At 67.3% G+C, this 112591-nt stretch carries 96 protein-coding genes, 5 tRNA genes, 3 rRNA genes and 1 other RNA gene (2 of these 105 only partly in view); 39 read left to right on the top strand and 66 right to left on the bottom strand.

The window, feature by feature from the left end:
* Positions 1–193 carry the 3' portion of a cysteine dioxygenase gene (locus J2P76_RS12140; RefSeq protein WP_431603393.1) on the top strand. 344 nt of this gene lie to the left of the window's left edge, so the window shows 193 of its 537 coding nt (coding positions 345–537); the start codon falls outside the window, past its left edge; its stop codon occupies positions 191–193.
* Between the two features lie 19 nt (positions 194–212).
* On the opposite strand, the gene J2P76_RS12145 is transcribed toward J2P76_RS12140, so the two are convergent.
* The 3 genes from J2P76_RS12145 to J2P76_RS12155 form a co-directional block, all read right to left on the bottom strand.
* Entirely contained in the window at positions 213–926 is a 714-nt protein-coding gene (locus J2P76_RS12145; protein WP_431603394.1) for a VOC family protein, read from the bottom strand.
* Positions 927–1045: 119 nt separating this feature from the next.
* A complete protein-coding gene (gene secA, locus J2P76_RS12150) occupies positions 1046–3790 on the bottom strand; it encodes a preprotein translocase subunit SecA (protein WP_207407745.1) in 2745 nt (914 codons plus the stop codon).
* A gap of 163 nt (positions 3791–3953) precedes the next feature.
* On the bottom strand, positions 3954–4943 hold the full coding sequence (locus tag J2P76_RS12155) for a M23 family metallopeptidase (RefSeq protein ID WP_207409194.1): 990 nt from the start codon (positions 4941–4943) through the stop codon (positions 3954–3956).
* A 43-nt stretch (positions 4944–4986) separates the two neighbouring features.
* Between J2P76_RS12155 and J2P76_RS12160 the strand changes: the two genes are divergently transcribed.
* Positions 4987–5478: a DciA family protein gene (locus J2P76_RS12160; protein WP_207407747.1), complete on the top strand. Its 492-nt coding sequence runs from the start codon at positions 4987–4989 to the stop codon at positions 5476–5478.
* Positions 5479–5549: 71 nt separating this feature from the next.
* Here J2P76_RS12160 and lpxC read toward each other — a convergent pair whose 3' ends face one another.
* From lpxC to rnpB, 16 genes are all read right to left on the bottom strand, one after another.
* Positions 5550–6473, bottom strand: a complete 924-nt coding sequence (lpxC, locus tag J2P76_RS12165; RefSeq protein ID WP_207407749.1) for a UDP-3-O-acyl-N-acetylglucosamine deacetylase — start codon at positions 6471–6473, stop codon at positions 5550–5552.
* A 229-nt stretch (positions 6474–6702) separates the two neighbouring features.
* Entirely contained in the window at positions 6703–7884 is a 1182-nt protein-coding gene (ftsZ, locus tag J2P76_RS12170) for a cell division protein FtsZ (protein ID WP_207407751.1), read from the bottom strand.
* Between the two features lie 185 nt (positions 7885–8069).
* Positions 8070–9296 carry a cell division protein FtsA gene (ftsA, locus tag J2P76_RS12175; RefSeq protein ID WP_207407753.1) on the bottom strand — a complete coding sequence of 409 codons (1227 nt, stop codon included), beginning with the start codon at positions 9294–9296 and terminating at the stop codon, positions 8070–8072.
* Between the two features lie 4 nt (positions 9297–9300).
* A complete protein-coding gene (locus tag J2P76_RS12180; protein WP_207407755.1) occupies positions 9301–10125 on the bottom strand; it encodes a cell division protein FtsQ/DivIB in 825 nt (274 codons plus the stop codon).
* A 12-nt stretch (positions 10126–10137) separates the two neighbouring features.
* Positions 10138–11118: a D-alanine--D-alanine ligase gene (locus J2P76_RS12185; protein WP_207407757.1), complete on the bottom strand. Its 981-nt coding sequence runs from the start codon at positions 11116–11118 to the stop codon at positions 10138–10140.
* Positions 11115–12521, bottom strand: a complete 1407-nt coding sequence (murC, locus tag J2P76_RS12190) for a UDP-N-acetylmuramate--L-alanine ligase (protein WP_207407759.1) — start codon at positions 12519–12521, stop codon at positions 11115–11117. The genes J2P76_RS12185 and murC overlap by 4 nt, the downstream gene beginning before the upstream one ends.
* Entirely contained in the window at positions 12518–13591 is a 1074-nt protein-coding gene (murG, locus tag J2P76_RS12195) for an undecaprenyldiphospho-muramoylpentapeptide beta-N-acetylglucosaminyltransferase (protein WP_207407761.1), read from the bottom strand. The genes murC and murG overlap by 4 nt, the downstream gene beginning before the upstream one ends.
* A complete protein-coding gene (gene ftsW / locus J2P76_RS12200) occupies positions 13588–14781 on the bottom strand; it encodes a putative lipid II flippase FtsW (RefSeq protein WP_207407763.1) in 1194 nt (397 codons plus the stop codon). Before ftsW ends, murG begins: the two co-directional genes overlap by 4 nt.
* Complete coding sequence (gene murD, locus J2P76_RS12205) at positions 14781–16310, bottom strand: UDP-N-acetylmuramoyl-L-alanine--D-glutamate ligase (protein WP_207407765.1); 1530 nt, start codon at positions 16308–16310, stop codon at positions 14781–14783. The genes ftsW and murD overlap by 1 nt, the downstream gene beginning before the upstream one ends.
* On the bottom strand, positions 16307–17476 hold the full coding sequence (gene mraY / locus J2P76_RS12210) for a phospho-N-acetylmuramoyl-pentapeptide-transferase (protein ID WP_012247710.1): 1170 nt from the start codon (positions 17474–17476) through the stop codon (positions 16307–16309). The genes murD and mraY overlap by 4 nt, the downstream gene beginning before the upstream one ends.
* Positions 17466–20297 carry a bifunctional UDP-N-acetylmuramoyl-L-alanyl-D-glutamate--2,6-diaminopimelate ligase MurE/UDP-N-acetylmuramoyl-tripeptide--D-alanyl-D-alanine ligase MurF gene (gene murF / locus J2P76_RS12215; RefSeq protein WP_207407767.1) on the bottom strand — a complete coding sequence of 944 codons (2832 nt, stop codon included), beginning with the start codon at positions 20295–20297 and terminating at the stop codon, positions 17466–17468. The genes mraY and murF overlap by 11 nt, the downstream gene beginning before the upstream one ends.
* Entirely contained in the window at positions 20294–22024 is a 1731-nt protein-coding gene (locus J2P76_RS12220) for a peptidoglycan D,D-transpeptidase FtsI family protein (protein WP_207407769.1), read from the bottom strand. Before J2P76_RS12220 ends, murF begins: the two co-directional genes overlap by 4 nt.
* Positions 22021–22308, bottom strand: a complete 288-nt coding sequence (ftsL, locus tag J2P76_RS12225; RefSeq protein WP_207407771.1) for a cell division protein FtsL — start codon at positions 22306–22308, stop codon at positions 22021–22023. Before ftsL ends, J2P76_RS12220 begins: the two co-directional genes overlap by 4 nt.
* On the bottom strand, positions 22308–23399 hold the full coding sequence (gene rsmH, locus J2P76_RS12230) for a 16S rRNA (cytosine(1402)-N(4))-methyltransferase RsmH (RefSeq protein WP_207407773.1): 1092 nt from the start codon (positions 23397–23399) through the stop codon (positions 22308–22310). The genes ftsL and rsmH overlap by 1 nt, the downstream gene beginning before the upstream one ends.
* 8 nt (positions 23400–23407) lie before the next feature.
* On the bottom strand, positions 23408–23836 hold the full coding sequence (gene mraZ / locus J2P76_RS12235; RefSeq protein ID WP_041863469.1) for a division/cell wall cluster transcriptional repressor MraZ: 429 nt from the start codon (positions 23834–23836) through the stop codon (positions 23408–23410).
* A 271-nt stretch (positions 23837–24107) separates the two neighbouring features.
* Positions 24108–24522, bottom strand: an RNA gene (rnpB, locus tag J2P76_RS12240) — RNase P RNA component class A.
* A gap of 80 nt (positions 24523–24602) precedes the next feature.
* Between rnpB and J2P76_RS12245 the strand changes: the two genes are divergently transcribed.
* Positions 24603–26429 carry an ATP-binding cassette domain-containing protein gene (locus J2P76_RS12245; protein WP_207407781.1) on the top strand — a complete coding sequence of 609 codons (1827 nt, stop codon included), beginning with the start codon at positions 24603–24605 and terminating at the stop codon, positions 26427–26429.
* 120 nt (positions 26430–26549) lie between these two features.
* Here J2P76_RS12245 and pyrC read toward each other — a convergent pair whose 3' ends face one another.
* Positions 26550–27611 carry a dihydroorotase gene (gene pyrC / locus J2P76_RS12250; RefSeq protein ID WP_207407783.1) on the bottom strand — a complete coding sequence of 354 codons (1062 nt, stop codon included), beginning with the start codon at positions 27609–27611 and terminating at the stop codon, positions 26550–26552.
* Positions 27612–27630: 19 nt separating this feature from the next.
* A complete protein-coding gene (locus tag J2P76_RS12255) occupies positions 27631–28824 on the bottom strand; it encodes a M20 aminoacylase family protein (protein WP_207407785.1) in 1194 nt (397 codons plus the stop codon).
* 146 nt (positions 28825–28970) lie between these two features.
* Here J2P76_RS12255 and J2P76_RS12260 point away from each other — a divergent pair, with 146 nt between their 5' ends.
* Positions 28971–29249, top strand: coding sequence for an SWIB/MDM2 domain-containing protein (locus J2P76_RS12260; protein ID WP_006217453.1), 279 nt, complete (start codon positions 28971–28973; stop codon positions 29247–29249).
* 166 nt (positions 29250–29415) lie between these two features.
* Here J2P76_RS12260 and J2P76_RS12265 read toward each other — a convergent pair whose 3' ends face one another.
* The 6 genes from J2P76_RS12265 to J2P76_RS12290 form a co-directional block, all read right to left on the bottom strand.
* Positions 29416–29781 carry a hypothetical protein gene (locus J2P76_RS12265; RefSeq protein ID WP_207407787.1) on the bottom strand — a complete coding sequence of 122 codons (366 nt, stop codon included), beginning with the start codon at positions 29779–29781 and terminating at the stop codon, positions 29416–29418.
* A gap of 246 nt (positions 29782–30027) precedes the next feature.
* Positions 30028–30141 (bottom strand): 5S ribosomal RNA (rrf, locus tag J2P76_RS12270).
* A 166-nt stretch (positions 30142–30307) separates the two neighbouring features.
* Positions 30308–33192 (bottom strand): 23S ribosomal RNA (locus J2P76_RS12275).
* Between the two features lie 281 nt (positions 33193–33473).
* Positions 33474–33549: transfer RNA gene (locus tag J2P76_RS12280), tRNA-Ala, on the bottom strand.
* A gap of 34 nt (positions 33550–33583) precedes the next feature.
* Positions 33584–33660: transfer RNA gene (locus tag J2P76_RS12285), tRNA-Ile, on the bottom strand.
* A 139-nt stretch (positions 33661–33799) separates the two neighbouring features.
* Positions 33800–35330, bottom strand: a 16S ribosomal RNA gene (locus J2P76_RS12290).
* Together the 16S, 23S and 5S rRNA genes with 2 tRNA genes alongside form the textbook arrangement of a ribosomal RNA operon.
* Before the next feature lie 537 nt (positions 35331–35867).
* Here J2P76_RS12290 and rng point away from each other — a divergent pair.
* Entirely contained in the window at positions 35868–37331 is a 1464-nt protein-coding gene (gene rng, locus J2P76_RS12295; protein WP_207409195.1) for a ribonuclease G, read from the top strand.
* 37 nt (positions 37332–37368) lie between these two features.
* Here the strand turns inward: rng and J2P76_RS12300 are convergent, their stop codons facing one another.
* Both J2P76_RS12300 and msbA read right to left on the bottom strand, forming a co-directional pair.
* The gene (locus tag J2P76_RS12300; protein WP_207407789.1) at positions 37369–38088 is read right to left on the bottom strand and encodes a TerC family protein; all 720 of its coding nucleotides are present in this window, start codon (positions 38086–38088) and stop codon (positions 37369–37371) included.
* Between the two features lie 184 nt (positions 38089–38272).
* On the bottom strand, positions 38273–40048 hold the full coding sequence (gene msbA / locus J2P76_RS12305) for a lipid A export permease/ATP-binding protein MsbA (protein WP_207407791.1): 1776 nt from the start codon (positions 40046–40048) through the stop codon (positions 38273–38275).
* Positions 40049–40120: 72 nt separating this feature from the next.
* Here msbA and J2P76_RS12310 point away from each other — a divergent pair, with 72 nt between their 5' ends.
* The 3 genes from J2P76_RS12310 to J2P76_RS12320 are packed head-to-tail and all read left to right on the top strand — an operon-like array spanning position 40121 to position 42151.
* Entirely contained in the window at positions 40121–41092 is a 972-nt protein-coding gene (locus J2P76_RS12310; RefSeq protein ID WP_207407793.1) for a glycosyltransferase family 9 protein, read from the top strand.
* A 19-nt stretch (positions 41093–41111) separates the two neighbouring features.
* A complete protein-coding gene (locus J2P76_RS12315; protein ID WP_207407795.1) occupies positions 41112–41870 on the top strand; it encodes a YdcF family protein in 759 nt (252 codons plus the stop codon).
* The gene (locus J2P76_RS12320; RefSeq protein WP_207407796.1) at positions 41867–42151 is read left to right on the top strand and encodes a YkgJ family cysteine cluster protein; all 285 of its coding nucleotides are present in this window, start codon (positions 41867–41869) and stop codon (positions 42149–42151) included. Before J2P76_RS12315 ends, J2P76_RS12320 begins: the two co-directional genes overlap by 4 nt.
* 52 nt (positions 42152–42203) lie before the next feature.
* Here J2P76_RS12320 and J2P76_RS12325 read toward each other — a convergent pair whose 3' ends face one another.
* From J2P76_RS12325 to dnaE, 5 genes are read right to left on the bottom strand one after another with little or no spacing between them, the layout of a single operon-like run.
* Positions 42204–43316: a glycosyltransferase gene (locus J2P76_RS12325; RefSeq protein WP_207407798.1), complete on the bottom strand. Its 1113-nt coding sequence runs from the start codon at positions 43314–43316 to the stop codon at positions 42204–42206.
* A complete protein-coding gene (locus J2P76_RS12330) occupies positions 43313–44062 on the bottom strand; it encodes a glycosyltransferase family 2 protein (RefSeq protein WP_207407800.1) in 750 nt (249 codons plus the stop codon). The genes J2P76_RS12325 and J2P76_RS12330 overlap by 4 nt, the downstream gene beginning before the upstream one ends.
* Positions 44059–44910, bottom strand: coding sequence for a polysaccharide deacetylase family protein (locus tag J2P76_RS12335; RefSeq protein WP_207407803.1), 852 nt, complete (start codon positions 44908–44910; stop codon positions 44059–44061). The genes J2P76_RS12330 and J2P76_RS12335 overlap by 4 nt, the downstream gene beginning before the upstream one ends.
* Positions 44907–46007, bottom strand: a complete 1101-nt coding sequence (locus J2P76_RS12340) for a glycosyltransferase family 4 protein (RefSeq protein ID WP_207407804.1) — start codon at positions 46005–46007, stop codon at positions 44907–44909. The genes J2P76_RS12335 and J2P76_RS12340 overlap by 4 nt, the downstream gene beginning before the upstream one ends.
* Entirely contained in the window at positions 46007–49498 is a 3492-nt protein-coding gene (gene dnaE / locus J2P76_RS12345; protein ID WP_207407806.1) for a DNA polymerase III subunit alpha, read from the bottom strand. Before dnaE ends, J2P76_RS12340 begins: the two co-directional genes overlap by 1 nt.
* 125 nt (positions 49499–49623) lie before the next feature.
* Here dnaE and lpxO point away from each other — a divergent pair, with 125 nt between their 5' ends.
* A complete protein-coding gene (lpxO, locus tag J2P76_RS12350; protein WP_207407808.1) occupies positions 49624–50523 on the top strand; it encodes a lipid A hydroxylase LpxO in 900 nt (299 codons plus the stop codon).
* 67 nt (positions 50524–50590) lie between these two features.
* Here lpxO and J2P76_RS12355 read toward each other — a convergent pair whose 3' ends face one another.
* The gene (locus J2P76_RS12355) at positions 50591–51982 is read right to left on the bottom strand and encodes an L-serine ammonia-lyase (protein ID WP_207407815.1); all 1392 of its coding nucleotides are present in this window, start codon (positions 51980–51982) and stop codon (positions 50591–50593) included.
* A gap of 167 nt (positions 51983–52149) precedes the next feature.
* Between J2P76_RS12355 and J2P76_RS12360 the strand changes: the two genes are divergently transcribed.
* The 3 genes from J2P76_RS12360 to J2P76_RS12370 all read left to right on the top strand — a co-directional run bounded on the left by J2P76_RS12360 (position 52150) and on the right by J2P76_RS12370 (position 55991).
* Entirely contained in the window at positions 52150–53811 is a 1662-nt protein-coding gene (locus J2P76_RS12360; RefSeq protein WP_207407816.1) for a Na/Pi cotransporter family protein, read from the top strand.
* A gap of 155 nt (positions 53812–53966) precedes the next feature.
* Positions 53967–54932, top strand: coding sequence for a Bug family tripartite tricarboxylate transporter substrate binding protein (locus tag J2P76_RS12365; RefSeq protein ID WP_207407818.1), 966 nt, complete (start codon positions 53967–53969; stop codon positions 54930–54932).
* 75 nt (positions 54933–55007) lie between these two features.
* Positions 55008–55991, top strand: coding sequence for a tripartite tricarboxylate transporter substrate binding protein (locus J2P76_RS12370; RefSeq protein WP_207407820.1), 984 nt, complete (start codon positions 55008–55010; stop codon positions 55989–55991).
* A gap of 18 nt (positions 55992–56009) precedes the next feature.
* Here the strand turns inward: J2P76_RS12370 and J2P76_RS12375 are convergent, their stop codons facing one another.
* Positions 56010–56540: a TetR/AcrR family transcriptional regulator gene (locus J2P76_RS12375; protein ID WP_207407821.1), complete on the bottom strand. Its 531-nt coding sequence runs from the start codon at positions 56538–56540 to the stop codon at positions 56010–56012.
* 125 nt (positions 56541–56665) lie between these two features.
* Here J2P76_RS12375 and J2P76_RS12380 point away from each other — a divergent pair, with 125 nt between their 5' ends.
* Complete coding sequence (locus J2P76_RS12380) at positions 56666–58153, top strand: MFS transporter (protein ID WP_207407823.1); 1488 nt, start codon at positions 56666–56668, stop codon at positions 58151–58153.
* A gap of 3 nt (positions 58154–58156) precedes the next feature.
* On the opposite strand, the gene J2P76_RS12385 is transcribed toward J2P76_RS12380, so the two are convergent.
* The 3 genes from J2P76_RS12385 to polA all read right to left on the bottom strand — a co-directional run bounded on the left by J2P76_RS12385 (position 58157) and on the right by polA (position 62627).
* The gene (locus tag J2P76_RS12385; RefSeq protein WP_207407825.1) at positions 58157–58948 is read right to left on the bottom strand and encodes a dienelactone hydrolase family protein; all 792 of its coding nucleotides are present in this window, start codon (positions 58946–58948) and stop codon (positions 58157–58159) included.
* A 36-nt stretch (positions 58949–58984) separates the two neighbouring features.
* Entirely contained in the window at positions 58985–59842 is an 858-nt protein-coding gene (locus tag J2P76_RS12390) for a ZIP family metal transporter (protein WP_207407827.1), read from the bottom strand.
* Between the two features lie 67 nt (positions 59843–59909).
* Positions 59910–62627 (bottom strand): DNA polymerase I, encoded by a 2718-nt coding sequence (polA, locus tag J2P76_RS12395; RefSeq protein ID WP_207407829.1) that lies wholly within the window; start codon positions 62625–62627, stop codon positions 59910–59912.
* A 52-nt stretch (positions 62628–62679) separates the two neighbouring features.
* Between polA and J2P76_RS12400 the strand changes: the two genes are divergently transcribed.
* Positions 62680–63306, top strand: a complete 627-nt coding sequence (locus J2P76_RS12400) for a TIGR00730 family Rossman fold protein (RefSeq protein WP_207407831.1) — start codon at positions 62680–62682, stop codon at positions 63304–63306.
* Between the two features lie 70 nt (positions 63307–63376).
* Here the strand turns inward: J2P76_RS12400 and J2P76_RS12405 are convergent, their stop codons facing one another.
* Positions 63377–64801: a M20 family metallopeptidase gene (locus tag J2P76_RS12405; RefSeq protein WP_207407833.1), complete on the bottom strand. Its 1425-nt coding sequence runs from the start codon at positions 64799–64801 to the stop codon at positions 63377–63379.
* A 9-nt stretch (positions 64802–64810) separates the two neighbouring features.
* Complete coding sequence (locus J2P76_RS12410) at positions 64811–65740, bottom strand: LysR family transcriptional regulator (protein ID WP_207407835.1); 930 nt, start codon at positions 65738–65740, stop codon at positions 64811–64813.
* Between the two features lie 108 nt (positions 65741–65848).
* Between J2P76_RS12410 and J2P76_RS12415 the strand changes: the two genes are divergently transcribed.
* Positions 65849–66241 carry a tautomerase family protein gene (locus J2P76_RS12415; protein WP_207407844.1) on the top strand — a complete coding sequence of 131 codons (393 nt, stop codon included), beginning with the start codon at positions 65849–65851 and terminating at the stop codon, positions 66239–66241.
* A gap of 64 nt (positions 66242–66305) precedes the next feature.
* Here J2P76_RS12415 and typA read toward each other — a convergent pair whose 3' ends face one another.
* The 8 genes from typA to scpB all read right to left on the bottom strand — a co-directional run bounded on the left by typA (position 66306) and on the right by scpB (position 77596).
* Entirely contained in the window at positions 66306–68129 is a 1824-nt protein-coding gene (gene typA, locus J2P76_RS12420; protein ID WP_207407852.1) for a translational GTPase TypA, read from the bottom strand.
* Positions 68126–68878 carry a tRNA pseudouridine(55) synthase TruB gene (gene truB / locus J2P76_RS12425; protein ID WP_207407854.1) on the bottom strand — a complete coding sequence of 251 codons (753 nt, stop codon included), beginning with the start codon at positions 68876–68878 and terminating at the stop codon, positions 68126–68128. The genes typA and truB overlap by 4 nt, the downstream gene beginning before the upstream one ends.
* A 41-nt stretch (positions 68879–68919) precedes the next feature.
* Entirely contained in the window at positions 68920–69321 is a 402-nt protein-coding gene (gene rbfA / locus J2P76_RS12430; RefSeq protein WP_207407856.1) for a 30S ribosome-binding factor RbfA, read from the bottom strand.
* Between the two features lie 25 nt (positions 69322–69346).
* Positions 69347–72304, bottom strand: a complete 2958-nt coding sequence (gene infB / locus J2P76_RS12435; protein ID WP_207407858.1) for a translation initiation factor IF-2 — start codon at positions 72302–72304, stop codon at positions 69347–69349.
* Positions 72305–72393: 89 nt separating this feature from the next.
* Positions 72394–73872 (bottom strand): transcription termination factor NusA, encoded by a 1479-nt coding sequence (gene nusA, locus J2P76_RS12440; protein WP_207407860.1) that lies wholly within the window; start codon positions 73870–73872, stop codon positions 72394–72396.
* Positions 73869–74366: a ribosome maturation factor RimP gene (gene rimP, locus J2P76_RS12445; protein ID WP_207407862.1), complete on the bottom strand. Its 498-nt coding sequence runs from the start codon at positions 74364–74366 to the stop codon at positions 73869–73871. Before rimP ends, nusA begins: the two co-directional genes overlap by 4 nt.
* Positions 74367–74801: 435 nt before the next feature.
* Entirely contained in the window at positions 74802–76574 is a 1773-nt protein-coding gene (gene rluB, locus J2P76_RS12450) for a 23S rRNA pseudouridine(2605) synthase RluB (protein WP_242697361.1), read from the bottom strand.
* A gap of 35 nt (positions 76575–76609) precedes the next feature.
* Complete coding sequence (scpB, locus tag J2P76_RS12455; RefSeq protein WP_207407872.1) at positions 76610–77596, bottom strand: SMC-Scp complex subunit ScpB; 987 nt, start codon at positions 77594–77596, stop codon at positions 76610–76612.
* Between the two features lie 71 nt (positions 77597–77667).
* On the opposite strand from scpB, the gene J2P76_RS12460 reads away from it, so the two are divergent.
* Positions 77668–77744 (top strand) — tRNA-Met (locus tag J2P76_RS12460).
* A 719-nt stretch (positions 77745–78463) separates the two neighbouring features.
* Here J2P76_RS12460 and J2P76_RS12465 read toward each other — a convergent pair.
* Together J2P76_RS12465 and J2P76_RS12470 are read right to left on the bottom strand one after the other, a co-directional pair.
* Positions 78464–79366 carry a LysR family transcriptional regulator gene (locus tag J2P76_RS12465; protein WP_207407874.1) on the bottom strand — a complete coding sequence of 301 codons (903 nt, stop codon included), beginning with the start codon at positions 79364–79366 and terminating at the stop codon, positions 78464–78466.
* 75 nt (positions 79367–79441) lie between these two features.
* Positions 79442–80467, bottom strand: a complete 1026-nt coding sequence (locus tag J2P76_RS12470; RefSeq protein WP_207407876.1) for a CobW family GTP-binding protein — start codon at positions 80465–80467, stop codon at positions 79442–79444.
* Positions 80468–80558: 91 nt separating this feature from the next.
* On the opposite strand from J2P76_RS12470, the gene J2P76_RS12475 reads away from it, so the two are divergent.
* Positions 80559–80894, top strand: a complete 336-nt coding sequence (locus J2P76_RS12475) for a cupin domain-containing protein (RefSeq protein WP_207407878.1) — start codon at positions 80559–80561, stop codon at positions 80892–80894.
* Here J2P76_RS12475 and J2P76_RS12480 read toward each other — a convergent pair whose 3' ends face one another.
* Both J2P76_RS12480 and J2P76_RS12485 read right to left on the bottom strand, forming a co-directional pair.
* Positions 80895–81131 (bottom strand): hypothetical protein, encoded by a 237-nt coding sequence (locus tag J2P76_RS12480; protein WP_207407880.1) that lies wholly within the window; start codon positions 81129–81131, stop codon positions 80895–80897. It lies immediately after the preceding gene.
* Complete coding sequence (locus J2P76_RS12485) at positions 81128–81523, bottom strand: hypothetical protein (protein WP_207407882.1); 396 nt, start codon at positions 81521–81523, stop codon at positions 81128–81130. Before J2P76_RS12485 ends, J2P76_RS12480 begins: the two co-directional genes overlap by 4 nt.
* Before the next feature lie 67 nt (positions 81524–81590).
* Between J2P76_RS12485 and J2P76_RS12490 the strand changes: the two genes are divergently transcribed.
* A tRNA-Asn gene (locus J2P76_RS12490) sits at positions 81591–81666 on the top strand.
* A 183-nt stretch (positions 81667–81849) separates the two neighbouring features.
* Positions 81850–81925 (top strand) — tRNA-Thr (locus tag J2P76_RS12495).
* 64 nt (positions 81926–81989) lie between these two features.
* Here the strand turns inward: J2P76_RS12495 and maiA are convergent.
* The 3 genes from maiA to J2P76_RS12510 are packed head-to-tail and all read right to left on the bottom strand — an operon-like array spanning position 81990 to position 84117.
* A complete protein-coding gene (maiA, locus tag J2P76_RS12500) occupies positions 81990–82634 on the bottom strand; it encodes a maleylacetoacetate isomerase (RefSeq protein ID WP_207407884.1) in 645 nt (214 codons plus the stop codon).
* A gap of 26 nt (positions 82635–82660) precedes the next feature.
* A complete protein-coding gene (gene ispH, locus J2P76_RS12505) occupies positions 82661–83641 on the bottom strand; it encodes a 4-hydroxy-3-methylbut-2-enyl diphosphate reductase (protein WP_207407886.1) in 981 nt (326 codons plus the stop codon).
* Complete coding sequence (locus J2P76_RS12510; RefSeq protein WP_242697362.1) at positions 83641–84117, bottom strand: FKBP-type peptidyl-prolyl cis-trans isomerase; 477 nt, start codon at positions 84115–84117, stop codon at positions 83641–83643. Before J2P76_RS12510 ends, ispH begins: the two co-directional genes overlap by 1 nt.
* A gap of 184 nt (positions 84118–84301) precedes the next feature.
* On the opposite strand from J2P76_RS12510, the gene radC reads away from it, so the two are divergent.
* The 6 genes from radC to J2P76_RS12540 all read left to right on the top strand — a co-directional run bounded on the left by radC (position 84302) and on the right by J2P76_RS12540 (position 90306).
* A complete protein-coding gene (gene radC / locus J2P76_RS12515) occupies positions 84302–84979 on the top strand; it encodes a RadC family protein (RefSeq protein ID WP_207407888.1) in 678 nt (225 codons plus the stop codon).
* An 84-nt stretch (positions 84980–85063) separates the two neighbouring features.
* The gene (gene kynB / locus J2P76_RS12520) at positions 85064–85693 is read left to right on the top strand and encodes an arylformamidase (RefSeq protein ID WP_207409197.1); all 630 of its coding nucleotides are present in this window, start codon (positions 85064–85066) and stop codon (positions 85691–85693) included.
* Positions 85694–85751: 58 nt separating this feature from the next.
* Positions 85752–86600 carry a tryptophan 2,3-dioxygenase gene (gene kynA, locus J2P76_RS12525; protein ID WP_207407898.1) on the top strand — a complete coding sequence of 283 codons (849 nt, stop codon included), beginning with the start codon at positions 85752–85754 and terminating at the stop codon, positions 86598–86600.
* A gap of 182 nt (positions 86601–86782) precedes the next feature.
* Positions 86783–87049 (top strand): type B 50S ribosomal protein L31, encoded by a 267-nt coding sequence (locus J2P76_RS12530; protein ID WP_207407908.1) that lies wholly within the window; start codon positions 86783–86785, stop codon positions 87047–87049.
* A 120-nt stretch (positions 87050–87169) separates the two neighbouring features.
* Positions 87170–88900: a glycosyltransferase gene (locus tag J2P76_RS12535; RefSeq protein ID WP_207407910.1), complete on the top strand. Its 1731-nt coding sequence runs from the start codon at positions 87170–87172 to the stop codon at positions 88898–88900.
* On the top strand, positions 88897–90306 hold the full coding sequence (locus J2P76_RS12540) for an MATE family efflux transporter (RefSeq protein ID WP_207407912.1): 1410 nt from the start codon (positions 88897–88899) through the stop codon (positions 90304–90306). Before J2P76_RS12535 ends, J2P76_RS12540 begins: the two co-directional genes overlap by 4 nt.
* Here the strand turns inward: J2P76_RS12540 and J2P76_RS12545 are convergent.
* The 3 genes from J2P76_RS12545 to radA form a co-directional block, all read right to left on the bottom strand.
* Complete coding sequence (locus J2P76_RS12545) at positions 90285–90518, bottom strand: hypothetical protein (protein ID WP_207409261.1); 234 nt, start codon at positions 90516–90518, stop codon at positions 90285–90287. The genes J2P76_RS12540 and J2P76_RS12545 overlap by 22 nt on opposite strands.
* Positions 90519–90705: 187 nt before the next feature.
* Positions 90706–91488 carry a sulfite exporter TauE/SafE family protein gene (locus J2P76_RS12550; RefSeq protein ID WP_207407913.1) on the bottom strand — a complete coding sequence of 261 codons (783 nt, stop codon included), beginning with the start codon at positions 91486–91488 and terminating at the stop codon, positions 90706–90708.
* A 63-nt stretch (positions 91489–91551) separates the two neighbouring features.
* Positions 91552–92913, bottom strand: coding sequence for a DNA repair protein RadA (gene radA, locus J2P76_RS12555; RefSeq protein WP_207407915.1), 1362 nt, complete (start codon positions 92911–92913; stop codon positions 91552–91554).
* Positions 92914–93066: 153 nt separating this feature from the next.
* Here radA and J2P76_RS12560 point away from each other — a divergent pair, with 153 nt between their 5' ends.
* From J2P76_RS12560 to J2P76_RS12570, 3 genes are read left to right on the top strand one after another with little or no spacing between them, the layout of a single operon-like run.
* A complete protein-coding gene (locus tag J2P76_RS12560) occupies positions 93067–94797 on the top strand; it encodes a vWA domain-containing protein (RefSeq protein WP_207407917.1) in 1731 nt (576 codons plus the stop codon).
* Positions 94794–95432 carry an RNA polymerase sigma factor gene (locus J2P76_RS12565; protein WP_242697363.1) on the top strand — a complete coding sequence of 213 codons (639 nt, stop codon included), beginning with the start codon at positions 94794–94796 and terminating at the stop codon, positions 95430–95432. Before J2P76_RS12560 ends, J2P76_RS12565 begins: the two co-directional genes overlap by 4 nt.
* Complete coding sequence (locus tag J2P76_RS12570; protein ID WP_207407919.1) at positions 95429–96082, top strand: hypothetical protein; 654 nt, start codon at positions 95429–95431, stop codon at positions 96080–96082. The genes J2P76_RS12565 and J2P76_RS12570 overlap by 4 nt, the downstream gene beginning before the upstream one ends.
* A 16-nt stretch (positions 96083–96098) precedes the next feature.
* Here J2P76_RS12570 and J2P76_RS12575 read toward each other — a convergent pair whose 3' ends face one another.
* Positions 96099–96815: an SDR family oxidoreductase gene (locus J2P76_RS12575; protein ID WP_207407922.1), complete on the bottom strand. Its 717-nt coding sequence runs from the start codon at positions 96813–96815 to the stop codon at positions 96099–96101.
* A gap of 21 nt (positions 96816–96836) precedes the next feature.
* A complete protein-coding gene (gene alr, locus J2P76_RS12580; protein ID WP_207407924.1) occupies positions 96837–97967 on the bottom strand; it encodes an alanine racemase in 1131 nt (376 codons plus the stop codon).
* A gap of 126 nt (positions 97968–98093) precedes the next feature.
* On the opposite strand from alr, the gene hpnC reads away from it, so the two are divergent.
* From hpnC to hpnE, 3 genes are read left to right on the top strand one after another with little or no spacing between them, the layout of a single operon-like run.
* The gene (gene hpnC / locus J2P76_RS12585) at positions 98094–98918 is read left to right on the top strand and encodes a squalene synthase HpnC (RefSeq protein ID WP_207407926.1); all 825 of its coding nucleotides are present in this window, start codon (positions 98094–98096) and stop codon (positions 98916–98918) included.
* A gap of 43 nt (positions 98919–98961) precedes the next feature.
* Positions 98962–99825 carry a presqualene diphosphate synthase HpnD gene (gene hpnD / locus J2P76_RS12590; protein WP_207407933.1) on the top strand — a complete coding sequence of 288 codons (864 nt, stop codon included), beginning with the start codon at positions 98962–98964 and terminating at the stop codon, positions 99823–99825.
* Positions 99822–101147 (top strand): hydroxysqualene dehydroxylase HpnE, encoded by a 1326-nt coding sequence (hpnE, locus tag J2P76_RS12595; protein WP_207407944.1) that lies wholly within the window; start codon positions 99822–99824, stop codon positions 101145–101147. The genes hpnD and hpnE overlap by 4 nt, the downstream gene beginning before the upstream one ends.
* Positions 101148–101168: 21 nt before the next feature.
* Here hpnE and crcB read toward each other — a convergent pair whose 3' ends face one another.
* Positions 101169–101552 (bottom strand): fluoride efflux transporter CrcB, encoded by a 384-nt coding sequence (crcB, locus tag J2P76_RS12600; RefSeq protein ID WP_207407946.1) that lies wholly within the window; start codon positions 101550–101552, stop codon positions 101169–101171.
* A gap of 62 nt (positions 101553–101614) precedes the next feature.
* Between crcB and J2P76_RS12605 the strand changes: the two genes are divergently transcribed.
* The 5 genes from J2P76_RS12605 to J2P76_RS12625 are packed head-to-tail and all read left to right on the top strand — an operon-like array spanning position 101615 to position 105968.
* Positions 101615–102244 (top strand): PepSY-associated TM helix domain-containing protein, encoded by a 630-nt coding sequence (locus tag J2P76_RS12605; protein WP_207407948.1) that lies wholly within the window; start codon positions 101615–101617, stop codon positions 102242–102244.
* 22 nt (positions 102245–102266) lie between these two features.
* Positions 102267–102782: a DUF2271 domain-containing protein gene (locus J2P76_RS12610; protein WP_207407950.1), complete on the top strand. Its 516-nt coding sequence runs from the start codon at positions 102267–102269 to the stop codon at positions 102780–102782.
* Between the two features lie 25 nt (positions 102783–102807).
* Positions 102808–103608: a DUF4198 domain-containing protein gene (locus J2P76_RS12615; RefSeq protein ID WP_207407952.1), complete on the top strand. Its 801-nt coding sequence runs from the start codon at positions 102808–102810 to the stop codon at positions 103606–103608.
* 16 nt (positions 103609–103624) lie between these two features.
* Positions 103625–104581, top strand: coding sequence for an FAD:protein FMN transferase (locus tag J2P76_RS12620; protein WP_207407954.1), 957 nt, complete (start codon positions 103625–103627; stop codon positions 104579–104581).
* A gap of 7 nt (positions 104582–104588) precedes the next feature.
* Positions 104589–105968 (top strand): sulfite reductase subunit alpha, encoded by a 1380-nt coding sequence (locus tag J2P76_RS12625; RefSeq protein WP_207407956.1) that lies wholly within the window; start codon positions 104589–104591, stop codon positions 105966–105968.
* Between the two features lie 179 nt (positions 105969–106147).
* Here J2P76_RS12625 and clpB read toward each other — a convergent pair whose 3' ends face one another.
* Complete coding sequence (gene clpB / locus J2P76_RS12630; protein WP_207407957.1) at positions 106148–108742, bottom strand: ATP-dependent chaperone ClpB; 2595 nt, start codon at positions 108740–108742, stop codon at positions 106148–106150.
* Positions 108743–109068: 326 nt separating this feature from the next.
* Between clpB and J2P76_RS12635 the strand changes: the two genes are divergently transcribed.
* On the top strand, positions 109069–109797 hold the full coding sequence (locus J2P76_RS12635) for a helix-turn-helix domain-containing protein (RefSeq protein ID WP_207407959.1): 729 nt from the start codon (positions 109069–109071) through the stop codon (positions 109795–109797).
* 14 nt (positions 109798–109811) lie between these two features.
* Positions 109812–110963, top strand: a complete 1152-nt coding sequence (locus J2P76_RS12640) for a hypothetical protein (protein WP_207407960.1) — start codon at positions 109812–109814, stop codon at positions 110961–110963.
* A gap of 16 nt (positions 110964–110979) precedes the next feature.
* Here J2P76_RS12640 and J2P76_RS12645 read toward each other — a convergent pair whose 3' ends face one another.
* Genes J2P76_RS12645 through J2P76_RS12655 form a run of 3 tightly spaced genes read right to left on the bottom strand, consistent with a single transcriptional unit; the run spans position 110980 to position 112147 of the window.
* A complete protein-coding gene (locus J2P76_RS12645; protein ID WP_207407961.1) occupies positions 110980–111198 on the bottom strand; it encodes a DUF3820 family protein in 219 nt (72 codons plus the stop codon).
* Positions 111179–111778, bottom strand: a complete 600-nt coding sequence (locus J2P76_RS12650) for an NUDIX domain-containing protein (protein WP_207407962.1) — start codon at positions 111776–111778, stop codon at positions 111179–111181. Before J2P76_RS12650 ends, J2P76_RS12645 begins: the two co-directional genes overlap by 20 nt.
* Positions 111779–111835: 57 nt before the next feature.
* Entirely contained in the window at positions 111836–112147 is a 312-nt protein-coding gene (locus J2P76_RS12655; RefSeq protein ID WP_207407963.1) for a hypothetical protein, read from the bottom strand.
* Positions 112148–112292: 145 nt separating this feature from the next.
* On the opposite strand from J2P76_RS12655, the gene J2P76_RS12660 reads away from it, so the two are divergent.
* Positions 112293–112591, top strand: the beginning of a protein-coding gene (locus tag J2P76_RS12660; protein WP_207407964.1) for a peptidase M14. The gene runs 1471 nt beyond the window's last position; only the first 299 of its 1770 coding nucleotides appear in the window; the start codon lies at positions 112293–112295; its stop codon lies beyond the right edge, outside the window.

The raw sequence follows: 112591 nt of genomic DNA on the forward strand, positions 1-112591 counted from the left end.
GCAGGCCGGGCTGGCCCGCCCGGTGGGCGGCATGGTGCGCCGTCCGGGCGCGGCGGTCACGGCGACGCCGGGCCTGGAACAGATCCATCGCCTGTGCAATGCCGGTGACGGCATCGCGATCTCGCTGCATATTTATGGGGTTGCGCAGGCCGATGCGCAAACGGGCGTAAACCAGCTGGTGCAGGCCGCCTAGCGAGGCCGCGGCGATACGGCTACAGGCCGGTATCCAGCGCGTAACTCGCGCCGTCGCGGTTCTCGAGCACCAGGGCCGACAGCACCGGCTGCGCGGCGCCCGGGTCGGGCGCCACATGCAGGCGCAGATTGCCCAGTGGTAGGTCCCAGCCGTCGCCCGCGGGCTCGGCCTCGACATCCGCCACCAGCGCCAGCCGCCGCGCCACCGCCTGGGCATCGGCAGCGCGCGCCTCGATGCGCTGGATGCGCAGCGCGCCATTGGGATGCGCCATCAGCGACGGCGCCCAGACGCACTCGGGCGTCAGGTGGCGGCAGAAATACATGCGAATGCCCGGCACGGGCTGCTGGGCGAAGCGCACGGTATGAAAGCGCGCCTGCATCTCGCGGCCGTCGACATGCGCGACGCGGGTCAGTTCTTGTACGGGATTGACGGCAAACCCGGCGTCGCGCAGGCGCCGGTAGGTGCCTTCGGCGTCGCGGGTGCGGAACACCAGGGCTTCCAGGCCGAACGGCGAATCGGCGATTTCCTTGCGGGCCGGCGGCGCGCCCGGCGGCCAGCCCAGCAGCTCGATGTAGGTGCTGTCCAGCACGATCAGGCGGTTGCACGAGCCCAGGTTGTGCACCGCCTTGTCGCTCAGGCGAAAGCCCTGCCGCTCGAAATGCGGCGCCAGCTCGTCGAGCCGGTCACGCACCATGACCACGGCATGATCAAATTCGGTGCGACCACTGCCCACCCCGTCTGAGATGGAAGCTAATGCGTCCGAATCGGGGACGCCGCGGAGCCGGCTTTGCCGGTCCGCCAGCGTCGCCCCCCCGGGGGGGAAGCGCGCAGCGCTTCGGGGGGGGGATTTCATCACGCCAGTTTGCCGTGGCAGTGCTTGTACTTCTTGCCGCTGCCGCAGGGGCACGGGTCGTTGCGGCCGACCTTGGGCATGAAGTTGCGCACCGGCTGCTGGGCCGGCGGCGCCTCGGCGTCGGTGCCGGCCAGGGCCTCGTCGTAGTCGGAATGGTGGTACTGCACGTTCTGCACGTGCGGCTGGCTGGCCTCGGCTTCCGCGGCCTGCTCGACCTGTTCGGCCGACTGCACGCGTACGGTCATCAGCACCCGCACGACATCGTCGCGGATGCGGTCGAGCATGCCCGAGAACAGTTCGAAGGCCTCGCGCTTGTATTCCTGCTTGGGGTTTTTCTGCGCATAGCCGCGCAGGTGAATGCCCTGGCGCAGGTAATCGAGCGCCGACAGGTGCTCGCGCCAGTGGGTATCGATGGCCTGCAGCATGATCGAACGCTCGAACTGCGCCCAGGGCTCTTCGCCCACCTGGGCGATCTTGCCCGTATACACGTCGCGCACGGCTTGCAGCACGCGCTCGAGGATGTCGTCGTCGGTCAGGCTGGCTTCTTTGTCCAGCATGTCGGACAGCGCCAGGTGGATCTGCCAATCGGCCGCCAGGGCTTGTTCCAGGGCCGGAACGTCCCATTGTTCTTCGACCGAATCGACCGGGATGTACTGGCGCACCAGGTCGGTGGCGGCGCCTTCGCACAAGGCCTCGATCGACGGGCGGATGGACGCCGCCTCGAGCACTTCGTTGCGCTGCGAGTACAGCACTTTGCGCTGGTCGTTGGCGACGTCGTCGTATTCGAGCAGTTGCTTGCGGATGTCGAAGTTGCGGCCCTCGACCTTGCGCTGCGCGGTCTCGATGGAACGCGTGACCATGCCGGCCTCGATGGGCTCGCCCTCGGGCAGCTTCAGGCGTTCCATGATGCCGCGCACGCGGTCGCCCGCGAAGATGCGCATCAGCGGGTCTTCGAGCGACAGGTAGAAGCGCGACGAGCCCGGGTCGCCCTGGCGGCCGGCCCGGCCGCGCAGTTGGTTGTCGATGCGGCGCGATTCGTGGCGTTCGGTGCCGATGATGCGCAGGCCGCCCGCCGTCTTGACCTGTTCGTTGGCGGGTTTCCAGTCGGCGCGCACTTTCTCGATGCGGGCTTCCTTGTCGGCGTCGGACAGCGATTCGTCGGCGCGGATCAGGTCGACCTGCTTGTCGACGCTGCCGCCCAGCACGATGTCGGTGCCGCGGCCGGCCATGTTGGTGGCGATGGTGATATGGCCCGGCTTGCCGGCCTCGGCAACGATCTCGGCCTCGCGCGCATGCTGCTTGGCGTTCAGCACTTCGTGCGGCAGCCTGGCCTGCTTCAGCAGCCCGGCCAGCAGCTCGGAGTTTTCGATGCTGGTGGTGCCCACCAGCACCGGCTGGCCGCGCTCGTGGCAGTCGCGGATGTCGTTCAGGATGGCGTTGTACTTTTCCTGGGCCGTCTTGAAGACCTGGTCGTTCTGATCCTTGCGGACCATCGGCTTGTTGGTGGGGATGATGACGGTTTCCAGGCTGTAGATTTCCTGGAATTCGTACGCCTCGGTATCGGCCGTGCCGGTCATGCCCGACAGCTTGTCGTACATGCGGAAGTAGTTCTGGAAGGTGATCGACGCCAGCGTCTGGTTCTCGTGCTGGATCTTCACGCCTTCCTTGGCCTCGACCGCTTGGTGCAGGCCGTCGGACCAGCGGCGGCCCACCATCAGGCGGCCGGTGAATTCATCGACGATGACCACTTCGCCGTCTTGCACCACATATTGCTGGTCGCGGAAGAACAGCGTGTTGGCGCGCAGAGCCACCATCAGGTGGTGCATCAGGGCGATGTGGCGCGGGTCGTACAGCGATTCGCCCTCGGGCAGGATGCCCTGCTGGCTGAGCAGGCGCTCGGCGTTTTCGTGGCCCCGCTCGGACAGGAACACCTGCTGGGATTTCTCGTCGACCCAGTAGTCGCCCTCGGGCTCGGGCTCGTGCGGCTTGGGCTCGGACGCCATGCGCGTGAGCAGCGGCGGCACGGCGTTCATGCGCACGTACAGCTCGGTGTGGTCTTCGGCCTGGCCCGAGATGATCAGCGGGGTGCGGGCCTCGTCGATCAGGATGGAGTCGACTTCGTCGACGATGGCGTAGGCCAGCGCGCGCTGGCGCCGGTCTTCGACGCGGTACTCCATGTTGTCGCGCAGGTAGTCGAAGCCGAACTCATTATTGGTGCCGTAGGTGATGTCGGCGGCATAGGCGGCGATTTTCTCGTCATTGGGCTGCTGCGGCACCACCACGCCGGTGCTCATGCCCAGGAACCGGTACAGCCGGCCCATCCATTCGGCGTCGCGGCGGGCCAGGTAGTCGTTCACCGTAACCACGTGCACGCCCCGGCCGGCGATGGCGTTCAGGTACACCGGCAGCGTGGCCATCAGGGTCTTGCCTTCGCCAGTGCGCATTTCGGCGATCTTGCCGTTGTGCAGCGCAATGCCGCCCAGCATCTGCACATCGAAGTGGCGCATGCCAAACACGCGCTTGCCGGCTTCGCGGACCACCGCAAAGGCTTCCGGCAGCAGGTCGTCGAGCGAACTGCCTTCGGCATGGCGGGTGCGGAATTCCTGGGTCTTGGCCGCCAGTTCCTGGTCGGAAAGCGCCGCGGTCTTGGATTCCAGCGCGTTGATCTGGGTAACCAGCTTGCGATACTGCTTAAGCAACCGGTCGTTGCGGCTGCCTATGAGTTTTTTGAGCAAAGAAACCATGCGTGTCGGTGGCGGCCACCGGCGGCGCCCCGCCCCCTGGGGCCGGGCTCCGCCCGGGGCGGATTGTTGTTTGGTTGAGCGGGCAATTCCGCTGGGAAACAATCGAGTTTAACGCACCTGCGCGCCGGCGGTCCGACAAGCCGCAAAAGCGCGGCGGACGGCTTCAGCGGGTGACAGCCTGGCCGGCGACGGCCTCATGCGCTTGCGCTTGCGCCACCACGGGCGGGCGGGCGTCGGGCGACTGCAGGAACAGGCGGGGATCGAGCGGTTGCCCGGCCAGGCGCACCTCGAAGTGCAGGTGCGGGCCCGTGGACCGCCCCGTGGACCCGACCCGGGCGATCTCCTGCCCGCGCCCGACCAGGTCGCCGGGCTTGACCAGCAGCTTGGATGCGTGGGCATAGCGGGTGATAAGGCCGTCGCCATGGTCGATCTCGACCGTGTTGCCGTAGCCCGACAAGTAGCTGGCCTCGAGCACCACGCCGCCCGAGGCCGCCAGGATGGGCGTGCCCGAGGGCGCGGCAAAATCCAGGCCTTCGTGCATGGCATAGCGGTGCGTGACGGGATTGCGCCGCCAGCCGTACGACGAGCTGAGAAAGGGGTATTCGGTGATCGGCGGGGTCGATGGCAGCCGGGCCTGGTCGGCCGAGCGGCGCGTCAGGGCCACGTCCAGCATGCGCAGGTTGTCGGTTTGCTGCGCCAGGCGGGCCTGCAGTTCGTCGAGCTGGCGGCCCAATTGTTCGGCCGATTCGTGTGACAGGGGCTGGCGGTCGGTGAACAGGTCGTCCATGACCTGGCCGGCCTGGGCCGGCGCGTTGATTTCGGCGGCCAGTTCGGGGTCGGTGTAGGCCACGCCGGCCACCTGGGCCACGCGCCGGCCCAGGCCGTCGATGCCCACCAGCTTGGCCTGCAGCTCGCCGACCTTGGCGGCCAGCAGGCCGACATTCTCGCGCAGGAACGCCGCTTCGCGCGCCGGCTGGGTGTCCTGGGCATAAGTGGCCCAGTCGACGGAATACGCGGCGGGCGCAACGGGTGTAAGGTAGCGTTGTACGGTGGCGCCCACCAGGGCTGCGGTGGCCACCACGGCCGCCAGTACCAGGGCCAGCCGCGCGCCGCCCAGCGCCACCTGTCCGGGCTGCCCGTCGCGGGCGTGCATAATCACGATTTTCAAGGTACTTGATCCTGTTATTCGAGCCGGCATGAACAAACCCGCGCCACACCGCTCACGTTCTTCTGCCAGCCGGCGGGGAGGCAACACCGCGCTGAGTTGGCTGGGTCATGATGCGCGCGCCGCCGGGGTACTGGCCACTGCGCGCACGCATCTGCAAATACAACATGCCGTGGCCAGAGTGCTGCCGCCGGCATTGGCGGCCGTATGCGTCGTGGCCAAGCTGGAAAGCCAGCGCCTGCAACTGGCGGTGCCCAGCGCCGCGCATGCGGCCAAGCTGCGCCAGCTGGCGCCGCGGATCGCACAGACACTCTGCGCCCAAGGCTGGAACCTTAACGAAATTGCCGTCAGGGTTCAAGCCGGAATGCCCAAACCCGGGGCAAAAAGCCCCCGCCCGCCCAAAGAGGCCGAACCGCTGGGCGACACCGCCCTGGGAGCGTTCGAGCAGCTGCGCGAGGAATTGCGGCCGGGGCCGCTGGCGGACGCGGTGGCCAGGCTGCTGGCCCACCACAAGGGCAGCTAGGGCCTGTTCACGCCCAAAGAAAGCCCGATACTAAAGAAGCCGGCAAAACCGGCACTGGCCGTGGCCGGCCGTCAGGCCAGCTTCCATTCGTGGCGGAATGCCTGGGGGGCCGCCGCCTGCGATTCGTAGGTGACCAGTTCCCAGGCGTCGCGCTGGGCCAGCAGGGCTCGCGCCAGCTGGTTATTCAGCCCGTGGCCGGACTTGCACGCCACATAGCGCGCCACCAGCGGCTTGCCCAGCAGGTACAGGTCGCCGATGGCGTCCAGGATCTTGTGCTTGACGAACTCGTCGTCGTAGCGCAGGCCGTCGCTGTTCAGCACCCGGTATTCGTCCATGACGATGGCGTTGTCCAGGCTGCCGCCGCGGGCCAGGCCCATGGAGCGCAGGGCCTCGACTTCGTTGACGAAGCCGAAGGTGCGCGCACGGGCGATTTCGCGCACGTACGAATGGGTGGCGAAGTCAATTTCGGCGAAATTCGCGGTGGAATCGATGGCCGGGTGGCGGAAATCGATGGAAAACGCCAGCGCAAAGCCTTCGTGCGGTTCCAGGCGCGCCCACTTCAGGTTGCGGCCTTCGCCTTCGCGGATTTCAACGGGCTTGAGCACCTTGATGAACTGCTTGGGGGCGTTCTGTTCAACGATGCCGGCCGAGCGCAGCAGGTAAACGAAGGTGGCCGCGCTGCCGTCCATGATGGGCACTTCTTCGGCAGTAAGGTCGACGTGCAGGTTGTCGATACCCAGGCCCGCCAGCGCGGACATCAGGTGTTCGACAGTGGAAACGCGCACATCGCCCTGCTGCAGCACCGACGCCATGCGGGTATCGCCCACCCCGGCGGCCTGCGCGGGCAGGTCGACGACCTGCGGCAGGTCGACACGATGGAAAACGATGCCGGTATTGGCTTCGGCAGGACGCAGGGTGAGCTCGACCCGGCGCCCCGAATGGACACCAACGCCGGTAGTGCGGACGAGATTCTGGATGCTGCGCTGTCGAAACATGGGATCTGTGCTGTAGGCCTGCGCCGGTAAAAATCAATGAAATCACCAGCATAAGTACGCATTGTAACCTCGCCGGCACGCTTGGCGCGATACGCGCGTAACATTTGCCGACAAGCCTGTCCCCTTTATGGGCGGCGCACGCAGGCGCCGCCCCGCGACCGGCCCGCCTGGGGAAAGGCGGGCCGGCGCCGAGGGAGTCGGGCCGGTTCCCCGGCCCGGTACTGCTACATCAATCCGCCTGCTTGCGCAGGAACGCCGGGATGTCGAAGTGATCCATGCCCGAGCTTTCCAGCGCGCGCACCTGGGCCGACGCCTGGGTGCGCGGATTGCGCATCACCGACGGCATGTCCAGATTGCGGTAGTCGCCCTGCCCCGCCATCCCGCCCATCATCGGCAGGTTGTCGGTGCCGGTGCGCAGCCCTTCGGCGGCGTTCTGCACCAGCTGGGGGCGCGCGGCGTTGCGGCCGAGGCCGGTCGCCACCACCGTCACGCGCAGGCTGTCGCCGATCGATTCATCGTAGGCGGTGCCGAAGATCACGGTCGCGTCGTCCGAAGCGTAGCTGCGGATCGTTTCCATGATTTCGCGCGTTTCGCGCATCTTCAGCGTGCGGCTGGCGGTAATGTTGACCAGCACGCCGCGGGCGCCGTTCAGGTCCACGCCTTCCAGCAGCGGGCAGGCAATGGCCTGCTCGGCGGCCACGCGGGCACGGTCGGCGCCGCTGGCGGTCGCCGTTCCCATCATGGCCTGGCCCTGCTCGCCCATGATCGTCTTCACGTCTTCGAAGTCGACGTTGACGTTGCCTTCGACATTGATGATCTCGGCAATGCCGGCGCAGGCGTTGTGCAGGATGTCGTCGGCGGACTTGAAGCAGTCTTCCTGCGTCGCGTCCTCATCCATCAGCTCGTACAGGTTCTCGTTGAGCACCACGATCAGCGAATGCACGTGCTTGGCCAGCTCGGCGATGCCGTCCTCGGCCATCTTCAGGCGTTTGTTGCCTTCGAAGGTAAACGGCTTGGTGACCACGCCGACGGTGAGGATGCCCAGTTCCTTGGCAACCTCGGCCACGACCGGGCCCGCGCCCGTGCCGGTGCCGCCGCCCATGCCGGCGGTAATGAACACCATGTGCGCGCCGGTCAGGGCCGACCGGATTTCTTCGCGCGCGGTTTCCGCCGATGCGCGGCCCTGTTCGGGCTTGGCGCCGGCGCCCAGGCCGGTGCGGCCCAGGCGGATCTGCACCGGTGCGTTAGTGGCCGCCAGCGCCTGCGCGTCGGTATTGGCGCAGATGAAATCCACGCCGTTGACGCCGCTGCGGATCATGTGCGCGACGGCGTTGCCGCCGGCGCCGCCAACACCCACGACCTTGATAACGGTCCCTTTGGTGTTGTTCTCAAGCATCTCAAAGTTCATCATGATGACTCCCTCACAAGTCTGAATATGCAAATCACAAAAATTCCCCAACAACCTATCTTTTGTGAATCGCCTCAAAGCCGAAGCCGGCCGGATGGTCCGCAACGGGTTTGAGACGTCTCCCCTTTTGCCCGCCCCGCCCTGTCGGGCGGCGCAAGCCAGGAGCAGGCCCCAGTCCGCCCCTGCAATCAATTCATGAACCACTCCTTCATGCGCGCCAGCAGCGACTTGAAGCTGCCGGTCTGGGCGGCCACCTTGCGGCCCCGCACGCGCTGCATGCGCGCTTCCTGCAGCAGACCCATCACGGTCGAGAAGCGCGGGTTGCGCATCACGTCGGACAGGCTGCCTTCGTACTCGGGCACCGCCACGCGCACCGGCTTCAGGAATACGTCTTCGGCCAGTTCGATCATGCCGGGCAGCTGCGCCGTGCCGCCGGTCAGCACCACGCCCGAGGCGAGCAGGTCTTCGTAGCCCGAATCGCGCACCACCTGCTGCACCAGCGAGAACAGCTCTTCGACGCGCGGCTCGATCACCGCGCCCAACGCCTGGCGCTTGACCTGGCGCGGACCGCGGTCGCCCAGGCCGGGCACCTCGACGGTTTCGTCGGGGCGCGCCAGCACCTGCTTGGCCACGCCGTAGCGCAGCTTGATTTCCTCGGCATCGGGCGTGGGCGTGCGCAGCATGGCCGCGATGTCATTGGTGATCTGGTCGCCGGCGATCGGCAGCACCGCCGTATGGCGGATCGCGCCGCCGGTGAAAATGGCCACGTCGGTCGTGCCGCCGCCGATGTCCACCAGCACCACGCCCAGCTCTTTTTCATCGGCCGTCAGGCAGGCCAGGCTGGACGCCAGCGGCTGCAGGATCAGGTCCTGCACTTCCAGGCCGCAGCGGCGCACGCACTTGACGATGTTCTGCGCCGCGCTGACCGCGCCGGTCACGATGTGCACCCGCACTTCCAGGCGCAGGCCGCTCATGCCGATGGGCTCGCGGATGTCTTCCTGGCCGTCGACGATGAATTCCTGCGTCAGCACGTGCAGCACCTGCTGGTCGGTGGGAATGTTGACGGCCTTGGCGGTCTCTATCACCCGCGCCACGTCGGTGGCGGTGACCTCTTTGTCTTTCACGGCCACCATCCCGCTGGAATTGAAGCTGCGGATATGGCTGCCGGCGATGCCGGTGTACACGTCGCGGATCTTGCAGTCCGCCATCAGCTCCGCTTCTTCAAGCGCGCGCTGGATGGAGTTGACCGTGGTCTCGATATTGACGACCACGCCCTTGCGCATGCCGCGCGATTCGTGCTGGCCCAGCCCCAGCACTTCGAAGCGCCCTTCCGGCAGGATTTCGGCGACCACGGCCACCACTTTGCTGGTGCCGATATCCAGGGCGACGATGAGGTCCTTGATGTCACGGGTCATGGCGTTAACGCTTCTTCGAAGAAGTGGATGGAGATTTCGGTTTGGAGTGCCCGTCCGGCAGCGGCGCCAGCGACAGCGCGAATCCGTTCGGGTAGCGCAGGTCGGCCTGCGTGACGCTGCGCCCTTCCAGGCGGCTGGTTACGGCCGGCCAGGCCTGCACGAAGCGCTGGATGCGCGCGGCGAACGGCAGCGCGCCCGGCAGCCCGTGCGGGTCGGGCGCGTCGGCCCCCGGGTCGCGGCCCAGGTCCAGCACCATGCCGTTCGACAGCGTGGCCTTCCAGGCGTAGCGGGCGCTCAAATCCAGTTCGCGCACGTGCAGGTCCAGCGGAGCGAACCAGCGCGCCAGCTCGGCATAGCGCTGCACCACCAGCCCCTCCGACCCTTCCGGGCCCGAGAACTGCGGCAGCGCGCTGTCGTCGTCCAGCTCGCCGGTGTTGGCCGTGAACGCTTCGCCCCAGGTATTGATCATCTGGTTCTCGTTCCACAGCGCCAGCGGCTGCTGCTCTTCGATGCGCACGCGCAGCGTGTCCGGCCAGATGCGCCGGATCGAGGCGCGCCGCACCCACGGCACCGACTCGAACACCTCGCGCGCCTGGTCCAGGTCGACCGTAAAGAAATTGCCCTCGAAGCGCCCCGCGATCACCGCGCGCACCGCTTCGGGCGACACGTAGCGCAAGTCGGTATCGGGCGCCGCCTCGAGCTCGATGGCCGACAGCGTGAAGTACGGACGATGCGCCACCCACGCCACGCCGGCGGCGAGCATGGCCACCACCGCCAGCACGGCCAGCGTGTTGGCGATCAGGTTGGTGGTGCGCGCGTCGTTCCACACAGATTGTCCCGGTCAAGAGTTGCGCGCGGGGCTGTGCACTTTGCAGGCAGCCTCCGACACAATGGATACACACAATTCGGCATAGCTCATGCCCACCGCCTTGGCCGCCATCGGCACCAGCGAATGGCCGGTCATGCCGGGCGACGTATTGGCTTCCAGCAGCCAGGGCTGGTTGCCTGCGTCCAGCATGAAGTCGATACGGCCCCAGCCCGCGCAGTCCAGCGCGCGGTACGCCCGCACCGCCAGGTCGGCCACCTGGCCGGCCACCGCGTCGGGCAGGTCGGCCGGGCAGAAGTACTGGGTCTCGTCCGAAAAATATTTGTGCTCGTAGTCGTAGTTGCCGCCAGGCGCCACGATCTCGATCACCGGCAGCGCGCGCGCCGAACGGCCCGTGCCCAGCACGGCCACGGTCAACTCGCGCCCGGCGATGAACTGCTCGGCCAGCACGGCGTCGTCGAATTTGGCGGCCTGGGCATAGCCTTCTTTCATGTCCGAATAGCCCACCACCTTGGTGATGCCCACGGTGGAGCCTTCATGCGGCGGCTTCAGGATCAGCGGCAGGCCCAGCCGGTCGGGCACGGTGCGCAGTTCGGACTGCGCATCGAGCACTTCGAAGGCCGGGGTGGGCAACCCGTGCTGCAGCCACACACGCTTGGTCATGGTCTTGTCCATGGCCAGGCTGGACGCCATCGGGCCGCTGCCCGTATAGGGCAGGCCCAGCAATTCCAGGGCGCCCTGCAAGGTGCCGTCTTCGCCATAGCGGCCGTGCAGCGCGATGAACACGCGGTCGAATCCGGCCGCCGCCAGGTCGGCCAGCGTACGCTCGCCGGTGTCGAAAAGATGAGCGTCCACGCCCGCCGACAGCAGAGCCTGGTGCACGCCCTTGCCCGACATCAGCGACACGTCGCGTTCTGCCGAACGGCCGCCGTACAAGACACCCACTTTGCCCAGCGCGCGCGCGTCGGGAACGGACCGGGTCACGGGTTGATTCATGCCAGTTCTCCTACCAGGCCGGGCACCTTGCTGATCGAGCCCGCGCCCATTACGACCACCACGTCGCCGTCGCGCACGAAATCCAGCACGGCCCGCGGCAGGTCGGCCACGTCTTCGACGAACACCGGCTCGATCCTGCCGGCCACCCGCAGGGCGCGCGCCAGCGCGCGGCCGTCGGCCGCCACCAGAGGCGGCTCGCCGGCGGCATAGACTTCGGTAAGCAGCACAGCGTCGGCGCCGCCCAGCACGCGGACGAAATCTTCGAAACAATCGCGCGTGCGGGTATAGCGGTGCGGCTGGAAGGCCAGCACGATGCGCCGCTCGGGCCATGCGCCGCGCGCGGCCGCCAGGGTGGCCGCCATTTCTACGGGGTGATGGCCGTAATCGTCGATCAAGGTGAACGTGCCGCCGCCATGGGCCGCCGGCACGGGGAATTCGCCGGTCTGGGTGAAGCGGCGGCCCACCCCCTTGAACGAGGCCAGCGCCTGGCTGATGGCGTCGTCGGGCACGCCCAGTTCGGTGGCCACGGCAACCGCCGCCAGCGCATTGCGCACGTTATGCAGGCCGGGCAGGTTCAGTTCGACCTCCAGCGGCGGCAGCGCCGTGGCGCGGTCCTGGCGCTGCACCGTGAAGCGCATGCGGGTGCCGTCGGCCTGTACATTCTCGCCACGCACGTGCGCATCGGGGCTCAGCCCGTAAGTGGTGATCGGCCGCGACACGAACGGCATGATCTCGCGCACGTTGGCGTCGTCGGCGCACAGCACCGCGCTGCCATAGAACGGCAGGCGCTGCGTGAATTCGATGAACGCGCTCTTGAGCCGCGCCACGTCATGGCCGTAAGTGTCCATGTGGTCGGCGTCGATGTTGGTCACGATGGCCATCACCGGCAGCAGATTCAGGAACGAGGCATCCGATTCGTCGGCCTCGACCACGATGTACTCGCCCTGCCCCAGCCGCGCATTGGCGCCGGCCGAAGTCAGGCGGCCGCCGATCACGAAGGTGGGATCCAGGTCGCCGGCGGCCAGCACGCTGGCCACCAGGCTGGTGGTGGTGGTCTTGCCGTGCGTGCCCGCCACGGCGATGCCGCGCTTCAGGCGCATCAGTTCGGCCAGCATGATGGCGCGCGGCACCACCGGAATGCCGGCCGCCCGCGCGGCGATCACTTCGGGGTTGTCGCCGGCCACCGCGGTGGACGTCACGATGGCGCCGGCGCCGGCCACGTTGGCGGCCGTATGGCCGATGGCCACTTGCGCGCCCAGGCCGGCCAGGCGGCGGGTGACGGCCGATTCCTGCAGGTCGGACCCGCTGATGGTGTAGCCCAGGTTGAGCAGCACCTCGGCGATGCCGCTCATGCCCGAGCCGCCGATGCCGACGAAGTGGATATGCTGGATTCTGTGTTTCATGATGGGCGCCTCGCTGCCTGTTCGCAGACATCGGCGATATGGGCCGCTGCCTCGGGGCGTGCGTGCTGGCGCGCCCGTTCGGCCACGGCCAGGAGTTCGGAACGGGTGCGCTGGCGCAGCCAGTCGGCCAGCCATTCGGGGGTCAGCTCGGACTGGGGGCACAGCCAGGCGGCCTGCGCATCGCTCAGGAAACGCGCATTGGCGGTCTGGTGATCGTCGACGGCGTGCGGGAACGGCACGAACAGCGCGGCCACGCCCGCCGCGGCCACTTCGGCTACCGTCATGGCGCCGGCGCGGCACACCAGCAGGTCGGCCTGGCCCATGGCCGCCGCCATGTCTTCGATGAAGTCCCGGCAATCGGCCTGCACGCCCGCCTGGGCATAAGCTTCGCGCAGCGGCTGCAGGTGCTGCTCGCCGGCCTGGTGCGTGATCTGCGGACGCGCCTGCGGATCGATCAGGGCCAGTGCGCGCGGCAGCGTGGTATTCAGCGCCTGCGCGCCCAGGCTGCCGCCCACCACCAGCATGCGCAGCGGGCCGGTGCGGCCGGCATAGCGGGCCGCCGGCCCGGGCAGCGCGCACATGTCGCGGCGCACCGGGTTGCCCAGCACTTCGCCGCGCGGCAGCACGTTCGGGAAACCGCTGAGCACGCGGCGCGCCAGCCGCGCCAGCCAGCGATTGGCGGTACCGGCCACGGCATTCTGTTCGTGCACGACCAGCGGCAGGCCCCGCAGAGCGGCCATCACACCGCCCGGAAAGGCCACATAGCCGCCCATGCCCAGCACCACGTCGGGACGCGCCTGCTTCAGGTGCCCCCAGGCTTGCGCGCAGGCGCGCAGCAGCAGGAACGGCAGCTTCAGTATGGCGGCCGCGCCACGGCCGCGCACGCCCTGGAAATGCAGAGGCACCAGGTCGATGCCGCGCGGCGGCACCAGCCGGCCTTCCATCTTGTCGGGGTTGCCCAGCCACAGCACGCGCCAGCCGCGTTCGCGCAGCACGTCGGCCACCGCCAGTCCGGGCATGATGTGGCCGCCGGTGCCGCCAGCCATGATGAGGACGGTGCGCGCGTTCATGTGCGCCCTCCCCGCATCATGATGCGGTTCTCGATGTCCACGCGCAGCAGCAGGGCCAGCCCGCACAGGTTCATCACCACGCCCGAGCCGCCGTAGCTCATCAGCGGCAGCGTCAGCCCCTTGGTGGGCAGCAGGCCCAGGCAGACGCCCATATTGATGAACGCCTGCACGCCGAACCAGATCGCCACGCCATGCGCCACCAGCCCGGCGAACGTGCGCTCCATGGCAATGGCCTGCCGGCCGATGTCGAAACCGCGCTGGATCAGCACGGCAAACAGCACGATCACCAGCAATACGCCGGCGAAGCCCAGTTCTTCGCCCACCACGGCCATCAGGAAGTCGGTATGCGCCTCGGGCAGGTAGTGCAGCTTCTCGACGCTGGCGCCCAGGCCCACGCCCAGCCACTCGCCGCGGCCCAGCGCGATCAGGGAATGCGACAGCTGGTAGGCGCTGCCGTAGGCATTGGCGTCGTTCCAGGGATCCAGGTAGGCGAACAGGCGGGCGCGGCGCCACGGCGACAGCCAGATCAGCGCCAGGAAGGTGCTGACCAGCACGGCCAGCAGGCTGCTGAAATACTTGCCGTTGATGCCGCCCAGGAACAGGATGCTCACGGCGATGGCCACGATCACGATGAAGGCGCCCAGGTCGGGCTCGAGCAGCAGCAGCATGCCCACCCCGCCCAGCGCGCAGGCCATCGGCAGGAAGCCGCGCGAAAACGCCTGCATGTGCTCTTGCTTGCGCACCGTGTAGTCGGCCGCATACAGCAGGGCGGCCAGCTTCATCAGTTCGGACGGCTGGAAATTCAGCGGGCCCAGCGGAATCCAGCGGTGCGCGCCGTTCACTTCGTGGCCTACGCCGGGAATCAGCACCACCACCAGCAGCGCCAGCGAGGCCATGAAACCGGGCATCGCCAGGCGCTGCCAGACCCGGATGGGCACGACCAGCACCACCGCGCCGGCCATCAGTCCGGCGCACAGGAACAAGCCGTGCCGCAGCACGAAGTAGTAACGGCCGTACGAGGCATAACGCGGGCCGTCGGCCAGCGCGATGGAAGCCGAATACACCATCAGCAGGCCGAGCAGCAGCAGCGTGGTGGCGGCCAGCACCAGGGGCGCATCGTAGTTGCGCATGCGGGTGCGCCCCGGGCGCACGGCGTTGACACTGGCGGTCAGGTCGGCGATCAGGCTCATTACACCTCCCCCCGGTCGCGGGCCAGGTCTTCGACCTCTTCCGCGAACACCGCGCCGCGATGCGGGTAATTGCGGAACATGTCCATGCTGGCGCAGGCCGGCGACAGCAGCACCGCGTCGCCCGGCTGCGCCAGTTCGGCGCCGCGCCGCACGGCGTCGCGCATGTCTTGCGCGGCCACGCAGGGCACGCCGGTGTCGGCCAGCACGCGGCCGATCTCGGGCCCGTCGGCGCCGATCAGCACAACGGCGCGCGCATGGCGGGCCACCACGGGCGCCAGCGGCGAGAAATCCTGGCCCTTGCCCAGGCCGCCGGCGATCAGCACCACCGGCTGGCCCAGCCCTTCCAGGGCGGCCACGGTGGCGCCGACATTGGTGCCCTTGCTGTCATTGATGTAATCGACGCCGCCGATCGTGCGCACGAACGCGGCGCGGTGCGGCTCGCCGGTGTACTCGCGCAAGGCCCGCAGCATCGGACCCCAGCCTATATTCAGCACGCGCGCCAGCTGCAGCGCCGCCAGGGCGTTCAGGCCATTGTGCTGGCCGCGGATGCGCAGCGCGTCGAGCGGCATCAGGCGGCTGATGCGCCCCGTGCCGCGACGCGGCGGCGGCGCATCTTTCTTGCGCCGCACGGGCGGCGCGGGCTCGTCGAAATCGTTGGGCTCGCACGCCACCAGCCAGGCCATGCCCTGCCCCGGCTCCAGGCCCATATCACCCACCAGTTCCGGCAGGTCGCGGCCGAAGCTGCGCACGTCCATGCCTTCCAGCGCATCGACCATGCCGGCCACGCGCGGATCGTCGCGATTGACGATGGCGATGCGCGCCAGCTTCAGCAGGCGCGCCTTGGCCTGCGCATAGGCGTCCATGCCGCCGTGCCAGTCCAGGTGGTCTTGCGTCACGTTGAGCACCGTGGAGGCGTCGGCCATCAGGCTGCGGGTGGTTTCAAGCTGGAAGCTGGACAGTTCCAGCACCCACACCTGCGGCAGGTCGTCGGCGTCCAGCGCGTCGATCAGCGCGGCCAGCGCGGCCGGGCCGATATTGCCGGCGGCGCGCACGGTCATGCCGCCAGCCGCCACCAGCTGGCGGGTCAGCGCGGTTACCGTGGTCTTGCCGTTGGTGCCGGTCACAGCCAGCAGGCGCGGCCGGTAGTCGCGGGATTCGGCCAGCCCGGCCAGCGCGCGGGCGAACAGTTCGATCTCGCCCACCACCTCGATGCCGCGCGCGGCGGCCTGCTCCAGCAGGTCGCGGGCCGGCGCCTGCCCGGGCGCCAGTCCGGGGCTCAATACCAGCTGCGATACCCCGTCGAGCAGCGCGGCATCGAAGGCCTCGCCGCAACCCAGGCGGTAATCGACCTGTGCATCGGCCAGCGCGGCGCGCACGGCCGCCAGCCCGCCCGGCTCGGCGCGTGTATCGGCCACGCGCAGCGCCGCCCCCTGCCGGGCGCACCAGCGCGCGGCAGCCACGCCCGTCTCGCCCAATCCCAGGATCAGGACCAGCGGCGCGTCGGCACGGGGGGATTCGGAACTGTTCATCGCAACTTCAAGGTGGAAAGGCCGATCAGCACCAGCATCATGCTGATGATCCAGAAACGCACGACGACCTGGGTTTCTTTCCAGCCGCCGACTTCAAAATGGTGGTGCAGCGGCGCCATGCGGAAAATGCGCCGTCCCTGGCCGTACTTGCGCTTGGTGTACTTGAACCAGGTCACCTGCATCATCACCGACAGCGTCTCGACCACGAACACACCGCCCATGATGAACAGCACGATCTCCTGCCGCACGATCACCGCGATGGTGCCCAGCGCGCCGCCCAATGCCAGCGCGCCCACGTCGCCCATGAATACCTGGGCCGGATAGGCGTTGAACCACAGGAACGCCAGGCCCGCGCCCGCGATGGCCGCGCACAGCACCATCAGCTCGGCGGCGCCGGGTATGTACGGAAACAGCAGGTACTTGGAATAGTCGACCCGGCCCACCACGTAGGCAAAAATGCCCAGCGCGCTGCCCACCATCACGGTGGGCATGATGGCCAGGCCATCCAGGCCATCGGTCAGGTTCACGGCGTTGCTGGTGCCCACGATCACCGCCCAGGTCAGCGCCACGAACCCCAGCACGCCCAGCGGATAGCTGACCGATTTGAAAAACGGCACGATCAGGTCGGCGCGGGTCGGCAGCGGCATGGCAAAGCCGCTGCTCACCCAGGCCTTGAACAGGGGCCACAGTTCGGTATTGGCCGGCGCGGACACGGCAAAGGCCAGGTACACCGCCGCCACCAGGCCGATGGTGGCCTGCCAGAAGAATTTCTGCCGCGCCGGCATGCCCTCGGGATCGCGATAGACCACCTTGCGGTAATCGTCCATCCAGCCGATCCAGCCGAAGCCGAAGGTCACCAGCAGCACGACCCACACGAAGCGGTTGGTCCAGTCCGCCCACAGCAGGGTGCTGATGGCCACGGCGATCAGGATCAGCGCGCCGCCCATGGTGGGCGTGCCGGTCTTGACCAGGTGCGACTCGGGGCCGTAGGCGCGCACCGCCTGGCCGATTTTCATTTCGGTCAACTTGCGGATCACGCGCGGGCCGGCCACCAGGCCGATCAACAGCGCGGTGGCGCAGGCCAGCACGGCCCGCATGGTGATGTATTCCAGCACGCCGATCGCGCGCACATCGTCAGACAGCCAGCGGGCGATTTCAAGCAGCATGCGGATCTCCCTGGCGCTCGGCCGTGGTCTTGTTATTGTTGGTCGCCAGCACCTTCACTACCCGCTCCATGCGCATAAAGCGCGAACCTTTCACCAATAGGCTGGCCGGCCGCGCACTGCGCAGCGCCGCCACGATCTCGTCGACCGACCCGCAAGCCAGCGCGCCCGGGCCGAACGCGGCCGCGCTATCGCGGCTGGCATCGCCCAGCGTATACAGTGCGTCGATGCCGTGCTGGCGGGCGTACTCGCCCACTTCGCGATGCATGGCCGGCCCGTTGTCGCCCACCTCGCCCATATCGCCCAGCACCAGGACGCGCGGGGCCGGCAACTGGGCCAGCACGTCCACCGCAGCGCGCACCGAATCCGGATTGGCGTTATAGGTGTCGTCGATCAATATCGTGCCGTCGTCCAGCGCCTTGCGCTGCATGCGCCCGGCCACCGCGCTGAAAGCCGCCAGCGCGCGCACCGCGCCGGCCAGCGGCGCCCCGGCGGCCAATGCCGCGGCAATGGCCGCCAGCGCATTGCGCAGGTTGTGCAGGCCCGGCACCGGCAATACCAGTTCGGCGCTGCCGGCCGGCGTCACCACCCGGCAGCGTGTGTCTTGCGGCGCGGCTTCGATGTTCTCGGCATAGACATCCAGCCCCGGCTGCAGCCCGAAGCGCAACACGCGGCGCGCGCCGGCCTGGGCTTCCCAGATACCGCAGTGCGGGTCGTCGCCGGGGAACACCGCCACGCCGTCGTCGGGCAGGGCCTCGATGCTGGCGCCGTTCTCCCGCGCCACGGCTTCGACCGAATGCATGAATTCCTGGTGTTCGCGCTGCGCATTGGTAACCAGAGCCACCGACGGCGCCGCCAGGGCGGCCAGTACCGCGATTTCGCCCGGGTGGTTCATGCCCAGCTCGAATACGGCGGCGCGATGCTGCGCGCGCAGGCGCAGCAGCGTCAGCGGCACGCCGATGTCGTTGTTGAAATTGCCCGCCGTGGCCAGCCGGCCCGCCTCGCCCTGCCAGTCTGCCAGGATGGCGGCAATCATTTCTTTGGTGGTGGTCTTGCCGTTGCTGCCCGCCACGCCGATCACCGGCAGCGAGAACCGCGCGCGCCATGCCGCGCCGATGCGCTGCAGGGCCTGGCGCGTATCGCCCAGCACCAGTTGCGGCGGCGACGCGCCGTCCACCGGGTGCGCCACGATCGCCGCGCACGCGCCGGCGGCCTCGGCCTGCGCCAGGTAAGCATGGCCGTCGAACTGCTCGCCGGCCAGCGCCAGGAAGACTTCGTTGGCGCCGATGCTGCGGGTATCGGTGGACAGCGCTCCCGCCTGCGGCAGCAGCAATGCCAGCCGCGCCCATTCGCGGTCGTCGAACGGCAGTTTGACACCGCCGACCTCTTGATACGTTTCATGGCCCTTGCCGGCCAGCAGCACCACGTCGTCCGGGTCGGCCGCCCAGACGGTCTGCATGATGGCGCGCGCGCGGTCGGCCTCGACCAACAGGCGCGCGCCGCGCGGAATGCCCGCCAGGATCTGCGCGATGATGGCGCCGGGGTCTTCGCCGCGCGGGTTGTCGCTGGACACTGTGACCTTGTCGGCCAGGTCGGCGGCGATGCGGCCCATTTCGGGGCGCTTGCCCGCATCGCGCTCGCCGCCGCAGCCGAACAGGCACACCAGCCGGCCGCCGCGCGCATCGGCCACCGGCCGCAGCGCCGCCAAGGCCCGCGACAGCGAGTCCGGCGTATGGGAATAATCCACCACGACCAGCGGGCCCCGGCCCGCGCCGGCAAGGCTGCGCAGGGGCAGCGGCGTCACGACCTGCAGGCGGCCGTCAACCGGCCGGGTGGCGGCCAGCGCACGCGCGAGTTGGGCCAGCGGCCATCCCAGCTTGTACAGCACGCCCGCGACCAGCAGCAGGTTCGATACGTTGTGGCGGCCCAGCAGCGACGTCACGACCTGCGCCTCGCCGTCCGGCGTGGCCAGGGTGAATACCTGGCCGTGCGCCGTGGCCTGCAGGTCGCGCGCCTGAAAGGCTGCCGGGGCATCCTGCTGGGTGTAGCCCAGCGCCAGGTCGCGCGGCAATGTCCGCAACAGGCGCTCGCCGGCGGCATCGTCGGCATTGACGATGGCGGCGGCCAGGCCGGGCCATTGGAACAGCCGGGCCTTGGCCTGCTCGTAGCGCTCCATCGAGCCGTGGTAGTCGAGGTGGTCGCGCGTCAGGTTGGTGAAGCCGGCCACGGCAATGCGCACACCGTCCAGCCGGCCCTGCTCCAGGCCGATGGACGAGGCCTCCAGCGCAACCGCCTGGGCCCCGGCGGCGCGCATGGCGGCCAGGATGCGATGCACGCTCAGCACGTCGGGCGTGGTCAGGTTGCCGCCCAGCGTGCTGCCGTCGGGCAGCAGTGCGCCCAGGGTGCCGATGCTGCCGCAGGGCTTGCCGGCGTCGGTCAGGGCCTGGGCCACCCACTGGACGCAAGAAGTCTTGCCATTGGTGCCGGTGATCGCGACGACGCTCAGGCCGGCCGAAGGATGCCCGTACCAGTCGTCTGCCAGTTCGCCCAGCAGCGCGCGCAGGTCGGGCACGGCGCGCACGCGCGCATCGTCGCCCACCTCGGCCGGCGCCGGCGCCTGGCACAACACCGCCGCCGCGCCGCGCGCGAATGCCTGGCCGATGAACGCACGGCCATCGGCCGAGCCGCCGGGGCAGGCCACGAAGACATCGCCGGCCGCCACTTCACGCGAATCGAGCCGCAACTGCGCATCGGCCGCCACGCGCGCGCGCAGCCAGGCCAGCGCATCGGCGGCCGCGGCGGCGAGAGGACGGGACGCGCTCATCGCGAAGGCTCCTGCACGCCGGCCACGATCGTGGATTCGAAGGGCGCGTCGGGCTGCACGCCCATCATGCGCAGGCTGCCGCCCACGATGGTCGAGAACACCGGCGCGGCAATGGCGCCGCCATAGTAGCCGCCGACCTTGGGTTCATCGATGGACACGGCCACCACGATGCGCGGATTGGATACAGGCGCGAAACCGACGAACGAGCTGCGGTAGCGCTGCGTGCTGTACTTGCCGTCGACAATCTTGCGCGCCGTGCCGCTCTTGCCCGCGACCCGGTAGCCCTGTACTTGCGCCGCCTTGGCGCCGTCGGGGCCGGCCGCGGCTTCGAGCATCGCGCGGATCAGCTGCGCCACTTTGGGGCTGTAGACCTTGACGCTGGTCGGGTCGCTGTCGCGCTTGACCAGCGTGGGCGACACCATGTCGCCGTCGCGGGCGAACACGGTATAGGCGCGCGCCACCTGCAGCAGCGACACCGACAGGCCGTAGCCATAGGCCATGGTGGCCTTTTCGATCAGGCGCCAGCGGTCCCAGGGGCGCAAACGCCCCGGGGCCGCGCCCGGAAAGCCCAGCTGCGGCGCGCGGCCGAAACCCAGTTCGGTGAAGCGTTCCCACATTTCGCGCGACTCGAGCTTTTCCGAGATCAGCGTCATGCCGATATTGCTGGACCGGCGCAGCACGCCGGCCACCGTCAACGTGCCGTTGCGGCTGACGTCATGGATGGTGCTGCCCTGGTAGCGGAACGCGCCATTGCCCGTTTCGAACTGCGTGCTGGTGTTGATGCGGCCCAGGTCCAGCGCCAGCGCGGCGGTGAACGGCTTCATGATCGAGCCCGGCTCGAAGGTATCGGTAATGGCGCGGTTGCGCAGGTTGGGCGCGTGGAAGGTCTCGCGGCGGTTCGGATCGAAAGTAGGCAGGCTGGCAAGCGCCAGAATCTCGCCGGTGCGCACATCCATGACAATGGCACTGGCCGCGCCGGCCTGGTGCTTCTGCACGGCTTCGTTCAGTTCGCGAAACACCAGATACTGCAGCCGGGTGTCGATCGACAGGTTCAGGTCGCGGCCATTGACCGGCAGGGTCACCGCCTGCACGTCTTCAATGACGCGGCCCAGCCGGTCTTTGATCACCCGGCGGCTGCCGGGCGTGCCGGACAGCAGGTCGTTGAACGCCAGCTCGACGCCTTCCTGGCCCTTGTCTTCGATGCTGGTAAAGCCCACCAGGTGCGCCGTGACTTCGCCGTCCGGATAGTAGCGCCGCGTCTCGGGCTGCTGGTGGATGCCGGGCACGTCCAGCTTCTTGATCTGGTCGGCCACTTCCATGGGCACCTGGCGCTTCAGGTAGACGAAATTGCGGTCTTCGTCGGCCAGCCGGCCGCGCAGGTCGGCCACCGAGGTGTCCAGCAGCTTGGCCAGCTCGGCCAGCTGCGCGCCGGTGGCGGGCTTGACGTCTTCGGGGATGGCCCAGATGGCGCGCGCCGGCACGCTGGATGCCAGCACCACGCCATTGCGGTCCAGGATCTTGCCGCGGGTGGCCGACAGGGTAAGGGTGCGCTCGTAGCGGCGCTCGCCCTGCTGCTGCAGGAACTCGGTGGACAGCCCCTGCAGGTACAGGGCGCGCCCCGCCAGCACGGCAAAGCCGCCGAACAGCATCAACAGCACCAGGCGGGCGCGCCAGGTGGGCAGCTGCCCGCGCAGCACGGGGTTGTCGAAGAATGGCACGCGCTTCATTGCGCGCCTCCAGCCGGTATCGGCTGCTGGTTCACGTACAGCGTGCGGTCAGGCACGATGGGAATCATTTTCAGGTCTTCGCGCGCGGCGCGGTCGACGCGGGCGTTGCGCGCCAGCTCGGCGCGCTCGAGCTGCAAGCGGCGCCAGTCGGTATCCAGCGTGCGGGCCTGGGCATTGCTGCGGTCCAGCTCAATGAACAACTGGCGCGACTGGTACCGGCTGGTCACCAGAGAAATCGCCGACAGCATCAGCAGGGCGGCCAGAAGCAAAGCGGTGCGTCCCATCAGTGCGGCCTCCGCCTGGCGCCGCGCCGCGCCGGCGCGGCTTCGCCCGGCACGCGCTGGGCCGGCACGAATGCGTCGGCGCCGTCGGCGCCCAGCGGCGTCGCGGTGCGCTCCGCCACCCGCAGCACGGCCGAACGGGCCCGCGCATTGCCGGCGATTTCGTCGTCATCGGCCTGCACCCGGCCCAGCGAACGGAACAGCGGCTGCGGCAGTTCGCTTTCGCGCAGGGGCAGGCGCGCATGCGCGACGGCCGGCCGGGCCGCCGCCGCGATGCACTGCTTGACCATGCGGTCTTCAAGCGAATGAAAACTGATCACCGCCAACCTCCCCCCCGGGGCAAGCAGCTCTAAAGCTGACGCGAGGGCGCGCGCGAGCTCTTCGAGTTCCCGATTGATGTAAATCCGTAGAGCCTGAAAGGTGCGTGTGGCCGGATGCTGCCCCTTTTCGCGCGTGCGGACGGCGCTGGCGACGCACTCGGCAAGCTCGAGCGTGGTGCGCAGCGGCCGTGTTGCGCGGCGAGCAGCAATCGCCTTTGCAACCTGAAAAGCAAACCGTTCTTCGCCATAATCCGCTATGACCTCCCGCATCTCATCCACACTGGCTTGCGCCAGCCAATCCGCCACCGTCGGGCCGCGGGTCGTATCCATTCGCATATCGAGCGGGCCTTCGCGCATAAACGAAAAGCCCCGCCCGGCATCATCCAGCTGAGGGGAAGACACCCCCAGGTCCAGCATCACGCCATCGATCGCCTCGATGCCGCGCGCCGCCAATTCTTCGCGCATGCCGGCAAAGCCGCCATGCACCACCATCACCCGGGCATCGCCGGCGGCCAGTTCGTTGGCCACGGCAATCGCCTGGGGATCCTTGTCGAACACCACCAGCCGCGCTTCGGGGCCCAGCCGCCCCAGCAGCTCGCGGCTGTGGCCGCCGCGCCCGAAAGTGCCGTCGACGAACACCCCGCGCTGCGCCCGCGCATCGGCCTGCTCGCCATCCTGCCGCCCCGACCGTGCCGCGCCCTTGCCGCCGAAATCGGCCAGCAGCAACGCATCCACCGTCGGCGCCAGCAGCACGGGCCGATGTTCGAATTCCATACTCGGTTTCAGAACGAAAACTGGTTCAACACGTCCGGCATTCCCTGAGCCAGGTCTTCCGCCTCGCGGCGGGCCAGGGAAGCGGCATCCCAGAGCTCGAAGTGCGCGCCCATACCGAGCAGCATCACATCGCGCGTCATACCGGAAGCGTTGCGCAGTTCAGGCGCGATGAGCACACGGCCAGATCCGTCGAGTTCGACGTCCTGGGCGTTGCCCAGCAGCAGCCGCTGGAGCGCGCGGGCAGACATGGGGAAAGCGGCGATCTGTTCGCGCTTCTTTTCCCACTCTTGCCGCGGGTACACCAGCAGGCAGCCGTCAGGGTGGCGGGTCAGGGTCAGCCGGCCTTCGGCCTGCGCAATCAGCGCGTCACGATGCCGGGTCGGAATCGAGATCCGTCCCTTGGCATCGAGCGTCAGCGCGCTGCTTCCCTGAAACACCACATTCACCCCACTTAATTGCACAAATTCCTACTTTTTCCCACTCTACGGTAATGGGCAAACGGGGTCAAGCGCGTGGTTGCAATTTTTTCAATCACAACAAGGACTTAGAGCACTTCTTGGATTTTCCAAAATAAAAACCCCCTGATAAATCAGGGGGTTGCGGTAACAATTAAAAGTCCTTCTTCAGAAGTGGCCCCGAGAAGACGCCCTTTCATTGTTTTACGTTCGGTCTTGCCGTAACAAGACCGGCCATGCGGCCCGGATTCAGTGGCAAGACAGGCCTGTAGGCCGGATTCTGTACGCCGGGCGAACCCGGCGGGCAATCATTCCTCTGCGCGGACCATTGCTGGACCGCTGTAGCCACCTACCCGCATGCTCGGGCGAGCCGCCCTTCGGGCCCGAAGGCCCACACATGCCTATTTGGTGTTGCTCCGGGTAGAGGTTGCCGCGTTTCACCCTGCGATGCCGCCGCCCGTTACCGGACCGCGCGGCACGGAGATGGCCGTGCCGGTGCGCGACTGGCGCGCCCGCCCCGCAGACTCGTCTCTGTGGCCCTGTTCCTCGGCCCCGCCGGCGGGCAAGCCCGCCGGCGGGGCCGGACGGCCGTTAGCCGCTACCCTGCCCTGTGGAGTCCGGACCTTCCTCGATGGATTTGCATCCACCGCGATTGCCCGGCCTGTCTTGCCCCGCCATTTTAGTACACCCGGCCGCCGGCGCGCTTCCTGCGACAATACGGGTTGCACCGCATCAGGCACTCTTATTCATGGCTTCGGCAACTCTTATTACCCTTACCGGCGTGCAACTGGCCTACGGCCACCACGCACTGCTGGCTCACGCAGATTTCACCATCCAGGCCGGCGAGCGCATCGGCCTGATCGGCCGCAACGGCGCGGGCAAGTCGTCGCTGCTGCGCCTGCTCGACGGCCGCGCCCAGCCCGACGACGGCGATCTGGCGCGCCTGTCGGGCCTGCGCGTGGCCACGGTCGAGCAAGAACCGCTGCTCGACGACTCCCTTACCGTATTTGACGTCGTGCACGCCATTGGCGACGACCACGAAGACTGGCAGCGGCCGGCGCGCGTACGCGCGGCCCTCGAACGGCTGGGGCTGCCGGCCGACGTGGCCGTCGCCAGCCTGTCCGGCGGCATGCGCAAGCGGGTGGCGCTGGCGCGCGCGCTGGTCGACGAGCCCGATCTGCTGCTGCTGGACGAACCCACCAACCACCTGGATTTCGACGGCATCGCCTGGCTGGAAGAACTGCTGCGCGGCTGGAAGGGCGCGGCCGTGATCATCACCCACGATCGCCGCTTCCTCGACGCGGTGGCCACGCGCATCGTCGAACTCGACCGCGGCCGCCTGCTCAGCTTCCCGGGCAACTTCTCGCAATGGCAGGAACGCAAGGCCCAGTGGCTGGAATCCGAACGCCTCGAACAAGAACGCTTCGACAAACTGCTGGCCCAGGAAGAAGTCTGGATCCGCAAGGGCATCGAAGCGCGCCGCACGCGCAATGAAGGCCGGGTGCGGCGGCTGGAGCGGCTGCGCGTCGAGCGCGCCGAGCGCCGCGACCGCATGGGCAACGTCAGCCTGGCCCTGGCCGAAGGCCAGCGCTCGGGCAAGCTGGTGGCCGAACTGGAAAACGTCGACAAGGCATTCGGCGACAAGATCGTGGTGCGCGACTACAGCACGACCATCCTGCGCGGCGACCGCATCGGCATCGTGGGCCCCAACGGCGCGGGCAAGACCACGCTGCTCAAGCTCATCCTGGGAGAACTCGCGCCCGACAGCGGCTCGACGCGCCTGGGCACCAATGTAGCGGTGGCCTATTTCGACCAGATGCGCGCCCAGCTCGACGAAGACGCCACGCTGGCCGATGTGATAAGCCCAGGCAGCGAATGGGTCGAGATCGGCGGCGCCCGCAAGCATGTCATGAGCTACCTGGGCGATTTCCTGTTTTCGCCGGCACGCGCCGGCTCGCCGGTGCGCAGCCTGTCAGGCGGCGAACGCGCACGGCTGCTGCTGGCGCGGCTGTTCGCGCGGCCGGCCAATGTGCTGGTACTGGACGAGCCGACCAACGACCTCGACATCGAAACGCTGGAACTGCTTGAAGAACTGCTGCAGGAATACGCTGGCACCGTGCTGCTGGTCAGCCACGACCGCGCCTTCCTGAACAACGTGGTCACCCAGACAATCGCCAGCGAAGGCGAAGGCCGCTGGCGCGACTACGTGGGCGGCTACGACGAATGGATCGCCCAGCGCCCGGCCGCCCCGGCCGCTGCCGCCGCCAAGCCGGCACGCGCCGCAGGCACGGCGGCCGATGCGCCGTCGGCCGCGCCGGCGCCCCGGGCACGGCCGGCCCGGGCTGCCCGGCTCAGCGCCTGGGAACTGCGCGAACTCGAAAGCCTGCCCGAAGCCATCGCCGACATCGAAGCCCGCCAAGCGGCGCTGTCGGACCAACTGGCCGACGGCAGCCTGTACCGCGATGCGCCCGCCGAAGTCGAACGCATCAATAAAGAGCTGGCCGCCCTGGAAACCGAGCTGGAAGAAAAATTCGCGCGCTGGGAACTGCTGGAAAGCCGGCGCGCCGACGCCTGAGCTGCCACATAGCCAGGTGTCAGGCGCCGCAAGCGCCTGACACCGAAGGGGTGAGACGGTCGTTGAATACAACGGTGTCAGGCACCTGCGGTGCCTGACACCTGGGCACGTGACTGCCGCCTACGCCATGCGCCAGTCCAGCGACTCGCCCGCCGCCAGCGGCACCAGCGACGTGTCGCCGAACGGCAGTTCGTCGGGAATGGCGTAGGGCTCGCGCCGCAGCGTCAGGGTGTCGGTATTGCGCGGCAGGCCGTAGAAGTCGGGGCCATGGAAACTGGCAAAGCCTTCCAGCCGGTCCAGCCGCCCCGCCCGCTCGAACGCGGTGGCGTACAGCTCCATCGCATGCAGGGCGGTATAGCAGCCGGCGCAGCCGCAGGCATGCTCTTTAAGGCCGCGCGCATGCGGCGCGCTGTCGGTGCCCAGGAAAAAACGCGGGTTGCCGCTGGTGGCCGCTTCCACCAGCGCCTGGCGGTGCACTTCCCGCTTCAGGATCGGCAGGCAGTACCAGTGCGGGCGCACGCCGCCCAGAAAAATCGCGTTGCGGTTGTACAGCATGTGCTGCGGCGTAATGGTGGCGCCGATCGGGCCTTCGGCGTCGCGCACATACTCGGCGCCGTCTTTGGTGGTAATGTGCTCGAACACTACCTTCAGGCCGGGATACGCTTTGCGCAGCGGCTGCATGACCCGCTCGATGAAGACCGCCTCGCGGTCGAACACGTCGATGCCGGGGTCGGTGACTTCGCCGTGCACCAGCAGCGGCATGCCGCAGCGCTCCAGGGCCTGCAGGGCCTTGCCGCACTTGCCCAGCAAGTCGGTGACGCCGGCGTCGGAATTGGTGGTGGCGCCGGCCGGATACAGCTTCACGGCATGCACCTGGCCTGACTCGTGCGCGCGGACGATTTCGTCGGCCGGCGTGTTGTCGGTCAGGTAGAGCGTCATCAAGGGCGTAAACGCCGGGATGTCATCGCGCGGGCGCAGGGCGGCCTCGATGCGCTGCCGGTAGGCCAGGGCCTGTTCGGTAGTGGTTACCGGCGGACGCAGGTTGGGCATGATGATGGCGCGCGCGAACTGGCGCGCGCTGTCGCCCGCCACGGCCTGCAGCGCCGCGCCGTCGCGCAGGTGCAGATGCCAGTCGTCGGGGCGGGTGATGGTCAGTTGCGTGATGTTTTGAGCAGAGGACATGAACAGGAGCGATGGCGGTTTATTCTGCCAGGGGCATGCCGCGCTCGGCCAGCGCGCAGAACATCGCGCTGCCCAGCGGAATCACGGCATCATTGAAATCGAAGCGCGAATTATGCAGCACGCAGCCGGATTCGGCGCCGCCCTGCCCCAGGCGAAAATACGCCCCGGGCCGGGCCTGCAGCATGAAAGAAAAATCTTCCGAGCCCATCGACGGCACCAGGTCGCGCACCACGTTTTCCTTGCCCACCAGGTCGGTGGCGATATCCGCCACCAGGTTGGCATGCTGCGGCGTGTTCAGGGTAGCGGGGTAGATGCGCTGGTACTCGATCTCGGCGGTAGCGCCAAAGCCGCCGGCCACGGCGCTGACCAGCTCGCGCATGCGTGTTTCGACCATTTCCTGTACCGACTTGCGGAACGTGCGCACCGTGCCCACCATCTTGGCTTCGCGCGGTATCACGCTCATGGCGCCGGGATGCCCGGCCTGCAGCGACCCGATCGACAGCACGGCCGAATCCAGCGGGTTCACATTGCGCGACACGATGGTCTGCAGCACGGTGATCACGTGTCCGGCGATCGTCACCGGATCGATGGTCTGGTAAGGGTGGGCGCCATGGCCGCCGCGGCCGGTGATGGTGATCTCGAAGCGGTCGGCGGCCGCCATCATGGGGCCGGGATTGATGCCCACCGTGCCGGGCTTCAGGCCCGGCCAGTTATGCAGGGCATAAATGGCGTCGCACGGAAAGGTGTCGAACAGCCCGTCTTCCATCATGGCCTTGGCGCCGCCGCGGCCCTCTTCGGCGGGCTGGAATATCAGCACGGCCGTGCCGTCGAAATTGCGGGTCTGCGCCAGATAGCGCGCCGCGCCGATCAGGATGGCGGTATGGCCGTCGTGCCCGCAGCCGTGCATCAGGCCCGCCTTGCTGGACTTGTAGCCGAAGTCGTTGTCCTCGGTCATGGGCAGCGCGTCCATGTCGGCGCGCAGGCCGATCATGCGGCCGCTGTCGTGGCCGCGCCCGCGGATCACCCCCACCACCCCGGTCTTGCCGATGCCGCGGTGCACCTCCAGGCCCAGGGCCTCGAGTGCGCCTGCCACGATGCCCGACGTGCGCACCTCTTCGAAGCCCAGTTCGGGATGAGCGTGCAAATCGCGGCGCAAAGCCGTCAATTCGTCATGAAATAGCCGGATCGATTCCAGTGCAGATCTTGCGTACATGTGCCGTTACACACCTTGATCGGGGGGTGTTGAAGTCCCCATTTTAGTTGCTACAGAGCATAAATGGCTTTGTCTTTGCTGGGGAGACACGTTATGCTCCGGCCGCAGGACAATTTTTCCAACAGCCAGAGAAGGAGCGCCGCATTATGGCTACAACCTCCAAACCCGCGACCGCACGCAAGCCGAACGCCGCATTCATGAAGCCCCTGACCCCCAGCGCCGAGCTGGCCGCCGTCATCGGCTCCGAAGCCGTGCCGCGCACCGAGGTCACCAAGAAGATCTGGGAATACATCAAAAAGCACAACCTGCAAGACGCCAGCAACAAGCGCAACATCAACGCCGATGCCAAGCTGCGTCCGATCTTTGGCAAAGATCAAGTCACCATGTTCGAACTGACCAAGCTGGTCAACGCCCACCTGAAGTAAAGCAGGCAAAGGGCGTACCACGTACGTCCCTGCTACCGGCCGCCTGGCATGCACGCCAGGGCGGGCTGCACAGCCCCGGGCAGGTTGTTTCCCCAGAGCGGAACCGCACAATGAAAAACGGCTGACCAGCGCATGGTCAGCCGTTTTCGCATGGCATGTGCGCAACTCAGGCGTAGGGCGTGGGCGCGGAGCCTTCCAGCAAGGCCAGCCAGCCTTTGATCAGCCGGTACAGTACCCACACGACCGTGGCCGCCAGGCCGATCCAGCCGATGAAGATCAGCGTGGCAATGGCGCTGATGGCCAGCCACAGCAAGGCCCACCAGAAGGTGCGCAGCAGCCAGTCGAAATGGGCGGCATACATGGTGCCGGCGGTATCCGCGCGCTTGACGTACATGAGCACCACGGCCGCCAGGGTGGCAATGCCCAGAAAGCCGCCGGTAAGAAAGCCCAGGGCATACAGGCCGTAGGCCACGTGGGTCAGCGTGCGCAAATCGGGCGAATTGCTGGGCTGGGGAATCTGGGGATCGCTCACGATAACCGCTCCATCGAATAGATTTAGCCAATCTTACCGCACAAAGACGCATGATCGTGGCCTGGCGGCAATCCCCCTGCCAGGGTGTGGCAAGGTCGCGACGCCCGCCACTTTGGTCGGGGCAGATCGGGTTCGCAAGAGCCTTTGAAAGACGGCGTCATGCGGCCGGAAAGGCGCCGTAGTTATCGGTGTGCCGCAAAGACAAAACCCCAGCACGGATGCGTGCTGGGGTTTTGTGGGATAAGAGCCTGACGATGACCTACTTTCACAGACGGGAAGTCCACTATCATCGGCGCGAAGGCGTTTCACTGTCCTGTTCGGGATGGGAAGGAGTGGGTCCACCTTGCTATGGTCGTCAAGCGTAGCTGGCTGGGCGGGCTGCGAAGGGCAGCGCGCCCGGAATTGGAAGAAGCACATCGAGCTGGCCAGGCGCGTTGGCCTGGCAGCGATTGTGAAGGTATTTATCTATTGAACGGCACTCGAACGCTATCTCATACCAGGTCTTGTATAAAACCCGCAGAGTTATAGGATCAAGCCGCACGGGCAATTAGTATCGGTTAGCTCAACGCATTACTGCGCTTCCACACCCGACCTATCAACGTTCTGGTCTCGAACGACCCTTCAGGGGGGTCTAGCCCCCGGGATACCTAATCTTCAGACGAGTTTCCCGCTTAGATGCCTTCAGCGGTTATCTCTTCCGTACTTAGCTACCCGGCAATGCCATTGGCATGACAACCGGTACACCAGAGGTACGTCCACTCCGGTCCTCTCGTACTAGGAGCAGGCTCCGTCAAGTATCCAACGCCCACGGCAGATAGGGACCAAACTGTCTCACGACGTTTTAAACCCAGCTCACGTACCTCTTTAAATGGCGAACAGCCATACCCTTGGGACCGGCTACAGCCCCAGGATGAGATGAGCCGACATCGAGGTGCCAAACACCGCCGTCGATATGAACTCTTGGGCGGTATCAGCCTGTTATCCCCAGAGTACCTTTTATCCGTTGAGCGATGGCCCTTCCATTCAGAACCACCGGATCACTATGTCCTGCTTTCGCACCTGTTCGACTTGTCAGTCTCACAGTCAAGCACGCTTATGCCATTGCACTATCAGCACGATTTCCGACCGTACCTAGCGTACCTTCGAACTCCTCCGTTACGCTTTGGGAGGAGACCGCCCCAGTCAAACTGCCTACCATGCACTGTCCCCGATCCGGATAACGGACCAAGGTTAGAACCGCAAACAAACCAGGGTGGTATTTCAAGGTCGGCTCCACCGAATCTGGCGACTCGGTTTCCGCGCCTCCCACCTATCCTACACAGGCCGGTTCACAGTCCAATGCAAAGCTACAGTAAAGGTTCATGGGGTCTTTCCGTCTAGCCGCGGGTAGATTGCATCATCACAAACACTTCAACTTCGCTGAGTCTCAGGAGGAGACAGTGTGGCCATCGTTACGCCATTCGTGCAGGTCGGAACTTACCCGACAAGGAATTTCGCTACCTTAGGACCGTTATAGTTACGGCCGCCGTTTACCGGGGCTTCGATCAAGAGCTTGCACCCCATCACTTAACCTTCCGGCACCGGGCAGGCGTCACACCCTATACGTCGACTTTCGTCTTGGCAGAGTGCTGTGTTTTTAATAAACAGTCGCAGCCACCGATTCTCTGCGGCCCCTTCAAGCTCTGCGCGCAGGCGCATCACCCTACCGGGGCATACCTTCTCCCGAAGTTACGGTATCAATTTGCCGAGTTCCTTCTCCTGAGTTCTCTCAAGCGCCTTGGAATATTCATCCCGTCCACCTGTGTCGGTTTGCGGTACGGTCTCGTACAGCTGAAGCTTAGAGGCTTTTCTTGGAACCACTTCCAATCACTTCGATCCACATGGGATCTCGTGCCACACCCTTGAATTACGCGCCCGGATTTGCCTAAAGCGCCTTCTCCAATGCAGCAACAGGGACATCCAACACCCTGATGACCTTCCGCGATCCGTCCCCCCATCGCACTGTACGACGGTGCTGGAATATTAACCAGCTTCCCATCAGCTACGCATCTCTGCCTCGCCTTAGGGGCCGACTCACCCTGCGCCGATGAACGTTGCGCAGGAAACCTTGGACTTACGGCGAGGGGGCTTTTCACCCCCTTTATCGCTACTCATGTCAGCATTCGCACTTCTGATACCTCCAGCAGCCTTTACAAGCCACCTTCGCAGGCTTACAGAACGCTCTCCTACCGCGTGTACTAAAAGTACACACCCGCAGCTTCGGTTTATCGCTTGAGCCCCGTTACATCTTCCGCGCAGGACGACTCGATCAGTGAGCTATTACGCTTTCTTTAAAGGATGGCTGCTTCTAAGCCAACCTCCTGACTGTCTATGCCTTCCCACTTCGTTTCCCACTTAGCGATAATTCGGGACCTTAGCTGGCGGTCTGGGTTGTTTCCCTCTTGAGTCCGGACGTTAGCACCCGGTGCTCTGTCTCCCAAGCTGGACTTGCGGGTATTCGGAGTTTGCCATGGTTTGGTAAGTCGCCATGACCCCCTAGCCATAACAGTGCTCTACCCCCCGCAGTCATACTTGAGGCACTACCTAAATAGTTTTCGGAGAGAACCAGCTATTTCCAGATTTGTTTAGCCTTTCACCCCTATCCACAGCTCATCCCCTAGTTTTTCAACACTAGTGGGTTCGGTCCTCCAGCACGTGTTACCGTGCCTTCAACCTGGCCATGGGTAGATCATCTGGTTTCGGGTCTACACCCAGCGACTGATTCGCCCTATTCGGACTCGCTTTCGCTACGCCTTCCCTATTCGGTTAAGCTCGCCACTGAATGTAAGTCGCTGACCCATTATACAAAAGGTACGCCGTCACCCCATTAAGAGGCTCCGACTGTTTGTATGCATACGGTTTCAGGATCTATTTCACTCCCCTTCCGGGGTTCTTTTCGCCTTTCCCTCACGGTACTGGTTCACTATCGGTCGATCACGAGTATTTAGCCTTGGAGGATGGTCCCCCCATCTTCAGACAGGATTTCACGTGTCCCGCCCTACTTCTCTTACGCCTAGTTCCACAAACCAGATTTCGTCTACAGGGCTATCACCTGCTACGGCCGGACTTTCCATTCCGTTCGACTACCTGATCTGCTAAATCGTAAAGGCTCTTCCGATTTCGCTCGCCACTACTTTCGGAATCTCGGTTGATGTCTGTTCCTCGAGTTACTGAGATGTTTCAGTTCACCCGGTTCGCCTCCGCACACCTATGGATTCAGTGTGGGATACCGCTTACGCGGTGGGTTTCCCCATTCGGACATCTGCGGATCAAAGCTTGTTTGCCAGCTCCCCGCAGCTTTTCGCAGGCTACCACGTCCTTCATCGCCTGTGATCGCCAAGGCATCCACCATATGCACTTAGTCGCTTGATCCTATAACACTACCGTCTTATAGGACGCTGATATGTTTCGCGTTTGTGCCGTTCATAAGTTTCAAAGCAGCTCTGATCATCCTTCGATCAGACCTTGAGAACTTGGAACTAAATCTATGCAATCACAACCCGTGCTCATATTCACCAGGCGCACCCGGCTACTTCATGAACACACTTTCGTTGTGCTTCTTCCAAATTGTTAAAGAACTCGTATAGCTTCATTGGGCAAAACCCAACGCGTAAGACTGACTCGCAACCCTACGCGTTGGCCTCTGGGCTCAATGGTGGAGGTGAACGGGATCGAACCGATGACATCCTGCTTGCAAAGCAGGCGCTCTCCCAGCTGAGCTACACCCCCATACCCCAACACGGATCCTCCGCATCGCGATACCTGGTGGGTCTGGTTGGATTCGAACCAACGACCCCCGCCTTATCAAGACGGTGCTCTAACCGACTGAGCTACAGACCCAAAAAACCCTCTTCGGATCAGCAGTCAGGATTGCGGCTCAGGGAGGCATTCCCCTCTCACCCACGCTCACAACCGATCCCAGCTACACATACAAACAACCGATAAGCGTGGACGCTTCAAGCAATAACAGCCAGCTCTTAAAGGAGGTGATCCAGCCGCACCTTCCGATACGGCTACCTTGTTACGACTTCACCCCAGTCATGAATCCTACCGTGGTAATCGCCCCCCTTGCGGTTAGGCTAACTACTTCTGGTAAAACCCACTCCCATGGTGTGACGGGCGGTGTGTACAAGACCCGGGAACGTATTCACCGCGACATGCTGATCCGCGATTACTAGCGATTCCGACTTCACGCAGTCGAGTTGCAGACTGCGATCCGGACTACGATCGGGTTTCTGGGATTGGCTCCCCCTTGCGGGTTGGCAGCCCTCTGTCCCGACCATTGTATGACGTGTGAAGCCCTACCCATAAGGGCCATGAGGACTTGACGTCATCCCCACCTTCCTCCGGTTTGTCACCGGCAGTCTCATTAGAGTGCCCTTTCGTAGCAACTAATGACAAGGGTTGCGCTCGTTGCGGGACTTAACCCAACATCTCACGACACGAGCTGACGACAGCCATGCAGCACCTGTGTTCCGGTTCTCTTGCGAGCACTGCCAAATCTCTTCGGCATTCCAGACATGTCAAGGGTAGGTAAGGTTTTTCGCGTTGCATCGAATTAATCCACATCATCCACCGCTTGTGCGGGTCCCCGTCAATTCCTTTGAGTTTTAATCTTGCGACCGTACTCCCCAGGCGGTCAACTTCACGCGTTAGCTGCGCTACCAAGGCCCGAAGGCCCCAACAGCTAGTTGACATCGTTTAGGGCGTGGACTACCAGGGTATCTAATCCTGTTTGCTCCCCACGCTTTCGTGCATGAGCGTCAGTGTTATCCCAGGAGGCTGCCTTCGCCATCGGTGTTCCTCCGCATCTCTACGCATTTCACTGCTACACGCGGAATTCCACCTCCCTCTGACACACTCTAGCCCGGTAGTTAAAAATGCAGTTCCAAGGTTAAGCCCTGGGATTTCACATCTTTCTTTCCGAACCGCCTGCGCACGCTTTACGCCCAGTAATTCCGATTAACGCTTGCACCCTACGTATTACCGCGGCTGCTGGCACGTAGTTAGCCGGTGCTTATTCTGCAGGTACCGTCAGTTGCCCCAGGTATTAACCAGAGCCGTTTCTTTCCTGCCAAAAGTGCTTTACAACCCGAAGGCCTTCATCGCACACGCGGGATGGCTGGATCAGGGTTGCCCCCATTGTCCAAAATTCCCCACTGCTGCCTCCCGTAGGAGTCTGGGCCGTGTCTCAGTCCCAGTGTGGCTGGTCGTCCTCTCAAACCAGCTACGGATCGTCGCCTTGGTGAGCCTTTACCCCACCAACTAGCTAATCCGATATCGGCCGCTCCAATAGTGCGAGGCCCGAAGGTCCCCCGCTTTCCCCATAAGGGCGTATGCGGTATTAGCTACGCTTTCGCGTAGTTATCCCCCGCTACTGGGCACGTTCCGATACATTACTCACCCGTTCGCCACTCGCCGCCAGACCGAAGTCCGCGCTGCCGTTCGACTTGCATGTGTAAAGCATCCCGCTAGCGTTCAATCTGAGCCAGGATCAAACTCTTCAGTTCAATCTCTGTAGTTCGCGCACCACTGCCTCAGCAATGGCACTTCGCTCAAAGAAAATGAGGTTCCTTGAATGAGCCAACATCTCTGTTTGACATTCTTGGTACTTCACTTTCATGCGAGCGCCTGATTTCTCTTTGGCTTGCAGCACCCTTGTTGCCAAGCGCGCCGCGGGCCGCATCACTCAAGCGCCCACACTTATCGGTTGTTTCGTTGTTAAAGAACAGGTACCGCCTTCGTGCCGAACCCCGCTTCGCAGTTCGTTCAGCACAGAAACGAGATTATGAGGCCTTTTTTAAACCCTGTCAAATCGGCTGCGCCGCTTCAACCTTCCCGCTTCCTGCTTCTTTCGCCGTGCCGGCCACTGAGTGCCTGAACTGCGAAAGAGCGAGACTATACACGAATTTCCACCCCCTTGCCCAGCCCTGCAATTCGCATGCCCGCAATCGGGCCCGGTGCCCCTGGCGGCGCCCGACCGGCACTTGCCAGGCGGGCGCCACCGTTTACTATTCGACCTGGACCACGACGCGCTACTGCTGCCCATGATCGAAGACATCCTGATCAATATCACCCCCTTTGAAACGCGGGTCGCGCTGGTTGAACAGGGCGCGGTTCAGGAATTACACGTCGAGCGCAGCATCCAGCGCGGGCATGTCGGCAACATCTATCTGGGACGCGTGGTGCGGGTGCTGCCCGGCATGCAAAGCGCCTTCATCGATGTCGGCCTGGAGCGCGCCGCCTTCATCCATATTGCCGACCTGCGCGAAAACCGCAGCGAGCGCAGCCAGGGGCTGACGCCCACCGCCATCGAAAAACTGCTGTTCGAAGGCCAGACTCTGATGGTGCAGGTGATCAAAGACCCGCTGGGCACCAAGGGCGCACGGCTATCCACCCAGATCAGCATCGCCGGGCGCATGCTGGTGTACCTGCCGCACGATCCGCATATCGGCATTTCGCAGAAAATCGACTCCGAAACTGAGCGCACCCAGTTGCGCGAACGCCTGCAGGCGCTGATTCCGGAAGAAGAAAAAGGCGGCCTGATCGTGCGCACGCAGGCCGAAGGCGCCACCGACGAAGAGCTGAGCGCCGATCTGGAATACCTGCGCAAACTATGGAGCCGTGTGCAGGCGGCCGCCCGCAGCCAGCCTGCCCCGGCGCTGCTGCACCAGGACCTGACTCTGGCGCAGCGCGTGCTGCGCGACATGGTGGGCCCGCATACCGGCGTGATCCAGGTGGATTCGCGCACGACCACCACCGCCCTGACCGAATGGGCGCGGGTTTATACGCCGTCGGTGGCCGATCGCATCCAGCACTACAGCGGCGAGCGCCCGCTGTTCGACACGGCCAATGTCGATGAAGAAATTGCGCGCGCACTGTCGCGGCGGGTGGACCTGAAGTCGGGCGGGTACCTGATCATCGACCAGACCGAAGCGCTGACCACGGTGGACGTGAATACCGGCGGATTCGTGGGCGGCCGGAATTTCGACGACACGATATTCAAGACCAACCTGGAAGCGGCGCAGGCAATTGCCCGTCAGTTGCGGCTGCGCAACCTGGGGGGCATTGTGATTCTGGACTTCATCGATATGGAAGATCCGGAACACCGCGAGACCGTGCTGGCCGAACTGAAGAAAGCCCTGTCGCGCGACCGCACCCGCATGACGGTCAACGGATTCACGCAGCTGGGCCTGGTCGAGATGACCCGCAAGCGCACGCGCGATTCGCTGGCGCACCAGTTGTGCGAGCCCTGCCCCATGTGCGAAGCGCGCGGCACGGTGCGCACGGCGCGCACCGTCTGCTATGAAATTCTGCGCGAAATTCTGCGCGAGGCGCGCCAGTTCAACCCGCGTGAATTCCGCATTCTGGCTTCGCAGAATGTGGTGGACCTGTTTCTGGAAGAAGAAAGCCAGCACCTGGCGATGCTGGGGGATTTCGTGGGCAAGCCCGTATCGCTGGAAGTGGAAACCGCGTATTCGCAGGAGCAGTACGACATTATTCTGACCTGATGCGCCGCGCCCGGCCGCGCGGCCGGAATCGCCGCAGCTAGGCGGAATCGTGCGAGCGGCGCTGTTCGGCCTGCCTGTATGCGGCCAGCCGCTTGCCCACGGCGATGACCACGAAAGCCCCCGCCAGCTCGGCAGCCAGCTTGGCCACCACGGTAGGCTCGCCCAGCCGCTCGACGAAATAGACGTCGGTAATCAGCATGCCGCCGGCAATCCACCCCAGCAGGCCCGCCCCCAATGCGACGACCATGGGGAAGCGGTCCATCAGCTTCAGCACCAGCGTGCTGCCCCACACAATGATGGGCACGCTGACCAGCAAGCCGAATATGACGTAGAAGATCTGATGATCGGCGTGCGTGTTTTCGGCGGCGCCGGCGATGGCGATGACATTGTCGAGGCTCATGGCGAAATCGGCCACGATAATGGTCTTGACGGCGGCCAGCACCGACGCCGTGCTTTTGATGCCGTCGTGCCCGTCATGCTCGGGCACCATCAGCTTGATGCCGATCCACAGCAGCAGCAGGCAGCCGATGATTTTCAGGAACGGGACGTCGAGCAGGACCAGCGCGAAGCTGATGAGCAGGACGCGCAACACGATGGCCCCCGCCGTGCCCCAGAGTATTCCGTACATGCGCTTGCCGGGCGCGAGGCCCCGGCAGGCCAATGCGATCACTACCGCATTGTCTCCGCCCAGCAGGATATCGATGAGCACAATCTGGAACACGGCGCCCCAATGGAGCGCCTGGAAGAACTCGAGCATCTGCGTGTCCGGTAAGCACGGGGGCTTGCAGCGCGGCCGACAGCAGAGGCGCGGGGAAGTCCTCAGGGATGGAACAAACGCCGTGAATTCTAATTCAGTTTTTTGTCAGGACAGCGAATTCCGGCAGCACGAGTAGGGCGATTGACAGGTCAATCGCCTATGCGTGCGCGGCGCTTCGAGGGAGTCAGTCTTCGCGGAACTGCATGTTGTACAGCGATGCGTACAGGCCCTGCTTGGCGAGCAGCTCGGCATGCGGGCCCTGCTCGATGATTTGCCCGGCGTCGAGCACGACGATGCGGTCGGCGTTTTGTACCGTGGACAGGCGATGCGCAATGACCAGCGTGGTGCGGCCGCGCATCAGGCGCTCGAGCGAGGCTTGCACCTGGCGTTCGGATTCGTTGTCCAGCGCCGAAGTGGCTTCGTCGAGGATGAGGATGGGCGCGTTCTTGATGAGCGCGCGGGCGATGGCCAGGCGCTGGCGCTGGCCACCCGACAGGCGCGCGGCGTTTTCGCCCACCAGGGTATGCATGCCCTGCGGCAGGGCGTCGACAAAATCGAGCAGGTTGGCCGCCGCCAGGGCTTCGCGCACCTGTTCGTCGGTAGCCTGGCCCAGCGCGCCATAGCCGACGTTGGCGGCGATGGTGTCGTCGAACAGCACGACATCCTGGCTGACCAGCGACAGGTGCGAACGCAAGCTGCGCAGGCTGAGCTCGTTGATGGGCACATCGTCGACCAGGATGCTGCCGGAATCGGGCAGCACGAAGCGCGGCAGCATATTGACCAGGGTGGTCTTGCCGCTGCCCGAACGGCCCACCAGGGCCACGGTCTGGCCGGGCTCGACCTGGAACGACACCTTGCTGACGGTATCGCGATCGGCGTCGTGGAAGCGATGGGTGACATCCCGGAACTCGATCTTGCCGCGCACCGGCTCGGGCAGCGTGCGCGTGCCGGTGTCGATTTCGGGCTCTTCGTCGATCAGGGTGAAGACGCTTTCGGCGGCCACCAGCATTTTCTGCATCTTGCCGGCCAGGTTGGTAAGGCGCTTGATGGGATCGAAAATCTGCGCCAGGGCGGCCATGAACGATGCAAAGCTGCCGACGGTAAGCGCGCCATGGTTGGCCTGGCTGAGGGCCACCGCGATGATGGCGCCGACCGATATCGAGATGCACACCTGGGTGAGCGGGGTCATGGCGGCGTCGGCCGTGGCGGTGCGCATGGCGAAGCGCCGCAGGCGCGCGTTGACGAAGGCGAAACGGCCGCGCTCGGCGTCGTAGCCGTCGAACAGCTTGATGACCCGCTGGCCGTTGATGCCTTCGCTGGCCACGCGGGTGAGCTCGGCGTTCATGTTGACGGTTTCGCGGTTGATGCGGCGCAACCGCCGGATGAAGCTGCGGGCGATCAGGATGGATACCGGCAGCATGACCAGGATGATCAGCGTCAGCATCCAGGACATGTACAGCAGCACACAGATGAGCGCGATGACCACCAGGGTTTCGCGCACCAGCACGGTAATGACGTCGGTGGCGTAGCCCGTGACGTTGCCGGCGTCGATGGTGAAGCGGTTGAGCAGGCGGCCGGTGTCGCCGCGCTTGAACTGGGCGTCGGGCAGGCCCAGCAGGCGGTCGAACATGTCGCCGCGGATGCCGAGCAGCACATTGTTGGCCACCCACGCCAGCAGGTAGTCGCTGAAAAAATTGCACACGCCGCGCAGGAAGATCAGGCCGATCACGGCCAGCGGCAGCGCCCACACGAAATAAGGCTTGGCCCCGGTGAAGCCGTCGTCGAGCAGCGGCTTCATGATGATGGCCAGCGTGGGCTGGGTGGCGGCCGCGCCGGCCATCAGCAGGATGGCCAGCAGCAGGCCCTTCCAGTAGGAACCCACGCGGCTGTAGACGCGCTTCCAGAGCTCGGCCTTGACCGGATGGGACCCGGCGGGCGCATGGCGTGCGGCAGAATTCAAGGGGCGACTCGCTTTAATACAATTGTGCCCGGAATTGTACCGTTCGACTGACCAATAGCCTGCCCACTGCCCATGCCCGAGATTTCCTGCCTGTATGTCAGATTGCCCAACTGGGTGGGCGATGTCTGCATGAGCCTGCCCAGCCTGGCCCTGCTGCAAGGCACCGGCCTGCCGCTGGTCGTATGCGCCCGCCCCTGGGCGCGCGACCTGCTCGAAGGCGTGGCCAAGCACGGCTTCATCCCCATGCAGGGCCGGCTATGGGATGACGCCCGCGCCGTGCGCGAGCATCGCCGCGCGCTGGCGGGCGCCGGCCTGCACATCCGCGGGCTGGCCCTGCCCGACTCGCTGTCGAGCGCGGCGGTGTTCCGGCTGGCGGGCGTGCCCAGCGCCGGATACCGGGATGACGGCCGCAGTCTGCTGCTGCGCTGGCCCATCGCCAAACCGGACCCCAGCCTGCACGCGGTGCAATCCTGGTATTACCTGACTCGCGCCGCGCTGCAGCGCTGGGCCTTGCCGGCGGGGCCGGACCAGCCCGGTCCCCTGCTGAACCTGCCTGTTACGGCGGCGCACGAGCAGGCGGCCGACGTGCTGCTGAGCGGCGCGGGGCTGGCCGGCCAGCCCTTTGTGCTGATCGCCCCCACGGCGACCGGCCTGCACAAGGGCAAGATCAAGGTCTGGCCGGGCTTCGACGCCCTGGCCCGGGCGTTGCAGGCGCGCGGCCATACCGTGGTAATGTGCCCTCCTCCGGCCGAAGCCGATGAAGCCGTGCGCAACGCCCCCACGGCCCGCCTGCTGCCCGCCGTGCCGCTGGGCGCCTTCGCCGCGCTGACCGCCCGGGCCGCGCTGGTGGTGTGCAATGATTCGGGGGTGTCGCATGTGGCCGCCGCCGCTGGCGCGCGGCAACTGACGCTGTTCGGCGTCACGAACCCCGGCCGCACGGGCCCCTGGTCGCCGCGCGCAGTGTGTGTGGGGTCGGACCGGAACTGGCCGGACACCGCCGAGGTCGAACGCCAGGCGTGCGCCCTGCTGCAACCGGCGTCGTGACCGCAATATTTACGGAACTATGACGAATTACCTGGCCAACCTGATCATTCCCCAGAATTTGTGCGTAACCCTGGTTGTACTGGGGCTGGTGCTGGGCCTGTTTCGCCTGCGCCGCACCGGCGCCGCCCTGGCCGCTTTCGGGGTGGCCTGGGTGCTGGCCTGGTCGCTGCCGGCCACGTCGCTGTGGCTGGGCGGCGCCCTGGAATCACGCTACCCGCACCTGCCCGCGGCTCAATTGCCCACGGCCGATGCCATCGTGGTGCTGGGCGGCAATACCGCCAACGGGCGCGCCAACTGGTTCCTGCCCTATGACAAGGACACCGCGATTGTGCGGGTCGACACGGCGGTCAAGCTGTACCAGGCGCACCGGGCGCCCAAGGTGGTGCTGTCGGGCGGCGCGCTGGAAGGCGACGTCAGCGAGGCGCGCGGGATGGCCTTCCTGATGAAGCAGCAAGGGGTGCCGGAAGGCGCCCTGCTGCTGGAAAACTCCAGCCGCACCACCTACGAGAACGCCATGCTGACCGAGGAAGAGCTGAAAGAACACGGCTTCGGCAAGATTCTGCTGGTGACCTCGGCGCTGCACATGCCGCGCGCCATGGCGGCGTTTTCCAAACAGGGCGTGGCGGCCATCCCCGCCTCGACGCCGCCCCAGATCGTGCTGCCGCCGGACGGTTCGGTATCGCCCTGGATACCGCACATGCGCACGCTGGACGCCAGCCGCTCGATCATCAAGGAATACGCCGGCCTGCTGGTGTACTGGCTGCGGGGCTGGGTATGAGCACGGCCGGCCCGGGCGCTCTGGCGTGCCGGCCGGGTTGCGGGGCCTGCTGTATCGCGCCGTCGATCACCCGGCCCATACCGGGCATGCCTGACGGCAAGCCCGCCGGGGTGCCTTGTGCCCAGTTGCTGCCCGACATGCGCTGCGCGATTTTCGGCCAGCCTTCGCGGCCGGATTTTTGCGGCGGGCTGCAGCCGCAGGCCGACATGTGCGGCACCAGCCGCGGCGCGGCGATAGTCTGGCTGACCCGGCTGGAGGCCGATACGGCGCCAGCGGCCTGAACCGGCGTGTGCGCGGCGAACCCTAGCTGGCAAACGCCCGGCCGGCTGTGATTCAGCCGCCCAGCGCCCCGCGATACGCATCCAGCGTGGCTTGCGCGAAAGCGGCCAGGCCGAAGTCGTCGGTTGCCTTGCGGCGCGCCGCCGCTCCCATCGAGGCCAGACGGACGGGATCTTCCAGCATCCCCCGCAGTACCTCGGCCATGGCCGGCACGTCGCGCACCGGCACGATCCAGCCGTCGGCGCCGTCCGTGACGTTTTCGGGCAGGCCGCCGGCGTTGCTGACCAGCGCCGGCAGGCCCAGCGACATCATTTCGCGGCAGGCATAAGACAGGGCCTCGCGGTACGACAGCACGAAGCCCGCATGGCAGCACGCCAGCGCGTCGCGCACATCGTCGAGCAGGCCGGGAAATACGACCCGGCCCTGCATGCCGGCCGCGCGCACGCGCGCCAGCTTGTCTGCGTTGGGGGGATCGCCCGCCACCAGGATGAGGATGCGATCGCGCTGCGCGGCAGGCAGGCTGCCGGCGGCATCGACCAGGTCGAGCCAGCCCTTGTCGTAATCGGTGCCGCCCGCGCTGCCCAGCAGCAGTTTTCCGTGCCAGCCGGCACCGAAATAGCGGTCGCGCAAGGCATCCATCGCCTGTGGCGTAGCCGGCGCGAAATAATCGGTGTCGATGCCGTGCCGGATGGTGTCGATGGGCAGGCGCCGGTACGGAGAATGCTCGAGCAGGCCGCGCACATAATCGCTGACGGCAATGACGCGGTCTGTGGCCAGGCGCGCCCGCAGCCAGTGGCCCAGCGTATCCAGCGGATGATCGTTGTGCTTGGTGAACACCACGCGCGGGCGCCGGCGCAGGCCGGCCAGCGCCAGCATGACCTGCCTGTGGTCGGCCGAGCCATTGACGTGAATGATGTCGTACTGCTGCCGGGCGATGAGCCGGCGCAGCGCGGTGCGCTCGCCGAGCCACGACGAAAGCCGGGTGGAAAAGCGCATGTCGACCGCTTGCACACCAGGCACCGCTCCGGCGTAGCGGAACAGCCGGCTGGTGCCCGGGGTGGCCACGGCGATCTGGTGCGCGCCGGACAGGGTGCGCGCCAGGCTGGTGATGTACGTGGCGTGGCCCCCGCCGTTGCGCGGGTGGAAATTGGTGTAAAGAATCTTCACTTGCGGCTGTCGGACAGGAAGCTGAGCTTGGCGTAGCGGAAGAAACTGCCGGCGGCCGCCGTCACGGCCAGCACCAACCCGTGCCGGCCGTCGAGAAAGCCGCGGCGGATCAGGTAGATGCGGATGAAGGTCCAGAACCCATGGCCCAGCGCGCTGAACACGGTGGCACGCTTGCCGCGCGCGTGCATCATGGCGGCCGCGTCCGACGAATACCGGTTGACCTTGTTGATCAGAGCGTCAAGATCGGGATACGGATAGTGCAGGAAGTGCCCCGCCAGCCGCAGCGGCGGGTGCTCAGGCACCACGCGCTCGTGCACGGCGGCATCGGTGAAGCGCGCGGTGCCGCGCTTGAACAGCCGCAGCACGTAGTCGGGCCACCAGCCGCTGTGGCGGATCAGGCGGCCGCAGAAGTCGGACAGGCGGGCGATTTCGTAAGCGTCGGCCCGGGGCGCGGCCAGCACGGCCTGGATCTCGCGGGCCAGTTCGGGAGTGACGCGTTCGTCGGCATCGATGGACAGGACCCAGTCGCCGGTGGCCAGGTCCAGGGCGCGGTTTTTCTGCGGGCCGAAGCCGGGCCAGTCGGGGGTGACATGGACTTGCGCGCCGAAATCGCGCGCCAGCGCCACCGTGTTGTCGGTGCTGCCGGAATCGACCACGATGAATTCGTCGGCGAACGCCACGGACTCGAGGCAGCCGAGAATGTGCGCGGCCTCGTTCTTGGCAATGATGATGACCGAAAGTGTCATGCCCGGTTCCTCAGGCGTTTTTTCCAGGCCTTCCAGGCGTGGTAGCGCGGCCCCCACACCGGGTGGCGCGACATCCAGATGCGGCGGTTGAGCCACGAGCCGCCCAGATTGCGGACCGCGAAGCGGTAAATGTGTTCGGGATCGGCGCCGGGCAGGTTCTGCCCCAGCGCGTCGGTGGTGTAAAGATGCCGGAAACCGGCCTCGCGCGCGGCCTGGACGTAGTCGGCGTCGAAATAGCCTTGCGGCCAGCACAGGTGATCGCTGGCCGGCCCCAGGTGCTCGGCGAGCGCGGCGCGGGAATCGGCCAGCTCGCGTGCGATATGGTCGCGCTTGGCGGCCACGTCGGGGCCGCATTGCTTGTCCCAGCGGGTATGGGTATGCGTGTGCGAGTGGATTTCGAAGGTGCCGGCGGCCACCATGGCCTGGGCCTCGCTCCAGCGCACGATGACGTCGTCGGTGCGGCCCTCGGCCACCAGCCGCTTGGTTTCGTGATGTTCGGGCGAAGCGGGCAGCGGCGCGCCCTGCCCGGCGTGCGGGCGCACCGGCCCCTGCCCCGCCCAGCCGGTTACCAGGAACAGCACAGCCTTCATGCCGTAGCGCTGCAATACCGGGTGCGCGTAGGTCCAGTTGTTGAGATAGCCGTCATCGAAGGTAATCAGCACCGACTTTTCGGGCACGCGGCCGCCCGCCAGGTAGTCGGCCAGCTGTGCGGTGCCCAGCGAGGTATAGCCCGCCCGCGCCAGACCGGCGATCTGCTGCTCGAAGACGTCGGGGGTGACCGCGATCATGCCCCCCGACGGGGTGACATGGTGGTACATCAGTACCGGTACGTTGGGCGCGTTGTTCATGATTGCCTTTCCGCCAGCCATTTGCGGTACACGGCCTCGGTGTTCTCTGCCAGCCGGGCTGGCGAGAAGATGCCTTCGTCCCAGACCATGCGGCGGCCGGCATCGCCCATGTCGCGACGCAGCTGCGCGTCGTCGATCAGGCGCTGCAGGGCGGCGGCCAGCGCGGCCTGGTCTTTGACCGGCACCAGGATGCCGGTGACGCCGTCGCGCATCATTTCGGGCACGCCGCCGACGTTGGTGCCGATGACCGGCAGCCCGGCCGCCTGGGCCTCGACATACACCGTGCCGGACGCTTCCTGCTGGGTGGCCAGCGCAAAGATGTCGAACCCCGCCAGCAGGTTGGGCACGTCGCGCCGGGTGCCCATCAGGTGGATGCGGTCTTGCAGGCCCAGTTCCTGCACATAGGCCTGGGTCTGCTCGAACGTGGGCGAGCCGGCGCCGACGAACACCATGTGCAGCCCGGGGCGGCCCGCCATCAGCGGCCGGATGGCGTCGATGAGGTCTTTGTGGCCTTTGGCGGCGCGCATCACCGCCACGCAGCCGACCACGATGTCGTCGTCGGCCAGCCCGAGCTCGCCGCGCAGCGTGGAATGCTCGACCGGCGGCGGCAGCACTACCGGGGAATACAGCGTGGCGATGTGGTCGGCGGGCACGCCGCGGCTGATCAGGTAGCGGCGCACGTAGTCGCTGACCGTGGTAACCCGGTGCGGCAGCCAGGTGTACGACAGCATCGACCCCACCTTGCTGGCCAGATGGCGCGTGCGCACGATAAGCGGCGCGCCCGTCAGGCGCCCTGCCGTGCCGGCTATCAGTGTGTCGATACGGCTGTGGGTATTGATGACGTCGTAGCGGCCTTCACGCAGGATGCCCCGCATCGCGGCCACGCCTTTCAGGTAATTGGCCAGGCCGCCCATGGGCATGGTGTGCACTGTGAAGCCGGCATCGCGCAGGCGCGGCACCAGCTGCGCCTGCGGCTGGCAGACGGCCTCGAGGTGGTGGCCGCGCGCCCGCATGGCGTGCATTTCTTTGAAAATACGGTGTTCCTGCCCGCCGAACGCGACGGCGGCCTCGGAATGGAGAATGCGCAGCGGCTGCATCAGTAAGTGACCTCGACGCCGTCGGGCTTGGCCCAGGCAGACAGGTTCTCGAGCAGGGTGTCGGCCATGCGCACGCGCCACTCTTCGCCCAGGCGCACCGTGCACAGGAAGTTGTCGCGCCCATACACGATATCGACCGGCACGCCGGGCACGCCGTTCTCGGGCTCGGCGCGGAACGGATTGAGCATCTGGCGCAGGCGGCCGGCGTCGGCCTGGCCGTTGAGCCGCACGCGCAGCGATTTGGCGCGCGCCTCGCGCGCCAGCTGCAGGTCGTAGAGCTGGTCGGCGACGATGCGCATGCCGCCGGAATAGTCGTCGTTGCTGACCTTGCCCTGCACAATGATGAGCTGGTCTTCGCGCAGGCGCGAGCGGTGCTTTTCGTACAGTTCGTTGAATACCGAGATCTCGACCTGGGCGGTGCCGTCGTCGAGCACGGCGAATACCATTTTGCCCCGCCGCGTCATCATGGTGCGCACGCCGGCCAGCACGCCGCACATCCATTGCAGGTCGCGCTGCGGCTCGATGCGCGCCAGCGGCATGGGCACGATGCGGCGCACTTCATCGCGCCAGTGGTCGAACAAGTGGCCGCTGAAGTAAAAGCCCAGCGCGGATTTTTCTTCGGTGAGCTTGGAATGCAGATTCCAGGGCGCCACCTTGCTGAGTTCGCCGGCCACCACGTCGCTGCTGTCGTCGCCGAACAGCGACACCTGGTTGGCGCTGCGCGCAGCCTGTTCGGCAGCTTCCATGGCCGTACCCACCGACGCCAGCATGGCCGCCCGGTTGGGCTCGATGGTGTCGAAGGCGCCGGCCTTGATCAGAGCCTCGATGGTGCGCCGGTTGACGGCGTGCTTGTTGACGCGCCGGCAGAAATCGAACAGGTTGGCGAACGGGCCGTCGGCCTCGCGCGAACGCAGGATTTCCTCGACCGCGCCCTGCCCCGTGCCCTTGACCGCTCCCAGCCCGTAACGCATGGTGCGCGGCGGCTTGCCTTTGCTGGTGTGCTCGTCGTCCACCGGCTCGAAGCGGTAGCCCGAGGCATTGACGTCGGGCGGCAGCACCAGCACGCCGTTGTCTTGCGCATCGCGGCAGAACACCTGCACCTTGTCGGTGTCGTCCATATCCGAAGAAATGGTGGCCGCCAGGAATTCGGTGGGATGGTAGGCCTTCAGCCAGGCCGTCTGGTACGCAATGAGCGCGTAGGCGGCCGAGTGCGACTTGTTGAAGCCGTAGCCGGCGAACTTCTCCATCAGGTCGAACAGCTTGACCGCCAGGTCGGGATCGTGGCCTTTTTCTTTGGCGCCTTTTTCGAAGAGCTCGCGGTGCTTGGCCATTTCTTCGGGCTTTTTCTTGCCCATGGCGCGGCGCAGCAGGTCGGCGCCGCCCAGCGAATAGCCGCCGATGATCTGCGAGATCAGCATCACCTGTTCCTGGTAGACGATGACCCCGTAGGTGCTTTTGAGGGTGCCTTCCAGGTCGGGATGGAAATAATCGACCGAGGCGCGGCCGTGCTTGCGGTTGACGAAGTCGTCGACCATGCCGGATTCGAGCGGCCCCGGGCGGTACAGGGCCAGCATGGCGATGATGTCTTCGAAGGTGTTGGGCCGCAGCTTCTTCAGCAGCTCTTTCATGCCGCGCGATTCGAGCTGGAACACCGCCGTGGTGTTGGCGTCGCACAGCACCTTGTAGGCGGCCGGATCGTCGAGCGCCAGCGCCATGATGTCGAAATCGCGCTTGGATTCGTTGAAGCGGCGCACGAAGCGCACGGCCCAGTCCAGGATGGTGAGGTTGCGCAGGCCCAGGAAGTCGAACTTGACCAGGCCGGCGGCCTCGACGTCGTCTTTGTCGAACTGCGACACCGCGCTGTTTTCCTGGCCGGGCTGGCAGTACAGCGGGCAGAAATCAGTCAGCTTGCCCGGCGCGATCAGCACCCCGCCCGCGTGCATGCCGATGTTGCGGGTCAGGCCTTCGAGCGGGCGCGCCAGGTCGACCAGCGCGCGGACTTCTTCTTCTTGCTCGTAGCGTTCCTTGAACGCCGGCTCGTCTTTCAGGGTGCGGTCGAGCGACCAGGGGTCGGCCGGATTGAACGGGATCAGCTTGGACAGCCCATCGCAGAACAGGTAGGGCATGTCGAGCACCCGCCCGGCGTCGCGCACCACCGCCTTGGCGCCCAGCGTGCCGAACGTGGCGATCTGGCTGACGGCCTCGCGGCCGTATTTCATCTTGACGTAGTCGATGACGCGTTCGCGGTTGTCCTGGCAGAAATCGATGTCGAAGTCGGGCATGGAAACCCGCTCGGGATTCAGGAAGCGCTCGAACAGCAGGTCGTAGCGGATGGGATCGAGGTCGGTGATGCCCAGCGCGTACGCCACCAGAGAGCCTGCGCCCGAGCCGCGCCCCGGCCCCACCGGCACGCCGTTGTTCTTGCCCCAGTTGATGAAGTCCTGCACGATCAGGAAGTAGCCGGGGAAGCCCATCTGGATGATGGTCTTGCATTCCCAGCGCAGGCGTTCGTAGTACTGGGCGCGCTTGGCTTCGCGCTCGGCCGCGTCGGGGAACAGGAATTCCAGGCGCTTTTCCAGGCCCTCTTCAGAGAGCTGGACCAGGTAGTCGTCCAGCGAAATGCCGTCGGGCGTGGGAAAGTTGGGCAGGCGCGGCTTGCCCAGCACCAGCGTCAGGTTGCAGCGCTTGGCGATTTCCAGCGTGTTGGCCAGGGCCGACGGCACGTCGGCAAACCGCCGGGCCATTTCTTCGGTGCCGAGCAGGTATTGGTCTTTGGTGAAGCGCCGCACCCGGCGCGGATCGGCCAGGATCTCGCCCTGGGCGATACATACGCGCGCCTCGTGAGCCTGGAATTCGGATTCGTCGAGAAACTGCACCGGATGGGTTGCCACCACCGGCAGGCCGGCCTCGGCCGCCAGCCGCATGGCGGCCTGGGTATAGGCCTCGTCGCCATCGGCGCCGGCGCGCTGCAGTTCGATGTAGAACGCGCCCGGGAACAGCTGCCCCCACTGGCGCGCCAGCGACAGCGCCGTGACGGCATTGCCGGCATCCAGGGCGTGGCCGATGTCGCCGGCGCGGCCGCCCGACAGCACGATCAGGCCCTGCCGCCCTTGCAGCCATTCGCGGCGGATTTCGGCGCGGCCCCGGCCCTGGTTTTCAAGAAACGACTGGGTCAGCAGCTCGCAGAGGTTCAGGTAGCCTTGATGGTTGCGTACCAGCAACAGCAGGCGGAACGGCTTTTCGGGATCGTCATCGTTGGTCAGCCAGACATCGCAGCCGGCGATCGGCTTCACGCCGGCCCCGCGCGCGCCCTTGTAGAACTTGATCAGGCCGAAAATATTGGAAAGATCGGTGAGCGCCACGGCGGGCTGGCCCAGCTTGGCGACGCGCTTGATGAGGTCGGGAATGCGGACAATGCCGTCCACCACCGAGAACTCGGAATGGACGCGCAAATGGACAAAGGCAGGCGTGGGATTGACGGCTTCGGACATGGCCCGAATTGTACCCAGTCGGGCCGCCCGCCGCCGGCTTTTTGCCCAGGGCGCGGCATGCGGCGCCCAGCTATGTAACAATATGGATTTACACCGATCGCGCCCCTTGCGGGCCTGTCAGTACCATGAAATGGCTGATTCCCGGCATATGGCTGGCCTCCATACTGTTCGCCCACTTCCGGGGCCGTGTGCGGCTGCGCCTGTCGCGGCAGTTTCTCGACCAATCGGCGCTGCTGGCGCCGGTAAATGCCCTGATGGTGCTGTGCTCGCGCGTGCCCACCACTGCCTACCTGCCCACCCGCGAGATCCCTGAACTGCAGGTGCTGGACGACAACTGGGAAACCATCCGCGACGAAGCCTTGAAAATGGCCGAGCTGCGGCGCATCAAGGCGGCCGAACACCACGACGACATTGGTTTCAATTCGTTCTTCAAGTATGGCTGGAAGCGCTTCTACCTGAAATGGTACGACGCGCGGCACCCGTCGGCCGAAGAACTGTGCCCGCGCACCGTCGAAATACTGAAGCGCCTGCCCAAGGTCAAGGCCGCCATGTTCGCCGAGCTGCCGCCCGGCGGCAAACTGAACCGCCACCGCGATCCCTTTGCCGGATCGCTGCGCTACCACCTGGGCCTGGCCACGCCGAACGACGACGGCTGCCACATCATTGTCGACGGCGAAACCTACAGCTGGCGCGACGGCGAGAGCGTGGTGTTCGACGAAACCTACGTGCACGAAGCCTACAACAACACTGAAGCCAACCGCATCATCCTGTTCTGCGATGTCGAGCGCCCCCTGAAATGGCGCTGGGCCGAGGCCTTCAACCGCTGGTTCGGCCGCGTGGTCATGTCGGCGGCCAGCTCGCCCAACGACAGCGGCGACCAGACGGGCGCCATCAACAAGCTGACCCATGCGCACTGGGTCATCGACCAGAAGCGCAAGCAGTTCAAGGCCTGGAACCGCACGGTGTACAAGGCCACCAAGTGGGGGCTGATCGTGCTGGTAATCGCGGCCTTCCTGGCCTGGTAGGCGCGGCCCTGCTTGCGTGGCCGGTATCAGGCATCTGCGGAGCCTGACATACGGGCGGCGGGCGCCCTTAGCACTCGACGATGTTCACCGCCAGGCCGCCACGGGCTGTTTCCTTGTATTTGGTTTTCATGTCGGCGCCGGTTTCGCGCATGGTCTTGATGACCGAGTCCAGCGACACATAGTGGTGGCCGTCGCCGCGCAAGGCCATGCGGGCCGCGTTCACCGCCTTGACCGAAGCCATGGCGTTGCGCTCGATACAGGGTATTTGCACCAGGCCGCCCACGGGGTCGCAGGTCAGCCCCAGGTTGTGTTCCATGCCGATCTCGGCGGCATTTTCCACCTGTTCGACCGAGCCGCCCAACACGGCCGCCAGCGCGCCGGCGGCCATGGAACAGGCCACGCCCACCTCGCCCTGGCAGCCGACCTCGGCGCCCGACAACGAGGCGTTGTACTTGTACAGCAGGCCGATGGCCGCGGCCGTCAGCAGGAAATCGCGCACGCCCTGGGGGCCGGCGCCGGGCACGAAGCGGTCGTAATAGTGCAGCACCGCCGGGATGATGCCGGCCGCGCCATTGGTGGGCGCGGTGACCACCCGCCCGCCCGCGGCGTTTTCTTCGTTGACCGCCATGGCGTACAGGTTGACCCAGTCCATGACCGACAGCGGATCGGACAGGGTGCGCTCGGCCCGCAGCGTCAGGCTGCGGTATAGCTCGGGCGCGCGGCGGCGCACTTTCAGCGGGCCGGGCAGGTCGCCGTCGGCCTCGGGATAGTTGATGCCGCAGCCGCGGCTGACGCAGTCTTGCATGACCTGCCAGATGCGGTCGAGCGCGGCGTCGACTTCGGCCTGGCTGCGCCAGGTAAGCTCGTTCTGCATCATGACCTGGGCCACGCTGTGGCCGCCCGCCCGGCACATGTCGAGCAGCTCGCGCCCAGTGCGGAACGCGAACGGCAATTGGTCGTGGGCTGCGATGATCTGGGTGTTGGCCGCGCCGGCGGTGACTACGAAGCCCCCGCCCACCGACAGGTAGCGCGATTCGCGCAGGCTGGCCCCGGCGGCATCGAAGGCATGGAATTTCATGCCGTTGGGATGTTCGGCCAGGGCTTCGCGGCGGTAGAACAGAATGTGCTCTTTTTCGACGAAGGGCACGGCAAAATGCCCCAGCAGCGGCAGCGATCTGCTGGCGCGCACCCCCTGCAGCAGGCCGGCGATGGCCGCGGGGTCGACCGTGTCGGGCGCCTGGCCCATCAGGCCCAGCAGCACGCCTTTGTCGGTGCCGTGCCCTTTGCCGGTGGCGCCCAGCGAGCCGTAGAGTTCGACCCGCACGCCAGCCACCCGGGGCAGCAGTCCGTCGCGTTCCAGGCCCTGGGCGAACAGCAGGGCCGCGCGCATCGGCCCCACCGTGTGCGAACTGGACGGCCCGATGCCGATTTTGAACAGATCGAAAGCAGATACAGCCACGGCCAGCCCCACGAAATCAACGACGGTCGAGGCATCATACGCGGGCCCGGCAGCGCTTCCAAGCCGGCCGATTTCCCCATGAGGCGCGGCCGTGCGATCATTGCTTTGTGACACGTCACTTATGCACCGCCGGCCAGGCCGGCTGATTTCACTCTGCCAGGCCAGTCATGTCGGGATTGCTTCCTTTACTCGATTTTGCCGGATACGTCGCCCTGCTGCTGTGGGGAGTGCACATGGTGCAGACGGGCGTGCAGCGCGCCTTCGGCGCCGCGCTGGGCGCCGCCCTGGGCCGCGCCCTGGGCACCCGGCTGCGCGCTTTCGCCACGGGCCTGGGCATTACAGCGGCGCTGCAAAGCAGCACCGCCACCGGCCTGATGATCACCGGCTTCGCCGCCGGCGGCGTGGTGGCCCTGGTGCCGGCGCTGGCCGCCATGCTGGGCGCCAATGTCGGCACCACGCTGATCGTGCAGGTGCTGTCGTTCGACCTGACTTCGCTGGCCCCGATACTGATCCTGGCCGGCGTCTGGATGTTCCGGCGCTACCCACCCGGCCGCACGCGCGACCTGGGCCGCGTATTCATCGGCCTGGGGTTGCTGCTGCTGTCGCTGCACCAGTTGGTGGAACTGTTCGCGCCCTTGCAGAATGCGCCGCTGCTGGCCCAGGTGCTCGAGGCCCTGGCCACCCAGCCGGTAGCGGCCGTGGTGCTGGCGGCGGCGCTGGCCTGGGCGGCGCATTCCAGCGTGGCCATCGTGGTGCTGGTGATGTCGCTGGCCGCCCATCATCTGGTGGCGCCCGAACTGGCCTTCGCGCTGGTAATGGGCGCGAACCTGGGCACGGCGGTCAACCCCATGATCGAAGGCGTCAGCGGCGACGACCCGGCCGCCCGCCGCCTGCCGCTGGGCAACCTGCTGACGCGCGTGGCCGGGGTGGTGGTCGGCCTGGTGCTGCTGCCCTGGCTGCCCGCCTGGATGACCATGCTGGACAGCGACAATGCGCGCGGCGTGGCCAACTTCCATACCGTGTTCAACCTGGTCATTGCACTGGTGTTCCTGCCGCTGCTGGCGCCGTATGCCGCCCTGCTGACGCGTTGGCTGCCCAAACGCACCGACCCCAACGACCCGGCCCGTCCGCAATACCTGGACGAGGCCGCCCATGACGTGCCGGCCGTGGCGCTGGGCAACGCGGCCCGCGAGGCCTTGCGCATGGCCGACATGCTGCAGACCCTGCTGCTGTACGCGCGCGCCGGCTTCAAGCGCGACAACCGCCATCGCCTGGTGCAGGCCCGCCAGCTGGACAACGCGCTGGACAAGATCGAAAACGCCATTACCACTTACCTGGCCCTGCTCGACCGCGAGAACATGACGGGCGACGACGTGCGGCGCCTGGACGATATCCTGGCGTTCGCCAGCAATATCGGCCATGCCGCCGACATCGCCTACCACGGCCTGCTCAATCACGTGGCGCGCCTGCGCAAGCAGGGCTGGACCCTGCCGCCCGAACAGCGCCAGCGGCTGGACGAAACGCTGGCGCGCCTGATCGCCAACCAGCGCGAGGCCGCCGCGCTGCTGGTCAACGACGACGTGCGGCAGGCGCGCGAACTGGCCGGCGAAAAGGCGCGCTTTCGCGCGCTGGAAACCGAAGAAGCCGAATCGCACCTGCTCAAGATCAAGGCCGGCGAAGTCGACGCCGCCGAAGTCGGCGCGCTGTACCTGGACATCCTGCGCGACATGAAAAGCATCAACTCGCACCTGGTGGGCGCCTCGGCCTACCCGCTGCTGGCGCGCCATGGCGAGCTGCTGCCGAGCCGCCTGCGCGAATCGGGCGGCTGAGCCGCCGCGGCCCGCACTTCAGGCCGCCGGAAGACCGGCTTAGGCAATAAAAAATAGGCGATCGCGTCGGCGGGCCAGCACACTATGGCTCATAACGAAGCCGACGCGGCGTCTGTCCGCGGACGCGGCCATCTTCCCACCGGCAGGAGACAACCATGCCATCGATCCGCTGCGCCGCGTTCGCGGCCGCCATGCTTCTGTGCGCCTCGGCGCCCGCCCTGGCCGCCTGGCCGGAGCGTCCCGTCATCATCATCGTGCCGGCAGCGCCCGGCGGCACCACCGACATGGCCACCCGCATCATTGCCGACAAACTGGGCGCCAAGCTGGGCCAGTCGGTGGTGGTCGAGAACCGGGCCGGCGCGGCCGGCATCATCGGCACGCAGCAGCTGGTGCGGGCCCAGCCCGACGGCTACACGCTGATCATGGGCAATATCGGCCCCAACGCCATCAACTACAGCATGTACCGCGACCTGCCCTACAAGCCGGCGGATTTCGCGCCCATCACACTGGTGATCTCGGTGCCCAATGTGCTGGTCGTGAACGCGCAATCGCCGGCCCGCAGCGCCGGCGAACTGATCGGGATGCTGCGCAAGGATCCCGGCAAATACTCCTTCGGTTCGTCGGGCACGGGCCAGTCGCCGCACTTGTCCGGCGAGCTCTTCAAGCAGCGCGCCGGCGTGCAGGCCACGCACGTTCCGTACAAAGGCGCAGGCCCCGCCGTGGCCGCCCTGCTGGCGGACCAGTTCACCTTCATGATCGACAACCTGCCCAGCTCGCTGCCGCACATCCAGTCCGGCAAATTCCGCGCCCTGGCGGTCACCAGCGCCAAGCGCGTGCCCGAATTGCCCGACGTGCCCACCATGGCCGAAGCCGGCATCAAGGACATGGTCGTGACGGCATGGTTCGGGCTGCTGGCGCCGGCCGGCACGCCTGCCCCGGTCATCGACCGCCTGTCCGCGGCCGCCCGCGAAGTGCTGGCCATGCCCGAGGTGCAACAGCGCTTCCACGCCATGGGTGGCCAGGCCGGCGGCAATTCGCCCGCCGAGTTCGGCGCCTATATCGACCAGGAACGCAGCCGCTGGCACGACACGGTGCAGGCCGCCGGGCTGGCGCCGAAGTAAGCCCGTCCGTTCGCGGGCAGTGCCGCAAGGCGGCGCGCCAGGCGCCGCGCGGCTTCGTCACCAGGAGATAGCGTCATGCAGAAAAGCTTGTTCCGCTGGATTGCGGTGCTCTCGGGGTGCGCCGGACTGCTGGCCGGCGCCGCCGCGGCGGCCGCGCCGGACTATCCCAGCCGGCCCATTACCCTGCTGATTCCGTATCCGCCCGGCGGCAGCGCCGACATGCTGGGCAGGCCGCTGTCGGCCGCCCTGCAGCAGCGGCTGGGCCAGCCGGTGGTGCTGGAATACAAGCCGGGCGCGGGCGGTTCGATCGCCACCGCGCAGTTGGCGCGCTCCAGGCCCGACGGCTACACCGTGCTGATGGTGCTGGCCGCGCACGCCATCAACCCCAGCCTGTACATGTCACTGCCCTACGACACCCGCAAGGATTTCGCGCCGGTGTCGCTGGCGGCCACCCTGCCGATGCTGGTGGCCGCCCCCCTGTCCACTCCGGCCGACAGCATTCCCGAGCTGATCGACTACGCGCGCAAGAACCCGGGCAAGCTGACTTTCGCCTCGGCCGGCCCCGGCAATACCAGCCACCTGTCGGCCGAGATGTTCAAGAAAGCCACCGGCATCGACATGCTGCACGTGCCGTACAAGGGCAGCGGCCCGGCGGTGGTGGCCTTGCTGGCGGGCGAAGTGTCGCTGATGTTCGACAGCATTTCCACGTCGCTGCCGCAGGTGAAGGCCGGCAAGCTGAAAGCCCTGGCCGTCACCAGCGAAACCCGCTCGCCCTTGCTGCCCGACGTGCCGACCATCCAGGAGTCGGGCGTGCCGGGCTTCGTGGTGAACGGCTGGTATGGCATCCTGGCGCCGGCGGGCACGCCGCCCGCCGTGGTGGACAAGCTCAGCGGCGCCATTGCCGAATCGCTGCGCGAGCCCGCGCTGCGGCAGCAGCTGACGGGCTATGGCTATACGCCGATAGGCAGCACGCCGCAGGCTTTCGGACAGCTTATCGACAGCGAACTCGCGCGCTGGAGCCGGGCAGTGCGGGATTCGGGCGCCACCATACAGCAATAGCCGCAAGCAGGCGGTGCGCTATAGCAGCGTCTGCAGGTCGTCGAAAATGGCCTGCCATTCGGCTTCGTCGATATCCATGAAGCCGAAAAATCGCAGCATGAAGGCCCCTTCGGTAGCCAGGAACGCCAGGCGGGCGCGGCGCCCTGCCGGGGTGGACAGGTCCAGCCCGGCAATGCGCTGCCGGTACCACAGCCGCGTGCTGGCCAGGTGTTCCGGGGTCTGGGCCAGGGCCGCCAGCAGGCTGGCCGACTTGGCGCTGACCTCGTCGGTGCGCCGCGTGGCCGCTACATGCGCACGCACCGCGTCCAGCGGGTCGGCGCTGCCCGCCGCAACCTCGGCGAAGATCCGGTCATAGGCGGCGCCCCAGCGTTCGAACAGCGCGTCGATCAGGGCGTCTTTGTTGCCGAAGCAATACTGCACGCCCCCCTTGGTGATGCCCACCGCCCTGGCCACGGCATCGATCGTCAACCCGGCCGCGCCGGAGGCCTCGATGATGGTTTCGGCGGCGTCCAGCAACTGTTCGCGGTCTACGGTGCGGCGGCGGCCCATGATTATTTTGCCCTTTTTTTTCAATACATACGTATGGATTTAAATTATAATGGCCAGACGCATCCGGCGCCAGGCTGGATGCCGGCCCTTTTCGCCGGCATCGCCTCAGTGCCGGCGGAAATCCCATGTTTTCCCGGTCCCATCGCTGGCTGGTTCTGGCCATTGTGTCGGTCGATCTATTCCTGATCGTCATCGATATGTCGGTACTCTACACGGCGCTGCCGCAGCTTACCCAGGCCCTGGGCGCCTCCGCGTCCGAGAAACTGTGGATCGTCAACGCCTATCCGCTGGCGGTGGCCGGCCTGCTGCCGGGCATGGGCACGCTGTCGGACCGCTACGGCCCCAAGCGGCTGTTCACCGGCGGCCTGGCCGTATTCGGCGCGGCCTCGCTGGCCGCGGCCTGGGCGATGAGCCCCGCCTGGCTGATCGCCGCGCGCGTGCTGCTGGCCGTGGGCGCGGCCATGATGATGCCGGCCACGCTGGCCATCATTCGCCATGCATTCGACGATGCGCGCGAGCGCGCGCTGGCCATCGGCATCTGGGCGGCCGTCGCCTCCGGAGGCGCAGCCTTCGGCCCGGTGGTGGGCGGCGCCCTGCTGGAGCATTTCTGGTGGGGCTCGGTGTTCCTGATCAACGTGCCCATTGTGCTGGTGGTACTGCCGCTGGCGCTGTGGCTGGTGAACGACCATCGCGGCTCGGCCACGCGCCGCTGGGACCTGTTCGGCTCGCTGCAGATCCTGGCCGGACTGGTGGGCGTGGTGGTCGCCGTGAAGGAAATCAGCCAGCGCGACCCGTCCCATGGCCTGGCGCTGGCCAGCGGGCTGGCGGGCGCGGCAGTGCTGGCGGCGTTCGTGCGGCGGCAGTTGCGCATGGCCGAGCCGTTAATCGATTTCCGCCTGTTCCGCGATCGCAGGTTCAGCGGGGCGATCACGGTGGCATTGGTGGCCTCGGTGGCGTTCGCGGGAGTCGAGCTGATATTCAGCCAATGGCTGCAGCTGGTGCGCGGCCTGTCGCCGCTGCAGGCGGGCCTGTTCATCCTGCCGGCGCCGCTGGCCGCCTTTGTAGCAGGCCCCGTGGCCGGCCTGCTGCTGCCCCGCCTGGGCGAGAACCGCAGCATGTGGGTCGCCACGCTGGCCGCCGGGCTGGGCGCCCTGGCCTTGGCAGGGCTGTACCAGGCCGCGCCCGCCTGGCAACTGGCCAGCCTGGCGCTGTTGGGCTTCGGGCTGGGCGCGGCCATGACCGCGGCCTCGAGCGCCGTTCTGGCCGGCGCGCCGGCCGACCGTGCCGGCATGGCGGCCTCGGTGGAAGAAATGTCGTATGAAGTGGGCGCGGTGCTGGGCGTGGCGCTAATGGGCAGCCTGGCCACCGCGGCCTATGGCGCCACGCTGGCGCTGCCCGACGGCCTGGCCGTGCCGGCCGCTGTGCGCGACAGCCTGGACCAGGCGCTGGCGGCCGCCGCGACGGCCAGCCCTGCCGCGGCCGCCCAACTGGCCGCCCTGGCGCGCGGCGCCTTCGACCACGCATTCGTGGCGGTACTGTCAGCCACGGCGGCCCTGCTGCTGGCCACGTCCTGGGCGCTGCGGCGGCATGGGCCGGCCGCTGCCGCGCCCTGAGGATCAGCCCAGGTAGCGCTGGAACCACGCCAGCATGCGCTGCCAGCCGTCGCGCGCCTCGGCCTCGCAGTACATGGGGCGGTAGTCCGCCAGGAAGCCGTGGCCGGCATCCGGGTACACCACCATTTCGGAGGCGCGCGCCGCTGCGTTGCCCTGGGCCAGCTTGGCTTTCAGGGCCTCGACGTCCGCCAATGGGATGCTGGCGTCTTTCGCGCCATACAGCCCCAGTACCGGCGCGTGGATATCGGCCGCGACGTCCAGCACCACTTTCTTGATCAGCGGCCCGTGGCCGGCGCTGAGTTTGCCATACCAGGCCACGCCGGCCTTGATGGAGGGATTATGGGCCGCGTACATCCAGGTCAGGCGGCCGCCCCAGCAAAAGCCGGTGATGCCGGCCCGGGCGGTGTCGCCCCCATGCTGCCCGGCCCAGGCCAGGCAGGCGTCGAGGTCGGCGTAGACCTGTTCGTCGGGCACCTTGGCGACGATTTCCTGGACCAGCTTGGGCACGTCGGTGTAGGCGGACGCGTCGCCCTGGCGCTGGTACAGTTCGGCCGCGATGGCCAGGTAGCCGGCCTTGGCCAGCCGGCGGCAGACGTCTTTGATGTGCTCGTGCACGCCGAAGATTTCCTGCACCACCAGCACGACCGGCAGCCCCGACTTGCCTTGCGGGGCCGCGTAATACGCGGCGATGGTGCCATCGTGCACGGGCAGGTCGAAGTCGCCGTGGACCAGGCCTTCGGTGTCGGTATGAATGGCGGTGGCAGTGGGCTGGCCTGCCGCGGGGGCAAAACTCATGACGGGGCTCCTGTACTGCGGGCCCGCGCGCGGGCCCTAGTGCGAGTGAACGGGCGGCGCCGCTGTTTCATGCGCCGCGTGGCTGAAGGCGGCATCGTGGCCATGCTCGTGCGCGGGGCCATGGTGCAGGAATGATGTGACGCCATAGATGACGATAACCCCTGCGCCCACCAGCAGCAACTGCGGCACGGCTTCGGCCAGCGAGCCGCGCTCGTGCATTTGCGGGATCAGGTCGGCCACCGAGATGTACAGGAAGCTGCTGGCGGCGATGACCAGCACGTAGGGCACCCACTGCTGCGCCTGCTGCAGCACGAAGTAGCCGGCCAGCCCGCCCAGCGCCGTGCACAGGCTGGTGAACAGGATCAGCATGAACGCCCGGCGGCGCGCCAGACCGGCGTTGATCAGCACGACGAAGTCGCCCAGCTTGTGGGGCACTTCATGCACGATGATGGACGCCGCGGTCAGCAGGCCCAGCACCGGATCGGCCAGGAAAGCCGCCGCCACCAGCACGCCGTCGCACAGGTTGTGCAGCGAACTGCCCACCAGGATAAGCACGCCGCCGCGGCCGGCCTCATGCCGGTCGTGGCCCTTGTGATGGTGGTGGCCGTCGCCCTCGTGGTGATGGCTGTGCCGCAGCAGCGCGATTTTTTCCAGCACGAAGAATCCCAGCAGGCCGGCCAGCATCAACGCGAACAGCGTGTGCGCGTCGGCCGTGGCGTTCTCGAAGGCTTCGGGCAGCAAGTGCAGCAGCGCCACCGACAGCAATACCCCCACCGACAGGCTGACCATGTGGTGCAGGTATTTGCTGAAAACGCGAAACGCCAGCCAGCTGGCGATGGACACGGCGATGAGGCCGCCGGCCACCGTGGCCAGCAAGATCGAGAGAAGCAACATGGAAGGTGCGGCGGGAAGGGGCGAGAAGCAATATTATATCGTTACAACGCCGCCCTGCCCCCGAGGCTCAGTGGGCCTGTTCCCAATTGGGGCCCACGCCCACCTCGGCCACCAGCGGCACCCGCAGCTCGGCCACGCCGCACATCAGTTCGGGCAAGCGGGCGCGCACGGTGTCCAGTTCGTTGTCGGGCACTTCGAGCACCAGTTCATCGTGCACCTGCATGATCATGCGGGTAGCCAGGCGTTCGGCGTCGAGCCAGTCTTGAACGGCCACCATGGCCATCTTGATGAGGTCGGCCGCCGTGCCCTGCATGGGCGCATTGATGGCGGCGCGCTCGGCGCCCTGCCGGCGCGGCCCCGAGGCGGCGCGGATATCCGGCATCTGCAGGCGGCGGCCGAATACGGTTTCCACATAACCCTGCTGGCGCGCCAGCTGGCGGGTGTGCTCCATGTACTGCGCCACGCCCGGATAGCGGGCGAAATAGCGGTCGATGTAGGCCTGGGCGGCATCGCGTGTGATGCCCAGGTTCGAGGCCAGGCCGAACACCCCCATGCCGTAGATCAGGCCGAAATTGATGGCCTTGGCGGCGCGGCGCTGCTCGGCGCCGACCTGGTCCAGCGCCACGCCGAAGATCTCGGAAGCCGTGGCGCGGTGGATGTCTTCGCCGGCGGCGAACGCCTGCTGCAGATTGGCGTCGTCGGACACATGCGCCATGATGCGCAGCTCGATCTGCGAATAGTCGGCCGACACCAGCACGCCGCGCTCGGCGATGAAGGCCTCGCGCACGCGGCGCCCCGCCTCGGTGCGCACCGGAATGTTCTGCAGGTTGGGATCGGACGACGCCAGCCGCCCGGTAATGACCGCCGCCTGCGAGTAATGCGTGTGCACCCGGCCGGTGCGCGCGTTGATCATGCGCGGCAGCTTGTCGGTATACGTGGACTTCAGCTTGGACAGGCCGCGGTATTCCAGCAGCACCTGGGGCAGCGGGTAATCTTGCGCCAGCCGGGTCAGTACTTCTTCGTCGGTGGACGGCGCGCCGCCGGCAGTCTTGCGCACCACCGGCAACTGCATGCGGCCGAACAGGATTTCGCCCAGCTGCTTGGGGGAATTCAGGTTGAAGGGCTGGCCCGCCAGTTCATAGGCGCGCTGTTCGAGCTGCAGCATTTCCTGGCCCAGCCGGTGGCTTTGGCGGCCCAGCTCGGCGGCGTCGACCTTGACGCCGTTGCGCTCGATCACGGTCAGGACGCGCGACACCTGGATTTCGAGCTGGTAAATGCGCTCGAGCCCTGCATCGGCGGCCACCCGCGGACGCAGCGCGTGATGCAGCTGCAAGGTGAAGTCGGCGTCTTCGCAGGCGTAGTGGCCGGCCTGCTCGACCGCCACTTCGTCGAAGCCGATCTGCTTGGCTCCCTTGCCGCACAGTTCTTCATAGGTGATGCCGCCGCGCCCCAGGTAGCGCTGCGCCAGGTCGTTCAGGCCCACCCCGCGGTGCGATTCCAGCACATAAGCCTGCAGCATGGTGTCGTCTTGTATGCCGGCCAGCGCGACGCCCTCGTTGGCGAACACATGGGTGTCGTACTTGGCGTGGTGCAGCAGCTTGGCGCGCGTCGGGTCTTGCAGCCAGCCGCGCATGCGCTCGAGCACTTCTTGCTTGGGCAGTTGCTCGGCGCTGTCGGGACCGCGGTGGGCCAGCGGGATATAGCAGGCCACGCCCGGCGCCAGCGCCATCGACATGCCGACCAGGCTGGCCTGCATTTCATCGAGCGAGGTGGTTTCGGTATCCAGCGCCACCAGCGGCGCCTCGGCCGCCTGGGCCATCCATTCGTCGAAGGCCGGCCAGGTGGAGATGATCTGGTAGCGCAGCTCGGCCGGGGCGGCCGGGGCCTCGGCAATGACCCGGGCATCGCCCTGGGGCACGCGCTGGGCATCGCCCGTGAGTTCGCGCAGCCAGGTGCGGAACCCGTAGCGCTCGTACAGAGCCTGCAGCGTGTCGGTATCGGGCTGGCGCGGCGCCAGGTCGTCGATGTGGTCGACGTGGCCGGCCAGGTCGCAATCGCATTTCACGGTCAGCAGCTGGCGCGTCAGGGGAAACTGGCCGATGGCTTCGCGCAGGTTGTTGCCGGCCACGCCCTTGATGGTGTCGGCCTGCTCGACCAGCGCGCCGATCGAGCCGAATTCGGCCAGCCACTTCACCGCTGTTTTGGGCCCCACCTTGGCAACCCCAGGCACGTTGTCGACGGCGTCGCCCACCAGCATCAGGTAATCGACGATGCGCTCGGGCGGCACGCCGAATTTGTTGCGCACGCCGGTTTCGTCGAGCACTTCGCCGCTCATGGTGTTGACCAGCGTGACATGCGCGTCGACCAGCTGGGCGAGGTCTTTGTCGCCCGTGGACACCACGGTGCGTATGCCCTGGCTTGACGCCCGGCATGCCAGGGTGCCGATGATGTCGTCGGCCTCGACCCCCTCGATGGCCAGCACCGGCCAGCCCAGCGCCCGCACCGCCTGGTGAATGGGCTCGATCTGGGCCGCCAGGTCTTCGGGCATGGGAGGCCGATGAGATTTATAGTCGGGATAGAGGTCGTCGCGGAAGGTCTTGCCGCGGGCGTCGAAAATGCATGCCGCGTAATCTGCTTTATGGTCCGAGACCAGCTTGCGCAGCATATTGACGACGCCGTACAGCGCGCCCGTAGGATCACCTTGCGCATTGCGCAAATCGGGCATAGCGTGGAAGGCGCGGTACAAGTAGCTCGAACCGTCTACCAGCAATAAGGTTTTATTCATGGTTACAAAGGCAGAACTAGAAACGCCCGCCGGCAAGCAAATACCGGTGATTATGTCAGAGATACGGGCGGCGGCAGAAAAACTGGCCGATATCGGCCCCGCCGTCAGCGTGTTCGGCAGCGCCCGCATCAGCCGCGATTCGCCCCATTATGAAACGTGCGAGGCCATTTCGGCCGCCCTGGCCGAAGCCGGCTTTGCCGTCATCGCCGGCGGCGGGCCGGGCATCATGGAAGCCGCCAACAAAGGCGCCTTCGAAGCCGGCGGCACCAGCGTCGGGCTGAACATCAGCCTGCCGCACGAAGCGCACAACAACGAATACCAGACTATCAGCCTGTCGTTTGAGTATTTCTACTCGCGCAAGGCCACTTTCTTCATGCACAGCTTCGCCTACGTGTCGCTGCCCGGCGGCTTCGGCACGATGGACGAATTGTTCGAGGCGCTGACGCTGATCCAGACCGGCAAGGTGCCGCCGGCGCCGGTGATTCTGGTGGGCAGCGAATACTGGCATGGCCTGGTCGACTGGCTGGCCGACCAGATGCTGCCCAACGGCATGATCGCCGCGCACGATCTGGACCTGTTCACGGTGGAAGACGACCCGCGAAAAGTGGTGCGGCGGGTGGTGGAATTCCATGCCGAGCGGCGCAGCGGCGCCCAGTACGCGCCGTCGCTGCCGGGCTGACCGGACAGCCGCCGCAAGCCGCCAACCCGGCCCGCGACGCGGGCGGGGCGCATTGCCCTGCCCGCGCGGGTTAGCCCCGCATGAAAGCAGGCTGCACCTCGGCCGGGATCGGACAGACATACGGCTGGCCCCGGCGCGCCTGCAGCAGTTCTTCTTTGGCCCGCGCCAGCAGCACGGGCTGCCGGAACAGTTCGGCCGCCGTGGCGGCGATGACCTTCGCCGCGTGGATCATGCCCTTGTGCGCCAGCGTCAGCTTGCCCTGCGCCACCATCTGCCACGAATGGAAAGGCGTGCCGTAGGCGTAGCAGGCCCCCCAGCACTGCGCGGTGGGCGTCACCCAGCTGACATCGCCGACATCGGTCGAGCCATAGGTGATTTCGGTCTTGGCGGGATCGTACGGCGCCACGCCGGCAAATAGCGGCGTCGGGTTGCGCAGCACGGAACCGAGGCTCTTGCCGGCATTGTCGATATCCTGCTCGGAAATCGCATCCCACATGCGGCGCGCCGCATGGTGCTCGCCTTCGGTATAGCCGGGGCCCTGCAGCGCCTGCATGCGCTCGTACATGACCTGGCTGAGCACGCGGTTCGGCATGTAGTTCGAGCAGGCTTTGTCGAACACGATGTCCAGTTCGCAGCCGGTCATCAACGCGGCGCCGCGCGCCACATTCTGCACGCGCTCGTACAGTTCGGCCGCCTGCGCATTGACCGGCGCGCGCACCAGATACAGGACTTCGGCGCGCGCCTGCACCACATTGGGCGAAATGCCGCCGCTGTTGGTGACCGCGTAGTGCACCCGCGCATCCGGCACCATGTGCTCGCGCAGATAATTCACGCCCACGTTCATCAGCTCTACCGCGTCCAGCGCGCTGCGCCCCAGGTGAGGCGAGTTGGCCGCATGCGCGGCCACGCCGCGGAAGCGGAAATAGGCCTGGATATTGGCCAGCGAAGACTGGTAGAAAATGCCGGTGTGCGAAGCCGGGTGCCAGGTCAGCGCAGCGTCGAGCTCGTCGAACAGGCCCGCGCGCGCCATGAAGGTCTTGCCCGACCCGCCCTCTTCGGCCGGACAGCCGTAAAAGCGCACCGTACCCGGCAGGCCCTGCGACTGCAGGAAGTCCTTGACCGCCACTGCGGCCAGATGCGCGGCGGTGCCCAGCAGGTGATGGCCGCAGCCATGGCCGTTGCCATTGGCGGTTTCGGACGACGGCTGGCATGCGTACGCGCCGCTTTCCTGGCTGAGCCCGGACAGCGCGTCGTATTCGCCCAGGATGCCGATGACCGGCCCGCCCGCGCCGGCCTCGGCCACGAAGGCGGTCGGAATGCCGGCCGCGTCGCGGGTAATGCGAAAACCCGCTTCCTGCAGCATGGCGATATGCAGCTCGGCGGACTTGTGCTCGTCGTAACGCAGTTCCGCCAGGTTCCAGATGCTGTCGCTCAGCCCGGTATAGCGTTCGCTGCGCGCATCAATATAGGGAAGAAGAGAGTCGATGGATGCCATGGGGGTTCCTTAGCGGTTGTGCGCCAGCCGAAGCCGGCCCGGGACGGGTTCATGCGACAGAACCGCCGCATGGCGGGCCTGGCCCAGCGCCTGGCCGATAGCCGCGCGCGCCCGCCCGATGAATTCGCCTTCGCCCGGCCGGGGCGGCAGCAGGCGGAACTCGACTTCCGGCAGGGTCGGCAGATGCGCATCGGCCAGGCGCACGATGCCGGGCGCAAGCGCCGACTCGTTCAGGCAGGCCACACCCAGCCCCGCGGCCAGGGCCAGTTGCAGGCCAGCCACGCCCGAAGCAATGTGCGCGGCCGAATAGGCGATGCCCGCGCGCGACAGCTGGCGCTCGGTGAACTGCCGCAGCGCGCAGGTTTCGGGCAGGGACAGCAGCGGCAATGGGCCGGCGGGAATACGATAGCCTTCGCCGGCCATCCAGGCCAGCCGCTCGCGGCGCAGCAGCGTGTCCGGCTGCCGGCCCCGCGGCGCGCCGCGTTCTTTCACCACCATCGAAATGCCGACATCGGCCTCGCCGCGCTGGTAAGCCTGCTCGATGGCGCCGCTTTTCATGATGGTGACGTGCAGGCGCACTTGCGGATATTGTTCGCCCAGGCGGCGCAGCATGTGGGCCACGTCGCCGGGCCGGAAGTAGTCGGTAATGCACAGCCTGAGTTCGCCTTGCAGGGCCACGCCCCGCAGGTCGCGGTAGGCCTCGTCGGCCAATGCCAGGATGGCGCCGGCATGGGCGCGCAGCCGCTCGCCGGCCGGGGTTGCGGTCACGCCATGCTTGCCGCGCCGCAGCAGTGGCTGCCCTGCCCGCTCTTCGAGCTTGCGCATCTGCTCGCTGACTGACGACTGCGACAGGAACACCCGGGGGGCCGCCGCGGTGAAACTGCCGGCATCGAGCACGGCAACCAGCGTGCGCAGTTGGTCGAGATCGAATCCTGCCATTGCCATCCAACGGTTTTTCCGATTGATTGGATCGTAAATTCCCGCTTTTCCGATGTCAATGGCAGCCCTAGACTGGCCTCACATCCTCTCACTTCCCAGGAGTCCGCCATGCCGCACATTGTCGTCCACCTATCCGGCGCGCCCGATGCCGTCACCAGCCGCCGGGTTGTCGAGTCGGTGGCCAGCCTGACCCAGTCGGTGCTGGGCAAGAAGCTGCCGGTCATCGCCATCACGCTGCAGTACATCCCTCACGACCAGTGGTTCATCGGCGGGCAAGCGCTGTCCGGGCTGGGCCGCAACGCTTTCCACCTGGACATCAGCGTTACCGACGAAACCAATACCAAGGCCGAGAAGGCACGCTTCATCCAGGAAATCCACCGCGCCTTCGAGAGCATTCTGGGCGATCTGCATCCATGCTCTTACGTGCACGTGATTGACGCGCGGGCGGCCGCTTACGGCTATGGCGGCGTCACACAGGAATACCGCCACCAGCACGGCTGAGGCCGGAAAAAGAAAAGCCCCTGGACGGGGCTTTGCTTTTTGCCGGCATTGCGGTGCGTGGCGCTCAGGCGGCCGAATCGCGCGCCGCGCGGCGGCGCTCGTGTTCCTGCAGGTGGCGCTTGCGCAGGCGGATCGACTTGGGCGTGATCTCGACCAGTTCGTCGTCGTCGATGAATTCCACCGCGTATTCCAGCGACAGCTGGATCGGCGGCACCAGGCGCACCGCTTCGTCGGTGCCCGAGGCGCGAACGTTGGTCAGCTGCTTGCCCTTGATGGGGTTGACCACCAGATCGTTGTCGCGGCTGTGGATGCCGATGATCATGCCTTCGTACAGCGCTTCGCCGGGGCTGACGAACATGCGGCCGCGATCCTGCAGCTTCCACAGTGCGTAGGCCACGGCATCGCCGTTGTCCTGGCTGATCAGCACGCCGTTGCGGCGCTCGCCGATCGAGCCTTCGCGCATGGGCGCGTACTCATGGAAGATGTGGCTCATCAGCCCGGTGCCGCGCGTCAGCGTCAGGAACTCGTTCTGGAAGCCGATCAGGCCGCGCGCCGGAATCAGGTATTCCAGGCGGGTGCGGCCCCGGCCGTCGGGCTGCATGTCTTGCAGGTCGCCCTTGCGGCGGCCCAGTTCTTCCATGACGCCGCCCTGGTGGGCGTCTTCGACGTCGATGGTCAGGGCCTCGAAAGGCTCGCACTTGACGCCGTCGATGTCCTTGAACACCACGCGCGGGCGCGACACGGCCAGCTCGTAGCCTTCGCGGCGCATGGTTTCCAGCAGGATCGTCAGGTGCAGTTCGCCGCGGCCCGACACTTCGAACACGGTGTCGTCGCCAGTGTCGCGCACGCGCAGCGCCACGTTGGACTTGAGTTCACGGTCGAGCCGGTCGCGCAGCTGGCGGCTGGTGACGAACTTGCCTTCGCGGCCGGCCAGCGGCGACGTATTCACCATGAAGTTCATGGTCAGGGTGGGCTCGTCGATGCGCAGCATGGGAAAGGCCTCGGGCTTGGCCGGATCCATCACGGTGCAGCCGATGCCGATTTCTTCGATGCCGTTGATCAGCACGATGTCGCCGGCCTCGGCTTCCGGCACGACTTCACGCTCGAGGCCCTTGAATGTCAGCACCTGGTTGACGCGCCCTTTGCCGGCCGCGCCGTCGGGACCGAACTGGTAGGCCACTTCCATGCCGGGGCGGATGCGGCCCCGGTTGATGCGGCCCACGCCGATCTTGCCCACATAGCTGTTGTAGTCCAGCGAGATGATCTGCATCTGCAGCGGGCCGTTGGGATCATCGTCGCGCTGCGGCACGTGCTGCAGGATGGCCTCGAACAGGGGCCGCATGTCGCCCTCGCGCACGTCGGGCGTCAGGCCCGCGTAGCCCGACAGGCCCGAGGCGTACACCACCGGGAAATCCAGCTGCTCTTCGGTGGCGCCCAGCTTGTCGAACAGGTCGAACGTGGCATTGATGACGTAATCGGGGCGCGCGCCCGGACGGTCGATTTTGTTGACCACCACGATGGGCTTCAGGCCCAGCGCCAGCGCCTTGCGGGTAACGAAAATGGTCTGCGGCATCGGGCCTTCGACCGCATCGACCAGCAGCAGCACGCCGTCCACCATGGACAGCACCCGCTCGACTTCACCGCCGAAATCGGCGTGTCCCGGGGTGTCGACGATGTTGATGTGGGTGCCCTGGTACTCGACAGCGCAGTTCTTGGCCAGAATGGTGATGCCGCGCTCTTTTTCCAGGTCGTTCGAGTCCATGACCCGTTCCGAGACCGCCTGGTTCTCGCGGAAAGTGCCGGATTGGCGCAGCAGCTGGTCGACCAGGGTGGTCTTGCCGTGGTCGACGTGGGCGATGATGGCGACATTGCGCAGGGCGCGAGTCATAGCGGGTCCTTTAAGGTCTGTTTGGCGGGCAGCAAGCCCGCCGGCAATTCATTCAAAGCAAGCAGCGCCTGCTTGGGGTCTGTCATGGCCTGCAAGGCCTCCAGCGTGACGGCGCGGTCCAGCGAAAACGGCCCGACGTGCGTGCGCCGCAGCGCCGCCAGGTGGGCATAGCAGCCCAGCGCCCGCCCGATGTCCTGGGCCAGGGTGCGTATGTAAGTGCCCTTGCTGCAGGCCACGTCGATCTCGGCACGCGTGCCCGACAGCGACAACAGGTCGATGCGGTGGATCGTGACCTGGCGCGGCGGGCGCTCGAGCTCGATGCCCTGGCGCGCATACTCGTACAAGGGCTTGCCGTCGCGCTTGAGCGCCGAGTACATCGGCGGCACCTGCTCGATGGTGCCCTGGAAACGTGACAGGGCGGCAAGCAGTTCGGGCTCGGTGATACTGTAGTCCTGGGCGGCGCGCGCCACCACATGGCCGGTCAGGTCGCCCGAGTCGGTTTCCTCGCCGAACTGCAGGGTGGCGCGATAGGCCTTGTCGGCATCGAGCATGGCCCCCGAGATCTTGGTGGCCCGGCCCATGCAGCACACCAGCAAGCCGGTGGCGAACGGGTCCAGTGTACCCGTATGCCCAGCCTTGGCGGCGTCCATGCTGCGCCGCGCGCGCTGCAAGGCATGGTTGCTGGACAAGCCCACGGGCTTATCCAGCAACAGGACACCGTCGAGCGCAAGCCCGCGTCGTTTGGCCATCGTCGAATCCGGGAAAAAGTTGCAGCAGCGACGACAGCCGGTCAGCGCTGGTCTTCAGGTTCGTCGGGCTCGTCCGCGGCCGGGCCGGATCGGTTGGCGCGGTCGATGAGAGCCGACATTTCGATGCCGCGCGCGATCTGTGCGTCGTGCACGAAGCGCAGCGTGGGCACAGTGTGGATGTGCAGCAGCTTGTACAACTGGGAATGCAGCCAGCCTGCCTTTTCGTTGAGCAGCGCGGCGGCGACGTCGGGCTCGGCGCCCAGCACCGTGAAATACACCTTGGCGTGCGCGTAGTCGGCCGACAGCTCGACGCCGGACAATGTGATCAATCCGGCGCGGGACACGTCGAGCTCGCGCTGAATGAGGCCGGCCAGATCCTTCTGGATCTGGTCGGCCAGCCGCAGGTTGCGGCCGGGTATGGATTTGGACTTGTGACGGCTCATGAAAAATCCGGGATACGCCGCCCCATTACAGGGTGCGGGCGATCTCCTTGATTTCGAAGACTTCCAGCTGGTCGCCCACCTGGATGTCGTTGCTGCCGCGCAGCGTCAGGCCGCAATCGAAGCCCGACTTGACTTCCTTGACGTCGTCTTTGAAGCGGCGCAGCGAATCGAGGTGGCCGGTCCAGTGTACGACGTTGTTGCGCAACAGGCGGATCTGCGAATCGCGGCGCACCAGGCCGTCGAGCACCATGCAGCCGGCCACGTTGCCGATACGCGAGATGGAATAGACCTCGCGGACCTCGACCAGGCCGATGACCTCTTCTTTTTTCTCGGGCGCCAGCATGCCCGACATGGCCGCTTTCACTTCATCTACGGCGTCGTAGATGATGTTGTAGTAGCGCACGTCGATGCCGTTGGACTCGGCCAGCTTCTTGGCGCTTTGCTCGGCCCGCACGTTGAAGCCGATGACAACCGCGTTCGAGGCGATGGCCAGGTTGATGTCGCTTTCGGAAATGCCGCCCACGGCCGCATGCACCACCTGCACCCGCACTTCGTCGGTGGACAGCTTGGTAAGGGAAGCCACCAGGGCCTCTTGCGAACCTTGCACGTCGGTCTTGACGATGAGCGGCAGGGTTTGCGTGCCCTCGCCCAGGTTGTCGAACATCGATTCGAGCTTGGCGGCCTGCTGGCGCGCCAGTTTGACGTCGCGGAACTTGCCTTGGCGGAACAGCGCGATTTCGCGCGCCTTGCGCTCGTCGGCCAGCGCGATGAGCTCGTCGCCGGCGGCCGGGACTTCGGTCAGGCCCTGGATTTCAACCGGAATGGACGGGCCGGCTTCCTGGATCTGCTTGCCGTTTTCGTCGACCATGGCGCGCACGCGGCCGAAGCTGGCGCCGGCCAGGACCACGTCGCCGCGCTTGAGCGTGCCGCTTTGCACCAGGATGGTGGCAACCGGGCCGCGGCCCTTGTCGAGGCGGGCTTCGATGACCAGCCCCTTGGCCGGCGCATCGACGGGCGCCGTCAGTTCGAGAATCTCGGCCTGCAGCAGCACGTTTTCGAGCAGGTCGTCGATGCCGGCGCCGGTCTTGGCGGACACCGGCACGAACGGCACGTCGCCGCCGTACTCTTCGGGCACCACTTCTTCGGCCACCAGCTCTTGCTTGACGCGCTCGGGGTTGGCCTCGGGCTTGTCGATCTTGTTGACCGCCACGACCAGCGGCACGCCGCCTGCCTTGGCATGGTGGATGGCTTCGCGGGTTTGCGGCATGACGCCGTCGTCGGCCGCCACCACCAGGATGACGATGTCGGTGGCCTTGGCGCCGCGCGCACGCATGGCGGTAAACGCCTCGTGGCCCGGGGTGTCGAGGAAGGTGACCACGCCACGCGCGGTCTCGACGTGGTAGGCGCCGATATGCTGCGTAATGCCGCCGGCTTCGCCCGACGCGACCTTGGCGCGGCGGATGTAGTCGAGCAGCGAGGTCTTGCCGTGGTCGACGTGGCCCATGACGGTAACCACCGGCGCGCGCGGCAGCGCTTCGGCTTCGCTGGCCACCGGGGTTTCGTCCAGGAAGGCTTCCGGATCGTCGAGCTTGGCGGCGATGGCCACGTGGCCCAGTTCTTCGACCACGATCATGGCCGTTTCCTGGTCCAGCACCTGGTTGATGGTGACCATCTGGCCCAGTTTCATCAGTTGCTTGATGACTTCGGCGGCCTTGACGGACATCTTGTGGGCCAGGTCGGCCACGCTGATGGTTTCGGGCACGTGCACTTCGCGCGCGATGAATTCCTGGGGCGCGGGCTCGTGGCGGCGCTCGGCCTGCTGGTTGCGGCTGTTGCGCCCGCCCTTGCCGCCCTTGCCGCCGGCACGCCAGCCGTCACGGCTGGGCGCCGCCGACTTGGTGTCGGCCGGCTTCTTGCGCGACGCGTCGTCGCTCCAGGTGGAGGCGACTTCGGCGGTCTTGATGGTTTTCTTGGACCCGCCGCCAGCGCCGGGCTTGGCGTCTTTCTTGGCGCCGGGCGCGGCGGCCTTGCCGGCCGGCTTGTGCAGCGTGCCCGACAGAGCGCCTGCCTCGGGTTCGGGCGCGCGCAGCACTTTGCGCGGACGGTTGAGCATTTCGCGCAGCGCGGCGGCCTCGGCCTCGGCGGCGCGGCGCGCTTCTTCGCGGCCGGCGGAATCGGCGGCGGGCGCGGCCGGGGCCGGCGCGGCACGGCGCCCTTCGGCGCGGGCCGGCTTGGCGGCGGCAGGCGCGGGCGCAGGCTCGGCCTTGGGAGCGGCGGGCTCGGGTTGGGCCGCCTGGACAGGCTCGGCAACAGGCGGAGGAGCAGTTTCGGTTTCAGCGTGCACAGCAGGTTCCGGCGGGGCCTGTTCGGCCTCGCGCTCGGCGGCGGCTTCGGCAACGGCAGGCTCGGCCGGTTCGACCGGCGCTTCTGCCGGCTTGGCCGCCGGTTCGGGTTGGGGCTCAGGCTCGGCCTGGGTCACGGGAGCGGGTTCCGGCTCGACGGCCGGCGGCTGGGACGGCGCCTCGGTGGCCGGGGCGGCTTCGGCCGCAGCGGCGGGCGCCTGGTGCGCCTCGGCGGCCGGCACGGACACGGGCGGCTCGACGGCGGGCGCGGCTTCGGCCGGCGCGGCTTCGGGCTCGGCCGCCGCCGCCGCATCGGCGCGCGCCTGTTCCAGGGCGATCTCGGACGGGTCGCGCTTGACGAACACGCGCTTCTTGCGGACTTCGACCTGGATGGTGCGCGACCGGCCGGTGGCATCGGCCTGGCGGATTTCGGAGGTCTGGCGACGCGTCAAGGTGATCTTCTTGCCCTCGGTCGCGCCATGGGCGCGGCGCAGCGAGTCGAGCAGCTTCGCCTTGTCGCTGTCGGTAACCGCGTCGTCCACCGAGTTGAGGTCAACACCGGCCGAACGCAGCTGCTCGAGCAGCACGTTGGCTGGCATTTTCAGCTCGGTAGCGAACTGGGCGACAGTATTACTCGACATTAGGCTATCTTCCCTCTATATGCAGCGATTACAACAACGGTGAACAAGCGGCCCCTGCCGTGAATTCACCTGATTCGGCACCCGCCTGGCTATTCTTCATTGAACCAGTGGGCCCGGGCGCGCATGATCAGTTCGCTGGACTGTTGCTCGTCGAGCCCGGAAATCTCGGCCAGCTCGTCGGTGGCCAGCTCGGCCAGATCATCGCGCGTCAGCACTTGCCGTTCGGCCAGCTTGGCGGCCAGTTCCGGCGTCATGCCTTCGAGTTCGAGCAGGTCTTGTGCCGTTTCAAGGCGCTCTTCCTGGGCGATGGCCTCGGTCAGGAGCGCATTGCGGGCACGCGCGCGCAGCTCGTTGATGGTGTCTTCGTCGAAGGCCTCGATTTCCAGCAGTTCCTGCATGGGCACGTAGGCGATTTCTTCGATGCCGGTGAACCCTTCGTCGATGAGGATGTCGGCGACTTCTTCATCGACGTCGAGCTTGCTCATGAACGCGGCGCGCAGGCCGGCGCGCTCGGTTTCCTGGCGGCTGAGGCTTTCTTCGGGCGTCATGATGTTGATCTGCCAGCCGGTAAGCTCGGAAGCCAGGCGCACGTTCTGGCCCTTGGCGCCAATGGCCTTGGGCAGGTTTTCTTCGTCGACCACCACGTCCATGGCGTGCTTGTCTTCGTCGACCACGATCGATTCGACGTTGGCCGGCGCCAGCGCGCCGATGACGAACTGGGCCGGGTCTTCGGACCACAGCACGATGTCGACCTGTTCGCCGCCCAGCTCGTTGCGCACGGCCGTGACGCGCGAGCCGCGCATGCCCACGCAGGTGCCGATGGGATCGATGCGCTTGTCGTAGGCGATGACGGCGATCTTGGCGCGCACGCCCGGGTCGCGGGCGGCAGCCTTGATTTCGAGCAGGCCCTGTTCGATTTCGGGGACTTCGTTTTCGAACAGCTGGCGAATGAATTCGGGCGAGGTGCGCGACAGGATGACCTGCTGGCCGCGCGCGGCGTGGTCGACGCGCAGCACGAAGGCGCGCAGGCGGTCGCCGACCCGGAAGTTTTCTTTCGGGATCATTTCGGAGCGCGGCAGCCGCGCTTCGATCTTGCCGGTTTCGACAATGATGTCGCCCTTGTCCATGCGCTTGATCGTGCCCGAGATGATGGTCTCGCCACGGTCGAGGAAGTCGTTCAGGACCTGTTCGCGCTCGGCATCGCGGATTTTCTGCAGGATGGCCTGCTTGGCAGCCTGCGCGCCGATGCGGCCGAACTCGATGGGTTCGAGGGGCTCTTCGATGTATTCGCCGACCTGGATGTTGGGCACCAGCTCGAGCGCATCGGACAGCATTTCCTGCTTGTCGGGCTCTTGCAGGCCGGCCTCGTCGGGCACCACCAGCCACCGGCGGAAGCCTTCATGGCTGCCGGTTTCGCGATCGATGGCGACACGGATTTCAGCGTCTTCCTTGAAACGCTTTTTCATGGCCGAAGCCAGCGCGCTTTCGAGCGCTCCGAAGACCACTTCGCGCGTGACATTCTTTTCGCGCGCCAAGGCATCGACCAACAGAAGAATTTCGCGACTCATCGCTTTTTGCCCTTGAAATCCAGAACGGGATCCAGTTTGGCACGCTCGACATCGCCGAGCGTGAAGTTCAATACCTGGATGTCGTCCTTCTTTGCCTCAAATTCGAGACCGAACACGGTCGGTTGCGCATCGGTGGCCGCAGCCTCGCCATCGGCGGCGGGCACGGACAGAATGCCCGAAAACACCTTGCGGCCATCCAGCGGCTGACGCAGCTTGATCTCGATGCGCTCGCCCGCGAAACGGCGCAGCTCGGCCTCGGTGCGCAACGGGCGGTCGACGCCCGGCGAACCGACTTCGAGCCGCTTGTAGTCGATGTTCTCGACTTCGTACACGCGCGACAGCTGCCGCGACACCTGTTCGCAGTCTTCGATGCGCACGCCGCCGGCCTTGTCGATGGTGACGCGCAGCAAGCCCAGCGCGGCACGTTCGACGTCGACCAGTTCGACATCCATGCCGGCAAGCGCCTGTTGGGTCAATGCGTATAAATCAGCCATACACTCAAAAAAAATGGGCTGCAACCCAGCCCACCGTATTGCCCGGCTCCCGGGCGGGGCTTCAGGGAATGACTCGCCTGGAAACCCAACACCGGGCCCGAGCCCAAATATTGCGACCTTGTGTTCCCGCCCGGAAGCCGGGCCGGTTGCCTATACCAATTACCAATACAGGCAGCCCATCCGGCCTTCCTGGGCCTGGACTGCTGCCGGGCAACCCGGCGGCCGGCAAATCGCCAACCACCCGCCCCGCAGCATCTGGCGCGTACAGAATTACCGGCATGCGTTTACCAATGCACCGCATTGGCCGACCCAAACCCGAACACCCGCGCCATGAAAACCAGCAATTTTACCAGATAACCGGGAAAATTGCCTGCTACGTCGCGGGTTTACGGCCAGGGCACCAGACCGGTGCGGCGCGCCTGCCGGCGGCGCCGCTCAGCGGCCGCCGCGCCCCCGGCTGCCGCCCAGGAACCCCAGGCGCGACTCGTGGGCCGAGGCGCTCTTGGGCTGCCAATCGTCGCCACGCGGGCCGCTGCGCTGCGACCGCGACTTGCCCCCCTGCGATTTGGGGCCGGAGCGCGCCGCCTGACCGCCGCGCGCGCCGCCAGATGCGCCGGGAGCGCCGGGCTTGCCCGGCCGGCCGGAGCCGGATTTGCGCGGCGCGCCCGTGCCGGGCATACCCGCCGCGGCCGCGGCGGCGCCGCCGGAAACGGCCGGCTGCGCCTTGGGCCGGCGCGGCTTGGCGTTCTTGGCGGGTTTTGCGCCGCCGGCCTTGGCGCCGGCCGCCTTGGAACCACCCGGCCTGGAACCACCCGGCTTGCCGCCGGCTTTGGCGCCGCCCGGCTTGCCGCCCTTGCCCCGCCCGGCATCCTTGCCCAGCGGATGACCGTTGGCATAGCCGCCGTTGAACATCAGCCCGGTGCCGAACGGATCGGACGGCGAAGAAGCCACGTGCCCGGCACTGCCCGGGCCGCCGCCCTGCAGCTTGCCGCGGCGGCCGATGCGGGCGCCGTTCATGCCATTGCGGTCCATGGTGCCGAAGCCCGGCGGCAAGGCGCTGTCGTGCGAGCGCGGCTGACGGGCGTTGCGTCCGCCGTCCGCATCGTCGTCGTCGCGCAGCAGGCCGAGCTGCACCATCAGCGCCGTGACCAGGGACGAATCGAGTTCGTCCCAGCGGCCGCGCCGCAGCGTGCGCGGCAGGACCAGATCGCCAAAACGGGTGCGGATGAGCCGGCTGACGGTAACGCCCACCGATTCGAACATGCGGCGCACCTCGCGGTTGCGGCCTTCTTGCAGCGTGACGCGGTACCAGCGGTTGCTGCCGTCGCCGCCCAGGTAGTCGAGCGCGCCGAAGGCTGCCTGCCCGTCTTCGAGTTCGATGCCCTCGACCAGCGACTTGCGGGTGGCCTCGTCCATTTCGCCCAGCACGCGCACAGCGTATTCACGCTCGGTGCCGTAGCGCGGGTGCATGATGCGGTTGGCCATGTCGCCCGACGTGGTGAAGATCAGCAGCCCTTCGGTGTTGAGGTCCAGGCGCCCCACCGACAGCCATTTGCCGGTACGCAGCTTGGGCAGGCGGGCAAACACGCTGGCCCGGCCGCCCGGGTCGTCGTGGCTGACGATTTCGCCGGCCGGCTTGTGGTACAGGATGACCCGCGGCGGCTTCTTGGTATTGGGGCGGGCGACGGGCTTGCCGTTGACGCGCACCTGGTCCGACGGCGAAACACGCTGCCCGATATGGGCCGGCTCGCCATTGACCGACACGCGCCCGGCGGTGATCAGCTCTTCCATTTCGCGGCGCGAACCGATGCCGGCATCGGCCAGCACCTTGTGCAGCTTGGGCATGGCGGCGTCGCTGTTCAGGTACTTGCCCAGGCGCTGCTCGCTGCGGGCGGCCTGGTCCAGGTAGGACAGCGCCTGCTCGGCTTCACGCTCGGCGCCGCGCGCATCGGCCGGCTCGGCGGCCGCGGCGGCGGGCTCGCCGGCGGCGGTTTCTGCCGAACCGGCGGTGCCGGCGGCGGCATCGCCGCGCCGCCGGCGGAACGGGGTGCGCAGCTTGCGGCCGCGGCCGCGGCCATTGCCCGGCTCGGCGGCCTCGCCCGCGGCGGCTTCGGCGGCCGGCGCCGCACCGAGGGCTTCATCGGCAACCGGTGCGGCGGGAGCGGCACGGGCCGCAATATCGGGAACAGGAAATTCTTCTTCTTGCATCTTTGTATTCGTTGTCACGGAGACAGCTCCAGATTTCAAGCTTGCGCCAGCCCGCTCTTGGCAGGCAGGTCTTCATCGGGGGTGGACGGAACCTCGGGCGCGGGCGGCTCGACATCGGGGTCGGGCACCTGGGGCTCGACCTCGGGTTCCGGAGTGGGCGGCTCGATCTCGGGTTGGGGATCGGCCGGCGTAATTTCAGGTTCGGGCGCCACCGGTTCGACTTCGGGCTGCGAATCCGGCTGCGGAATATGGTCGGGAGCGGGCGGCGGCATGTCGGGCTCGATGGGCATGTGGTCGGCCTGGACTTCCAGCGTCTCGGCTTGCGCTGCCCCATCTTGCGCTGTCTCGGCTTCCATCGCCAGGGCCTGCCCTGCCTCGGCCTCGGCCGCCGGCTCGCCGCCCTCTGCCGCGTCGCCGGCCGCATTCGCCACGTCCGCCTCGCCATCGGCCGTCAGGGTGACTTCGGAGCCCCCCAGGTCCAGGCCTTCCAGGGCGGCCGCGGCCTGCGCGCTGTCGAGCGGGGGCAGTTCATCCAGCGCGCGCAGCCCCAGGTCGTCGAGGAACTGGCGCGTGGTACCGAACAAGGCCGGCCGGCCGGGCGCATCGCGATGGCCGATGGTTTCGATCCAGCCCCGGTCTTCAAGCGTTTTGACAATCTGGGAAGACACCGTCACGCCGCGGATGTCTTCGATGTCGCCGCGCGTGACGGGCTGGCGCCAGGCCACGATGGCCAGTGTTTCCATGACGGCCCGCGAGTACTTGGGCGGTTTTTCCGGGTTCAGGCGCTCGAGATAGCGCTGCATTTGCGGACGGCTCTGGAAGCGCCAGCCGGAAGCCAGTTGCACCAGATCCATGCCCCGTTCGGTCCAGTGGCCCTGCAGGTCTTGCAGCAGAGTGCGCAGCTTGTCGTTGTCGAACTCCGCATCATCGCCGAACAGCTTGCGCATCTCGGCCAGTTGCATCGGCTGGCTTGCACATAGCAGCGCGGTTTCCAGCACGCATGTTGCCTCGCTATCGTTCATCGATTTTCTGTCTGTAAAAAGGGGCTAATTTGCGCTAATTCTGAAAAAAGGATAAGATCCTTCTTCTCAGACGCGGGGTGGAGCAGTCTGGCAGCTCGTCGGGCTCATAACCCGAAGGTCGTAGGTTCAAATCCTGCCCCCGCAACCAATACCCGAAGGCCCGGCACACTGCCGGGCCTTTTTGCTGGGCGGCGCCCGCAGCACCGCAAGCGCCGCCGGCAGCCGCAGCGTCGGCGCGGCACGCGCCAACCTGCCCAAGGGGCGGGAAGGTCCATGCGGTGACACGGGCTTGCGTAGCGTTCACGGTTTTCCTGCAGGCGCGGCGCCGTGCGGCATGCGCCAGGACGTGGCGCGTGGTATTCGCACAATGCCGCGCGTATCAGTGCGCAGCGCCGCCATGGCGGCATTTGCTTAAAAATGAACCTGAACCGCCTGGCACCGGAACACAGGACGGAGACGCAGGATACCCCTTGCCCCGGGGCAGCGACCGCACCAAGCCAGGACCATGCCGGGCTGGCTTCGCGGCAACGCTGAGCCGACGATTCTTAGACGTATGGGACGACCATGCTGCCCCCACGAACGGCCGGCGCACAGGCGGCCTGCCAACTTCGCACGGCAACCCCCTGGCAAGCCCTGAAGCCGCTGTAGCGGCCCCCGCTGCCGGGAAACCCGCCGCGGCGATACCCGCTGCGGTGTTGCCCGCGCCCCAGCCTATGTAGTGCGGCACATTGTGCCGTGGACACCACGGCTGCCTGTCTGGGCAGCACGGGTTGGGGCGACGTTGGTCTTCATGAAGACAGTGAGACGATTATACCCGCAATACCCCTGAGGACAAAGTATCGCGCCGCATCCATGGGCGCATTGTTGTCACGAGCGGGTATCCCAGGGAGCCGGGCCGAAACGCTCGGCCAGGAAATCCAGCATGGCCCGCAGGATCAGGGGCATCTGGCGCCGCGAGGCATACACCCCGTAGATGCCCAGCTCTTCGGGCGGCGTGGCGGGCAGCAGCGCGACCAGCCGGCCGGCGGCCAGCTCGGGGCCCGCCAGATAGGTGGGCAGCAGAGCAATGCCGCTGCCCTGCACTGCCGTGCGGGCCAGCAGCACGGCGTCGTTGGCGGTGATATTGCCGCTGACCGGCACGTCCACCCAGGCGCCGTCGCGCTGGAAGCGCCACAGGCTTTTGCCGTAGTGCGAGTGGGTCAGGCAATTGTGACTGGCCAGGTCTTCCGGCCGCGCCGGCCAACCGTGCGCCTGCAGGTACGACGGCGCGGCGCACACCGCCGAGCGGCACGGCGCCAGTTTGCGCGCAATCAGGTTCGGGTCGAGTTCATTGGTAATGCGCACCGCCAGGTCGACGCGTTCTTCGACCAGGTTGACAATGCGGTCGACCAGTTGCAGGTCTACCGAAGCGCCGGGATAACGGGCCACGAAGTCGGCCACGGCACTGCCGAGCTGGGCCGCGCCGAACGACAGGCTGACGGTTATGCGTAGTTCGCCGCGCGGCTCGGTGTCGGGCGTGGACACAGATTCGCGCATGTCGCCCACCAGGTCCAGCATGCGGCGGCAGCGCGGCAGCGTGTCCGCGCCTGCCGGCGTCAGGCTCAGGCGGCGGGTGGTGCGATGCAGAAGGCGCACGCCCACCCATTCTTCGAGTTCGGCCAGATAGCGCGACACCATGGCACGGGACATGTCCAGCCGCTGTGCCGCGGCTGACAGACTGCCGCGGTCGACGACTTCGACGAACACCTGCATGGCTTTCAGGCGGTCCATGGCGGTCTCTTTCTGTGGCAGCAGTGCACGTTTTATACCGTATTTCCCGCCGGCCGCCGACCCTTGCCGGCCGATTCAGGCGGGCTGGCGCAGGGCGCGCCGCACGGCCTCGGCCACAGCGGCGGGATCCAGCCCCCGCAGGATGAACACCAGGCGCGACTGCCGCTCGCCGTCAGGCCAGGCTGCCAGCGGTTCGGGGGGATACAGGTCGCGATGCACGCCATGGACGGCGCATGGCACGCTCTCGCCCTGGAACCCGACCAGGCCCTTGATGCGCAGCAAGCCTTGATGATAGGCATCCTGCACCTGCGCCATGCCGGTCAGGAACACGGCGCGGCTGATGGGCACGGGCAGGTCGACCACCATCTGCTGCACCGGTCCATGGCGTTCACCCGGCGGCGCGCGCCGATGCGTGCCCAGCCAGCTGCCCCACTGCCCGCCCGCCGCGCGAACCGGCAAGGAGTCGCGCATCAGCAGCCGGCTGTCGAGCGGCGCATCCTGCCGCTGCACGCACACGGCCGCGCCAGGATTGGCCTGCGCGACCGCATCCAGGGTTCCGGCCAGCGCGCCCGCGGCCACCAGATCGGACTTGGCGCACACGATGAGGTCGGCCTGCGCGACCTGCCGCGCGGCTTCCGGCTGGGCCCGCAGCTGTGCCGCCACGTGCACGGCATCGACCACGGTAATCGTGCCCTGGTGGACGTAGCGCTCGGCCAGGAAATGCTCGTGGCGCAGGGTGAACAGAATCGCGGCCGGCGTGGCCAGGCCGGTGGTTTCGATCAGGACGCGGCGAAACGGCTTGATCTGCCGCCGCAGCGCCATCATGAACAGATCCCGCAAGGTGTCGACCAGCCCGCCGCTGACCGTGCAGCAGATACAGCCGCCTTCCAGCAGCACGACCCGGGCATCGGCATACCGCAGCAAATGATGGTCGACGCCCACCGCGCCGAACTCGTTGACGATGACCGCGGCCCCGGCATAGGCTGGATCCTTGACCAGCCGGTTCAGCAGCGTGGTCTTGCCGCTGCCCAGGAAGCCGGTCAGCACGACGACGCCGATGCGCCGGTCGGCGCCGCTGTCTTGGACGGAAGAATTCTGCATATCGGAGGCCGCGGGCGAAGGCGGCGGTCAAGCGTAATATGGTTGCGGCGGGCAGCCTTGCCGCGGCCACGATTCTGACCAAGGAAACCCCATGGCGCTGCATCATGCCCGCTCGGGCGAACTCATCGACATCCGGCCCCTGGGGCCGGCCCTGAAGGATACGCCTTCGCGGGCGCTGGTGCGATCCGACCAATTGGAAATACTGCGCCTGGCGCTGCCGGCGGGGCAGACGCTGCCCCCGCACGGCATCGACGCCAGCGCCATCACCCTGCAATGCCTGGAAGGCGCGGCCGAACTCGGCGCGCACGGCACGACGCAGAGGCTGGAACCCGGCACGCTGGTGTACCTGGCGCCGGGCGTGCAACACCAGGTGAAGGCCTTGCAAGACTGTTCGATACTGGTGACGCTGTTCCTGGACCGCGCCTGATCAAGGCCAGCGCAGCCGATGCGCCCGGGCGGAATATCGTGGAGCACTGCCTGCCGGGCGAATGGCCCCGGCCGCCGCCGGACAGCGGCCACCGGCGCCGGCCGGACGGCACATGCGGACGGGATCCTGCTCCTGGGATCCCTCGTACTCGCGGCGATATGCGCCGGCCAGCGCCGCGATGGCCAGGCCTGCGAAGGCCAGCAGCACAATGACCGGCGCGAGCAGAAACCAGATCATGGTGCGCCCTGCCCGGCGTGCTGCCCTGCCGGCACCCACCCCATGCGCGCCGGATCGGGCACGGGCTTGATCCGCCAGCCCAGGCCGCTCTCGAGCCGCTCGACGCGCTCGGGATACTGCAGCGCTATTTTTGCGGCCGCCAATCGGGCACGCATCGAGTCCGGCGTGTACTGGACATCGGCATCCGCCAATGCGCACGCAGGGGCAGCCCGCGCCATCACGATAGAAAAGTTCCAGACCATGCTGTGCTCTCCCGCGCCGCGGCCCGGTTGCACACGCCCGGCGCCTGGCCAGAATGCCTTGCCTGCAGGCGGATCTTTTGGCATTTCGTGCTGTCGGCGCATTTTTTTGATCGGCGTTCGCGCCGCGCCCACAAAGCGCGCTTGCGCCAATCAAAGATTTCCCGCCCCGACTTGCATCATCCAAAAAGTTGCGTCATAATCTCGCTTCTTTAGCAGATCCCCGATAGCTCAGTCGGTAGAGCGACGGACTGTTAATCCGCAGGTCGCTGGTTCGAGCCCAGCTCGGGGAGCCAAAAAGCTGAAGAAACCAAGAAACCGCCCTTGTGGCGGTTTTTCTTTTTGCATGGGTTTTCTGTACGCGCAGGCGCGCTGCGGCGATATGCGTGTGGCGAAAAACTCTGATATGATCTCGGTCTTTCGGCGCGGCGCGTTCAGGCGCGCGGCACCTGCGGAAGGCGCCTTGTGTGCCCATGCACGCCGGCATAGCTCAGTTGGTAGAGCAGCGCATTCGTAATGCGAAGGTCGGGGGTTCGACTCCTCTTGCCGGCACCAGAAATACTAAAAGGGCAGCCCATCGGGCTGCCCTTTTTCTTTGCGCGAAGCGGCGGCGGGCGCCCTATTCCGCGTCGGGCTGCTTGTCGGGTTCGGCCAGGTCGAAGGCCTGCAGTTCGCGGCAGGCCGCATCGATGCGCAGCACCGTGGGCATGGCGGAAAGATCGCAATCGAAGCGGCGCGCGTTGTACACCTGCGGCACCAGGCAGAGGTCGGCCAGGGTGGGCGCGTCGCCATGGCAGAAGCGGCCGGTGGCGGGCGAATCGGCCAGCATGGATTCCACCGCGGACAGGCCCAGATGGACCCAGTGGCGGTACCAGTCGTTCTTGGCGTCGTCGCTGACTTGCAGCGTGCGCTTCAGGTACTTGAGCACGCGCAGGTTGTTCAGCGGATGGGTATCGCAGGCGATGGTCTGGGCGATGGCGCGCACGCGCGCGCGGCCGGCGGGATCGGACGGCAGCAATGCGGGCTGCGGATGGGTTTCGTCCAGGTATTCGATGATGGCCAGCGATTGGCCGATGATGGCGTCGCCATCGACCAGGGTGGGCACCAGGGCGGCAGGATTGAGCGCACGGTAGGAATCCGACAGCTGCTGCCCGCCGTCTTTCAGCAGGTGCACGCCCAGGTATTCGTAGGGAATGCCCTTGAGATTCAGGGCGATGCGCACGCGATAGGCGGCCGAACTGCGGAAGTAGCTGTACAACTGCATGGGGTCTCCTTGGGGTGGCGGCATGCTTAGCGCGGCGTGCCGGCGCCGGGCGCGGGCTTGCGCGACAGGCCCTTGGGCAGCGGGAATGCCACGCTTTCTTCCAGGCCGGGCATGGTGCGCACCGACACGGCGCCGAGTTCTTTCAGGCGCTGCACGACTTGCTGCACCAGCACTTCGGGGGCCGACGCGCCGGCGGTGATGCCGATGCGCTGGCGGCCGGCCAGCCAGGCGGGATCGATGGCATCGGCGCCGTCGACCAGGTAGGCGTCGGTGCCGATGCGTTCAGCGACTTCGCGCAGGCGGTTGGAATTGGAACTGTTGGGGCTGCCCACCACCAGCACCAGGTCGCAATCGGGCGCCAGCATCTTGACCGCGTCCTGGCGGTTTTGCGTGGCGTAGCAGATATCGCTTTTCTTGGGTTCGACAATGTCGGGAAACCGCGAACGCAGCGCGGCCGATACGGCGGCGGCATCGTCGACCGACAACGTGGTCTGCGTGACGAAAGCCAGGTTGGACGGGTCGGCCACCTGCAGGCTGGCGACGTCGGCCACGGTTTCGACCAGGTACATGCCGCCCTGGGCCTGGCCCAGGGTGCCTTCGACTTCGGGATGGCCCTTGTGGCCGATCATGATGATTTCGCGGCCGGCGGCGCGCATGCGCGCGACTTCGATGTGCACCTTGGTGACCAGCGGGCAGGTGGCGTCGAAGACCTGCAGCCCGCGGGACTCGGCTTCTTGCCGCACCGCCTTGGACACGCCATGCGCCGAGAACACCACGATGGCGCCGGCCGGGGCCTGGTCGAGCTCGTCGATGAAGATGGCGCCCTTGCCGCGCAAGTCTTCGACCACGTAGCGGTTGTGGACGATTTCGTGGCGCACATAGATGGGCGCGCCGTGCAGCTCGAGGGCGCGCTCGACGATGTCGATGGCCCGGTCGACGCCGGCACAGAAGCCGCGCGGCTGGGCCAGCACGACTTCGGCATCGGCGGCAGTAACCGGACGAACCATTACAGCACCCCCAGCAGGTGGACATCGACGCGCAGCGTGGTGCCCGCCAGAGGATGGTTGAAGTCGAACAAGGCCCATTCGGGCTCGATTTGCTTCAGCACGCCCGAATAGCGCGCCCCGTTGGGCGCGGTGAACTCGACCAGGTCGCCGGGCTCGAAGGTGGCGTCGGCGCCGGCGTGTTCGGCCAGCATGGCGCGAGTGACTTTCTGGATGAGCTCGGGATTGCGGTCGCCATAGGCCTGGGCCGGTTCGAGGGTGGCGCTGAAGTGCTCGCCTTCGGTGTGGCCCAGCAGCGCGGCTTCGAGGCCGGGCGCCCATTGCCCCTGCCCCATTTGCAGCGTGGCGGGACGGCCGTCGAAGGTATCGGCGAAGACCGAGCCCTGTGCGGGGCCGGAGGCCAGCGCGATGCGATAGTGCAGAGTCAGGTAGGAATCGGCGCGGACGGGGGTGGCGGCCTGTTCGGCGGTGCTGCTCAAGATGGTTCACCGTAAAAAAAGTGGCGGTAGCCCCTGATTTTAGAACGTCTTGGCCGGCGCCGGCGGAAGCGCCCGCCCGGCCCCTGCCCTGCGTACAACTGCATATGGGCAAAACCATTCACAGGCGCGCCGCCGGCAACCCGCCTGCGGCATCGTTGATGGCCCGCCATTTCCACGCCGCCCCATGCCGCTGCCCGAAGACCTGCCGCCCCATGAACGCCCCCGCGAACGCCTGCTGCGCCACGGCCCGGCCTCCCTGCGCGACGCCGAGCTGTTGGCTCTGGCCCTGCGCACCGGCACGCGGGGCCGCACGGCCATCGATATGGGCAGCCAGTTGCTGCACCGCTACGGCGGCCTGCGCGGCCTGTTCGCCGCTTCGCCCCAGGAACTGATGTCCCTGCCCGGGCTGGGCGCGGCCAAGGCCGGCTCGCTGGCGGCCATTCTGGAACTGGCGCGCCGCGCGGCCGAAGAGCAACTGATGCGGCTGCACAAGCTGTCCGAACCCGGTAGCGTCAAGCGCTACTTCAAGACCGCCCTGGCGCACCGCGCCGTGGAGCACTGCCTGGCGCTGTACCTGGACAACCAGCTCAACCTGATCGCCAGCGGCGAACTGGCGCGCGGCACCCTGGCCCAGGCCTCGGTGTACCCGCGCGAAGTCGTGCGCGAGGCCCTGCGCCACCATGCGGGGGCCCTGATCCTGGCCCACAACCACCCGTCGGGCACGGCGCAGCCCAGCCAGGCCGACCGCGATTTCAGCCGCCACATGAAGCAGGCGCTGGCGCTGGTGGACATCCGGCTGGTCGACCATCTGATCGTGGCCGGCGACACGGTGGTGTCCATGGCCGAACTGGGCATGCTGTAGCGCCGCGCGCCGGTCAGCAGGCCGGCGGCAATTTCGTTAGACTGGATGCCCGAACCGACCAACCGCCGCCCGGCCGCCCTATCCATGAAGCGCCTGTGGGATATTTCTCCGCCGGTATCGGCCGCGTCGCCGGTGTTTCCGGGCGACACGCCGTACCAGCAGCACTGGAAATGGTCGCTGACGCCGGAATGCCCGGTCAATGTCAGTGAAATCCGCCTGTCGCCGCACATCGGCGCGCATGCCGATGCGCCGCTGCACTATTGCAACGGCGCGGCCGCCATCGGCGCGGTGCCGCTGGAACCCTTTCTTGGCCCGTGCCGGGTCATCCATGCCCTGGACTGCGGGCCGCTGATCCTGCCCGAACATCTGCGGCACGCGGCCGCCGGGCTGCCGCCGCGCGTGCTGGTGCGCACCGCCCGGCATGCCGCGCTGGACTGGTGGACCGACGATTTCAGCGCCTACGCGCCGCACACCATCGAATGGCTGGCCGAGCGCGGCGTCATGCTGATCGGACTGGACACGCCCAGCATCGACCCCGCATCGAGCAAGACCCTGGACAGCCACCACGTCATCCTGCGGCGCGACATGCGCGTACTGGAAAACCTGCTGCTCGATGACGTCGCCGAAGGCGACTACGAACTGATCGCCCTTCCGCTGGCGCTGGCCCAGGCCGATGCCAGCCCGGTGCGCGCCGTTCTGCGCGAACTGGGCTGATCCGCCCAAACCGGGCCGCCGCCTGCGCGGCGGCCACCCGCTATCAGGCACACCGTCGATGAATACCCCCGAACTCCCCGAAGACATTGTCCGCGACGAAAAGGCGCAGCTCGATTACGCCCGGGACATGACCTACGGCGACTACCTGCACCTGGATGAACTGCTGGGCGCCCAGCATCCGCTGTCGCCCGAACACAACGAAATGCTGTTCATCGTGCAGCACCAGACCAGCGAGCTGTGGATGAAGCTGATGCTGCACGAACTGCGCGCCGCCATCGCCAATGTGGCGCAGGACCGGCTGCCGCCGGCCTTCAAGATGCTGGCGCGCGTAAGCAAGATCATGGAGCAACTGGTGCACGCCTGGGACGTGCTGGCCACCATGACGCCGCCCGAGTATTCGGCGCTGCGCCCGTACCTGGCGCACTCCAGCGGCTTCCAGAGCTACCAGTACCGCCAGATCGAGTTCCTGCTGGGCAACAAGAATGCCGCCATGCTCAAGCCGCACGCGCACCGCGCCGACCTGCTGGCTTCAGTACAGGCCGCCTTCCAGGCGCCCTCGCTGTACGACGAATCGCTGCGCCTGCTGGCGCGCAACGGCCTGGACGTGCCGGCCGGCCACCTGGACCGCGACTGGACCCGGCCCTACCAGGCCGATCCGGCCGTCGAGGCGGCCTGGCTGGCCGTCTACCGCCAGCCGGAGCGCTACTGGGACCTGTACCAGCTGGGCGAAAAGCTCACCGACCTGGAAGACGCCTTCCGGCTGTGGCGCTTCCGGCACGTGACGACGGTGGAACGCATCATCGGCTTCAAGCGCGGCACCGGCGGCACGTCCGGTGTCGCCTACCTGCGCAAGATGCTCGACGTGGTGCTGTTTCCGGAAATCTGGGCGCTGCGCACCGACCTGTAGGCCCCGAGGCCGCCGGGGCCTGCCCGGCGGGCGGCCCTGGCAAAAAGGTAAAACCATGCTAGAATGCGGGGTTACTTCCTGGATACGTGGCTGCCAGATCCACCGCAACGGCGTTGCAAGACGGATCTGTTTGGCTGGCGACCCGCAAACCCCCGGCCAGACCGGAAGAACCGGAATTCATCATGAAAGAAGGCATTCACCCCGAATACCGCGAAGTGGTGTTCATGGACGTGCAAACGGGCAACAAGTTCGTGACGCGCTCCACCATCAACACGCGCGAAACCATCGATATCGACGGCAAGAGCTACCCGCTGTTCAAGTGCGACGTCACGTCCGAATCGCACCCGTTCTACACGGGCGCCCAGACCCGCATCGTCGAAACCGGCCGCGTTGAAAAATTCCGCGCCCGCTTCGCCCGTACGGCCGGCACGGTCAAATCGGCGTCGTAAACTTGCTCCTCGGCGAGGCGCAGCAAAAAAGCAGCCTTCGGGCTGCTTTTTTTTCCGCGCCGGCCCCATCCCTCCCCGTTTCAGGGCCCCTGGCCCGCGCTGCTCGGTTACATTAGCCACGTGCCTTCTACCACGCGCTCCACCCCGGCCCGGCTGACCATCTCGGCCACCGCCAAATTGCCCCGTCTGGTGCTGCTGGGGCTGTCGCTGGCCTACATCCTGGCCGGCCTGTTCATGCGCGACCCCTGGAAGACCGATGATGCGGTCGGCCTGGCCACGATGATCACGGCGGTGCGCGAAGGCGGCGTGACCTGGCTGCTGCCGCAGGTGGGGCAACTGGCGTTTGCCGAAGAAGGCCCGCTGATCACCTGGGCCGGCGCGCTGTGCATGTGGCTGTTCGGGCCGCTGATCGGCGACATTCCCGCCGGGCGGCTGCCGAATCTGGTGTGGTTCGGCATTACCACCGTCAGCGTCTGGTACGGCACATACCTGGTGGGCCGGCGCGCCGAGGCCCAGCCGCTGGCCCTGCCGTTCGGCGGCGAACCGGCGGCGCGCGACTATGGCCGCATGCTGGCCGACGCCGCGCTGCTGCTGCTGCTGGCCACGGTGGGCATTCTGCAGCGCACCCACGAAACCTCGGTCGTGCCGGCGATCATGGCATGGCAGGCGCTGGCGTTTTATTCGCTGGCGCGCACGCTCGACCGTCCGGCCACCGGCGCGGCCACGCTGGGCTTCGCCCTGGCCGCCAGCTTCCTGACACGCGGCTGGGTCGGCGCACTGCCCATCATGCTGGGGGCCGCGCTGGCGTTCCACCCGCGCAGCGTGCTGTGGGCGCGGCGCCGCTGGCTGCCGCTGGCCGCGGGCGTGGCCGCGGTGCTGATGCTGGCCTGGTGGATACCCGCCACCCAGGGCAGCGACTACTGGATCAGCAACTGGAAAACCTGGAACGCAGCCTCGTTCGACTGGCCCAACCTGGCCGACACCGCGCGCACGCTGCGCGACCTGCCCTGGTACCTGTGGCCCACCTGGCCGCTGGCCCTGCTGGCCGTATGGCGCTGGCGCGACTGGCTGTATGCGCCGCATATCTGGCTGCCGCTGGGGCTGGCGGTCTTTGCCGCCGCGCAACTGTTCTTCCTGGAAGAGCCCACCGATTCCGAATTCATCCTGCTGGCGGTGCCCTGCTCCATCCTGGCCGCCTTCTCGCTGCCTACCCTGCGGCGCGGCGTGGTCAACACCCTGGACTGGTTCGCGGTCATGTGCTTTTCACTGACCGTCGCCACCGCCTGGCTGGGCTGGGTGGCCCTGCATTTCGGCTGGCCGGCGCAGATTTCCCGCAACATCGCGCGCCAGACCTCGGGCTACGAGCCGGTGATTTCCTGGCTGGCGTTCGCCCTGGCCGTGCTGGTTACCGCGGCCTGGGTGGTGCTGGTGGCGTGGCGCCTGCGCTCGCACCCGTCCGCGCTGTGGCGCGGCACGGTCCTGTCGGCCAGCGGCCTGACCGCCACCTGGATACTGCTGGTGCTGCTTTGGCAGCCCGCCGTCGATTACGCGCGCAGCTATCGCGTCATGTCGGGCGAACTGGCGGCCGCGCTGGCCCAGTACCGGCAGCCGGGCGAATGCGTGCGCGGGCTGAGCGTGGGCAGCGGCCAGCGCGCGTCGCTGTTGATCTTCGACAACCTGACGCTCAGCTACGACTCGAAATGCCCCCTGGTATTGCAGCAGACCACCCGCGAACGCCTGCGCGACGGCGAGGCCGCCTATAGCGAAGGCGTGCAGGAATTGTGGCGCGGCGGCCGCCGCGCCGACCGGCACGAGATCTTCCGGCTGCTGCGCATCAAGCCGGCGCAATGACCCTCCCCGCCCCTTCTGCGCGCGGCTTCGGCGCCGCGATGCTGGGCATCGCCCGGCAGGCCTGGCCGGTGCTGGTCAGCCAGTGGGCCGGCATCGCGTTCGGCGTGCTCGACACCGCCATGACCGGCCACGCCAGCGCGGCCGATCTGGCCGCCATGTCGCTGTCCATGTCCGTGTACATCACGATCTTCGTGGGCCTGATGGGCGTGGTGCATGCCCTGATTCCCATCCTGGCCCAGCATTTTGGCGCCGGCCGCCTGGACGAGGTGGGGCGCACCTGGGGCCAGGGCGTGTGGCTGGCGCTGGGCCTTGCGGTAGTGGGCGCGGTGCTGATGATGTTTCCGGACGTCTGGCTGTCGCTGTCAGGCGATGTGGCTCCGGAAGTGCGCGAGCGGGTCACCGGCTATCTGCGCGCCCTGGCGCTGGCGCTGCCGGCCGCGCTGGTGTTTCGCACCATCTACGCGCTGGGCACCGCGGTGTCGCGTCCCAAGGTGGTAATGACCATCAACCTGGCCGGCGTGGGTTTCAAGGCTTTTTTCAACTGGCTGCTGATCTATGGCCACTTCGGCCTGCCCGCCCTGGGCGCGGCCGGCGCCGGGCTGGCCACCGCCATCGTGTTCTGGGCCGGCCTGATGGTCGGCCTGTGGTTCATTACGCACGACCGCTATTTCCGCCGCTTCGGCCTGAGGCTGGGGCGCCCGTCATGGCAGGTGCAGAAAGAACTGCTGCGGCTGGGCGTGCCGATGGGCGGCTCGTACCTGGTGGAAGTGTCCGCCTTCACTTTCATGGCCCTGCTGGTGGCGCGCGAAGGTACCTACGTCAGCGGCGGCCACCAGATCATGTCGAACCTGGCTGCCCTGTGCTACATGATGCCGATGGCGCTGGGCGTGGCCACGGCCTCGCTGACAGCCCAGGCCATCGGCGCGGGCCAGTATGGCGTGGCGCAGCGCACCGGCATGGCGGGCATGGCGCTGGGCCTGCTGGGCGCGCTGCTGACCGCGGCGGCGCTGCTGGCCGGCCGCCCGCTGATCCTGGCGGCCTATACCGACGATGCGCGGGTGGCGGCGGTGGCCGGCGCGCTGCTGGCCATGATCCCGCTGTTCCACTTGTGCGATTCGATGCAATGCATCAATTCGTACGTGCTGCGCGCCTATAAAGTGGCCGTGGTGCCGCTGCTGCTGCAGATCGTGGCGCTGGCCGGCGTGGGCCTGCTGGGCGGCTGGTGGCTGGGTTTCGGCCCCGGCCGCGGCGGGCTGGACTGGCTGCGCATGCTGGTGATTCCGGACTCACCCGTGGGCGCCGGCACCATGTGGCTGATGGCCATGATCGGCCTGGGGCTGTCGACCCTGCTGCTGCATGCGTGGTATTGGAAGATTGTGCGCGACTACCGCTTGCGGGGCCGCTGACCGGCTTGCGCGACAACGCCTTCGGCCGCACGGGCGGCTTCGGCGCTGCCAGACGAGGATTCGCGGGCGGCCGGCTCGCGGTCGCGCGTGAGGGTATGCGCTTCGCGCTGGCCGTCGGCCTCGCGCTGTTCGGCATGAACCGGGCCGCTGGCCAAGCCCAGGCACAACGCCGACGTGGAAAGAAAGGCGGCGATACGGGCGGGTGTGGTCATGGGGTGCTCCTGAAACAAACCGGACAGAATGCCCGGTTTTATTGGAAAGCATTCGCCCCGGAAGGTTCACCGGCACCGGAAAGTTTTGCGTGCGCTAACGGACGGTCATGATTGAGCGGGTGACTCAATATCCGGTGTCTGACACCCTGCGGGAGTCAGACACCTAAGCTGCAGGTGTCTCGACGATTCAGGCTTCGAAAATCAGCAGCAGCACGGTCGCGAACAGCATGGCCGCGAAGCAGGCGCGCAGCTTGCGCTCGGGCAGCCGGTAGGCCACGCGCACGCCCACCGGCACGAACAGCAGGCTGCCCGCCGCCAGCGGCAGGCCGATCCACCAATTGGCCTGGCCCGCCCAGCTGTAGGTGGCCAGGGCGATGGTCGAGCCCGGGATGATCATGGTCAGCGCCAGCGCCTGGGCCGAGGTCTGGGGCAGCCGGAACACAGAGGTCAGGATGGGCACCGCCATGATGGCCCCGCCCACGCCGAAGAACCCGCCCAGAGTGCCGCTGGCCACGCCCAGCAAGGCGGCGCGCCCGCACGTGAAGGCCGGCGCGGGACGTGCCGGCCGCGCCCGCCCCGCGCCGGCCGGGCGTGGCGGGCGCGCGATCTTGTAGACATAGAACACCGCCACGAAAAACAGGAACACCGCGAAGCTCAGGCGCAGCGTGCTCGACGGGATGCCCAGCGCCAATTGCGCGCCCACCCAGGTGAACAGCACGGCACCGATGGCGCCCGCGATGGCCGCCGGGCGGTCGATGCGGGTTTGCTGGTTGTACTTGCGCACCGCCATGACAATAGTGGGCAGCACCATGATCAGCGCCGTGCCCTGGGCCAGCTGCTGCGACATGTCCATCAGCAGCACCAGCGCGGGAATGGCGATCAGGCCGCCGCCGATGCCCAGCACCCCGCCCAGGAATCCGATCAACGCACCGCAAACCAGGCAGATGCCCGTGACGATCCACAGGCTCATGCCTGATGCTCCTTGATGATGCTCATGTTCTGAAAACAGGTGCCCGGGGGTTCCTGGCGCCGCTCATCGCAGCTTGTCCAGGGCGGCATCCAGGCGGTCGACCGCCCAGATCTCCAGCCCCTCGATGGGCTGGCGCGGGGCGTTGGCCTTGGGGATGAGCGCCGTGCTGAAACCCAGCTTGGCGGCTTCGCGCAAGCGCTCCTGCCCGCGCGGCGCCGGGCGGATCTCGCCGGCCAGCCCGACTTCGCCGAACGCGATCAGCCCGCGCGGCAGGGGCCGGTCGCGCAGCGACGACATGATGGCCAGCAATACCGGCAGGTCGGCGGCCGGTTCGGTAATGCGCACCCCGCCCACCGCGTTGACGAAGACATCCTGGTCGTAGGTGGACACTCCGGCGTGCCGGTGCAGCACCGCCAGCAGCATGGCCAGCCGGTTGCCTTCCAGGCCCACCGTCAGGCGTTTGGGATTGGGCGCGTGCGAGCTGTCGACCAGCGCCTGGATCTCGACCAGCAGCGGGCGCGTGCCCTCTTGCGTGGCCATGACGCACGACCCCGATACTTGCTGGTCGTGCTGGGACAGGAACAGCGCCGACGGATTGGCCACGCCGCGCAGGCCGCGGTCGGTCATGGCGAACACGCCCAGTTCGTTGACGGCGCCGAAACGGTTCTTGAACGCCCGCACCAGGCGGAACGACGAATGGGTGTCGCCCTCGAAATACAGCACCGTGTCGACGATATGCTCGAGCACGCGCGGCCCGGCCAGCGCGCCGTCTTTGGTGACATGGCCGATCATCACAATGGCGATGCCGGTCTGCTTGGCCAGCCGCGTGAGCTGGGCCGCGCATTCGCGCACCTGCGAGACCGAGCCGGGCGCCGCGGTGAGTTCGCTGCTGTACAGCGTCTGGATGGAATCGATGACCGCCACCGCCGGCTGCTGCTCGGACACGGCCGCCTGGATGGCTTCCAGGCGGATCTCGGCCAGCAGGTTCACGCTGCCGGTCTGCAGGCCCAGGCGGCGGGCGCGCAACGCGACTTGTTCGGCGGATTCCTCGCCGGTGACATACAGCACGCGGCTGTGGGCCGACATGGTGGCCAGGGCCTGCAGCAATAGTGTGGACTTGCCGATGCCGGGATCGCCGCCGATGAGCACCACCGCCCCCGCCACCAGGCCGCCGCCCAGCACGCGGTCGAACTCGTCGAGCCCGGTGGGCTGGCGCGGCGTTTCACGGGCTTCGATATCGGCCAGGCTGCGCACCGGGCTGGAACTGGCCAGCGGCGCATAGCGGTGCGCGGCGGCGGCCGGGCTGGCGGAGTCAACGGTTTCTTCCAGGGTGTTCCAGGCGGCGCAATGCGGGCATTTGCCCTGCCATTTGGGACTGGTGCCGCCGCATTCGGCGCAGACATAGACGGTTCGGGGCTTGGCCATGGCGCAAGTTTACCGGCAATGGGCAAGCGGCCGCGGACGGTGCGCGCCGTTGGGGCGCGGATACGTTTTCTTGCAAAACCGCCGGCCGATTTCAACCCCGTTTTGCGCGGCGGCGCGTTTAACCGGAACGATCCCCAGACAAGGACCCGCACCATGAACCCGAACAAACGCCCGGCCCGCCTGATCTGCACCGCCCTGGCCGCCGCCCTGCTGGCGGCATGCTCGCCGCCGCCGCACGACAACCCGGCGGACGCCGCCAAGGCCGCATCCGCAGCCGGCGCCGCCAGCAATACCGGCATCGTGCCGCCGCCCCCGGCCCGCCCGGCCGCCGAGGCCGATGCGGCCGCCTCCAAGGCGCATGCCGGCCCCGCGGTGCGCCGGCAATATGCGCCCCAGACCTACGTGGCGCAGCCGGCCGCCGCCTCGCTGCCGGCGCCGTCTGGCTACTATGCGCCGCCGCAAGCCGAAGAGCGCGACAACTACGCGCGTTACCGCGACAACCCGGTGACGGCCGCGCAAGAGCAGCCGGTCTCGACCTTCGGCGTGGATGTCGACACGGGCTCGTACACCAACGTGCGCCGCCTGTTGAACGAAGGCCGCTTGCCGCCGGCCGGCGCCGTGCGCGCGGAAGAGTTCATCAATTATTTCGACTACGGCTATGCCGCGCCCGATTCACGGGAACGGCCGTTCAGCATTGTCACCGAGCTGTCCGCCGCGCCGTGGAACCCGGCGCGCCAGCTGCTGAAGATCGGCATCCAGGGCTACCGGGTGGCGCCGCAGGACATTCCCGCGGCCAATCTGGTGTTCCTGGTGGACACCTCCGGTTCGATGGCCGACCGCGACAAGCTGCCGCTGATCAAAGGCGCGTTGAAGCAGCTGGTGGCGCAATTGCGGCCGCAAGACCGGGTGGCCATCGTCACCTATGCCGGCCAGGCGTCGATGACACTGGACTCGACCCCCGGGGACCAGAAGGCGCGCATCAACGCCGCCATCGACGAATTGCGCGCCGCGGGTTCGACCAATGGCGGCGCCGGCCTGGACCTGGCCTACGCGCAGGCCGCCAAGGGCTTTGTGAAAGGCGGCGTGAATCGCATCCTGCTGGCCAGCGACGGCGATTTCAACGTGGGCGCCACCGACCTGGACGACCTGAAGGACAAGATCGCCCGCCAGCGCCAGGGCGGCATTGCGCTGACCACGCTGGGGGTGGGCGGCGGCAATTTCAACGACGCGCTGGCCGTGCAGCTGGCCGATGCGGGCAACGGCAGCTACCACTACCTGGACAGCCTGCGCGAGGCGCGCAAGGTGCTGGCCGCGCAAATGTCTTCCACCCTGCTGACCATTGCCCGCGACGTGAAAATACAGGTTGAGTTCAACCCCGCCGTGGTGGCCGAGTACCGCCTGATCGGCTACGAGAAGCGCGCCCTGGCGCGCGAGGATTTCAACAACGACCGCGTCGATGCCGGCGAGATCGGCGCGGGCGCGAACGTGACGGCGCTGTACGAGATCACCCCGGTAGGCGCCGCCGGCGCACGGCTGGACCCGCTGCGCTATGGCCAGCCCGCCGCGGCGGCCGAGCCCGACGGCGAGCTGGCGTTCGTGCGGGTGCGCTACAAGCTGCCCGGCGCCACCGGCAGCAAGCTGGTAGAGCAGCCGGTAACGCGGGTGGACGCGCCGGCGGCCGGCTCGGATGGCATGCGGCGCGCGGCGGCGGCCGCGGCCTTTGCGCAGTGGCTGCGCGGCGGCAAATACCTGGACGGCTATACGCCGGCCCAGATCAGCGCCCTGGCGCGCGGCGCGCGCGGCCAGGATGCGCAGGGCCTGAACGCCGAGCTGGCGGCCCTGGTGGAAATGGCCGCCGGCCTGGGCACGCCCGCCGCGCCATGAGCCTGGCCGCGCCCGTGCCGGGCGCCGTGCTGGCGCCCGGCGGATGCGCAAGCGCGGCCGAACGGATACACTCGGCCGCCATGGACATCCCGGGTGCCGATGACGAAACCCTGATGCAGGCCTACGGCGCCGGCAACCTGGCGGCGTTCGACGCCTTGTACGCGCGCCACCGCGCCGGCCTGTACCGCTATATTCTGCGCAGCACCCGCAACGCGCACCAGGCCGACGACATTTTCCAGGAAACCTGGAGCCGCGTGATCGATGCCCGCGCCCGCTGGCAGCCGCGCGCCAAATTCACCACCTGGCTGCTGCAGATCGCTCATAATCTGATCATCGACACCTACCGGCGCCAGCCTTCGCAGGCCGGCCCGCAGGAAACCGAAGCCGCGCTGGCAACCCTGGCGGCGGCCGAGCACGAGCAGCCCGAGCAGCAGTTGTCGGATTTCCAGACCCGGCGGCGCCTGCAGCTTGCCATCGAAAGCCTGCCGCACGAACAGCGCCATGCCATACTGCTGCGGCTGGAACACGACCTGAGCCTGGAAGAAATCGCCGACGTCACCGGCGCGCCGCGCGAAACCGTGAAATCGCGCCTGCGCTATGCCACGCAGCGCATCCGTGAGGCCCTGAAAGCATGACGGCCCATCCCCGCCCCCCCCACGACGAAGACGACGATCTGGACCTGCGCGCCCTGTATCGCACGCTGCCCCGCGCCGAGCCGGGCCCGGACCTGGACGCCGCGGTGCATGACGCGGCCGCGCGCGCCGCGGCGGCCGACCGCCGGGTGCAGCGCCAGCGCCGGCTCTGGCATCCCGGCTGGGGCGTGGCCGCCTCGATTGTGCTGACCGCGGGCCTGTTCCTGCTGACCGATTTCCAGGATCCGGACGTGGCCGGACTGGCCGACGCGCCGCCTGTAGACGCCGAACTGGCGCGCCCGCCGCAGGCGATGCCGCCACCCGCCGCGGCACCGGCCCGGCCCGAAGCGCCGGCCGCGCTGCGCCGCTACGCGCCGGCCCCACAGGCCGGACAGGCCGCGCCGGCGCAGGCAGAGCCGCGCGCGCATCAGTACCGTGCCCAGCCCGATGCCGCGGACGCCGTGCCGGCGCCCGGCGCCGACACCGGCGCGGCCGCGCTCGCCAAGACGGATGCGCGCATTGAACATATCCGTGAACTGCTGCAGGACGGCCAGCGCGATGCCGCGCTGCAGGCTCTGCAGGATTTGCGGCGCGATGCGCCCGGCCTGGCCTTGCCGCCCGACCTGCGGGCGCTGCTGCCGCCCGCCCGGTAACTACTCCGCGGCCGCTTCAGCGGCCTGCCAGGCTGCCGCCGCCGTCCACGCCCAGCACCTGGCCGGTGATGAAGCCGGCCTCGTCGGACAGCAGGAAAGCAATGGCGGCGGCCACTTCGGCCGGCGTGCCCAGGCGCTTCATGGGAATGGACGCCAGCGCGCGCTTTTCGCCTTCGCTGCCTGCCGGCTGGGCCACGCGGAACAGTTCGGTTTCGATCGGGCCCGGTGCCACGGCATTGACCGTGACGCCGTATTCGGCAAGTTCAAGCGCCCAGGTGCGGGTGCAGCCGATCAGGGCGCTTTTGGCGGCCGAATAGCTGGTGCGTTCGTGCCCGCCGTGAATGACGCGGCTGGACACATTGACGATGCGCCCGGTGCGCCGCACTTTCATGGATTCGACGAAAGCCTGGGTGACCTGCACGGCCACGCGCACGTTCAGGTCCATGACGCTGTAGAGAGAGGCCAGGTCGATTTCGCCCAGCGGCTGGGGCCGCACCACGCCGACGTTGTTGACAATGGCGTCGACCGGGAATTTCTCGCGGATTTCGCGCAGCACTTCTTCGGTGCGGCCGGCGTCGGCCAGGTCGCAGGCATACAGGTAGCCCGGGAAATCGATGTGATCGGTATTGCGAGCAATGCCCACGACATGACAGCCGAGGTCGGTCAGCTTCTGGGTCAGCGCCCAGCCGATGCCCTTGGTGGCGCCCGTTACCAGCACGCATTTGTCCTTCATGGGATTCCTCGCTAAAAGTGATCAGAGGTCGCGCTTGACCGGCACCCGGGGGGCCAGCGCGCACAGCAATTCATAGCCGATAGTACCGGCTGCCTGGGCGACTTCGTCGACCGAAGGGCCATCCTGGCCCCACAGCGAGACCGGGGTGCCGATGCCCGCGGCCGGGACCGGGTCGAGATCGACCATGAGCATGTCCATGGACACGCGCCCCACCAGGCGAGTGCGTACGCCCCCCACCACGATGGGCGTGCCGGTGCCGGCGTGGCGCGGGTAGCCGTCGGCATACCCGCAGGCCACCACGCCGACCCGCATGGGGCGTTCGGCGCGGAAGATTGCGCCGTACCCGACTTCGGCGCCGATGGACAGGTCTTGCACGCCGATGATCTGCGAGCGCAGCGACATGGCGGGCCGCAGGCCGAAGCTGGCGGCGTCGGTGTCGGAAAACGGCGACGCGCCGTACAGGCAGATGCCGGGCCGCACCCAATGCGCCTGCGCGCCGTGCCCCACGGCAATGTCGGGATAACGCAGCGTGGCCGCCGAATTGCATACGCTGACCGGGCCGTCGCCCAGGCCTTGAGTGACGGACCGGAACAACTGCATCTGCTCGGCCACGCCCGGCGTGCCGTCGGCGCAGGCGAAGTGCGTCATTTTGCCGATGGCGCCCACCACGCCCTGTTCGCGCAGCTGCAGGGCGCGCGCGTGCGCGCTGCCGTAGGCGTCGGGGCTGAAGCCCAGGCGGTTCATGCCGCTGTTGAGCTTGAGCATGATGTCGACGCGCCGCGACAGCCGGGCCTGCGCCAGCATGTCGAGCTGTTCGCGCGTGTGCACGGTGGCGCTGAGATGGTAGCGGTCGACCAGCTCGAGATCGGCCGGCTGGAAGAAACCTTCGAGCAGCAGGATGGGGCCGCCCCACCCGGCTTCGCGGCAGCGCACTGCCTCGGCCAGGTCGAGCATGGCCAGCCCCTGCGCGGCCGAAAAGCCCGCCACGGCGGTTTCGATGCCGTGGCCGTAGGCGTTGGCCTTGATGACCGCCCAGATGGACGGCGGCGTGCCCGCGGCCGCCTGGGCCGCCTGGTCGAGATGGCGGCGCACGACATCCAGGTTGTGGCCTAGCGCGGCATGCGAAATCGAAGCGTGAATGGGACGTGGCATGGAAGCAATCCTGTGGCGCCTAGTCTAACTGATCTGCTCCGGCGCGGGCGATGCCGCCGCGCGCCTGGAAAAAGCGCCACTAAAATACCCCCACTGCGGCCAATGGGGCCGCCGCACGCACCGTTTATGGCTGTCGATCATTACGAAAATTTCCCGGTGGCCTCGCTGCTGCTGCCGCGCCGGCTGCGCGGCCCGGTAACCGATATCTACCGCTACGCGCGCGCGGCCGACGATATTGCCGACGAAGGCAATGCCAGCGATGCCCAGCGCCTGGCCGGCCTGGCCGCCTTCCGCGCCGAACTGCACCGCATCGGCGCCAAGCCGGGCGGCCTGCCCGACGCCGCGCCCGAGCTGGCCCACATTTTCGCGCCGCTGGCGCGCACCATCGCGCGCCACCAGTTGCCCATTGCCCCTTTTTTCGACCTGCTGTCGGCCTTCGAGCAGGACGTGACGGTCAAGCGCTACGATGACTACGCGGCGCTGCTCGATTACTGCGCCCGCTCGGCCAACCCGGTGGGCCGCCTGATGCTGCATCTGTACGACGCCGCCACGCCCGGCAACCTGGCCGAGGCCGACGCTATCTGCACCGGCCTGCAGCTTGTCAATTTCTGGCAGGATGTGCGGGTAGACTGGCGCAAGCAGCGCATATACCTGCCGCGCGCCGACATGCGGCGCCATGGCGTCACCGAAGACGACCTGGCCGCCTGCCGGCTGACCCCGGCATGGCGCGCGCTGATGGCCTTCCAGATCGACCGCACGCGGGCGCTGCTACACTCTGGCGCTCCACTGGCGCGCCGTCTGCCCGGCCGCATCGGCCTGGAATTGCGCATGGTCGTGCAGGGCGGGCTGCGGATCCTGGAACGCATCGAGCGCGACGGCTACGACGTCTTCCTGAACCGCCCGGTGCTGCGCGCGCGCGACTGGCCCATCATCTTGTGGCGAGGCATCTAGCCCCGCCGCGTGATGGAAAAACCGAGGAATACTCACCTTATTTATGACGCCTGACGATTACTGCCAGGAAAAGGCCGCCAAAAGCGGCTCGAGTTTTTACTATTCGTTCCTGTTCCTGCCGCCCGAGCGCCGCCGCGCCATCACCGCGCTGTATGCATTCTGCCGCGAAGTGGACGACGTGGTCGACGAATGCTCCGACCCGTCGGTGGCGCGCATCAAGCTGGCCTGGTGGCGCACGCAGGTCGACCAGCTGTTTGCCGGCCCTGCCGAGCATCCGGTAATGCTCGCGCTGCAGCCGCACGTGGAGCCTTGCGGGATTTCGCGCGACCGCATGCAGGCGGTGATCGACGGCATGGAAATGGACCTGGACCAGACCCGCTACCTGGACTGGCCTGGACTGCGCAAATACTGTTGGCACGCCGCCGGCGTGGTGGGCGAACTGTCGGCCGGCGTTTTCGGCTATGCCGATCCGCGCACCCTGGAATACGCCGGCAAGCTGGGGCTGGCGTTTCAGCTGACCAACATCATCCGCGACGTCGGCGACGATGCGCGGCGTGGCCGCATCTACCTGCCCGTGGACGAACTGCAGCGCTTCGACGTCAAGGCCGCCGAGATCCTGAACGGCACGTATTCCGAGCGCTTCACCGCATTGATGCGGTTCCAGACCGAACGCGCCCGCCAGCTGTACAGCGAGGCCATGGCCAGCCTGCCCGAATCCGACCGGCGCGCACAGCGGCCGGGCCTGATGATGGCGGCCATTTATCACGCCCTGCTCGACGAGATCGAACGCGACAACTGGCAGGTGCTGCATCAACGCATTTCACTGACGCCCCTGCGCAAGCTGTGGCTGGCCTGGAAGACCTGGGTGGGCGGCGGCCGCGGTCTGGTGCGCCGCCTGGCGCGATGAAAGTCGCCATCATCGGCGCCGGCTGGGCCGGCCTGGCCGCCTGCGCCGCGTTGCGCGAGGCCGACGCCCAGGTCACGGTATTCGAAGCCGGCCGCACGCCGGGCGGCCGGGCGCGGCGCGTGGTGCATCCCGAATTCGGCGCGCAGCTCGATAACGGCCAGCACATCCTGCTGGGTGCCTACGACCAGACCCTGGCCCTGATGCGCCGCGTGGGCCGCAATCCGGCCGCGCTGCTGATGCGGCGATCGCTGCGGCTGGCCAGCCTGGACGGCAGCTTTCACCTGTCCGCGCCCGCCCTACCCGCTCCCTGGCACGCCCTGGCGGCGCTGGCGACCGCGCGCGGGCTGACCTGGCGCGAACGCATGGATGCCCTGCGCATGATGCGGGGGCTGAAGAACAGCGGGTGGTTGCCGCCGCGCGACTGGACCGTGTCGCAATTGCTGGCCCACTACCGGCAGCCCGATACGCTGGTCCGCCTGGTATGGGAACCGCTGTGCCTGGCCGCCCTGAACACGCCGCCGGCCGAGGCCGGCGCCGTGCTGTACGCGCGCATCCTGCGCGACAGCCTGGCCGGCAGCCGCCACGACAGCGACCTGCTGCTGCCCTGCGTCGACCTGTCGGCACTGTGGCCCGACGCCGTGGCCCTGCGGGCCAACATGCGCTACGGCGATACCGTGCGGCAGCTGGTGCCCTCGGCCCGCGGCGTGGACGTGAACCGTGAACGCTTCGACGCCGCGGTGCTGGCGGTGCCGCCCTCGGTGGCCGCCCGCCTGCTGGGCAACGCCCTGCGCGAAGCCGGCACGCCCGGCCTGCTGAAAGCCCTGCAGGCATTCGACTACCTGCCCATCGGCACGCTGAACCTGCGCCTGGCGGCCCCCTGGCCCCTGCCCGAACCCATGATGCTGCTGCGCGAAGACGCGGCGCGCGGCCACGTGGGCCATTGGGTATTCGACCGTTCGCGGCTGACCGGCCGCGGCCCCGGCGGCGAGCTGGCGGTCGTGACCAGCGCCGCGCGCGGCCTGGCCGAGACCGACCGCGCCGCGGCCATTGCCGCGCTGACTGCCCAGGTGGCCGTGCAGGCGGCGCGCCATCCGGCGCGGCTGCCGCCCATGCCCGCGGTGCAGGCCGCGGAACTGTTCATCGAAAAGCGCGCCACGTTCGCCGCCGTGCCGGGACTGGTACGGCCCCTGAACACCACGCCGTGGGCCACCCTGGCGCTGGCCGGCGACTGGACCGATACGGGTTATCCGGGCGTGCTGGAAGGCGCGGTGCGCAGCGGCCTGCAGGCCGCGCGCGTGCTGCTGGCGCGCCAGGGCCGATAAAGCCCCGCGTGCCGCGGCGTTTCAGCGCAGCGCGTGCCCGCTGGCCAGGCCCAGCGCCGTCAACGCCAGCGACCCCAGCAGGCTGATGGCCGCATAGCCCAGCGCGGGCGCATAGGCCCCGCGTTCGAGCATGCCCACGGTTTCGGCCGAGAACGTCGAGAACGTGGTCAACCCCCCCAGGAAGCCCGTGACCGCCGCCAGGCGGATCCATTGCGGCCACTCGGGATGCGCCAGCAGTACGGCCAGCGCCAGCCCGATCAGGTAGCCGCCCGCCAGGTTGACCAGCAGCGTGCCCCAGGGCCATGCCGAGTTCAGCCACAACCCCGCCAGCCAGCGGGCGCAGGCGCCCAGCGCGGCGCCGATGGCCACGGCGAGGAAGTTGAGCGGGATCAGTGTCTGGGTCATGATTTTTTGAGATTCATTCTCATTTAAATGATAGAATCCGCAGCCTTGACCCGTAATGTCTCATGGACGGCAAACTTTCTTCGCGTCGACGGGCCTATTGGCTCAAGACACTGCATCAATGGCACTGGATCAGTTCAGCATTATGCCTGCTGGGCATGCTGTTGTTCGCTGTTACCGGCCTGACCCTGAACAATGCCGCGCTGATCGATGCGAGCCCCACGGTGACCACCCGCCAGGCGCAGTTGCCGCCCGCCCTGCTCGGCCAGCTCAAGGCCGCCGGCAACAACACCAGGCATGCCGCCGTGCCGGCGCCCGTGGCCCAGTGGCTGGATAGCGAACTGGATGCGCAGGTGGCCGGCCGCGCGCCCGAGTGGTCGCCCGACGAACTGTATGTCTCGCTGCCGCGCGCCGGCGGCGATGCCTGGCTATCCGTCGACCTGGCCGACGGCGCCGTCGAATACGAACGCACCGACCGCGGCTGGGTGGCCTACCTGAACGACCTGCACAAGGGCCGCCATACCGGCGCCGCCTGGAGCTGGTTCCTGGATGTGTTCGCGGTGGCCTGTCTGGTGTTTTCGCTGACAGGGCTGGTGCTGCTGCAAATGCATGCCGGCCAGCGGGCCGCGACCTGGCCCATGGTGGGGCTGGGGCTGCTGATCCCGCTGGTGCTGGCCCTGCTGTTCATCCATTGAAGACCGCAAGCCTGGAGATTTCATGCGCAAGCTGCTGCTGTCGGCCCTGCTGGCCGGCCTGATCGCCCGGACGGCCCAGGCCGCCGACCTGGGGGTCAATATCGAGATACCCCGCCTGGACGTGGCCGAATACCACCGCCCCTACGTGGCGATCTGGCTCGAAAATCCCGACCACAGCGTGGTGGCCGACCTGGCCGTCTGGTATGACGTGGCCAAGAAGAACAACGAAGGCGCGGAATGGCTGAAGGACATGCGCCAGTGGTGGCGCCGCAGCGGCCGCAACCAGCAGTTCCCGGTGGACGGCGTCAGCGGCGCCACCCGCCCCGCCGGCAGGCACGAACTGGCTTTCGCCGGCGGCGCCAAGCCGCTGGCCGACCTGAAACCCGGCCGCTATGCCGTAGTGGTGGAAGCCGCCCGCGAAGTGGGCGGGCGCGAACTGGTGCGCGTGCCGTTCGATTGGCCGCCCGCCCAGGCCGGACAACTGTCGGCCAGCGGCGAGCACGAGCTCGGCGCCATCGCCGTGACCCTGAAACCCTGACCGCCACTGATTTTCCGGAGCCCCGATGAAAACTGCTGTCCGACTCGCCGCCGCCCTGGCGCTTGCCCTGCCCGCCGCGGCCCACGCCCATGATCTGTGGATGCTGCCGTCGTCCACCGTGCTGTCCGGCACCGGCAACTGGATCACGGTGGATGCCGCCGTCAGCAACGACAAGTTCTATTTCAACCACGCGCCCCTGCGCCTGGACAACCTGGTGATCGTGGCCCCCGACGGCAAGCCGGCCGAGGCCCAGAACCTCAACAAGGGCAAGCTGCGCAGCACCTTCGACCTGCAGCTCGGCGAAACCGGCACCTACCGCATCGCCGTGGTCAACGACGGCGTGTTCGCCCGCTGGAAGCAGGACGGCAAGCCCAAGCGCTACTTCGGCCAGCCCGACGGGCTGGCGGCCGCCGTGCCCGCCGACGCGCAAGACCTGGAGATCTCGCAGAGCCTGGGCCGCGTGGAAACCTTCGCCACCGCGGGCAAGCCCAGCCAGGTGCGGCCCGTGGGCAAGGGCCTGGAACTGGTGCCGGTCACCCATCCCAACGACCTGTATGCGGGCGAAACCGCCACGTTCCAGATGATGCTCGACGGCCAGCCCGCCGCCGGGCTCGAGCTGACCATCGTGCCGGGCGGTAGCCGCTACCGCGACAAGGTCGGCGAAATCGAAGTGCGCACCGGCCAGGACGGCAAATTCCAGGTGCAATGGCCGCAGCCCGGCCTGTACTGGGTGCAAGCGCGCGCCGAAGACGGCAAGACCACCGTGCCGAAGGCCGCCAAGCGCCGCCTGTCGTACGCGGCCACGCTGGAAGTGCTGCAGCCGTAGGGCGCCGCGCGGTTCCATGGCTGTTCTTTCCCCGCATTCGCCGGCCGCGGTGGCCGGCGCCACCATGGGCACGACCTGGTCGGCCCGGCTGGCCCTGCCGCCGGGCCTGGCGGCGGACGCGGCGCGCGCCGCCATCCAGCAGGCGCTGGACGACGTGGTCGCGCAAATGAGCACCTGGGACGCATCCTCTGACCTGTCGCGCTACAACCGTGCGGCGGCGGGCTGGCAGGCGCTGCCCGGCGACTGTTTCCACGTGCTGCGGCATGCGCTGCAGCTGGCCGCCGATACCGGCGGCGCATACGATCCCACCATCGGCCCGCTGGTCAACGCGTGGGGCTTCGGCCCCCCGCCGCACGCCAGCGAGCCGCCCTCGGCGGGCGCCATCCAGGCTTTGCGCCAGCGCTGCGGCTGGCGGCGCATCCGCCTGGACGACGCCGGCCGCCGCGCATGGCAGCCGGGCGGCGCGTATCTGGACTTGTCGGCCATCGCCAAGGGCTACGGCGTGGATCGTGCCGCGCGCGCCCTGGACGACGCGGGCGCTGCGCATTACCTGGTGGAAGTGGGCGGCGAACTGCGCGCGCGCGGGCAGCGGCCCGACGGCCAGCCCTGGCGCGTGGCCATCGAAGTGCCCGACGGCAGCGACGACCATGCGCTGGCGCTGGCCCTGCGGGGCCGCAGCATCGCCACGTCGGGCGACTACCGCCGCTATCGCGACAACGCCGGCCGCCGCTACGCGCATACGCTGGACCCGCGCACCGGCCAGCCGGTAGACAACGGCGTGGCCTCGGTCACCGTGGTGCACGACGGCTGCATGCAGGCCGATGCGCTGGCCACGGCGCTGACCGTGCTGGGCGAACGCGACGGCCTGGCCTACGCGCGCCGGCACGATCTGGCGGCGCTCTTCATTGTGCGCGACAGGCAGCACTTGCGGCTGGCCGCCAGCGACGCCTTCGCGGCCCTGGCAACGGCCTGACCCCGGCATGACTCTTCGCCTGGCCGCCGCCTGCTGCGCCATCGCCGTGTGGCTGCTGCTGTGCCTGTGGGCGCGGCGCCGGGCCCGGCAGCGCGCGGCCGCGCAGGCCCGGGCCGCGCATGCGCTGCGCGCGCCCAGCGACGGCCGGACCATACTGGTGGCCCACGCCAGCCAGACCGGCCAGGCCGAGGCGCTGGCCCGCCAGACCGCCGAATCGCTGCGGCTGGGCGGCCTGCAGGCCCGCGTGGCGGCGCTGGGCCAGTTGGACCTGGCCGCACTGCGCGGCTACCCGCGCCTGCTGGTGGTGGCCAGCACCTATGGCGAAGGCGACCCGCCGGACAACGCCGCCGCCTTCGCCGACAGCCTGATGGCCCTGGACGGCGCCGGGGCGCCCCTGCTGGACAGCCTGGGGTATGCGGTGCTGGCGCTGGGCGACAGCAGCTACCGCCATTTCTGCGGCTTCGGCCGCCGGCTCGATGCCTGGCTGCGCGGGCGCGGCGCCACGCCGCTGTTCGACCGGGTCGAGGCGGACAACGCCGACCCGGCCGCCTTGCGGCACTGGCAGCATCATCTGGGCCTGCTGGCCGGCCGCGCCGACCTGCCCGACTGGGAAACGCCCGCCTACCAGCCCTGGCGGCTGGCGCGGCGCACGCTGCTGAACCCCGGCAGCCAGGGCGGCCCCTGCTTTCACCTGGTGCTGGATCCGCCCGATGGCGGCGCGCCCGCGTGGCAGGCCGGCGATATTGCCGAAGTCGGCCCGCGCGACCGGCGCGGCGGCGCCCTGCTGCCGCATCGCGAATACTCGGTGGCCTCGCTGCCCGCGGATGGCGGCGTGCACTTGCTGGTACGGCAGATGCGCGGCGCCGACGGCCGCCTGGGCCTGGGCAGCGGCTGGCTGACCCGCACCGCGCAGGTGGGCGACCTGATCGACCTGCGCCTGCGCGCCAACGCCAATTTCCACCCGCCGGGCGATGCGCGCCCGCTGCTGCTGATAGGCAACGGCACCGGGCTGGCCGGGCTGCGCGCGCTGCTCAAGGCGCGCATCGCCGCGGGCCATTTCCGTAACTGGCTGGTATTCGGCGAACGCCAGGCCGCGCACGACTGGTTCCACCGCGAAGAAATCGCGGGCTGGCTGGCGCAGGGCCGACTGCAGCGCCTGGACGCCGTGTTCTCGCGCGACACGCCGGCGCGGCGCTACGTGCAGCACGCGCTGCTGGACGCCGCCGACAGCGTGCGCGGCTGGGTGGAAGAAGGCGCAAGCATCTACATTTGCGGCAGCCTGCAGGGCATGGCCCAGGGCGTGGACGACGCCCTGGCGCAGATACTGGGCGCGGAACCCCTGGCCGCGCTGCGGCGCGCCGGCCGCTACCGCCGCGACGTGTATTGAACGCTGAACGCGACAGTGCCCCGGTCCGCATCGCACGGCCGGGGCACTGATTGTTGCCAGGTGTCAGGCTCCCGAAGGGTGCCTGACACCGTAAAGTCGAGACAGTCGCCGCCCACTTCGCAGCCATCTCAGTCGTACGGTGTCTGACACCCTGCGGGAGTCAGACACCGGGCGCACGCTTACTGCAGCGTGCGGGTGAACACGAACTTGCCGTCGCGCCAGTCCACCGGCACCACGTCGCGCGGCCCGAACTCGCCTTCCAGGATCAGCTTGGCGACCGGGTTTTCGATCTGCTGCTGGATGGCGCGCTTCAGCGGCCGGGCGCCGAACACCGGGTCGAACCCCGCGCGGGCCAGTTCGGCCAGCGCCGCGTCGGACACTTCCAGGCGCATTTCCTGGCGCTCGAGCCGTTCGGCCAGGCGCTTGAGCTGGATGCGCGCGATCGACTCGATGTGCTGCGCTTCCAGTCCGTGGAACACCACGACCTCGTCGATGCGGTTCAGGAACTCGGGGCGGAACGACTGCTTGAGTTCATCCCACACCACTTCCTTGATCACTTCGTACGGCTGGCCCGCCATGCTCTGGATGTGCTGCGACCCCAGATTGGACGTCATCACGATGACCGTGTTGCGGAAATCGACCGTGCGCCCCTGGCCATCGGTAAGGCGGCCGTCGTCGAGCACCTGCAGCAGCACGTTGAAGACATCGGGGTGCGCCTTCTCGACCTCGTCGAGCAGCACCACGCTGTACGGCTTGCGCCGCACCGCTTCGGTCAGGTAGCCGCCTTCTTCGTAGCCCACGTATCCGGGCGGCGCGCCGATCAGGCGGGCCACCGAATGCTTTTCCATGAATTCGCTCATGTCGATGCGGATCATGTGCTCTTCGGAATCGAACAGGAAGTCGGCCAGCGCCCGCGTGAGTTCGGTCTTGCCCACGCCGGTGGGGCCCAGGAACAGGAACGAACCGTACGGCCGCGAAGGATCGGCCAGCCCCGCGCGCGAACGGCGGATGGCGTCGGACACCAGCCGCACGGCTTCATCCTGGCCCACCACGCGCTTGTGCAGGTGGTCTTCCATTTGCAGCAGCTTCTCGCGTTCGCCCTGCATCATCTTGGCCACCGGAATACCCGTGGCGCGCGATACGACTTCGGCGATTTCTTCGGCGCCGACTTGCGTGCGCAGCAGGCGCGGCTGGCCCCCGGCCTGCTCGCCCTGCTGTTCGGCCGTGTCGGCCGCCTTCAGGCGGGCTTCGAGTTCGGGCAGCTTGCCGTACTGCAGTTCGGCCAGCTTGTCGAACTGGCCCTTGCGCTGCAGCTCGGCCATGTCGGCGCGCACGTGGTCGATTTCTTCTTTGATGGCCTGGGTGCCCTGCACCGCGGCCTTCTCGGCTTTCCAGATTTCTTCGTAGTCGTTGTATTCGCGCTGCAGCTTCTCGAGTTCTTCCTCGATGGCCGCCAGGCGGCGCTTGGAAGCATCGTCGGACTCTTTGCGCACGGCCTCGCGCTCGATCTTGAGCTGGATGATGCGGCGGTCGAGCCTGTCCATGACTTCCGGCTTGGAATCGATTTCCATGCGGATGCGCGCGCCGGCCTCGTCGATGAGGTCGATGGCCTTGTCGGGCAGGAAGCGGTCGGTGATGTAGCGGTGCGACAGCTCGGCCGCCGCCACGATGGCCGGATCGGTGATTTCCACGCCATGGTGGATTTCGTAGCGTTCCTGCAGCCCGCGCAGGATGGCGATGGTGGACTCGACATCGGGCTCGTTGACCAGCACTTTCTGGAAGCGGCGTTCGAGAGCGGCGTCTTTCTCGATGTACTTGCGGTATTCGTCGAGCGTGGTGGCGCCGATGCAGTGCAGCTCGCCGCGCGCCAGCGCGGGCTTGAGCATGTTGCCGGCGTCCATCGCGCCCTCGGCCTTGCCGGCGCCCACCATGGTGTGCAGCTCGTCGATGAATACGATGTTCTGGCCGTCGTCCTGCGCCAGTTCTTTCAGCACGGCCTTCAGGCGCTCTTCGAATTCGCCGCGGAACTTGGCGCCGGCCAGCAGCGCGGCCAGGTCGAGCGACAACACCCGCTTGCCGCGCAGGGTCTCGGGGACTTCATCGTTGACGATGCGCTGCGCCAGGCCTTCGACGATGGCCGTCTTGCCCACGCCGGGCTCGCCGATCAGCACCGGGTTGTTCTTGGTGCGGCGCTGCAGGATCTGGATGGTGCGGCGGATTTCGTCATCGCGGCCGATGACCGGGTCGAGCTTGCCCTGACGGGCGCGCTCGGTCAGGTCGAGCGTGTACTTGGCCAGCGCCTCGCGGTTGGATTCGCCTTCGGCGGCCGAGACGTTTTCGCCGCCGCGCACGGCGTCGATGGCCGCTTCCAGGGCCTTTTTCTGCAGGCCCGCATCGCGCAGGATGGTGCCGGCCGGACCCTTGTCGTCGGCCAGCGCCAGCAGGAACAGCTCGCTGGCGATGTAGGTGTCGCCGCGGCGCGCGGCTTCTTTGTCGGTGCGGGTCAGCACGGCCTGCAGGTCGCGGCCGACCTGCACGTTGTCGTTGCCCTGCACCTGCGGCAGCGCCTTCAGGGCGGCGTCAAGCCCGCCCCCGATGCGGTTGACGGCCACGCCGGCGCGCGCCAGCAGGCCGGCCGCGCCGCTGTCAGGGTCGGACAGCAGCGCCGACAGCACGTGCACGGGCTCGATATAGGGGTGGTCGTTGCGGGCGGCCAGGCTTTGCGCGTCGGCCAGGGCTTGCTGGAATTTGGTGGTGAGTTTGTCGAATCGCATGGTGGTCGTTAGGCTTGATGGGGAGCCTGACCGGCGACGTCGCGGCTGGCTCGATAACTTGCATGTGCGGACACAGCGGAGTTTTTCAAGACCTTGGCGCCATCAGGGGGATGCGTGGCGCGCAAGCAACATCCGCATCACGGCGCATGGCGCGATGCCATTGCAGCAGCATAGTCCTATCGATCCGGCAGTGCTACCACAGAACGGGGCAAAACAGGAAAACGGCTACACCGATCCCTATCCCCCAAGGAATACAATAGGGATTCATCATTAATTGCCGCCAGGCACTGGCTCGCGTATGAGCTTGAGCGGCATCAAGGTAAATCATGCAAAAACGTGTCCCTTTACCGCCGGAAGCCCCGAACTGCTCGACTTGCATGCTGGGCCATGTCTGCATTCCGGTGGGCATGGCTGCGGCCGACGTCGAACAGCTGGACGAACTCGTGCAAGAGCGCGTCCGGGTCGAAAAAGGCAAATCGCTCTACACCCTGCTGGACCCGCTCGACGCGGTATACAGCGTGCGTTACGGCAGTATGAAAACGCAGATCGAAGACGCCGCCGGCCACGTTCAGATCACCGGATTCCACCTGCCGGGCGAAGTCGTGGGCCTGGACGGCATGCTCGAGGGCAAGCACGTGTCCACCGCCCTGGCAATGGAAGACTCCGAGGTCTGCGTCATCCGCCTGTCGCAGGTCGACCACGTCGCCAGCCACCTGCCTTCGCTGCAGCACCAGATGCGCCGCCTGATGAGCCGCGAGCTCGGACGCTCGTACCAGATGCTGGCCTCGCTGGGCGGCATGCGCTCCGAGCAGCGCCTGGCCGCCTTCCTGCTGAACCTGTCGCAGCGCTATGCCGCGCTGGGTTATTCGTCCACCGAATTCGTGCTGCGCATGAGCCGCGAAGAAATCGGCAATTACCTGGGCCTGACGCTGGAAACCGCCAGCCGCTTGTTTTCGCGATTTGCACGCGAAGGTTTGATCCGTATCAATCAACGTGAAGTTCGTTTGCTCGATCTGCCGGCCCTGAAGCAACTGCTGGGCCAGGAAACCTGCTGAGCGCCACGCCGCCCATGCCGATGCGCCGTTGCCGCCCGCGCCCGCCCCGCTGCGCCGCGGCCAGCCTGGCGCTGGCATTGGCGCTGGCGGCGGGCTGGGCGCGCGCGCAAACGCCGCTGCCGCCGCCCTACAACTACGATGAGCCGCTGCCCGCGGCGCCGCGTCCGGCGCCCCCGTGGCAAGACCTGGCCCTGGGCGACGCCGAGCATGCATACCGCATGCCGGTGTACGCCAACCGCAAGCTCGCCGGCCCGCTGGACGACATCCGGCGCGTTATCGTGGTGCTGCACGGCGGCCGCCGCGATGCCCGCCGCTACTACCAGGACATCGACGCCGTCGTGCAGCGCGACGCCGCGCGCCGGGCCGACACCCTGATCCTGGCGCTGGAATTCCCCACCCCCATCGACGCCGCCTACGCCGGGCGGCCCGCCTGGCGCAAGGCCAGCTGGGAAAGCGGCGCCCTCAGCGTGCGGGCATCCGGCCGGCCGGCGCCGGTCAGCGCCTTCCAGGTGCTGGACGACGTGCTGCGCCTGCTGGCCGACCGCAAGCGCCTGCCGGCGCTGGCCGACATCGTGCTGGCGGGGCATTCCGGCGGGGCGCAGCTGCTGCAGCGCTATGCCGTGCTGAACGATCTGGACGGCGCCATACGGCGCAACGGGCTGACGCTGCGCTACGTCATCGCCAACGCCCCGTCGTACCTGTACCTGACCAATGAACGGCCGCGCCGCCGCGGCAACGGCTTCGAGCCCTACGAACGCGGCATTTGCCCAACCTACAACCGGTATCCGTACGGCCCGCAGAACCTGCCCGCCTACGGCGCCGATTCCGACGCGGCCAGCCTGTATGTGCGCTATGCGGCGCGCGACGTGGTCTACCTGCTGGGCAGCGCCGACAACAACCCCGAAGACCACGGCCTGGACAAGCACTGCGGCGCCGAAGCCCAGGGCGCCACCCGGCTGTCGCGCGGCCTGGGCTACCTGCGCTACGACCGGCTGCTGGCCAGCCGCGGCGCCCGGCCGGTAAGCCTGCGCCACGAACACCAGCAAGTAATGGGGGTGGGGCACGAATCGGCCGCCATGTTCGGTTCGCTATGCGGCACGCGCGCCCTGCTGGGCGACGGCGCCAGCACCGCCGTCAGCGCGGCGGCCTGCCAGCCCATCGACTGATGAAACCGTGATCAGGTCAGGGCTTGCCCTGGCGCAGCGGCTGCAACAGGCCCGCCAGGCCGTTGTGATCGAGTTCGTGCATCAGCGCCAGCAGGCGGCCGATTTCGCCGGGCGGGAAGCCCTTGCGGGCGAACCAGGCCAGGTAGGGTCCGGGCAGGTCGGCGATCAGGCGCCCCTGGTATTTGCCGTAGGGCATCTCGCGCGTGACCAGCCGTTCAAGGTCTTGCGGATTCATCCGGGCCCTGCCAGTCGAGCGTCCAGTGGCCGGCCAGCACATTCTGCAGCCACAGCGTGCAGGTTAGCGTCTTGGCGTCGGTGACGCGGCCGCCGCGGCATGCTTCGGCCAGCTCTTGCGGCGTGGCGCTGCGCACTTCCAGGAATTCGTCCTGGTCGAGCTGCGCCTTGCCCGCGACCAGTTGGCGGGCGAAGAAAATATGGATGATCTCGGTGGAATACGCGATGGCCAGGTGCATGGCGCCGGCATAGGCCCACTGCCCTGCCGTGTAGCCGGTTTCTTCGAGCAGCTCGCGGCGCGCGCAGGCCAGCGGATCTTCGCCCGGGTCGAGCTTGCCGGCCGGGAATTCAGTCATGACGCGGCCGACCGGGTAGCGGAACTGGCGCTCGAGCAGCACGCGCCCGTCGTCGAGCATCGGAATGATGACCACCGCGCCCGGATGCACGATGTATTCGCGCAGGGCCTGGCGGCCGTCGGGCAGGCGCACGGTGTCGCGGCGCGCCTTCAGGAAGCTGCCGTCGCACAGCGGCTGGCTGTCGAGCAGGGTTTCAGTCAGGTGGGCGTCGTCGGAAGCGTTCATGGGCGGCTGCGGGCGGGTGGAGACAGCCAGGCAGCTTACCACCCGCGGCTTGCAGGCCTACTGCACGCGGCGCGCCTCGAGTTCTTTCAGGCAGCCGGCCACGCCGGCCTGCAGATCGACATTGCCGATGGCTTCGCGGTCGACCCTGGCGCGGCAGCGTTGGTATTGCTGCACGCTTTCCGGCGTGTCGCGCACCGCGGGCGCGGGCGCGGCGCCCGGCTGCTCGGTGATGCGCAAGGTGGAAGGCGGCGACTTGCTGCCGTCGTGCGACGGGAAGCTGTATTCCCGGGCCTGCTGCGCCTGGGCCGTGCCCAGGGCGCCCAACAGGCACGCCAGCGCGGCCAGGCCGGAAAGCGCGGTCTTGTTCATGGGGTGCGTCCTTACAGTTGCCGGCGGGCGCCCGGACGGGCGGCCCGCGAGCGGTTATCGTAACGTCGCCGATGGGACTGCGGCGCGCCGCGATGGTTCCAAACGGCAACAAAAGCTACCATGCGGCCTGCCGCCAAGGATTGCCATGATTTTGCTGGACGCCACCTTCGAACGCACCCTGGACGCCTGGGAACGGCAGTACAGCGGCCCCGCCTGGTGCGGCGCCAGCCTGGAGGGCTGGCTGTTCGAGGGGCTGCCGGCTCGCCGCGCCGCCGAGGCCCGGCTGGCGCGCGCGGGCATCACCGCGCGGCTGCGCAGCGCCTACAAGCCCCTGCTGCATTTCTTCCTGGAAGACGCCGACCTGCGCGGCCTGGCGGCCGTGACGGTGCGCTACCCGGTGCACCCGCTGGCGCGGCCCAACCGCTACACGCTGGAAGCCTACCC

The organism is Bordetella petrii (assembly GCF_017356245.1).
Classification (GTDB): Bacteria; Pseudomonadota; Gammaproteobacteria; order Burkholderiales; family Burkholderiaceae_B; genus Bordetella_A; species Bordetella_A petrii_D.

What these genes read in the sequence shown, in the direction of transcription:
- secA (WP_207407745.1), bottom strand. Translation starts at nt 3,790, where the DNA reads ATGGTTTCTTTGCTCAAAAAACTCATAGGCAGCCGCAACGACCGGTTG.
- J2P76_RS12155 (WP_207409194.1), bottom strand. Translation starts at nt 4,943, where the DNA reads ATGCACGCCCGCGACGGGCAGCCCGGACAGGTGGCGCTGGGCGGCGCG.
- J2P76_RS12160 (WP_207407747.1), top strand. Translation starts at nt 4,987, where the DNA reads ATGAACAAACCCGCGCCACACCGCTCACGTTCTTCTGCCAGCCGGCGG.
- lpxC (WP_207407749.1), bottom strand. Translation starts at nt 6,473, where the DNA reads ATGTTTCGACAGCGCAGCATCCAGAATCTCGTCCGCACTACCGGCGTT.
- ftsZ (WP_207407751.1), bottom strand. Translation starts at nt 7,884, where the DNA reads ATGATGAACTTTGAGATGCTTGAGAACAACACCAAAGGGACCGTTATC.
- ftsA (WP_207407753.1), bottom strand. Translation starts at nt 9,296, where the DNA reads ATGACCCGTGACATCAAGGACCTCATCGTCGCCCTGGATATCGGCACC.
- J2P76_RS12185 (WP_207407757.1), bottom strand. Translation starts at nt 11,118, where the DNA reads ATGAATCAACCCGTGACCCGGTCCGTTCCCGACGCGCGCGCGCTGGGC.
- murC (WP_207407759.1), bottom strand. Translation starts at nt 12,521, where the DNA reads ATGAAACACAGAATCCAGCATATCCACTTCGTCGGCATCGGCGGCTCG.
- murG (WP_207407761.1), bottom strand. Translation starts at nt 13,591, where the DNA reads ATGAACGCGCGCACCGTCCTCATCATGGCTGGCGGCACCGGCGGCCAC.
- ftsW (WP_207407763.1), bottom strand. Translation starts at nt 14,781, where the DNA reads ATGAGCCTGATCGCCGACCTGACCGCCAGTGTCAACGCCGTGCGCCCG.
- murD (WP_207407765.1), bottom strand. Translation starts at nt 16,310, where the DNA reads ATGAACAGTTCCGAATCCCCCCGTGCCGACGCGCCGCTGGTCCTGATC.
- mraY (WP_012247710.1), bottom strand. Translation starts at nt 17,476, where the DNA reads ATGCTGCTTGAAATCGCCCGCTGGCTGTCTGACGATGTGCGCGCGATC.
- murF (WP_207407767.1), bottom strand. Translation starts at nt 20,297, where the DNA reads ATGAGCGCGTCCCGTCCTCTCGCCGCCGCGGCCGCCGATGCGCTGGCC.
- J2P76_RS12220 (WP_207407769.1), bottom strand. Translation starts at nt 22,024, where the DNA reads ATGAAGCGCGTGCCATTCTTCGACAACCCCGTGCTGCGCGGGCAGCTG.
- ftsL (WP_207407771.1), bottom strand. Translation starts at nt 22,308, where the DNA reads ATGGGACGCACCGCTTTGCTTCTGGCCGCCCTGCTGATGCTGTCGGCG.
- rsmH (WP_207407773.1), bottom strand. Translation starts at nt 23,399, where the DNA reads ATGGAATTCGAACATCGGCCCGTGCTGCTGGCGCCGACGGTGGATGCG.
- J2P76_RS12245 (WP_207407781.1), top strand. Translation starts at nt 24,603, where the DNA reads ATGGCTTCGGCAACTCTTATTACCCTTACCGGCGTGCAACTGGCCTAC.
- pyrC (WP_207407783.1), bottom strand. Translation starts at nt 27,611, where the DNA reads ATGTCCTCTGCTCAAAACATCACGCAACTGACCATCACCCGCCCCGAC.
- J2P76_RS12255 (WP_207407785.1), bottom strand. Translation starts at nt 28,824, where the DNA reads ATGTACGCAAGATCTGCACTGGAATCGATCCGGCTATTTCATGACGAA.
- J2P76_RS12260 (WP_006217453.1), top strand. Translation starts at nt 28,971, where the DNA reads ATGGCTACAACCTCCAAACCCGCGACCGCACGCAAGCCGAACGCCGCA.
- rng (WP_207409195.1), top strand. Translation starts at nt 35,868, where the DNA reads ATGATCGAAGACATCCTGATCAATATCACCCCCTTTGAAACGCGGGTC.
- J2P76_RS12300 (WP_207407789.1), bottom strand. Translation starts at nt 38,088, where the DNA reads ATGCTCGAGTTCTTCCAGGCGCTCCATTGGGGCGCCGTGTTCCAGATT.
- J2P76_RS12310 (WP_207407793.1), top strand. Translation starts at nt 40,121, where the DNA reads ATGCCCGAGATTTCCTGCCTGTATGTCAGATTGCCCAACTGGGTGGGC.
- J2P76_RS12315 (WP_207407795.1), top strand. Translation starts at nt 41,112, where the DNA reads ATGACGAATTACCTGGCCAACCTGATCATTCCCCAGAATTTGTGCGTA.
- J2P76_RS12320 (WP_207407796.1), top strand. Translation starts at nt 41,867, where the DNA reads ATGAGCACGGCCGGCCCGGGCGCTCTGGCGTGCCGGCCGGGTTGCGGG.
- J2P76_RS12330 (WP_207407800.1), bottom strand. Translation starts at nt 44,062, where the DNA reads ATGACACTTTCGGTCATCATCATTGCCAAGAACGAGGCCGCGCACATT.
- J2P76_RS12335 (WP_207407803.1), bottom strand. Translation starts at nt 44,910, where the DNA reads ATGAACAACGCGCCCAACGTACCGGTACTGATGTACCACCATGTCACC.
- J2P76_RS12340 (WP_207407804.1), bottom strand. Translation starts at nt 46,007, where the DNA reads ATGCAGCCGCTGCGCATTCTCCATTCCGAGGCCGCCGTCGCGTTCGGC.
- dnaE (WP_207407806.1), bottom strand. Translation starts at nt 49,498, where the DNA reads ATGTCCGAAGCCGTCAATCCCACGCCTGCCTTTGTCCATTTGCGCGTC.
- lpxO (WP_207407808.1), top strand. Translation starts at nt 49,624, where the DNA reads ATGAAATGGCTGATTCCCGGCATATGGCTGGCCTCCATACTGTTCGCC.
- J2P76_RS12360 (WP_207407816.1), top strand. Translation starts at nt 52,150, where the DNA reads ATGTCGGGATTGCTTCCTTTACTCGATTTTGCCGGATACGTCGCCCTG.
- J2P76_RS12365 (WP_207407818.1), top strand. Translation starts at nt 53,967, where the DNA reads ATGCCATCGATCCGCTGCGCCGCGTTCGCGGCCGCCATGCTTCTGTGC.
- J2P76_RS12370 (WP_207407820.1), top strand. Translation starts at nt 55,008, where the DNA reads ATGCAGAAAAGCTTGTTCCGCTGGATTGCGGTGCTCTCGGGGTGCGCC.
- J2P76_RS12375 (WP_207407821.1), bottom strand. Translation starts at nt 56,540, where the DNA reads ATGGGCCGCCGCCGCACCGTAGACCGCGAACAGTTGCTGGACGCCGCC.
- J2P76_RS12380 (WP_207407823.1), top strand. Translation starts at nt 56,666, where the DNA reads ATGTTTTCCCGGTCCCATCGCTGGCTGGTTCTGGCCATTGTGTCGGTC.
- J2P76_RS12385 (WP_207407825.1), bottom strand. Translation starts at nt 58,948, where the DNA reads ATGAGTTTTGCCCCCGCGGCAGGCCAGCCCACTGCCACCGCCATTCAT.
- J2P76_RS12390 (WP_207407827.1), bottom strand. Translation starts at nt 59,842, where the DNA reads ATGTTGCTTCTCTCGATCTTGCTGGCCACGGTGGCCGGCGGCCTCATC.
- polA (WP_207407829.1), bottom strand. Translation starts at nt 62,627, where the DNA reads ATGAATAAAACCTTATTGCTGGTAGACGGTTCGAGCTACTTGTACCGC.
- J2P76_RS12400 (WP_207407831.1), top strand. Translation starts at nt 62,680, where the DNA reads ATGTCAGAGATACGGGCGGCGGCAGAAAAACTGGCCGATATCGGCCCC.
- J2P76_RS12405 (WP_207407833.1), bottom strand. Translation starts at nt 64,801, where the DNA reads ATGGCATCCATCGACTCTCTTCTTCCCTATATTGATGCGCGCAGCGAA.
- J2P76_RS12410 (WP_207407835.1), bottom strand. Translation starts at nt 65,740, where the DNA reads ATGGCAGGATTCGATCTCGACCAACTGCGCACGCTGGTTGCCGTGCTC.
- J2P76_RS12415 (WP_207407844.1), top strand. Translation starts at nt 65,849, where the DNA reads ATGCCGCACATTGTCGTCCACCTATCCGGCGCGCCCGATGCCGTCACC.
- typA (WP_207407852.1), bottom strand. Translation starts at nt 68,129, where the DNA reads ATGACTCGCGCCCTGCGCAATGTCGCCATCATCGCCCACGTCGACCAC.
- truB (WP_207407854.1), bottom strand. Translation starts at nt 68,878, where the DNA reads ATGGCCAAACGACGCGGGCTTGCGCTCGACGGTGTCCTGTTGCTGGAT.
- rbfA (WP_207407856.1), bottom strand. Translation starts at nt 69,321, where the DNA reads ATGAGCCGTCACAAGTCCAAATCCATACCCGGCCGCAACCTGCGGCTG.
- infB (WP_207407858.1), bottom strand. Translation starts at nt 72,304, where the DNA reads ATGTCGAGTAATACTGTCGCCCAGTTCGCTACCGAGCTGAAAATGCCA.
- nusA (WP_207407860.1), bottom strand. Translation starts at nt 73,872, where the DNA reads ATGAGTCGCGAAATTCTTCTGTTGGTCGATGCCTTGGCGCGCGAAAAG.
- rimP (WP_207407862.1), bottom strand. Translation starts at nt 74,366, where the DNA reads ATGGCTGATTTATACGCATTGACCCAACAGGCGCTTGCCGGCATGGAT.
- rluB (WP_242697361.1), bottom strand. Translation starts at nt 76,574, where the DNA reads ATGCAAGAAGAAGAATTTCCTGTTCCCGATATTGCGGCCCGTGCCGCT.
- scpB (WP_207407872.1), bottom strand. Translation starts at nt 77,596, where the DNA reads ATGAACGATAGCGAGGCAACATGCGTGCTGGAAACCGCGCTGCTATGT.
- J2P76_RS12465 (WP_207407874.1), bottom strand. Translation starts at nt 79,366, where the DNA reads ATGGACCGCCTGAAAGCCATGCAGGTGTTCGTCGAAGTCGTCGACCGC.
- J2P76_RS12470 (WP_207407876.1), bottom strand. Translation starts at nt 80,467, where the DNA reads ATGCAGAATTCTTCCGTCCAAGACAGCGGCGCCGACCGGCGCATCGGC.
- J2P76_RS12475 (WP_207407878.1), top strand. Translation starts at nt 80,559, where the DNA reads ATGGCGCTGCATCATGCCCGCTCGGGCGAACTCATCGACATCCGGCCC.
- J2P76_RS12480 (WP_207407880.1), bottom strand. Translation starts at nt 81,131, where the DNA reads ATGATCTGGTTTCTGCTCGCGCCGGTCATTGTGCTGCTGGCCTTCGCA.
- maiA (WP_207407884.1), bottom strand. Translation starts at nt 82,634, where the DNA reads ATGCAGTTGTACAGCTACTTCCGCAGTTCGGCCGCCTATCGCGTGCGC.
- ispH (WP_207407886.1), bottom strand. Translation starts at nt 83,641, where the DNA reads ATGGTTCGTCCGGTTACTGCCGCCGATGCCGAAGTCGTGCTGGCCCAG.
- radC (WP_207407888.1), top strand. Translation starts at nt 84,302, where the DNA reads ATGCCGCTGCCCGAAGACCTGCCGCCCCATGAACGCCCCCGCGAACGC.
- kynB (WP_207409197.1), top strand. Translation starts at nt 85,064, where the DNA reads ATGAAGCGCCTGTGGGATATTTCTCCGCCGGTATCGGCCGCGTCGCCG.
- kynA (WP_207407898.1), top strand. Translation starts at nt 85,752, where the DNA reads ATGAATACCCCCGAACTCCCCGAAGACATTGTCCGCGACGAAAAGGCG.
- J2P76_RS12530 (WP_207407908.1), top strand. Translation starts at nt 86,783, where the DNA reads ATGAAAGAAGGCATTCACCCCGAATACCGCGAAGTGGTGTTCATGGAC.
- J2P76_RS12540 (WP_207407912.1), top strand. Translation starts at nt 88,897, where the DNA reads ATGACCCTCCCCGCCCCTTCTGCGCGCGGCTTCGGCGCCGCGATGCTG.
- J2P76_RS12545 (WP_207409261.1), bottom strand. Translation starts at nt 90,518, where the DNA reads ATGACCACACCCGCCCGTATCGCCGCCTTTCTTTCCACGTCGGCGTTG.
- J2P76_RS12550 (WP_207407913.1), bottom strand. Translation starts at nt 91,488, where the DNA reads ATGAGCCTGTGGATCGTCACGGGCATCTGCCTGGTTTGCGGTGCGTTG.
- radA (WP_207407915.1), bottom strand. Translation starts at nt 92,913, where the DNA reads ATGGCCAAGCCCCGAACCGTCTATGTCTGCGCCGAATGCGGCGGCACC.
- J2P76_RS12560 (WP_207407917.1), top strand. Translation starts at nt 93,067, where the DNA reads ATGAACCCGAACAAACGCCCGGCCCGCCTGATCTGCACCGCCCTGGCC.
- J2P76_RS12565 (WP_242697363.1), top strand. Translation starts at nt 94,794, where the DNA reads ATGAGCCTGGCCGCGCCCGTGCCGGGCGCCGTGCTGGCGCCCGGCGGA.
- J2P76_RS12570 (WP_207407919.1), top strand. Translation starts at nt 95,429, where the DNA reads ATGACGGCCCATCCCCGCCCCCCCCACGACGAAGACGACGATCTGGAC.
- J2P76_RS12575 (WP_207407922.1), bottom strand. Translation starts at nt 96,815, where the DNA reads ATGAAGGACAAATGCGTGCTGGTAACGGGCGCCACCAAGGGCATCGGC.
- alr (WP_207407924.1), bottom strand. Translation starts at nt 97,967, where the DNA reads ATGCCACGTCCCATTCACGCTTCGATTTCGCATGCCGCGCTAGGCCAC.
- hpnC (WP_207407926.1), top strand. Translation starts at nt 98,094, where the DNA reads ATGGCTGTCGATCATTACGAAAATTTCCCGGTGGCCTCGCTGCTGCTG.
- hpnD (WP_207407933.1), top strand. Translation starts at nt 98,962, where the DNA reads ATGACGCCTGACGATTACTGCCAGGAAAAGGCCGCCAAAAGCGGCTCG.
- hpnE (WP_207407944.1), top strand. Translation starts at nt 99,822, where the DNA reads ATGAAAGTCGCCATCATCGGCGCCGGCTGGGCCGGCCTGGCCGCCTGC.
- crcB (WP_207407946.1), bottom strand. Translation starts at nt 101,552, where the DNA reads ATGACCCAGACACTGATCCCGCTCAACTTCCTCGCCGTGGCCATCGGC.
- J2P76_RS12605 (WP_207407948.1), top strand. Translation starts at nt 101,615, where the DNA reads ATGGACGGCAAACTTTCTTCGCGTCGACGGGCCTATTGGCTCAAGACA.
- J2P76_RS12610 (WP_207407950.1), top strand. Translation starts at nt 102,267, where the DNA reads ATGCGCAAGCTGCTGCTGTCGGCCCTGCTGGCCGGCCTGATCGCCCGG.
- J2P76_RS12615 (WP_207407952.1), top strand. Translation starts at nt 102,808, where the DNA reads ATGAAAACTGCTGTCCGACTCGCCGCCGCCCTGGCGCTTGCCCTGCCC.
- J2P76_RS12620 (WP_207407954.1), top strand. Translation starts at nt 103,625, where the DNA reads ATGGCTGTTCTTTCCCCGCATTCGCCGGCCGCGGTGGCCGGCGCCACC.
- J2P76_RS12625 (WP_207407956.1), top strand. Translation starts at nt 104,589, where the DNA reads ATGACTCTTCGCCTGGCCGCCGCCTGCTGCGCCATCGCCGTGTGGCTG.
- clpB (WP_207407957.1), bottom strand. Translation starts at nt 108,742, where the DNA reads ATGCGATTCGACAAACTCACCACCAAATTCCAGCAAGCCCTGGCCGAC.
- J2P76_RS12635 (WP_207407959.1), top strand. Translation starts at nt 109,069, where the DNA reads ATGCAAAAACGTGTCCCTTTACCGCCGGAAGCCCCGAACTGCTCGACT.
- J2P76_RS12640 (WP_207407960.1), top strand. Translation starts at nt 109,812, where the DNA reads ATGCCGATGCGCCGTTGCCGCCCGCGCCCGCCCCGCTGCGCCGCGGCC.
- J2P76_RS12645 (WP_207407961.1), bottom strand. Translation starts at nt 111,198, where the DNA reads ATGAATCCGCAAGACCTTGAACGGCTGGTCACGCGCGAGATGCCCTAC.
- J2P76_RS12650 (WP_207407962.1), bottom strand. Translation starts at nt 111,778, where the DNA reads ATGAACGCTTCCGACGACGCCCACCTGACTGAAACCCTGCTCGACAGC.
- J2P76_RS12655 (WP_207407963.1), bottom strand. Translation starts at nt 112,147, where the DNA reads ATGAACAAGACCGCGCTTTCCGGCCTGGCCGCGCTGGCGTGCCTGTTG.